The sequence below is a fragment of the Pseudomonas sp. Irchel s3a18 genome (assembly GCF_900187535.1).
Classification (GTDB): domain Bacteria; phylum Pseudomonadota; class Gammaproteobacteria; order Pseudomonadales; family Pseudomonadaceae; genus Aquipseudomonas.
Window position 1 is genome coordinate 319,919 of record NZ_FYDV01000003.1, and the last position, 109,375, is coordinate 429,293.

Here is a 109,375-nt window from a genome sequence, read left to right on the forward strand (position 1 = left end):
ACGCGATCCCGACAAAGTGGAACGCATCGTTGTAGGCCATGATCGACGCCTGCTGGTGGGCGATTTCGCTGATTTTGCCCAAGGCGGCGGTTTCGCTGCCGAAGCGATCGGTCAGGCTGGCGATGCGTTCGGCCACTTGCGGGTTGGTCGGGACGATCGACTCACGTAAATAATCGAAGTAGGTCTTGGTTCGTGCGTCCAGCAAGGTGGCGAGGAGGGCGATGCCGATCGCGCCGCCAAGGTTGCGCAGGATGTTGAACAGGCTCGAGGCCGAGCCGGCATCCTGGGGCAGGATGTAGGCCGTGGCGATCAACGAGATGGTGACCATGATCAGCGGCTGGCCCAGCGCCCGGACGAGCTGGATCTGGTTGAACTGCGGCCCGGCAAAGTCCGGGTTGAGCACGCCGGAGTAAAAGCTCGCCAGGCCGAACAGGCCAAAGCCCAGGGTGCATAACCACTTCGGTGAGACGAACTTCATCAGTTTCGGCACCAGGGGAATCAGGAACAGCTGCGGCACCCCCATCCACATGATCACCTCGCCGATCTGCAAGGCGTTGTAGTTCTGGATCTGCGCCAGGTACAGCGGCAACAGATAGATAGAGCCATACAGCCCCACGCCCATGCCCAGGCTGGAGATGCTCGACAAGCCGAAGTTGCGGTTGCGCAGGATGCCGAGGTTGATCAGCGGATTGGGTTTGGACACCTGGACGATGACGAAGGTGATCAGGCTCATCAGGGCGATGCTGCCCAGGGTCACGATCAGGCTCGATTCCAGCCAGTCCTTGCGATGGCCTTCCTCGAGGAATACCTGCAGGCAACCCAGGCCAACACCCAGGCTGAGGATGCCGGCGTAGTCGGTGCTTTTCAGCAGTTCCCAGTGCGCGCTCTTCTTCTCCAGGCCGTACATCAGGCCGGCGATCATGAGCAGGCCGGGCGGGATGTTGATGTAGAAGATGTACTCCCAGCCCCAGTTTTCCGTCAGCCAGCCCCCCAGAGTCGGGCCAATGGAGGGCGCGAAGGTGGCGGTCATGGCGAACATGGCCATGCCTTTGGCGCGGTGGTGCTCGGGCAGTTTGATCAGGGTCAGGGTGAACGCCAGCGGGATCAGCGCACCGCCGGTGAACCCTTGCAGGGCACGAAACACGATCATGCTCTCCAGGCTCCAGGCCATGGAGCAGAGCAGGGAGGCGAACAAAAAGCCCACGGAGACCCACACCGCCAGGCGCCGTGCCGAGAGCAACTGCACCAGCCAGGCGGTGAGCGGGATCATGATGATCTCCGCCACCAGGTACGAGGTGGAGATCCACGAGCCTTCTTCCAGGGTCGCCGACAGCGCGCCCTGGATGTCCTTGAGCGAGGAGTTGGTGATCTGGATGTCGAGCACCGCCATGAAGGCGCCGAGCATCACGCTCATCACCGCAATCCAGTCCCGCCGGGTCGGTTCGCCGACCGGACGGATCAGCTGATCACCGGCCATCGGCAGGGGCTTGGATGTTCACTTTGGCGGTGACCGACATGCCCGGGCGGATCTTGCCGTGCAGCGGGTTGTTGGCGGCAAAGGTCAGTTTCACCGGGATTCGTTGCACGACCTTGGTGAAGTTGCCGGTGGCGTTGTCCGGAGGCAGCAGGCTGAACTGTGCGCCGGAGGCCGCGAACAGGCTGTCGACGCGGGCTTCGATGGGCGTGTCGCTGTAGGCATCGAACGTCAGCTCGGCCTTTTGCCCGGGCTGCATGTGGCTGATCTGGGTTTCCTTGAAGTTGGCCTGAATCCAGATGTCCTGGTCCGGGACGACCGACAGCAGGTAGGCGCCGGCCTGCACCACTTGACCGTTGCGGGCGGCGCGCTGGCCGATCAGGCCGCTGATGGGGGCGTAGATTTCGCTGCGGGTCAGGTTCAGTTGCGCCTGGGCCAGGTCGGCCCTGGCGTTGGCGATTTGCGCGTCGAGGCGCTTGATCTCGGCACTGAGGGCGTTGACCTGCTGGCGCTGCGCTTGGGCATCAGCCTGGGCCTTGGTCACTTGCGAGCGGGCGATGTGGTTTTCGGCGGACAAGGTCGTGACCCGTTCTTCCGATACGTAGCCGGGCTTGCGCAGGGTTTCGGCGCGGGACAGGTCCATTTGCGAGCGACCCAGACTGGCCTGGCTGGAGGCGACCTGAGCTTCGCTGGCGGCAATCAGGCTGGCTTGCTGGGTCAGCTTGCTCTGGGCTTGCAGGCGCTCGGCTTCGCGGGTGGCGAGGGCGGCATTGGCGCGATCCACGGCGAGGCGGAAGTCGTCACCTTCGAGCTTGACCAGCAACTGGCCTTTTTCCACGTGCTGGTTGTCCTGCACCAGAACCTCGTCGATGCGCGCACTCAGCTGGCTGGAGACACGGGTGATTTCGCCCTGGACATAGGCGTTATCGGTGCTTTCGTAAAACCGTCCCTTGAAGAACCATTCGGCAAAGAAGCCGCCGGCAATCAGCAGGGCGATAAACAGGAAAATGGACAGGCGACGCTTGAGTTGGGCTGGCATGGGCAGGCTTGTAGTCGAAATAAAGTGTAAGTGAATTTAACAGGGGGTGAATCTGGCACATAGCCGATAAGTGGTAAATGCCACCTATTGATAATCCGCCATTCAGTGGCGTTAGCGACTTTTGTAGCCCCAATCTTGGCTTAAATGCCCTGCTCACTGGAGCGGGGCGGCTGTCGCCTGTTACCATTCGCCCTTTGTTTCATCTCCGCTTTTCATATTATTTCGAGACACGCCATGACCACCGTCCGCACTCGCATCGCGCCATCGCCTACCGGCGATCCCCATGTCGGCACCGCTTACATCGCTTTGTTCAACTACTGCTTTGCCAAGCAGCATGGCGGTGAGTTCATCCTGCGCATTGAAGACACCGACCAGCTGCGTTCGACCCGCGAGTCCGAACAGCAGATTTTCGACGCCTTGCGCTGGCTGGGCATCGACTGGAGCGAAGGCCCGGACGTCGGTGGCCCCCACGGCCCGTATCGCCAGAGCGAGCGGGGCGATATTTATCAGAAGTACTGCCAGCAGCTGGTGGACATGGGCCACGCGTTCCCGTGCTTCTGCACCGCGCAAGAACTGGACCAGATGCGCGCCGAGCAAATGGCTCGTGGTGAAACCCCGCGTTACGACGGCCGCGCGCTGCTGCTGTCCAAGGAAGAAGTCGACCGTCGCCTGGCGGCTGGCGAACCGCACGTGATCCGCATGAAGGTGCCGAGCGAAGGCGTGTGCGTGGTGCCGGACATGCTGCGTGGCGATGTCGAGATCCCGTGGGATCGCATGGACATGCAAGTGCTGATGAAGACCGACGGCCTGCCGACATACTTCCTGGCCAACGTGGTCGACGACCACCTGATGGGCATCACCCACGTCCTGCGCGGTGAAGAATGGCTGCCCTCGGCGCCGAAACTGATCCTGCTGTACGAGTACTTCGGTTGGGAACAACCGGAGCTGTGCTACATGCCGCTGCTGCGTAACCCGGACAAGAGCAAGCTGTCCAAGCGCAAGAACCCGACCTCGGTGACTTTCTACGAGCGCATGGGCTTCATGCCCGAAGCGATGCTCAACTACCTGGGCCGCATGGGCTGGTCGATGCCGGACGAGCGCGAGAAGTTCTCCCTGCAGGAAATGGTCGATAACTTCGACCTCAAGCGCGTGTCCCTCGGCGGGCCGATTTTCGACATCGAGAAACTGTCGTGGCTCAACGGCCAGTGGCTGCGTGATTTGCCGGTGGAAGAGTTCGCCTCCCGCCTGCAAACCTGGGCGCTGAACCCTGAGTACATGATGAAGATCGCGCCGCACGTACAGGGCCGCGTCGAAACCTTCAGCCAGATCGCTCCACTGGCCGGGTTCTTCTTCGCCGGCGGGGTGAACCCGGAGGCCCGGCTGTTCGAATCCAAGAAGCTCTCGGGCGATCAGGTTCGTCAGCTGATGCAGTTGATCCTGTGGAAGCTCGAAAGCCTGCGCCAGTGGGAGAAGGACAGCATTACCGCAACGATTCAGGCGGTGGTCGAATCCCTGGAGCTGAAGCTGCGTGATGCCATGCCGCTGATGTTCGCTGCGATCACCGGGCAAGCCAGCTCGGTGTCGGTGCTCGATGCCATGGAGATCCTCGGCCCGGACCTGACCCGTTTCCGTCTGCGCCAGGCCATCGACCTGCTCGGTGGCGTGTCGAAGAAAGAAAACAAAGAGTGGGAAAAGCTGCTGGGCGCGATTGCCTGAGACGCGGCCTGCAGGACTGATGGCCATTGCGCGCGCCTGTTGTTGGGCGCGCAGTGGTCGCCAGACCCCCGAATTTACGGGGGAGGGCGGTAAGTGATTGTTATGTCGGCAAAAAAATTTAAATTTTTTGAAAAATAAGTTTGACAGACTTTCGATACGCCCTTAAGATTCGCCCCGTCCTCAGCGATGACATCAACGATGAGGGGCTATAGCTCAGCTGGGAGAGCGCTTGCATGGCATGCAAGAGGTCGACGGTTCGATCCCGTCTAGCTCCACCAATTTACACTTCAAGGCTTGGCCACACCGGTCTTGAAGCGATCAACACTCAGCGTTGATCAGTTGTATAGAAGGGTTTGCGTCCCCTTCGTCTAGTGGCCTAGGACACCGCCCTTTCACGGCGGTAACAGGGGTTCGAGTCCCCTAGGGGACGCCAGTTTTACAGAAGTGATGTTGCAAGACATCGCTCCGCCGCGAGGCGAAAAATCTGGGGCTATAGCTCAGCTGGGAGAGCGCTTGCATGGCATGCAAGAGGTCGACGGTTCGATCCCGTCTAGCTCCACCAATTTTACAGTTCAAGGTCTGGCCACACCGGCCTTGAATCGATCAGTACTCAGCGCTGATCAGTGTATAGAAGGGTTTGTGTCCCCTTCGTCTAGTGGCCTAGGACACCGCCCTTTCACGGCGGTAACAGGGGTTCGAGTCCCCTAGGGGACGCCACGATTACCCGCTCTGCGGGATTTTATAAGGGTCATTCAATTATTGAATGGCCCTTTTGTTTGTCTGGCGTTTGGCCAATTCCCCCTTCCCCCTATTCTTCCTGACAGTCCTTCTGACCAACGGTCACATCAACGACTTGCGTAAATTTATTATGAGAATAATATTTCTATCGTAATATTCGGAGGCAACGATGAACGACAAAAAAGCTCAAACCCGTGAACGCATTCTCCAGGCCGCTAGTTCCGCGCTGATCCAGCGGGGTCCGGCCGAGCCAAGCGTGGGCGAAGTGATGGGGGCGGCCGGCCTGACGGTGGGTGGCTTCTATGCGCACTTCGACAGCAAGGACGCGATGATGCTGGAGGCCTTCACCCAGTTGCTCGGCCAGCGTCGGGCGTTGATCGCCGAGATGGACGCCGAGTTGACGGGGGAGGAGCGCCGGGCGTTGGTCGCTGCGTTTTACCTGTCGCGTAAACACCGTGATTCCACCGAGCACGCCTGCCCGATTCCGGCGTCGATCGGAGAGATGGGGCGCCTGCCAGATGATTTTCGCGTGGCGCTCAATGAGCACGTCGAGCTGATGGTCGCGCAGTTGGCCAGCAGCCCGGAAGACATCGACAAGGTGCTGGCTGACCTGGCGTTGATGGTGGGTGGCCTGGCGCTGGCGCGGGCGCTGGGTGGCGGAGAGTTGTCTGATCGATTGCTGCGTGCCGCCAAGTCGGCGGTGCGATGACCTGAAGCACAAGCCTTTGGAGATGAGCGATGAGCACGTTAAGTTGGGTTCGTGGCGTTAATGGCACCTTGGGCTGGATCGCACCACAGCGGGTCGCGAGCAGGATGCGCCAGGCGTTCATGACGCCCCGTGAGCTGCCTCCCCGGGACTGGGAAATGCCGCTGCTGGAGAAGGCCGAGCGGATCACCCTGCGCTTCGGCCTCTCGGCCTTGCGCTGGGGGCAGGGGCCGACGGTGCTGCTGATGCATGGCTGGGAAGGACGGCCCACCCAGTTTGCCAGCCTGATCAGCGCGTTGGTGGACAGCGGCTACACCGTCGTCGCGCTGGACGGTCCGGCCCACGGTCGTTCGCCAGGGCGTGAGGCCAACGTCGTGCTGTTCGCCCGGGCCATGCTGGAAGCGGCGGCCGAGTTGCCTCCCTTGCAGGCGGTTATCGGCCACTCCATGGGCGGGGCCAGCGCCATGCTCGCGGTGCAGTTGGGCCTGCGCACCGAGACCCTGGTCAGTATCGCCGCGCCGGCGCGGATCCTCGCCGTGTTGCGCGGTTTCGCGCGATACGTTGGTTTGCCGCCCAGGGCGCGTTCGGCGTTTATCCGCCAGGTCGAACAGGATGTCGGTATCCAGGCCTCGCGGCTGGACGTCGCGCACTACCAGTTGGATATGCCCGGGCTGATCGTGCATGCCGAGGACGACACCTTTGTCCCGGTCAACGAGTCGCAGCTGATTCACGACGCCTGGTTCGACAGTCGCCTGCTGCGCCTGGAGGAGGGTGGGCATCAGCGGGTGCTGGCCGATCCTCGATTGATCGAGGGCGTGTTGTCGCTGCTCTCCGGTCGTAGCTTGCAGGCGCGCCAATCGGCCTGATCATCCGTTACACTCCTCCCGGTCGAATAATCTGACCGGGAGTGAGGCATGGGCTGGGATCGGGCAACGCCGTTTATCATTGACCTTGAGGTGGCCGCTGAGGACATCGACGGGCTGGGGCATGCCAACAACGCGGTGTATGTCACCTGGCTGGAGCGATGCGCCTGGCGCCACTCACAGCGCCTTGGGCTGGACCTCGTCGAGTATCGGCGGCTGGACCGTGCGATGGCCGTGGTGCGCCACGAGATCGATTACCTGGCGGCGGCCTATGAGGGTGATGAGTTGCAGTTGGCGACCTGGATCGTCGACTGGGATCAGCGCCTGAAAATGACGCGCCATTTCCAGCTGATCCGTCCCCGTGACAACGCCACGCTGCTGCGGGCCCAGACCACCTTTGTCTGTATCGAACTGTCCAGCGGCAAGCCCAAGCGCATGCCGGCCGAGTTCATCGAGGGTTATGGCCCGGCGTTGCACGCCATCGCCTGACCTCAAGGCAAATCCCCTGAATGCAAAAACGGCACCCGAGGGTGCCGTTTCTGTTGGTGCTGCCTGTCGCTGGAGCGATCAGCCCACCAGGCCGGTTTGCTGAACCAGATTCAGCAACGGTTGCGGGTAGACGCCCAGGAAGAACGCCAGGACGGCGATGGCCAGCAGCATGACGCCACCTGCCTTTTGCTCCCAGTGCAGCTGAGCGTCGACGCGACGCAGGTTGGGTTCGATCAGGAACAGGGTGACCATCACGCGCAGGTAGTAGAAGACGCCAATGGCGCTACCCAGTACCAGCGAGCCGACCAGCCACCACTGGTGCGATTCGACACCCGTAGCGATGATGTAGAACTTGCCGATGAAGCCCGCGGTCAGCGGGATACCGGCCAGGGACAGCATCATCACGGTCAGTACGGCGGTCAGGTACGGACGACGCCAGAACAGGCCGCGGTACTCGTACAGGGCGTCTGCGTCACGGCCTTTGTACGGCGAGGACATCAGGGTGATCACGCCGAAGGCGCCGAGGCTGGTGATCACGTAGGTGACCAGGTACACGCCGATGGCTTCCAGTGCCAGGCCCTTGCTCGCCACCAGGGCGATCAGCAGGTAGCCGAAGTGGGCAATGGAGGAGTAACCCAACAGACGCTTGAGGTTGCTCTGGGTCAGCGCCAGCAGGTTACCGAACAGGATCGAGGCAATCGCGATCACGGTCAGCACGGTGCTCAACACACCGCTGTTGGCCACTGGCGACATCTGGAACAGGCGCACCATCACCGCGAACACGGCGACTTTGGAAGCGGTGGCCAGGAACGCGGCCACCGGTGCCGGAGCACCTTCGTACACGTCCGGGGTCCAGAGGTGGAAGGGTACCAGCGACAGCTTGAAGGCCAGGCCGATCAACATCATGCCCAGGCCCAGTTGGGCCAGCGGGCTAGGCAGGCCGGTGGCTTCCAGCGCCATGCCGATGCCGCTGAAGCTCAGGGTGCCGGCTTCGGCGTAGAGCAGGGCCATGCCGAACAACAGGAACGCGGAACCGGCCGCCGACAGCACCATGTACTTGATGCCGGCTTCCAGGGAGCGTTTGTTGAAGAAGGCATAGGCCACCAGACCGTAGACCGGTACCGAGAGCAGTTCCAGGCCGATGAACAAGCCGGCCAGGTGCTGCGCGCTGACCAGGACCAGGCCACCAGCGGCAGCCATCAGGATCAGCAGGTACAGCTCTTCACGGTTGCCCGGGTAACCGGTGCCGCCATCGCCGAGGTAGGCGTGGGCGAGGGTGACGCAGGCGAGGGTGGCGACCAGGATCAGCGCCATGTACAGGCAGGCAAAGCTGTCGATTTGCAGCAGTGGGGTCACGACCAGGGGCGCGACTTTCAAGGCTGGCAGGATCGACAACAACGCCAGGTTAAGACCCGCCACCGACAACAGGAAGGTCTGTGAGTGGTTGCGGCGCCATGCGATAGCCAGCATCACCACGATGATCGTGGCGCTGGTGATCAACAACGGCGCTAGCGCGATAAAGTGTTGAATCGTGAATTCCATAGCGCTCTTACCGGGCCGAAGCGAGTTGAGTGAAGGCGGTGCCGAGCCATTGCTGCACGCCACTCATGGTGGCAGCAGAGGTATCGAGGAACGGTTGCGGGTAGACGCCGAGGTAAATCAGCAGGCCCGCAAGGCCGAGCACCATGATCAGTTCGCGAGCATCCATGCCGTGCAGCACCGCGTCCGACTTGGACGGGCCGAAGTAGGCACGGTGAATCATGATCAGCGAGTAGACCGAACCGAACACCAGGCCCGAGGTGGCAATCGCGGTGATCCATGGTGCGCTGGCGAAGGTGCCGATCAGGATCAGGAATTCACCGACGAAGTTACCGGTGCCCGGCAGACCCAGGGAGGCGGCTGCGAAGAACAGGCTGATGGCGGGCAGGTACGCGATCTTCGACCACAGGCCACCCATTTCACGCATGTCGCGGGTGTGGGTGCGCTCGTAGAGCTGGCCGCTGAGGATAAAGAGTGCCGCCGCCGACAGGCCGTGGGCCAGCATCTGGATCACCGCGCCCTGCAGGGCTTGCTGGCTGCCGGAGTAGATGCCGATCAGCACGAAGCCCATGTGGGAAACGCTGGAGAACGCGATCAGGCGCTTGATGTCGGTCTGGGCAAACGCGAGGAACGCACCGTAGAAGATCCCGACCAGGCCCAGGGCCATGGCCACCGGCGCGAACTCGGCCGATGCATTCGGGAACAGCGGCAGGGCGAAGCGCAGCAGACCATAGGCAGCGGTCTTGAGCAGAATACCGGCCAGGTCGACGGAACCGGCGGTCGGCGCCTGTGCGTGGGCATCCGGCAGCCAGGAGTGGAACGGCACCACCGGCAGCTTGACCGCGAAGGCGATGAAGAAACCGAGCATCAGGATGTACTCGGTGGTCATCGACATCTTGGTTTTCAACAGGTCGGCGTAGTTGAACGTGATCACGCCCGTGCTGTTGTAGTTGACCAGTACCAGGCCCAGGATCGCCACCAGCATGATCAGGCCGGAAGCCTGAGTGAAGATGAAGAACTTGGTGGCCGCGTAGATCCGGGTCTTCTTGCCGTCCGAGGAACTGTGACCCCAGAGCGCGATGAGGAAATACATCGGCACCAGCATCATTTCCCAGAAGAAGAAGAACATGAACAGGTCGAGGGCCAGGAACACGCCGACGACACCGCCCAGGATCCACATCAGGTTCAGGTGGAAGAAGCCCACATGACGCTGGATCTCTTTCCACGAACACAGTACCGAGAGCACACCCAGCAAGCCGGTGAGCAGGATCATCAGCAGCGACAGGCCGTCGAGGGCCAGGTGCACGTTGATGCCGAAGCGCTCGATCCAGACGTGCTTGAACTCAAGCGCCCAGGTCGGATCGGCGCCAGGCGCCGGGGCAAATGAATAGTCACCGTTGGCCCACAGCCAGAGGCCGAGGGAGAGCAGCAGGGACATGGTGATCAGCGCAATCCAGCGGGGGAGGGTGGCGCCGAAGCGCTCACCCATCCAGCACAGCAGGCCGCCGATGAAGGGAATCAGGATTAGCCAAGGCAGAATCATGACGGGCTCGTTTCCTTTCGCAAGTTCGCAAGGTTCATAGTCAGACCGCTACCAGCACGACAGCGCCGATAACCAGCACGGCACCAGCAGCCATCGAGGCGGCATACCAACGCAATTGACCTGTTTCGGTACGGCTGAGGGAGTTGTGTCCCCCTTTGGCCAGACGCGGGATCAAACCGATGGTTTGGTCGCACGGGTCGTTGCGCAACAAGTGGACGATTGCCAGGTACGGTTTGACGAACAGTTTGTCGTAGATCCAGTCGAAGCCCCAGGCGGCGAACCACCAGGCGCTGAGCAGACGACCGATGCCGCTGTTGGCAATGGCGGTCACGAAGCGGCGCTTGCCCAGGAACAGCAGGGCAGCCAGCAGGATACCGGACAGGGCGATGGCACCCGAGGCGATTTCCAGGCTGTGCTTGGCATCGCCGCCAGCGTGGCCGACGCTTTGTGGCAGTACGCCGTGCAGTGGCGGCACGATCATCGCGCCAATGGCGGTCGACAGTACGATCAGTACCGACAGTGGCAGCCAGTGGGCAACGCCGTGGCCGGCATGGGCTTCGGTCTTCGCTTCACCGTGGAACGCGATGAAGATCAGGCGGAAGGTGTACAGCGACGTCATGAAGGCACCCACCAGGCCGGCGTACAGCAGACCGTGGTTACCGCTGGCGAAGGCTTCCCAGAGGATTTCGTCCTTGGAGTAGAAACCGGCGGTCACCAGTGGCAGGGCCGCCAGGGCCGCGCCGCCAACGATGAAGCTGGCGTAGGCCAGTGGCAGTTTCTTCCACAGGCCGCCCATCTTGAAGATGTTCTGCTCGTGGTGGCAGGCAACGATCACCGAACCGGACGCAAGGAACAGCAGGGCCTTGAAGAAGGCGTGGGTCATCAGGTGGAAGATCGCGCCATCCCAGGCACCAACGCCCAGGGCCAGGAACATGTAGCCGATCTGGCTCATGGTCGAGTAGGCGAGGATACGCTTGATGTCGGTTTGTACCAGGGCTGCGAAACCGGCCAGCACCAGGGTCACACCGCCAACCAGGCCCACCAGTTGCAGGATGTCCGGCGCCAGGGCGAACAGGCCGTGGGTACGGGCGATCAGGTAGACACCGGCGGTCACCATGGTTGCGGCGTGGATCAGTGCCGAAACCGGGGTAGGGCCGGCCATCGCATCCGCCAACCAGGTTTGCAGTGGCAGTTGCGCGGATTTACCGACAGCGCCGCCCAGCAACATCAGGGTCGCCAGGACCATCCAGAAGTCGCCTGCCTGGAATTTCTGTGGTGCCAGCACCAGCAGTTCCTGGATGTTCAGCGTGCCCAGTTGGGCAAACAGGATGAACAGGCCGATGGCCATGAACACGTCGCCGATACGGGTGACGATGAAGGCCTTGAGTGCGGCGTTACCGTTGTTGCGGTTGCTGTAGTAGAAACCGATCAACAGGTACGAGCACAGGCCCACGCCTTCCCAGCCGAAGTACAGGAACAACAGGTTATCGCCCAGGACCAGGAACAGCATGCTGGCGATAAACAGGTTGGTGTAGGCGAAGAAACGCGAGTAGCCGTCTTCACCGCGCATGTACCAGGACGCGAACAGGTGGATCAGGAAGCCCACGCCGACAACCACACCCAGCATGGTGACCGACAGGCCATCCAGGTACAGGGCGAAGTTTGGCTTGAACTCGCCTACCGCCATCCACTGCCACAACACCTGGGTGTAGTGGCCGCCTTCAGGCGGTGCAACGTTGAACTGCCAGATCACATAGGTCGCGACGATTGCCGAGAGACCGATGGAGCCGACGCCGATCAGCGCCGCGAGGTTTTCCGAGAGGCGACCGCGCGAGAACGACAGCAGCACGAACCCGATCAGAGGGAATACGAAAGTCAGGAAGAGTAGGTTCATCCGCGCATCTCACTGGCAGCGTCGATATCGAGCGTGTGGAAGCGGCGATACAGTTGCAGCAGGATCGCCAGGCCAATACTGGCCTCGGCGGCTGCCAGGCTGATCACCAGGATGAACATGATCTGTCCATCCGGTTGAGCCCAACGTGCACCGGCAACGATGAACGCCAGTGCAGAGGCGTTCATCATCACTTCCAGGCTCATCAACACGAAAAGAATGTTGCGGCGGACCATCAGCCCGACCAGGCCGAGGCAGAACAGGATGCCGGCAACGGCAAGACCATGCTCGAGAGGGATAGCAGGCATGAGTTACTCCTTCGCCTCAGTGCGGCCCAAATGGAACGCCGTGACGGCTGCGGCGAGCAGCAGCATCGAGGCGAGTTCGACCACCAGCAGGTAAGGACCGAACAGGCTGATGCCCACGGCCTTGGCGTCTACGGTGGTAAGACCGATGGCGGTGCCGCTGGAGTGGCTGAACAGCACATACAGCAGTTCAGCCAGCAGCAGTGCCGCGAGCACGACCGGGCCAAGCCAGATACCGGGCTTGAGCCAGACGCGCTCTTGCTGGGCCGAGGCAGGCCCCAGGTTCAGCATCATCACCACGAACACGAACAGCACCATGATGGCGCCGGCGTAGGCGATCACTTCCAGGACACCGGCAAATGGTGCACCGAGGCTGAAAAAGGTCATCGCCACGGCAATCAGCGAAATGATCAGGTAGAGCAGGGCGTGCACAGGGTTGGTGTTGGTGATCACGCGAAGCGTGGACACCACCGCGATACCCGATGCGAAATAGAAAGCGAATTCCATCTTTCTTCCTTAAGGCAGCAAGCTCTTCACGTTGATCGGTTCGGCTTCATTCTGCGCGGCGCCTTTCGGCTTACCGGCAATGGCCATACCTGCAACACGATAGAAGTTGTAATCAGGGTTTTTGCCGGGGCCGGAGATCAGCAGATCTTCTTTCTCGTAAACCAGGTCCTGACGTTTGAACTCGGCCATTTCGAAATCCGGTGTCAGCTGGATCGCGGTGGTCGGGCAGGCTTCCTCGCAGAGGCCGCAAAAGATGCAGCGCGAGAAGTTGATACGGAAGAACTCCGGGTACCAGCGACCGTCTTCGGTTTCAGCTTTCTGCAGCGAGATGCAGCCTACCGGGCACGCCACGGCGCACAGGTTGCAGGCTACACAACGCTCTTCACCGTCGGGGTCGCGGGTCAGGACGATACGGCCACGAAAGCGCGGCGGCAGGTACACGGCTTCTTCCGGGTACTGCAGCGTGTCGCGCTTGCGGAAGGCATGGCCGAAGATCATCACCAGGCTGCGAAGCTGGGTGAAGAAGCCATGCACGATGTCAAAAATATACTTCATGATTCTCTATCCTCACTGAGCCGCGACGGCGGGCGTGTTGAGCAACACGATCGCAGCGGTCACCAGCATGTTGATGAGGGTCAGCGGCAGGCAGAACTTCCAGCTGAAATCCATCACTTGGTCATACCGTGGGCGCGGAATCGAGGCGCGCAGCAGGATGAAGAACATGATGAAAAACGCGGTTTTCAGAGCGAACCAGATGAACGGGATCTGCGGCAGAATGCCGAACGGACCGTGCCAGCCACCGAAGAACAACGTCACCAGCAGCGCCGAAATCAACACGATGCCGATGTACTCGCCGACAAAGAACATGCCCCATTTCATGCCGGCATATTCAATGTGGTAACCGTCGGCCAGTTCCTGCTCCGCTTCCGGCTGGTCGAACGGGTGACGGTGAGTCACGGCGACGCCGGCAATGAAGAAGGTCAGGAAACCGAAGATCTGCGGAATGACGAACCACAGGTTCTGCGCCTGGTATTCGACGATGTCGCGCATGTTGAACGAGCCAACCTGGATCACGATGCCCATCAGCGACAGGCCCATGAACACTTCGTACGACACGGTTTGTGCCGAGGCCCGCAAGCTGCCCAGCAGGGCGAACTTGTTGTTACTCGACCAGCCGGCGAACAGCACCGCGTAGACCGATAGACCGGCCATGGCGAAGAAGAACAGGATGCCGATGTTGATATCCGCCACACCCCAGGTCGGGGTGATCGGGATGATCGCGAAGGCCATCAGCAAGGCGCTCATGGCCACGACCGGCGCCAACGTGAAGATCACTTTGTCGGCGAACGGCGGAGTCCAGTCTTCCTTGAAGAACATCTTGATCATGTCGGCGGCGATCTGGAACGCGCCGAACGGGCCTACCCGGTTCGGACCGTAACGGTCCTGCCAGAGGGCGAGCAGACGACGCTCGACCCAGCTCAGCAGCGCACCGCAGACCACCACGGCGAGCAGAATCACGATGGCCTTGAGCACCGCGATGATCACGTCAATCACTTCAGGCGTGAACCAGGTCATTGAGCTGCCTCCTGCAGACCGTCAACGGATTTGCCAAAGATCGCGGGCGGAATGCCGGCGATGCCCGCAGGCAATGCCACCAGACCAGCGCCCAGCTCTTCGTTGATGCGCAGTGGCAGACGCAGGGTCTGGCCGGCCACGTTCAGGCTCAGCATGGCACCGTCGTTGACGCCCAGGCGGTCAGCTTCGGACTTGGCCAGTGCGACGTAGGCGGCCGGGATGCGCTCCTGGACCGGTGCGGCTTTGGAAGAGTTCTCTTCGCTGCCGAACAGGTGGAAGAACGGCACGACCTGCCAGGTGCCCTGGGCCGGGTTGAACGCACGCGGAACGTTGGCGAACCAGTTCAGCGAATCACCGGTGCTTTCGATCAGGCGAGTGCCCGGGTCGCCAGCGCGGATGTGACCACCGACTTCGTCCTGGAACTTGTTCCAGGCTTGTGGCGAGTTCCAGCCCGGCGACCAGGCGAACGGCACCTGTTGGCGCGGTTCGACGGAGCCCGAGTAACCTTCCATGGAGAAGGCGAACGCGGTGTCTTTGTCCTGCGGGGTACGCGGCTCGTGCACGCTGATGTCTGCACGCATGGCGGTACGACCGGAGTAGCGCAGCGGTTCGCGGGCCAGTTTCAGGCCCTTGATGCGGAACGCGGCGGACGGTGCGGCATCGACAATGCGGTTCAGAATCGAGGTGCTGGAAGCGACGGCGGCGGTGACGTGGTCCAGTTGGGTCCAGTCAATCGGCTGGTTCAGCAAGGTGGCGCGCAGGGCATGCAGCCAGCGCCAGCCTTCGTGAACCAGGATGCTCGCGTCCATGTACTTCGGATCGAAGACCTGGAAGAAGCGCTGGGCGCGACCTTCCTGGCTGACCAGGGTACCGTCGCCTTCAGCGAAGCTGGCGGCTGGCAGCACCAGGTGCGCGCGATCGCTGGTGGCGGTCTTCTGATGGTCGGCGACGATCAGCACTTTGGCGGCGGTCAGGGCAGCATCGACCTTGGCCTTGTCGGTACGGGTGTACAGATCGTTTTCCAGCACGACGATGGCGTCGGCCTTGCCATCGATCACCGCTTGCAGCGCAGCGTCGACCGATTCACCACCGAGCATGGCCAGGCCGAGGCTGTTGGCCTCTGGCACGATCAGGCTGATGGAACCGTTCTTCTCGCGCAGCTTCAGGGCCTTGGCAATGTTAGCAGCAGCCTCGATCAGCGCTTTGGAACCCAGGGAGGTACCGGCGATGATCAATGGGCGCTTGGCCGCCAGCAGAGCGTCGGCAATGCGCTTGGCCAGCTCGAGGGCTTCAGCGTCCAGGCCTTCAACGGCTGGAGCACTGGCATCAAGGGCGTGAGCCACGGCGAAACCGATGCGAGCCAGGTCGTCGGGAGCGGCGTGAACGCATTCTTCGGCAACGTCATCGAGCTTGGTTTCAGCCAGGCTGGCGATAAACAGCGGGTTCAGCGCGTGTTGGCCGATGTTCTTCACGGCGGCGTCGAGCCAAGGCTGAACGCGCATGGCGTCGGCCATGTCTTCGGCCTTGCCTTTGACCGATTGACGCAGGGCCAGGGCCATACGTGCAGCGGTCTGGGTCAGGTCTTCACCGAGGACGAACACGGCGTCGTGGTCTTCGATGTCGCGCATGTTCGGGATCGGCAGCGGGCTGTCTTTCAACACCTGCATGACCAGGCGAATGCGTTCCAGTTCGGCCGCTTCGATACCGGAGTAGAAGTGCTCGGCGCCGACCAGTTCGCGCAGCGCGTGGTTGCTTTCGAGGCTGGCGCGTGGAGAACCGATACCGACGATGTTGCGACCGCGCAGCAGGTCAGCGGCTTTATCCAGCGCTTCGTCCAGGCTCAGCTTGGCACCGCCCGCCAGCAATGGCTGACGCGGGCGGTCTTCGCGGTTGACGTAGCCATAGCCGAAACGGCCACGGTCGCACAGGAAGTACTGGTTCACCGAACCGTTGAAACGGTTTTCGATGCGACGCAGTTCGCCGTAACGCTCGCCCGGGGAAATGTTGCAACCGCTGGAGCAGCCATGGCAGATGCTCGGCGAGAACTGCATGTCCCACTTGCGGTTGTAGCGCTCGGAGTGAGTCTTGTCGGTGAACACGCCGGTCGGGCAGACCTCGGTGAGGTTGCCGGAGAACTCGCTTTCCAGGGTGCCGTCTTCAACGCGCCCGAAGTACACGTTGTCGTGTGCGCCGAATACGCCGAGGTCGGTGCCGCCGGCGTAGTCCTTATAGAAGCGTACGCAGCGATAGCAGGCGATGCAGCGGTTCATCTCGTGGGAAATGAACGGGCCCAGTTGCTGGTTCTGGTGAGTACGCTTGGTGAAGCGGTAACGGCGCTCGTTGTGGCCGGTCATTACCGTCATGTCTTGCAGGTGGCAGTGACCGCCTTCTTCACAGACCGGGCAGTCGTGAGGGTGGTTGGTCATCAGCCATTCAACGACGCTGGCGCGAAACACTTTTGCTTCTTCGTCGTCGATGGAGATCCAGCTGCCATCGGTGGCAGGCGTCATGCAGGACATGACGATACGACCACGCTTGTCGTTCTCGTCGGTGTACTGCTTGACTGCGCACTGGCGGCAAGCGCCAACGCTGCCGAGGGCGGGGTGCCAGCAGAAATAAGGAATATCGAGGCCTAGCGACAGACATGCCTGTAACAGGTTGTCTGCCCCATCGACTTCGAGCTCTTTGCCGTCTACGTGGATAGTGGCCATGGTTCAAAGTTCTTCGTTGGCCCGGTGTCAGCGGGCGTGGCTAATGGAATCTTGTTATTCGCGTGAATCAAAACAGCCGCTTGCGGCGTCATCACACGAGAAAGCGAAGGGCACGGACCCTTCGCCTTTTTAAGCGTTACGCGCCGACTACGATCGGCCTTGCCAGAGGCGGGACGGCAGCGCTGGTAGGCGCGATGCCGGCTTCGAACTCTGGGCGGAAGTATTTGATTGCGCTGCCCAATGGCTCCACGGCACCCGGTGCGTGAGCACAGAAGGTCTTGCCTGGGCCGAGGAAGCCGACCAGACCCAGCAGGGTCTCGATGTCGCCGGGCTGACCTTCGCCGTTCTCGATGGCCATCAGGAGCTTGACGCTCCATGGCAAACCATCGCGGCACGGGGTGCAGAAACCACAGGATTCGCGTGCGAAGAACTGCTCCATGTTGCGCAGCAGGGACACCATGTTGACGCTGTCGTCCACCGCCATGGCCAGGCCGGTACCCATGCGGGTGCCTACTTTGGCGATGCCGCCGGCGTACATTTGTGCGTCCAGGTGTTCCGGCAACAGGAAGCCGGTACCGGCGCCGCCTGGCTGCCAGCACTTGAGCTTGAAGCCGTCGCGCATACCGCCAGCGTAGTCTTCGAACAGCTCACGGCCGGTGACGCCGAATGGCAGTTCCCACAGGCCCGGGTTCTTGACCTTGCCGGAGAAGCCCATGAGCTTGGTGCCCATGTCGTCACTGCCTTCGCGGGCCAACGATTTGTACCAGTCCACGCCGTCGCCGATGATCGCCGGCACGTTGCACAGGGTCTCGACGTTGTTCACGCACGTCGGCTTGCCCCACACGCCCACGGCGGCAGGGAAGGGCGGCTTGGAGCGCGGGTTGGCGCGGCGGCCTTCGAGGGAGTTGATCAGTGCGGTTTCTTCACCGCAGATGTAACGCCCGGCGCCGGTGTGGACGAACAGCTCGAAATCAAAACCCGAGCCCAGGATGTTTTTACCCAGCAGGCCCGCTGCCTTGGCTTCTTCCACGGCACGGTTGAGGTGCTTGGCGGCGGTGGTGTATTCGCCACGCAGGAAGATATAGCCACGGTAGGTTTTCAGTGCGCGGGCACTGATCAGCATGCCTTCGATCAGCAGATGGGGCAGTTGCTCCATCAGCATGCGGTCTTTCCAGGTGTTGGGCTCCATCTCGTCCGCGTTGCACAGCAGGTAGCGGATGTTGATGGATTCGTCTTTGGGCATCAGGCCCCACTTGACGCCCGTGGGAAAGCCAGCACCGCCGCGACCTTTCAAGCCGGCGTCTTTCACGGTCTGGACGATGTCGTCCTGGGCCATGTCGGCGAAGGCCTTGCGTGCTGCCGCGTAACCGTTCTTGGCCTGGTACTCGTCGAGCCACACCGCCTCGCCGTCGTCACGCAGGCGCCAGGTCAGGGGATGGGTCTCTGGCGAGCGCTTGATGCGGTTGGCCGGGCCGAAGGAAGTCAGGGTCATACGTAGCCCTCCAACAGCTTGGCAACGCCAGCTGGCTGTACGTCACCGAAGGTGTCGTCGTCGATCATCAGTGCCGGGGCCTTGTCGCAGTTGCCCAGGCAGCAGACCGGCAGCAGGGTGAAGCGGCCGTCGGCGGTGGTCTGGCCCAGGCCGATGCCCAGCTTGCTCTGGATTTCGCTGACCACGGACTCGTGGCCACCGATGTAGCAGACCATGCTGTCGCAGACGCGAATGATGTGGCGGCCAACCGGCTGGCGGAAAATCTGGCTGTAGAACGTCGCCACGCCTTCAACGTCGCTGGCCGGGATGCCGAGGATCTCGCCAATGGCGTACAGGGCGCCGTCCGGCACCCAGCCACGTTCCTTCTGGACGATCTTCAGGGCTTCGATCGACGCCGCGCGCGGGTCTTCGTAGTGATGCAACTCGTGCTCGATGGCCGAGCGCTCGGTTTCGCTCAGGGCGAAACGGTCTGTCTGGATAAGCGTGCTGTTCATGCTTAGCGGTCCACGTCGGCCATAACGAAATCGATACTACCCAGGTACGCGATCAAGTCCGCGACCATGCTGCCTTGGATCACCGAAGGGATCTGCTGCAGGTGCGGGAAGCTTGGGGTGCGAATCCGGGTGCGGTAGCTCATGGTGCCGCCATCGCTCGTCAGGTAATAACTGTTGATGCCCTTGGTTGCTTCGATCATCTGGAAGGATTCGTTGGCCGGCATGACCGGGCCCCACGAAACTTGCAGGAAGTGCGTGATCAGGGTCTCGATGTGCTGCAGCGTGCGCTCTTTGGGCGGCGGCGTGGTCAGCGGGTGATCCGCCTTGTACGGGCCTTCCGGCATGTTGCGCATGCATTGTTCGATGATCTTGAGGCTCTGGCGCATTTCTTCGACGCGCACGATGCAGCGGTCGTAGGCATCGCCATTGGCGGCCAGCGGCACTTCGAACTCGAAGTTCTCGTAACCGGAGTACGGGCGAGCCTTACGCAGGTCGAAGTCGCAACCGGTCGACCGCAGGCCGGAACCGGTGACGCCCCATTCCAGGGCTTCCTTGGTGTTGTAGGCCGCGACGCCGATGGTGCGGCCACGCAGGATACTGTTGTCCAGGGCGGCTTTCTGGTATTCGTCCAGACGCTTTGGCATCCACTCGACGAAATCCTTGACCAGTTTTTCCCAGCCGCGCGGCAGGTCGTGGGCGACGCCACCGATGCGGTACCAGGCCGGGTGCAGGCGGAAGCCGGTAATGGCTTCGATCACCGTGTACGCCTTCTGGCGGTCGGTGAAGGTGAAGAACACCGGGGTCATGGCGCCGACGTCCTGGATATAGGTACCCAGGAACAGCAGGTGGCTGGTGATCCGGAAGAACTCGGCCATCATGATGCGGATGACGTCGACCTTCTCGGGCACCTTGATCCCCGCCAGCTTCTCGACCGAGAGCACGTACGGCAGGTTGTTCATCACGCCGCCGAGGTAGTCGATACGGTCGGTGTACGGAATGAAGCTGTGCCAGGACTGACGCTCGGCCATCTTCTCGGCACCACGGTGGTGGTAACCGACGTCCGGTACGCAATCGACGATCTCTTCACCGTCCAGCTGCAGAATGATGCGGAACGCACCGTGGGCCGAAGGGTGGTTCGGACCCAGGTTGAGGAACATGTAGTCCTCGTTCGCGCCGGAACGCTTCATGCCCCAGTCTTCAGGCTTGAAGCGCGCGGCTTCTTCCTCGAGCTGTTGCTTGGCCAGGGTCAGGCTGAACGGGTCGAACTCGGTGGCGCGGGCCGGGAAGTCCTTGCGCAGCGGGTGACCTTCCCAGGTCGGCGGCATCATGATGCGACTCAGGTGCGGGTGGCCGGCAAAGTCGATGCCGTACATGTCCCACACTTCACGCTCGTACCAGTTGGCGTTCGGCCAGATACCGGTGACGGTCGGCACGCTGAGGTCGCTCTCGGACAAGGCGACCTTGATCATGACGTCACTATTACGTTCGATCGACATCAAGTGGTAGAACACGGTGAAGTCGACGCCGTTCGGCAGCCCTTGACGCTTGGTGCGCAGGCGCTCGTCCACGCCATGCAGGTCATAGAGCATGACGTACGGCTTGGGCAGGCTGCGCAGGAAGGTCAGGACTTCGACGAGTTTGGCGCGGGCAACCCAAAGCACCGGCATGCCGGTGCGAGTAGGCTGGGCGGTGAACGCCTCTGGGCCAAAACGGTTGTTCAGTTCGACGACCACATCCTGGTCGTCTGCCTTGTAAGGCGGGATGTACAGAGCACTGCCTGTAGTCATGGTTATTTATCGCTTTCGGTCAACGTAAAGAATGAAGCCAGCTTCTCGTTTCTTGGTAAGAACAGATCTGGATCAGACTTCGTCGGGGCTGCGCAGGTTGGTGACCTGAATACGCTGTTCGCGGCGCGCATCCTTTTGCGAAGGCATCTCGGCGCGATACACGCCTTGATCACCAACGACCCAGGAAAGTGGGCGACGCTCCTGGCCAATCGACTCCTGCAAGAGCATCAAGCCTTGCAGAAAAGCTTCAGGGCGGGGCGGGCAGCCAGGCACGTAGACGTCCACGGGCAGGAACTTGTCCACCCCTTGAACGACGGAGTAGATGTCGTACATGCCACCGGAGTTGGCGCACGAACCCATGGAGATGACCCATTTAGGCTCGAGCATTTGCTCGTAGAGACGCTGAATGATCGGCGCCATCTTGATGAAGCAGGTACCGGCGATAACCATGAAATCCGCCTGACGCGGCGATGCCCGGATAACCTCGGCGCCGAAGCGTGCGATGTCGTGGGGCGCCGTGAAGGCGGTGGTCATTTCCACGTAGCAGCACGAAAGACCGAAGTTGTACGGCCACAGGGAGTTCTTACGCCCCCAGTTGATCGTACCGTTCAGCACGTCTTCGAGCTTGCCCATGAAGATGTTTTTGTGGACTTGATCTTCTAACGGATCGGAAACGGTTTCCCGTTCGCCGATCGGGTACTGCTCGTTAGGAGCATCCGGGTCGATCCTGGTGAGATTGTATTGCATTGCCAAAGCCTCATTGTTTCAGCTTCGCTTGCCGCTTACGACGAGCTTCCGGAGCCCAGTCAAGGGCGCCCACTCGGAATAGGTAGACAAGGCCTGCCAACAGAATTGCTATGAAAACGAGAGCTTCGACGAATCCGGTCCAGCCGCTTTCGCGGACGGACACAGACCATGCAAAGAGAAAGAGGGCTTCGATATCGAAGATCACGAACAGCATCGCGACCAGATAGAATTTGGCTGAGAGCCGCAAGCGGGCGCCACCTGTAGGTAGCATGCCGGACTCGAACGGTTCGTTTTTGCTGCGGCCCCAGGCTTTTGACCCGAGGAGGCTGGAGACGCCGAGCATGAAGGCACAAAGGCCGCCGACACCCAGAAGGAAAATGGCAAAGCCCCAGTTGTGGGCCATGAGTCCTGTCGCTTCGGGCATGCTGGTAATCCTTAACAGAGAGCAAAGGTCTCTGAGCTTGATATAGAAATAAAGCAGTGACGATATGTCGCAGCGCAATCAATCCCGCTGATTTTATGGCTAAACACCGGGCAAGTAAATTTTCTGTGGCGAAATTATTTATAAGAATAAGGACATAGCACTGCTCAAAACCCCCGCAGCCCTTGCGTTGCGGGCATTAGCCGGGTTTTCATCAATATTGTTTTGTAGGGAATGTAACGAACATCGTCACGGCTAAATGATAATCAATATTGTTTGTGTCGGTTTTTAAACTGTTAAACGAGGTAAGAGCCGGGAAGTTGTCTTACATGCGCGTAACTGTAAGTAGCGACGGCGTGTGTTTTAGCTGATTTTTCGGGTGGCGATGGCGCTCTGGATCAATGATTTACTGCATGCGCCACCGTCCCCTGTAGGAGCGAGCGTGCTCGCGAAAAAACGTCCGGAAAACGCGGTCGTTCAGACAGGGCGCGTTATCGTTGGAGTCCTTCGAGCACGCTCGCTCCTACAGGGGGGCTGTGTTACTGAGAAATCACGCGCAAAAAAAACGCCCCGAACCAGTCGGGGCGTCAGATGTGCAGCGCTGCGGTTAGCTTTCTACTCGGTCCGCAACGGCCGTTTACTCAGAAGCCGATCAGTGGAACTGTTCTTCTTCGGTCGAACCGGTCAGTGCGGTAACCGAGGACGAGCCACCCTGGATCACGGTGGTCATGTCGTCGAAGTAGCCGGTGCCCACTTCCTGCTGGTGAGCCACGAAGGTGTAACCCTTGGCCGCGTCAGCGAATTCCTGCTCCTGCAGCTTCACGTAGGCGGTCATGTCGTTGCGGGCGTAGTCGTGCGCCAGGTTGAACATGCTGTGCCACATGTTGTGAATGCCGGCCAGGGTGATGAACTGGTGCTTGTAGCCCATGGCGGACAGTTCGCGCTGGAACTTGGCGATGGTCGCGTCGTCCAGGTTTTTCTTCCAGTTGAAGGAAGGCGAGCAGTTGTACGACAGCAGTTGGTCCGGGTATTCCTTCTTGATCGCTTCAGCGAAGCGACGAGCCTCGTCCAGGTCCGGCTTGGCGGTTTCGCACCAGATCAGGTCGGCATACGGTGCGTAGGCCAGGCCGCGAGCGATCGCCTGGTCCAGGCCAGCGCGTACTTTGTAGAAACCTTCCTGGGTGCGCTCGCCAGTCACGAACGGCTGGTCGTACGGGTCGCAGTCGGAAGTCAGCAGGTCAGCCGCGTTAGCGTCGGTACGTGCCAGGATGATGGTCGGCGTGCCGGCAACGTCAGCCGCCAGACGGGCAGCGGTCAGCTTCTGTACGGCTTCCTGGGTTGGAACCAGTACCTTGCCGCCCATGTGGCCGCATTTCTTCACGGATGCGAGCTGGTCTTCGAAGTGAACGCCGGCGGCGCCTGCCTCGATCATGCTCTTCATCAGCTCGTAGGCGTTCAGAACGCCGCCGAAACCGGCTTCGGCGTCGGCAACGATTGGCGCGAAGTAGTCGATGTAGCCCGCGTCGCCCGGGTTCTTGCCGGCTTTCCACTGGATCTGGTCGGCGCGACGGAACGAGTTGTTGATGCGCTTGACCACGGTCGGAACCGAGTCAACCGGGTACAGGGACTGGTCCGGGTACATCGATTCTGCAGAGTTGTTGTCTGCAGCAACCTGCCAGCCCGACAGGTAGATGGCCTGGATACCGGCCTTGACCTGTTGTACGGCCTGGCCGCCAGTCAGGGCGCCCATGCAGTTGACGAAATCTTTCTCAGGACGGAAGGCTGGCTTGGCACCCTGGGTGACCAGGTTCCACAGCTTTTCAGCGCCCATTTTTGCAAAGGTGTGCTCAGGTTGAACCGAGCCACGCAGACGGACGACGTCAGCAGCGGAGTAAGTGCGTGTCACGCCTTTCCAGCGCGGGTTTTCAGCCCAGTCTTTTTCAAGGGCTGCAATTTGCTGTTCGCGTGTCAGTGCCATGGAGATAAACCTCGTCGCATAGGTCTTGGGTGGAAAATTCCTGTTCCGCCACGTACGCACATTCAAAGTGGGGCGTAGATGGCTGCTCGCTGACCAGAGGCTTGAGGACTCAAGTCGGTTTGGCGCAGGAGGCGACGGGATGAACGGTGCTCGAGGAGGAGGCTGAGCAGGTAAGGGCGAGCTGTCGGGCGCATTTGGGCGTCGTGGGCCTTCATACGATCATCAGTGTGGTGCCGGGCTACCTATTACGCTTCCGTCCCTCGGGACAACTTCGTTCCAGTCGCAACCTCGTCAAACACACCTTGTGGGCGGTACAGACACGAATCGGCTCAGGTCGGTAAGGTGAGAGCGGCGATCCGAAGGCCCTTGCCAGGGCCCCTGATTAGCGGGAGCGAGGCCATCATGCCTTCGCTTTTTTGCCTCGTCAAACGTTTTGTAGTGCTTTTTTTCAGGCACTACATCTTTGGTCTAATACGACTAATCAGTCAGTTTCCGGTGTCTCAGTCCAAGGTGTCGACTTTCACCCGCAAGGTCATGTCATCCCGGCCTTGAGTCCCGTAGTGGCGGGTCATGCCTTGTTTGCCGGCCTGATTCTGGCGGTTGATGCCGGCCAGGGTGATCCATTCGCCCAGGCGGCCGCTGACGCTGGTGTCGGTACTTTGCACGTTCACTACATCGGGGCGTTCCTGGCTCATGTGGTCACGGTTGGTGCTGATGGCCAGGTGTACGGTTTCGCCGGTGACACTGGCGGTGACGTAGAAACCCTGGGTGACGTTGCGGTATTCGGTCTGGCTGAGCAGGCGGCCGTCGGTGTCGGTCCGGGTGCTGGTGAGCGGCACGCTCTGGCCGGTCTGGATCAGCGCGGGAACGCCTTCGCTGGCCTGAATCTGCTGGATGCCGCCCTCGCGGCTGGCGGTGCTGTAGCTGATGATCTGGGTTTGCGGGTCGCCGCTGTCTTGCTGGTTGTTTTCGCTGCTGTCGACGGTAATCAGCAGGCGCTTGGGGGCGGTGTCCAGTTGCGCTAGCAGGGCCTTGAGCCCGTCGATCTTGCCGGGTTCGGCGTTGACGATCAGTTGATTGCCGTAGGCGCTGACGGTGCCGTCCTTGCCGATGAAGTTCTGCGCAACCGGCAGCAGGTCTGCGCTGGTGCGATGGTTGAGCGGCACCACCTCGGTCGCGGCCATGGCCGAAAAGCTGCAGGTCAGCAGCAGCGTGGTGAGCAGGGTGCGTAGGGACATGTCCGTTATCTCCGCGTTCAAGTAGCTTGATAGTGCCAGTTTGTCGGCCTGCGGTGGGGCAAGTTGAATCGTAGACAGCAAAACGCCCCGGCATCCGAAGATGGCGGGGCGTTTTTGAGTGTGTGCCTGAGATCAGTGTAGGAGCGAGCGTGCTCGCGATGGATTTGAAGGCGATGCGTTTTGCCAGGCAGTACGCGTCATCGTTCACGTCCATCGCGAGCGGGCTCGCTCCTACAGGTGTGGATCAGGCACCGCGCACCATGTCTACGTGGGGAATCCCTGCTTCCAGGAATTCCTCGCTGACGATGCGAAAGCCCAGGCGCTCATAGAACGCCGTGGCCTGCACCTGGGCGCTGAGCATCTGCTGCTTGAGCCCGCGTTTCTCGGCTTCACCGATCACCGCTTGCATCAAGGCGTCGCCGACTTTCAGGCCGCGCCAGTCCTTGAGTACCGATACCCGGCCGATGTGGCCATCGGGCAGCAGGCGGGCGGTACCAATGGGGAAGTCACCTTCAAGGGCGAGGAAATGCACGGCGCTTGCGTCGTCGGCATCCCACTCCAGTTCAGGCGGAACCGATTGCTCGGCGATGAACACCGCTTCACGAATGCGCCGGATCTCGGCGTTATCCTTTTGCCAGTCTGCGACACTTACGTGAATCTTATTCATCGGCAAACCCCAGGCTTCCTTGCTTGACCAGTTCACACAGCAGGCTGCGGCCGTCTTCGTCGCTCAGCCACTGGCCGAGGTTGTCGATATGCAGGGCATCGGCGGCGCAGATCATTTTCAGCAGTTCACGCAGTTTGCCCGGCAAGTAACGGCTCTGGCCGCTGGCGAACAGCAGCAGGTCGTCGTCCACTTCCGACCACGCCAGGCGCGCGCTCGGGTTGCGGATCAGCACGGCGCCTTGTTCCAGGCTGCTCAGCAGGTCGTCTTCTTCCAGTTCCGGGCCAACCACCAGTTCGGGGTAGCGCGGCTCGGTCATGAACTGGCCGAACCAGGTCAGCAGCAGGCGTTCGTCGCTCATGTGCTCGGCCAGCAGGCTTTTCAGGCGGTCGAGGGCGTCGTGCTGGATCTGGTGCGGGTCGACGGCTGGCTGTGCGTCGGCGTCGGTGTAGCGCTCTTCGTCAGGCAGGAACTGGCTGAGGAAGTCGGTGAAGTGGGTCAGCACTTCGGCTGCGCTCGGGGCGCGGAAGCCGACCGAGTAGGTCATGCAGTCGTCGACCGCCACGCCGCAGTGGGCCAGGCGCGGCGGCAGGTACAGCATGTCACCCGGTTCCAGTACCCATTCCGCGGTTTCTTCGAATTCGGCGAGGATGCGCAGGTCGGCGTGTTGCAGCAGCGGGCTCTCGGAATCGCACATCTGGCCGATTTTCCAGTTGCGCTTGCCATGGCCTTGCAGCAGGAACACGTCGTAGTTGTCGAAGTGCGGGCCGACGCTGCCACCTGGCGCGGCGAAGCTGATCATCACGTCATCGATGCGCCAGCTCGGCAGGAAGCGGAAGTGCTCCAGCAACTCGCTGACTTCCGGCACGAACTGATCCACTGCCTGTACCAGCAGGGTCCACTCGCGCTCTGGCAGCTTGCTGAATTCGTCTTCGGCGAACGGGCCGCGGCGCAATTCCCACGGGCGCTCGCCGTGTTCGATGACCAGGCGCGATTCGACTTCTTCTTCCAGCGCCAGGCCGGCCAGTTCGTCGGCGTCGATCGGGCTTTCGAAGTCAGGGATCGCCTGGCGGATCAGCAGGGGTTTTTTCTGCCAGTAGTCGCGCAGGAATTCCCGTGCCGTGATGCCGCCCAGAAGTTGAAGAGGAATGTCAGGATTCATGTGTAACCTATTGAAAAAAAGCACTTTTCATACGGGAATAAAAACGCCCGGCGCTGCCGGGCGTCTCAAGAGGTCAAGCGACAGTCAGATGCGTTTGGCTTGTGCCACGGCGTTGCCGATGTAGTTGGCCGGGGTGAGCAGTTTCAGCTCGGCCTTAGCCTCGGCAGGCATGTCCAGTGCATCGATGAAAGTCTGCAGCGCTTCAGGGCTGATGCCCTTGCCACGGGTCAGTTCTTTCAGCTTTTCGTACGGGTTTTCGATGTTGTAGCGGCGCATCACGGTCTGGATCGGCTCGGCCAGTACTTCCCAGCAAGCGTCCAGGTCAGCGGCGATCTTCTGGGCGTTGAGCTCCAGCTTGCTGATGCCTTTGAGGCTGGCTTCGTACGCGATCACGCTATGGGCGAAGCCCACGCCGAGGTTGCGCAGTACGGTGGAGTCGGTCAGGTCGCGCTGCCAGCGGGAGATTGGCAGTTTGCTCGCCAGGTGCTGGAACAGGGCGTTGGCGATCCCCAGGTTGCCTTCGGAGTTTTCGAAGTCGATCGGGTTGACCTTGTGCGGCATGGTCGAGGAACCGATTTCGCCGGCGATGGTGCGCTGCTTGAAGTAGCCCAGGGAAATGTAGCCCCAGATGTCGCGGTCGAAGTCGATCAGGATGGTGTTGAAGCGCGCGATGGCGTCGAACAGCTCGGCGATGTAGTCGTGCGGCTCGATCTGCGTGGTGTACGGGTTGAAGCCCAGGCCCAGCTCGTCTTCGATGAAGGTGCGGGCGTTGGCTTCCCAGTCGATCTGCGGGTAGGCCGACAGGTGGGCGTTGTAGTTGCCCACGGCGCCGTTGATCTTGCCCAGTAGCGGAACGGCGGCGACCTGAGCGATCTGGCGCTCCAGGCGGTAAACCACGTTGGCCAGTTCCTTGCCCAGGGTAGTCGGCGAAGCCGGCTGGCCGTGGGTGCGCGACAGCATCGGCACGTCGGCGAAACGGATCGCCAGTTCGCGGATAGCCTCGGCAGTCTGGCGCATCAGCGGCAGCATCACTTCATCACGGCCTTCGCGCAGCATCAGGGCGTGGGACAGGTTGTTGATGTCCTCGCTGGTGCAGGCAAAGTGGATGAACTCACTGACCTTGGCCAGTTCCGGCAGCTTGGCCGCTTGTTCCTTGAGCAGGTACTCGATGGCTTTGACGTCGTGGTTGGTGGTGCGCTCGATCTCTTTGACACGCTCGGCGTGTTCCAGGGAGAAGTTTTCCGCCAGGGTGTTCAGCGCAGCGTTGGCTTCGGCAGAAAACGCCGGCACTTCGCTGATGGCGGGGTGAGCGGCCAGGCGCTGGAGCCAGCGCACTTCAACCAGTACGCGAGCGCGGATCAGGCCGTACTCGCTGAAAATTGGGCGCAGGGCCTGGGTTTTGCCGGCGTAGCGGCCGTCAACAGGGGAAACCGCAGTGAGCGAAGAGAGCTGCATGGGGTGTTCTCGGACAGTCGGGCAACGAAATGGGGCGCGTATCATACATGAAAAAATCCGCCGGTCCGTTGCCAACTGACCAGCGTATTACGCGTTACAGACTACAAAAGCGATGTTTCAGGTGCGGTTCAGCTGCTGCGCATCAGCGGATACAGCTCTTTGAGCAGTTTGCGCCGGCTGATCACCAGCTGCCAGCGATGGCCGCCCAGTTGCCGCCACAGGCGCGCCGAGCGGATGCCGGCCAACAGCAGGGCACGGATCTTCGAGGCGTTGCTCGGTTGCTGCAGGTTGCGCATGTCACCGTGTACCTGGATGCGTTGGCGCAGGGTGCTCAACGTGTCCTGATACAGCGCGCCACAGGCGGCGATCACGTTTTCGTGAGCCGGGCCGAAATGTTCCACCTGGGACTGGATCTGGGGCAGACGCTTGCCGATGACTTCGAGCATGTCCTCGCGCTTGGCCAGTTGTCGCTCAAGGCCCAGCATCGACAGGGCGTAGCGCAGCGGTTCGCGTTGCAGGGTGTTGGGGTCGCGCTCGAGGGCGCCGATCAGTGCGCGATAGCCTTCGCGCAAATTGAGGTCGTCGCCACCGTAGACTTCCAGGGTGTCCTTGGGGTCGCGGATCAGCAGGCTGCCGAGCATGCAGGTCAGGCCCGCTTCGCTGACCTGGCCGGTCTTGGCGATCTTGTCCACTAGCACGGCGGCCAGAAACACGCCGCCCAGTGCCGTCAGTTGCTCCTGGGTCGGGCTCATGGGCGCGAATCCTTGCTGTGCCAGGGTTCGGCGACTTCAATGACGCCGCCACCGAGGCAGATTTCACCGTCGTAGAAGACGACCGACTGGCCCGGGGTGACCGCGCGTTGCGGGTCGTCGAAGATGGCGCGGTAGCCGCTGGCGGTTTTTTCCAGGGTGCAGGGCTGGTCGCCCTGGCGGTAGCGTACTTTCGCCGTCAGGCGGCGTGGCTCGCTCAGGTCGACCGGGTTGACCCAGTAGATCTCGGAGGCGAGCAGGGCGCGGGAGAACAACCACGGGTGGTCGTTGCCCTGGCCTACGATCAGCTCGTTGTGCTCCAGGTCCTTGATCAACACGTACCACGGCTCGTCGCTGGCGTCTTTCAGGCCGCCGATGCCCAGGCCCTGGCGCTGGCCGATGGTGTGGTACATCAGGCCATGGTGGCGGCCGATCACTTCACCTTCGGTGGTCTTGATTTCGCCTGGCTGGGCCGGCAGGTATTGCTTGAGGAAGTCGCTGAAGCGTCGCTCACCGATAAAGCAGATGCCGGTGGAGTCTTTCTTCTTGGCGGTGGCCAGGTCGTGTTTCTCGGCGATTGCGCGCACTTCGGGTTTTTCCAGTTCGCCAACCGGGAACAGGGTCTTGGCGATCTGTTCACCGCCCACGGCGTGCAGGAAGTAGCTCTGGTCCTTGTTCGGGTCCAGGCCCTTGAGCAGTTCGGTGCGGCCATCGATGTCGCGGCGGCGCACATAGTGGCCGGTGGCGATCAGGTCGGCACCGAGCATCATGGCGTAGTCGAGGAACGCCTTGAACTTGATTTCACGGTTGCACAGGATGTCCGGGTTCGGCGTGCGACCGGCCTTGTATTCGGCCAGGAAGTGCTCGAACACGTTGTCCCAGTACTCGGCAGCGAAGTTGGCGGTGTGCAGCTTGATGCCAATCCTGTCGCATACGGCCTGGGCGTCTGCCAGGTCATCCATGGCGGTGCAGTACTCCGTACCGTCGTCCTCTTCCCAGTTCTTCATGAACAGGCCTTCCACCTGGTAACCCTGCTCGATCAGCAGTAAGGCAGAAACGGAAGAGTCCACGCCGCCGGACATGCCGACAATGACGCGCTTCTTTTGAGTGTCAGAAGGGGCTGGATCACGCATAGGAGTTTAATGAGTGTCTTGAAAAAGGACGCGATTCTAGCAGGCCCGGGCCCACAAGGCTAAAGAGAAGGGCGGATCAGTTCGAGGTCGAAGTGCTTACCGTCCAGATAATCGTCGATACAGCGGATGATCAGCTCGCTGCGCCAGTGGTCGCGCTGATTCATGAGCTCGTCGCGGGTCAGCCACTTGGCGCCGACGATGCCGTCGTCCAGTTGATAGTCCGGATGGTGTTGCAGCTGTTTGGCGCTGAAGCAGACCCGTTGATAGGTTACGCCGTTACTGGGGGCGGTGTAGAGGTAAATGCCGATAACGCCGGTGGGTTCGACGTCCCAGCCGGTTTCCTCGAGGGTTTCGCGCACGGCGGCTTCGATCAGGGTTTCGTCTGGATCCAGGTGGCCGGCGGGCTGGTTGAGCACCGTGCGCCCAGCCTTGAGTTCTTCGACCATCAGGAAGCGACCGTTGTCCTCGACGATGGTGGCGACGGTGATGTGGGGGAGCCAATCCATAAGATGCACTCGATGTTTAGTATTGGAACGCCGTCCCAGCATACAAGCGGGCTTCGGTTTCTAGGGTTGAATTTTTGTCGCGGCCAGAAGCAGAAACCCCGGCGCTGGGCCGGGGTTCCTTTGCATCCTTACAACCTTACACCAGCGCAGCAATCGCCGCGTTGAAGGTGTTGCTCGGGCGCATGGCCTTGCTGATCAGCTCGGCGCTGGCGTGGTAGTAGCCGCCGATGTCCACTGGCTTGCCCTGCACGGCGTTGAGCTCGGCAACGATGGTCGCCTCGTTCTCGGTCAGGGTCTTGGCCAGTTGGGTGAACTGGGCCTGCAGCGCAGCGTCTTCGGTCTGGGCGGCCAGGGACTGAGCCCAGTACAGCGCCAGGTAGAAGTGGCTGCCGCGGTTGTCGATGTTGCCGACTTTGCGCGATGGCGACTTGTTGTTATCCAGGAACTGGCCGGTGGCCTGGTCCAGGGTCTTGGCCAGAACCAGCGCCTTGGGGTTGTTGTAGGTAACACCCAGGTGCTCGAGGGATGCGGCCAGGGCCAGGAACTCGCCCAGCGAATCCCAGCGCAGGAAGTTTTCTTCCAGCAGCTGTTGAACGTGCTTCGGCGCCGAACCGCCAGCGCCGGTTTCGAACAGGCCACCGCCATTCATCAGCGGTACGATCGACAGCATCTTGGCGCTAGTGCCCAGTTCCATGATCGGGAACAGGTCTGTCAGGTAGTCGCGCAGCACGTTGCCGGTCACCGAGATGGTGTCGAGGCCTTCGCGGGTACGGTCCAGGGTGAACTTCATCGCGTCGACAGGCGACATGATGCGGATGTCCAGGCCGGCGGTGTCGTGATCCTTCAGGTAGGCCTGAACTTTCTCGATCACCACGCCGTCGTGGGCGCGCATCGGGTCCAGCCAGAAGATTGCCGGAGTTGCACTTGCGCGAGCACGGTTGACGGCCAGCTTGACCCAGTCCTGGATCGGTGCGTCTTTGGTCTGGCACATGCGGAAGATGTCGCCGGCTTCAACCGATTGCTCCAGCAGGGTGCGACCGGCGCTGTCGGAAACGCGAACCACGCCGTCGGCCTTGATCTGGAAGGTCTTGTCGTGGGAGCCGTACTCTTCGGCTTTTTTCGCCATCAGGCCAACGTTTGGCACGCTGCCCATGGTGGTCGGATCGAAGGCGCCGTGTTGCTTGCAGTCTTCGATCACCGCCTGGTAGATGGTGGCATAGCAGCGATCCGGGATCACGGCCTTGGTGTCGTGCAGCTGGCCGTCGGTGCCCCACATTTTGCCGGAGTCACGGATCATGGCCGGCATCGAGGCGTCGACGATGACGTCGCTCGGCACGTGCAGGTTGGTGATGCCTTTGTCGGAGTTGACCATGGCCAGCGACGGACGAACGGCGTAGACCGCCTGGATGTCGGCTTCGATCGCAGCTTGTTGCTCGGCCGGCAAGGCCTTGATGCGAGCGTACAGGTCGCCGATGCCGTTGTTCAGGTTGAAGCCGATTTGAGCCAGCACGTCAGCGTGCTTGGCCAGTGCGTCTTTATAGAACTCGGCAACGATCTGGCCGAACATGATCGGGTCGGAGACCTTCATCATGGTGGCTTTGAGGTGGACCGACAGCAGCACACCCTTGGCCTTGGCGTCTTCGATCTCGGCAGCAATGAAGCTGCGCAGCGCGTTTTTGCTCATGACCGCGCAATCGAGGATCTCACCGGCTTGTACGGTGGTTTTTGCCTTCAGGACGGTGGAGGTGCCGTCCTGGGCGATCAGTTCGATTTTGACGGCGTCAGCGGCGTCGATCAGGGCGGCCTTTTCGCTGCCGTAGAAATCGCCGGTGCTCATGTGAGCGATGTGGGACTTGGAGTCCTTGGCCCAGGCGCCCATTTTGTGCGGGTGCTTGCGTGCGTAGTTCTTGACCGACAGCGGAGCGCGGCGGTCGGAGTTGCCTTCGCGCAGAACCGGGTTGACCGCGCTGCCCTTGATCTTGTCGTAACGCGCCTTGGCGTCCTTGTCGGCATCGCTGGTAACGGTTTCCGGGTAGTCCGGCAGGGCGTAGCCCTGGGCTTGCAGCTCTTTGATCGCGGCTTGCAGCTGTGGAACCGAAGCGCTGATGTTCGGCAACTTGATGATGTTGGCTTCAGGCGTAACGGCCAGGGCGCCCAGTTCGGCGAGGTGGTCGGCTACGGCTTTGTCGCCCAGTTGCTCGGGGAAGCTGGCCAGAATACGACCTGCCAGCGAGATATCGCGGGTTTCGACAGCGATATCGGCCGAAGCGGTGAAGGCTTCAACGATCGGGAGCAGGGAATAGGTGGCGAGGGCGGGAGCTTCGTCGGTGAAGGTGTAGATGATCTTCGAGCGGGTGGGCATATTCGGATTAACTCTCTTCTTTGCTAGAGCGTGCGCAGAAACTCGAGGGGCGCCGGGTAAGCGCGTTCGTTCAAAGTCATCCATGAGCCGAATGTCGAGGTTTCTTCGCGGTGATGTTGGGTGCATCAGTCGAGCGTCAAGCGGGTGGACTGCGGTAACAGTCCGGCTTTTCGGGCCTCGGGTCTCGGCTACATTTCCTGTCGCAGAGCGGTCGGCCGTCGTGACTCTGTGGTCAGCGGCGGCATTATACATAGGTAGCTGGCAAAGCGCCGATGGTTCATACGCAACTCCTCTCGTCCATTGGTCTAAAGGTCGCACCCGCATCGGGGAGTAGAGGCAGCCAATGTGCTTGAATTTGGCGCTTTTCCCTTTGCTTTCAGGCTTGTAGGCCGCGAACTGCACCGGTTTCGCTACCTGGGAGTGGAACATGAGGTTCCCGTCCAGATTCAACTGGGGTACGCTCGGACGCAGCCAGATGTTCAATCCACACAACGGAGTTCAGCATGGGATACAAGAAGATTCAGGTTCCAGCAGTCGGCGACAAAATCACCGTCAACGCAGACCATTCTCTCAATGTTCCTAACAACCCGATCATCCCGTTCATTGAAGGGGATGGTATTGGCGTTGATATCAGCCCGGTCATGATCAAGGTTGTCGATGCTGCTGTTAAGAAGGCTTACGGCGGCGAACGCAAGATTTCCTGGATGGAAGTGTATGCCGGGGAAAAAGCGACTCAGGTTTACGATCAGGACACCTGGCTGCCTCAGGAGACTCTGGACGCAGTCAAGGATTACGTGGTTTCCATCAAGGGTCCGCTGACCACGCCGGTCGGTGGCGGTATTCGCTCCCTCAACGTTGCCCTGCGCCAGCAGCTTGACCTGTATGTGTGCTTGCGCCCAGTGCGCTGGTTCGAAGGCGTGCCTAGCCCGGTCAAGAAGCCGGGCGACGTCGACATGACGATCTTCCGCGAGAACTCGGAAGACATCTACGCCGGTATCGAGTGGAAGGCCGGCTCGCCGGAGGCGACCAAGGTCATCAAGTTCCTTAAAGAAGAAATGGGCGTCACCAAGATCCGTTTCGACGAAAACTGCGGCATCGGCGTCAAGCCGGTTTCCCTGGAAGGTACCAAGCGTCTGGCTCGCAAGGCCCTGCAGTATGTGGTCGACAATGATCGTGATTCGCTGACCATCGTCCACAAGGGCAACATCATGAAGTTCACCGAAGGTGCCTTCAAGGAATGGGCCTACGAAGTGGCGGCGCAAGAATTCGGCGCCACCCTGCTCGACGGCGGTCCGTGGATGCAGTTCAAGAACCCGAAAACCGGCAAGAATGTCATCGTCAAGGACGCCATCGCCGACGCCATGCTCCAGCAGATCCTGCTGCGCCCGGCCGAGTACGATGTGATTGCCACCCTGAACCTGAACGGCGACTACCTGTCCGATGCCCTGGCGGCTGAAGTCGGTGGTATCGGTATTGCGCCAGGTGCCAACCTGTCCGACACCGTGGCCATGTTTGAAGCGACCCACGGTACTGCGCCCAAGTATGCCGGCAAAGACCAGGTGAACCCGGGCTCGCTGATCCTGTCCGCTGAAATGATGCTGCGCCACATGGGCTGGACCGAAGCGGCCGACCTGATCATCAAGGGCACCAACGGCGCTATCTCGGCCAAGACCGTGACCTACGACTTCGAACGTCTGATGGAAGGCGCCACCTTGCTGTCTTCTTCGGCGTTTGGTGATGCACTGATCTCGCATATGTAAGCGGATCGGCGGCCAACAAAAAACCGGCCGGCTCAAGTGATTGAGTCGGCCGGTTTTTTTATGATCGGATGTTTGTCGGATTACGCCGTGGCGGTGTGGGTCTGCTCTGCCTGGGTGGCGGCTTGAGTTTCCTTGGCGGTGTTGATGTTGACGGCATGCAAGCCCTTGGGTCCCTGGATGATCTCGAAGATCACCGGTTGGCCTGCCTTCAGGGTCTTGTAGCCCTCCATCGTGATGGCGGAGTAGTGGGCAAACAGGTCATCCGTTTTGCCTTCTTCATTGATAAAACCGTAACCCTTGGCATTGTTGAACCATTTCACCTTGCCGACTGCCATGCTCATATCCCTCTGCAACAGACTCCATCACTGGAGTATCATCCAGTTAATCCTCGTCAAATCCTCCATAATTGGATTCGACGGCAAGGACCTTTTTTACCCACTGTGGGCTCTATTGGTTGTAACACTGTTTTACCGATAGTCAAGGCATCCAGGTATTCGGAGTTGAAAAGCTCTAGCGCCGCCCCCACCACTGTATTCAGCTCAACTGACGAACCTTTCTTTCCATGCATGCAATCAGCCAGATTCGACTAACATTCAATCAGGATCGCCCGGATTTACACGACGACGATTCCGCAGGCATTGCTGTACAGGAGGCAAAACCTGCGTTGCAGGCGCCGCCGATGTACAAGGTGGTTTTGTTCAACGATGACTACACACCGATGGATTTCGTCGTCGAAGTGCTCGAGGTGTTTTTTAACCTGAATCGAGAGCTGGCGACCAAGGTAATGCTGGCCGTCCATACAGAAGGACGGGCAGTATGTGGATTGTTTACCCGCGACATCGCCGAGACTAAGGCCATGCAGGTCAACCAGTACGCCAGGGAAAGCCAGCATCCGCTACTCTGTGAAATCGAGAAGGACGGTTAACGCCGACCACTTGGGTATGAGGTGAAGCTATGTTAAACCGCGAGCTCGAAGTCACCCTCAATCTCGCCTTCAAGGAGGCGCGTTCGAAACGTCATGAGTTCATGACTGTCGAACACCTCCTGTTGGCTCTATTGGATAATGAGGCCGCCGCCACCGTTTTGCGTGCTTGCGGCGCAAACCTCGACAAACTCAAGCATGACCTGCAGGAGTTCATCGACTCCACCACGCCTTTGATTCCTGTCCATGACGAGGATCGCGAAACCCAGCCAACCCTGGGCTTCCAGCGTGTACTGCAACGTGCAGTCTTCCATGTACAGAGCTCGGGTAAACGCGAAGTGACCGGCGCCAACGTGCTGGTTGCGATCTTCAGTGAGCAAGAGAGTCAGGCCGTGTTCCTGCTTAAACAGCAGAGCGTTGCCCGTATCGATGTCGTCAATTACATCGCCCACGGCATCTCCAAAGTGCCCGGGCATGGCGATCACTCCGAGGGTGAGCAAGATATGCAGGACGACGAGGGCGGTGAGTCTTCTTCTTCAGGCAATCCTCTGGATGCATATGCCAGCAACCTCAACGAGCTGGCGCGCCAGGGGCGTATCGACCCGCTGGTCGGGCGTGAAATGGAAGTTGAGCGCGTTGCGCAGATTCTGGCGCGTCGGCGCAAGAACAACCCGCTGCTGGTGGGTGAGGCTGGCGTGGGTAAAACCGCGATTGCCGAAGGCCTGGCCAAGCGCATTGTCGACAATCAGGTGCCTGATCTGTTGGCCAATAGCGTGGTGTATTCCCTTGACCTGGGCGCCTTGCTGGCGGGTACCAAGTACCGCGGCGATTTCGAGAAGCGCTTCAAGGCGCTGCTCCATGAGCTGAAAAAACGTCCGCAGGCCATCCTGTTCATCGACGAGATCCACACTATCATCGGCGCCGGTGCTGCGTCCGGTGGCGTCATGGATGCATCCAACCTGCTCAAGCCGCTGCTGTCGTCGGGTGATATCCGCTGCATTGGCTCGACCACGTTCCAGGAATTTCGTGGAATCTTCGAGAAAGACCGTGCCCTGGCCCGACGCTTCCAGAAAGTCGATGTATCGGAGCCTTCGGTCGAAGACACCATCGGCATCCTGCGCGGCCTGAAAGGGCGTTTCGAGCTCCATCACAATATCGAATACAGTGATGAAGCCCTGCGCGCCGCGGCTGAACTGGCTTCGCGCTACATCAACGACCGGCACATGCCGGACAAGGCCATCGACGTGATCGACGAGGCGGGTGCGTATCAGCGCTTGCAGCCGGTCGAGAAACGGGTGAAACGCATCGAAGTGCCACAGGTCGAGGACATCGTCGCGAAAATCGCGCGGATTCCGCCTAAACACGTGACCAGTTCCGACAAAGAACTGCTGCGTAACCTCGAGCGTGATCTGAAGCTGACGGTGTTTGGTCAGGATGCGGCGATTGACTCGCTGTCTACCGCGATCAAGCTGTCCCGTGCTGGCCTCAAGTCGCCTGACAAGCCGGTCGGTTCATTCCTGTTCGCCGGTCCCACGGGCGTCGGTAAAACCGAAGCGGCCCGGCAGTTGGCCAAGGCGATGGGGATCGAACTGGTTCGTTTCGACATGTCCGAGTACATGGAGCGTCACACCGTATCGCGTCTGATCGGTGCGCCTCCAGGTTATGTCGGGTTCGACCAGGGCGGCCTGTTGACCGAGGCCATCACCAAGCAGCCCCATTGCGTGTTGTTGCTCGATGAAATCGAGAAGGCGCATCCGGAAGTCTTCAACCTGCTGCTGCAGGTCATGGACCACGGTACGCTCACCGATAACAACGGGCGCAAGGCGGACTTCCGTAACGTGATCGTGATCATGACGACCAACGCCGGCGCTGAAACCGCGGCCCGTGCCTCGATCGGTTTCACCTATCAGGATCACTCGTCCGATGCGATGGAAGTGATCAAGAAGAGTTTCACGCCGGAGTTCCGCAACCGCCTGGACACCATTATCCAGTTTGGTCGCCTCAGCCATGAGGTTATCAAGAGTGTGGTGGACAAGTTCCTTACCGAGCTTCAGGCGCAGCTGGAAGACAAGCGCGTGCAACTGGAAGTGACCGATGCCGCACGCAGTTGGCTGGCGGCGGGAGGCTACGACACGGCAATGGGTGCTCGACCCATGGCCCGTTTGATCCAGGACAAGATCAAGCGTCCGCTGGCGGAGGAGATCCTCTTTGGCGAACTGGCCGACCATGGCGGTGTGGTGCACATCGACATCAAGGATGGCGAGCTGACCTTCGACTTCGAGACTACGGCTGAAATGGCCTGATGGTTGTTGACCTGCTGTAAAGCGAAAGGCGCCTGTTGGCGCCTTTTTGCTGTCTACTCGGTTGGGGGGGGTATCCGGTGTTGCGGTTGAGGCCGCTGGCTGTGTGTTGGTGGGTGTGTATATCCGTTGCTGCGGTTAAGGCCGCTGGCGGTTTCGCCCTTACGGCGACTCACTTTTTTGACAAGCGCCTCAAAAAAGTAAGCAAAAAAACGCTCGCCCCGAGCGTCCGGCCCCTCGCTAAGGCTCGGCGTTCCTTCGCTCCGGTATCCATCTGGGGGCATCGTCCTCCGGTTTGCTTCGCTGCACCTCCATGCGATGTGTTCGACTTCGTCGAACGGCGCTGCGCGCCAATCCCCAGATGAATACCTACGCTCAGCCTCCCGAAGGGGCGGGCAAATCAAAAGCGAGGCGGCCTGCCGGCCGGCCTGATTGTTGGTGTGTTCAGTTCGTTTGTGCGGGGGGGCTAAGATCTTTGGCTTTGGCTTTGGCTTTGGCTTTGGCTTTGGCTTTGGCTTTGGCTTTGGCTTTGGCTTCGGCTTTTGATCTTGCTTTTGCTCTTTCGCCCCATCGGCAGGCCGAGCGTAGGTGTGCATCAGGGGGAAGGCGCGTAGCGCCGTTCGGTGAAGCCGAACACATCGAGAGGAGGTCGTCGCGAAGCAGACCGGAGGCGATGCCCCCTGATGGGCACCGTAGCGAGGGAATACCGAGCCTTGGCGAGGTACCGTACGCCGGGGCGAAAGCCTTTTGGTTCCTTTTTGGCGTTTGAAAAAGGGACTCGCTGTAAGAGCGAAACCGCCAGCGGCCTTAACCGCAGGAACGGATATGTACACAGCCCAGGCTGTAAAAGCGAAGCCGCCAGCGGCCGTTACCGCAGAAATGGATATGTGCTCGATCTACGCAAACAACAGACAAACAAAAACGCCCGGCATAAACCGGGCGTTTTGTATTGACTTGATTAGCGAGCGCGGTAAGTGATGCGCCCTTTGCTCAAGTCATAGGGCGTCAGCTCGACGCGCACCTTGTCACCGGTAAGAATACGAATGTAGTTCTTGCGCATCTTGCCGGAAATATGCGCGGTTACGACGTGCCCATTTTCCAACTCCACACGAAACATGGTGTTGGGCAGGGTGTCGACGACAGTGCCTTCCATTTCGAAGCTGTCTTCTTTCGACATGCAGTAAAGCCCTCGGTATCCAATGAATGGCCCGGTGCAACTGCGCCAGGCAAAAGCGGCGTGCATTGTGCCCGAAAAGTGGGGTTCAAGCCAAGGGATTTAGGGAGCAGGCTAGTTCAGGACCACCCAGCGCTGGTTAATCAGCAGCTCTATGGGGCGATATTGGGTCTTGTAGCTCATTTTTTTGCAGTTCTTGATCCAGTATCCAAGGTACACCGCATCAAGGCCCAGGCGGCGGGCTTCGCCGATTTGCCAGAGGATGGCATAACGCCCCAGGCTGCGGCGCTCTTCGTCGGGGTCATAGAAGGTATACACCGCGGACAACCCGTTGGGCAGCAGGTCGGTCACGGCGATCGCCAGCAGGCGACCTTCGAGGCGGAATTCATAGAAGCGCGAAAAAGGCAGGTCACGGACCAGAAAGGTCGAGAACTGATCACGGCTGGGCGGGTACATGTCGCCGTCGGCGTGACGCTGTTCAATGTAGCGTTGATAGAGGTCGAAGTATTCTTCGCTGAAACCGGGTTTCGCCGGGCGCACCTGCACGTCGGCGTTGCGCTTGAAAATGCGTTTCTGTTGCCGGTTGGGGGTGAACTGCATGACCGGAATGCGCGCAGGCACACACGCATTGCAGTTCTGGCAATGAGGTCGGTACAGGTGGTCGCCACTGCGACGAAAACCCATTTCCGACAGGTCTGCATAGACATGCACATCCATGGGCTGGCTAGGGTCGAGAAACAGCGTCGTCGCCTGTTCCTCTGGCAGGTAGCTGCAAGAGTGGGGCTGAGTGGCATAAAACTTGAGGCGCGCCAACTCGGTCATGAATCAACCCTCGGGATTTGCTGTTCAATTAAGTGTAAGCCACGGGCGCCAAAGGCGCCTAGCAAACCCATGTGGCGCGGTTGGGTAGATCAAGGTGCTGTGCCAGGTAGCCGGCAAACTCCCGGCGCGGGATCGAGCGGGCACCCAGACTGTGCAGGTGGCCGGTGGGCATCTGGCAGTCGATCAGCACAAAGCCTGCGTCCTTGAGGTGGTTGACGAGAGTGGCAAAGCCGTACTTGGAGGCGTTGTCGGCGTGGCTGAACATCGACTCGCCAAAAAACAGTTGCCCCATCGCCAAGCCATAGAGACCACCCACCAGCACGCCTTGATCCCAAACTTCCACGGAATGGGCGTGGCCGCGGGCATGGAGTTCGGTGTAGGCGCTTTGCATGGCGTCGGTGATCCAGGTGCCGTCGGCGTAGTCCCGTGGTGCGGCGCAGGCGCTGATAACGGCGGTGAAGTCTTGGTCGAAGGTGACCTGGTAGCGCTTTTGTCGCAGTAGTTTGGCGAGGCTGCGAGAAACATGCAGTTCGTCGGGAAACAAGACGGTGCGCGGGTCGGGAGACCACCAAAGAATCGGTTGGCCTTCCGAGAACCAGGGGAAACAGCCGTGGCGATAGGCATGGACCAGCCGATCGGCGGACAGGTCGCCGCCAGCGGCGAGCAGGCCGTTGGGCTCGCGCATGGCTTTTTCCAGCGGCGGGAATGTCAGGGAGTTGCGTTGTAACCAGGTCAGCATGGCATCCAGCTTACAGAAGGGGAGGGCGGCGGCAGGTCCGGCCTGCCGCCATGGCTCTGATTCAGTTGTCGTCGAGGTATTTTTCAGCGTCCAGCGCCGCCATGCAACCGGCACCGGCGGAGGTCACTGCCTGGCGGTACACGTGGTCGGCGACATCGCCGGCGGCAAACACGCCGTTGATTTCGGTGGCGGTGGCATTGCCTTCGCTACCGCCCTGCACCCGCAGGTAGCCGTTATGCATCTCCAACTGGCCCTGGAACAGATCCGTATTGGGTTTGTGGCCAATGGCGATGAACACGCCCGCCAGCGGTAGTTCGCGGGTTTCGCCAGTGTTGCTGTCGCGCAGGCGGGCACCGGTGACACCGCTGGCATCGCCCAGTACTTCGTCGAGGTTCTGGTTCCAGTGCAGATGGATATTACCGTTTGCGGCCTTTTCGAACAGTTTGTCCTGCAGGATCTTCTCCGAGCGCAGTTTGTCGCGGCGGTGAATCAGGTGAACCTCCCTGGCAATGTTGGACAGGTACAGCGCTTCTTCAACGGCGGTATTGCCGCCGCCGACCACCGCGACCACCTGGTTGCGATAGAAAAAGCCGTCGCAGGTGGCGCAGGCCGAAACCCCCTTGCCGGCGAAGGCCTCTTCCGAAGGCAGGCCCAGGTACTGGGCCGAGGCGCCGGTGGCGATGATCAGCGCGTCGCAGGTGTAGGTGCCGCTGTCGCCGATGAGTTCGAACGGGCGCTGCTGCAACTTGGCGGTGTGGATGTGGTCGTAGACGATTCGGGTGTCAAAGCGCTCGGCATGCTTTTGCATGCGTTCCATGAGTACCGGGCCGGTGAGGCCTTCGACGTCCCCGGGCCAGTTGTCGACTTCGACGGTGGTGGTTAGCTGGCCACCTGCCTGTATGCCGGTGATGACAACGGGTTTGAGGTTGGCGCGGGCAGCATAAACGGCGGCGCTGTAACCGGCGGGGCCGGAGCCCAGAATGATCAGGCGTGAATGCTTGGGTTCGCTCATAAAAACACCTCATAAGCCTTTGTCACAAAAGAGAATGCATGCTCAAATTGACCCGCGTGCACTGTACTTTTGGCTATGCTGTAGCCGAAGACCTGAAGCATGGCATCGGACGCACAAACCCGTACAATACCGGGCTGTTACAGTGTATTTATCAAAATAAGCAGTGCATGCCGTGTTTATAAAAACCCGAGTGCAGTGTTAAAAGTAGTCCCAGTTGCACCTGTTCACTTTTTTACCTGCCTGGATTGGGCAGTTTTATAGTCATTCAACAGATGGACGCGCCAAGGGCGCAGGAAAAGAAGCGTTTTGAAGAAATCCACCGCAGCACCTAAAACAGTCGTTCCGCTCTGGCGTCAGCACCTGCACTACCGTCTCAAGGAAGGTGCGCTGATCGCCATTGGCGCCTTGTGCCTGTTCCTGATGATGGCCTTGCTGACCTACGGCAAGGACGATCCGGGCTGGAGCCACAACAGCAAGATTGACGATGTGCAGAACTTCGGTGGGCCGGCCGGCTCCTACAGCGCCGATATCCTGTTCATGGTGCTGGGTTACTTCGCCTACATCTTCCCGCTGTTGCTGGCGGTCAAGACCTACCAGATCTTCCGCCAGCGCCATGAGCCGTGGCAGTGGAGTGGCTGGCTGTTCTCCTGGCGCCTGATCGGCCTGGTGTTCCTGGTGTTGTCGGGCGCGGCCCTGGCCCACATCCATTTCCATGCTCCGACCGGGCTGCCGGCGGGCGCCGGTGGTGCGCTGGGGGAAAGCCTGGGGGATCTGGCGCGGAACGCGCTGAACATCCAGGGCAGCACCCTGATGTTCATTGCCCTGTTCCTGTTCGGCCTGACCGTGTTCACCGACCTGTCATGGTTCAAGGTGATGGACCTGACCGGCAAGATCACCCTCGACCTGTTCGAGGTGTTCCAGGGCGCCGCCAATCGTTGGTGGGCGGCGCGCGCCGAGCGCAAGCAACTGGTTGCCCAACTGCGTGAAGTCGATGACCGGGTGCACGATGTAGTTGCGCCGACCGTCACTGACAAACGCGAGCAGGCCAAGGTCAAGGAACGCCTGATCGAGCGTGAGCAGGCCCTGAGCAAGCACATGTCCGAGCGCGAAAAACAGGTGCCGCCAGTGATTCTGCCCGCGCCACCGAAGCCGCCGGCACCGAGCAAGCGCGTGGAAAAGGAGAAGCAGGCGCCGCTGTTCGTCGACAGTGCCGTGGAAGGCACCTTGCCACCGATCTCGATCCTCGACCCGGCGGAAAAGAAACAACTCAACTATTCCCCTGAGTCGCTGGCGGCGGTCGGCCACCTGCTGGAAATCAAACTCAAGGAATTTGGCGTCGAAGTCACCGTGGACTCGATCCATCCGGGTCCGGTGATTACCCGTTACGAAATCCAGCCGGCGGCCGGGGTCAAGGTCAGCCGTATTTCCAATCTGGCCAAGGACCTTGCCCGTTCACTGGCAGTGACCAGCGTGCGGGTCGTGGAAGTGATCCCGGGCAAGACCACGGTCGGTATCGAGATCCCCAACGAAGACCGCCAGATCGTGCGTTTCTCCGAAGTGCTGTCGACCCCGGAATACGACAACGCCAAGTCGCCGGTGACCCTGGCCCTGGGGCATGACATCGGCGGCAAGCCGGTGATCACTGACCTGGCCAAGATGCCCCACCTGCTGGTGGCCGGTACCACCGGTTCCGGTAAGTCGGTGGGGGTGAACGCGATGATCCTGTCGATCCTGTTCAAGTCGGGCCCGGAAGACGCCAAGCTGATCATGATCGACCCGAAAATGCTTGAATTGTCGATCTACGAAGGCATTCCGCACCTGCTGTGCCCGGTGGTCACCGACATGAAGGACGCGGCCAACGCCCTGCGCTGGAGCGTGGCCGAGATGGAGCGGCGCTACAAACTGATGGCGAAGATGGGCGTGCGTAACCTGGCCGGCTTCAACCAGAAGGTCAAGGACGCCGAGGACGCCGGCACACCGCTGACCGACCCGCTGTACAACCGCGAGAGCATCCACGACGAAGCGCCGCTGCTGAAGAAGCTGCCGACCATCGTGGTGGTGGTCGACGAATTCGCCGACATGATGATGATCGTCGGCAAGAAGGTTGAGGAATTGATCGCCCGTATCGCCCAGAAGGCGCGGGCGGCCGGCATTCACTTGATCCTGGCGACCCAGCGTCCGTCGGTGGACGTGATCACCGGCCTGATCAAGGCCAACATTCCGACCCGCATGGCGTTCCAGGTGTCGAGCAAGATCGACTCGCGGACCATCATCGACCAGGGCGGTGCCGAGCAACTGCTGGGCCACGGTGACATGCTCTACATGCCGCCGGGCACCAGCCTGTCGATTCGGGTTCACGGCGCGTTCGTCTCCGACGATGAAGTGCATCGGGTGGTCGAAGCCTGGAAACTGCGCGGCGCCCCGGAGTACAACGATGACATCCTCAATGGTGTCGAAGAGGCAGGCAGCGGCTTTGAAGGCGGCAGCGGTGGTGGTGACGATGATGCTGAAACCGATGCGCTCTACGACGAAGCCGTGCAGTTCGTGCTGGAAAGCCGCCGCGCATCGATCTCGGCAGTGCAACGCAAGCTCAAGATCGGTTACAACCGTGCTGCACGCATGATCGAAGCCATGGAGATGGCCGGGGTCGTGACCTCCATGAATACCAACGGCTCGCGTGAAGTCCTGGCCCCAGGCCCGGTGCGCGACTGATCAGTGCCGCGTGAGTTCACGCGGCGCGCCATTCAAACGAATATCTAAGAGGACTCCCATGCGTCTTATCCGCATGTTGCTGTTGCCGGTACTGGCTTTAACCACGTTGTCGGCCCATGCCGATGACAAGGATGTGGCGCGTCTGACCCAACTGCTTGAAAAGTCGCAGACCCTGACTGCACGTTTTTCCCAGCTGACCCTCGATGGCACCGGCACCCAGTTGCAGGAAACCACCGGCCAGATGTCGCTGCAGCGCCCGGGCCTGTTCTACTGGCACACCGATGCGCCGCAGGAGCAACTGATGGTGTCTGATGGCAAGAAAGTCTCCCTGTGGGACCCTGACCTAGAGCAGGTCACCATCAAGACTCTCGACCAGCGCCTGACCCAGACGCCCGCCCTGTTGCTCTCCGGCGATGTGTCGAAAATCAGCCAGAGCTTCGATATCAGTTCCAAGGAAGCCGGTGGCGTGATCGATTTCACGCTCAAGCCGAAAACCAAGGACACCCTGTTCGACAACCTGCGCCTGTCGTTCCGTAATGGCCTGGTCAATGACATGCAGTTGATCGACAGTGTTGGCCAGCGTACCAATATCCTGTTCACAGGGGTGAAGGCCAACGAGCCGATCCCGGCGTCCAAGTTCAAGTTCGACATCCCCAAGGGTGCCGATGTGATTCAGGAATAAGATGTAGGACTTGTGTAGGAGCGAGCTTGCTCGCGATACACCCAAGCCCACCGCGGGCTGTCAGGTTTGCAGCGTTATCGTTGACGACCATCGCAAGCAAGCTTGCTCCTACAGGGTGCATATACCCGGTGAGGTTTCAAAAGTAGTGATGGATCTGTTTCGCAGTGCCCCGATCGCTCAACCCCTGGCCGCCCGTCTGCGTGCGGCCAATCTGGACGAGTACGTCGGTCAGGAACACCTGTTGGCCCGCGGCAAGCCCTTGCGTGAGGCGCTGGAGCAGGGTGCCCTGCACTCGATGATTTTCTGGGGGCCGCCGGGGGTGGGTAAAACCACCCTGGCGCGGCTGCTGGCGGAAGTCTCGGACGCGCACTTTGAAACGGTCTCGGCCGTACTGGCCGGGGTCAAGGAAATCCGCCAGGCGGTGGACGTGGCCAAGCAGCAGGCCGGACAATATGGCCGCCGCACGATTCTGTTCGTCGACGAAGTGCATCGCTTCAACAAGTCGCAACAGGACGCCTTCCTGCCGTATGTCGAAGACGGCACGCTGATTTTCATTGGCGCGACCACCGAAAACCCGTCCTTCGAGTTGAACAACGCCTTGCTGTCCCGTGCGCGGGTCTACGTGCTCAAAAGCCTCGATGAGGCTGCGCTGAACAAACTGGTGCAGCGCGCACTGACCGAGGAACGGGGCCTGGGCAAGCGACAGCTGAGCCTCAGCGACGAAGGTTTCCAGATGCTGCTGTCCGCCGCCGATGGCGATGGCCGGCGTCTGCTCAACCTGCTGGAAAACGCCTCGGACCTGGCCGAAGACCACAGCGAGATTGGCGTCGATTTGCTGCAAAGCCTGCTTGGTGATACCCGGCGCCGCTTCGACAAGGGCGGCGAGGCGTTTTACGACCAGATTTCGGCCTTGCACAAATCGGTGCGCGGCTCCAACCCGGACGGCGCGTTGTACTGGTTCGCGCGCATGCTCGACGGTGGTTGCGACCCGTTGTACCTGGCCCGGCGCGTGGTGCGCATGGCCAGCGAAGACATCGGCAACGCCGATCCTCGCGCGCTGAGCCTGTGTCTGGCGGCCTGGGATGTGCAGGAGCGCCTTGGCAGTCCCGAAGGCGAGTTGGCGGTGGCGCAGGCGATCACTTACCTGGCGTGTGCGCCGAAAAGCAACGCGGTGTACATGGGCTTCAAGGCCGCCATGCGCAGTGCCGCCGAACACGGCTCGCTGGAAGTCCCGCTGCATTTGCGCAACGCCCCGACCAAGCTGATGAAGCAGCTTGGCTACGGTGACGAATACCGTTACGCCCACGATGAGCCGGACGCCTATGCGGCCGGCGAAGACTATTTTCCGGAAGCACTGGAGCCGCAAGCGTTCTACCGGCCGGTGCCCCGGGGCCTGGAATTGAAGATCGGCGAGAAGCTCAATCACCTCGCCCAGTTGGACCGCCTGAGCCCCCGGCAGCGGAGAAAGCCTTGATTGCACTGATTGTTGCGGTCTCCGTCGGGGGCGTTGCCGGCACCTTGCTGCGGTTCGCCACCGGCAACTGGATCAACGCCAATTGGCCGCGGCACTTCTATACCGCGACGCTGGCCGTTAATATCGTGGGCTGTTTGCTGATCGGCGTGCTGTATGGCCTGTTTCTGATTCGTCCGGAGGTACCGTTTGAGGTGCGCGCCGGGTTGATCGTCGGCTTCCTCGGAGGGCTGACGACTTTTTCATCCTTTTCACTGGATACGGTGCGCTTGCTGGAAAGCGGGCAAGTGCCGCTGGCCCTGGGCTATGCGGCCATCAGCGTATTCGGCGGGCTGCTCGCGACCTGGGCTGGCCTGTCCCTGACCAAACTTTGATAAACGAGAGACCGACATGCTCGATTCCAAACTGTTACGTAGCAACCTTCAGGACGTAGCGGACCGCCTGGCATCCCGTGGCTTTGTGCTGGATGTTGCGCGTATCGAAGCGCTGGAAGAACAGCGCAAGATCGTCCAGACCCGCACCGAAGCACTGCAGGCTGAACGTAATGCGCGCTCCAAATCCATCGGCCAGGCGAAGCAGCGTGGCGAAGACATCGCGCCGCTGATGGCGGACGTCGAGCGTATGGCGAACGAGCTGGGTGCCGGCAAAGTCGAGCTGGATGCGATCCAGACTGAACTGGATTCGATCCTGCTGGGTATCCCGAACCTGCCGCACGAATCGGTACCGGTGGGCGATGACGAAGACGGCAACGTCGAAGTGCGTCGCTGGGGCACGCCGACTGCCTTCGATTTCGAAGTCAAGGACCACGTCGCCCTGGGCGAGAAGTTCGGCTGGCTGGACTTCGAAACCGCCGCCAAGCTGTCCGGTGCCCGTTTCGCCCTGCTGCGTGGGCCGATTGCCCGCCTGCACCGCGCCCTGGCGCAGTTCATGATCAACCTGCACACCACCGAACACGGTTATGAAGAGGCCTATACGCCTTATCTGGTCCAGGCGCCTGCCTTGCAGGGCACCGGCCAGTTGCCAAAGTTCGAGGAAGACCTGTTCAAGATCGCGCGCGAAGGCGAGGCCGACCTGTACCTGATCCCGACCGCCGAAGTGTCGCTGACCAACATCGTGGCGGGCGAGATCGTCGATTCGAAACTGCTGCCAATCAAGTTCGTGGCCCACACCCCGTGCTTCCGCAGTGAAGCCGGTGCCTCGGGTCGTGACACCCGCGGAATGATCCGCCAGCACCAGTTCGACAAGGTCGAAATGGTCCAGATCGTCGAGCCATCGACTTCGATGGAAGCCCTGGAAGGTCTGACCGCCAACGCGGAAAAAGTCCTGCAATTGCTTGAGCTGCCATACCGTACCCTGGCCCTGTGCACCGGCGACATGGGCTTCAGCGCGGTCAAGACCTACGACCTGGAAGTGTGGATCCCGAGCCAGGACAAGTACCGCGAGATTTCGTCGTGCTCCAACTGCGGCGACTTCCAGGCCCGTCGCATGCAAGCGCGTTTCCGCAACCCGGAAACCGGCAAGCCGGAGTTGGTGCACACCCTGAACGGTTCTGGCCTGGCGGTCGGCCGTACCCTGGTGGCGGTGCTGGAAAACTATCAGCAGGCCGACGGCTCGATCCGTGTGCCGCAAGTGCTCAAGCCTTACATGGGCGGCCTCGAGGTCATCGGCTAAATGGAATTCCTGCCGCTGTTTCACAACCTGCGCGGGCGCCGTGTGCTGGTCGTCGGTGGAGGGGAGATTGCCTTGCGCAAATCCCGTCTGCTGGCCGACGCCGGTGCGCTGTTGCGGGTCGTTGCACCCGAGATCGAAGCCCAGCTGCGTGAGTTGGTGCAAGGCAGCGGCGGCGAGCTGGTGGCGCGTGGCTATCTTGAGTCAGACCTCGACGGTTGCGGGTTGATCATTGCCGCCACCGACGACGAGTCGCTGAATGCGCAAGTCTCCCAGGATGCTCATCGGCGTTGCGTGCCGGTCAACGTGGTGGATGCGCCGACGTTGTGCAGCGTGATCTTCCCGGCGATCGTCGATCGTTCGCCGTTGGTGATCGCGGTGTCCAGCGGTGGCGACGCGCCGGTGCTGGCGCGCTTGATCCGGGCCAAGCTGGAAACCTGGATTCCTTCGACCTATGGCCAGTTGGCCGGGCTGGCGGCGCGTTTTCGCCACCAGGTCAAAGGGTTGTTTCCGGATGTCCAGCAGCGTCGGGCGTTCTGGGAAGAGGTGTTTCAGGGGCCGATCGCCGATCGCCAACTGGCCGGACAGGGCGCCGAAGCCGAGCGCTTGTTGCAGGCCAAGATCAACGGTGAGTCTGCCCGTGCGACCGGTGAGGTGTATCTGGTGGGCGCAGGGCCGGGTGATCCGGATCTGCTGACCTTCCGTGCCTTGCGCCTGATGCAGCAGGCGGACGTGGTGCTGTATGACCGTCTGGTGGCCCCGGCGATTCTTGAGCTGTGCCGTCGCGATGCCGAGCGGGTCTATGTCGGCAAGCGCCGCGCCGATCACGCCGTCCCGCAAGACCAGATCAACCAGCAATTGGTGGATCTGGCCAGGCAGGGCAAGCGCGTGGTGCGGTTGAAGGGCGGTGATCCGTTCATCTTCGGCCGTGGCGGCGAAGAGATCGAGGAACTGGCGGCCCAGGGCATCCCGTTCCAGGTGGTGCCGGGTATCACGGCGGCCAGCGGTTGCGCGGCGTATGCCGGGATTCCGCTGACCCACCGCGATTACGCGCAATCGGTGCGTTTCATCACCGGCCACCTGAAAGACGGCAGCACGGATTTGCCGTGGAGCGATCTGGTCGCGCCGGCGCAAACCCTGGTGTTCTACATGGGGCTGGTGGGGCTGCCGATCATCTGCGAACAGCTGATCCGGCACGGTCGTTCGGCGGACACGCCGGCGGCATTGATCCAACAGGGCACCACCTCCAACCAGCGGGTCTTCACTGGTACGCTGGCCAACCTGCCGCAGCTGGTGGCGGAGCATGAAGTCCATGCGCCGACCCTGGTGATCGTCGGGGAAGTGGTGCAGCTTCGCGAGAAGCTGGCGTGGTTTGAAGGCGCTCAATCTCAAATCTGACCCGTGGCGAGGGGGCTTGCCCCCGTTGGGGCGCGTAGCGGCCCTCAAACCGCTGGGCGCGGTCCTGGTTCTCGCGCTCCCACGCTAAACGTGGGAGCGATCATCGTTTAGTATTTTTGCCAAACCCCTTTCCCGCTCAACCGCTGCCGATCATGGGGCACGGTGAAGTCCTGTTCCGGTCCTTTGGGCACCACACCTGTCGGATTGATGGTCCTGTGGCTGGCGTAGTAGTGATGCTTGATGTGGGTAAAGTCCACGGTCTCGGCAATCCCCTGCCACTGATACAGCTCGCGCAGCCAGTTCGACAGGTTCGGATAATCGGCAATGCGTCGTAGATTGCACTTGAAGTGACCGTAGTACACCGCGTCGAAGCGAATCAGCGTGGTGAACAGGCGAATATCGGCCTCGGTCAGGTAGTCACCGGTCAGGTAGCGTTTATTGCCCAGTAGCCCTTCCAGCCGGTTCAGTTCGGCAAACAACTCGTCGAAGGCCTCCTCATAAGCCGCTTGAGAGGTGGCAAAGCCTGCGCGGTACACACCGTTGTTTACCGCGGGATAGATGCGTGCGTTGAGCTCATCGATGGCCGTGTGCAACGGCTGCGGGTAGAAGTCCAGGTCGTTGCCGGTCATGCCGTCAAACGCGCTGTTGAACATGCGGATGATCTCCGCCGATTCATTGCTGACGATGCGTTTTTGCTGGTTGTCCCACAGTACGGGCACCGTGACGCGACCGGTGTAGTCGCGGGCATCGGCGGTGTAGCGTTGATGCATGAAGTCGAAGTGGTCGAGCTTGTCGCCGGTTGAGCCCAGGTCTTTGTCGAAGGTCCAGCCGTTCTCCAGCATCAGCCAGCTGACCACCGACACATCGATCAGGGTTTCCAGGCCTTTGAGTTTGCGCAGGATCAGCGTGCGGTGGGCCCAGGGGCATGCCAGCGAGACGTAGAGGTGGTAGCGCCCGGCCTGTGCGGGGAAGCCGCCTTCGCCACTGGGACCGGGCTTGCCGTCAGCGGTCAGCCAATGGCGGCGCTGCGCTTGCTCGCGCTGGAAGGCACCGTCCTTGCTGCTTTCGTACCACTGGTCACGCCAGTGCCCTTCAATCAGCAAACCCATCTCGAACTCCAAGGTTGTCAAACGTTGGAGTCCAGTCTATTTCGATGCTTTCGAAATAAAAGCGCAAAGGTTGGGCGTTGATGATCGGTTAAATAGATCTATCGCGGGCTTCCCAGTACTGCTGGGCCTTGGCGAAGGCTTCATCACGTGGTGTGCCGAGGCCGCGCAAGGCCAGGGCCATGGTGGCAATCAGCGCCAGTTGCGGGTAGCTGTCCTCCACATCGCCACGCCACACGGCTTTGAGGTGCTCAGGATCGAGAGTTGCCGGTTTGACATGGCGCTGCGCCGACAGCTGCGGCCATTCTTCGTCCCAGCTTTCGCCGCCGGTGGTGCCGTACAGGTGGCTGTCGGCATCCGGATTGATCTCGATTTCGCCGCCATCGCCCTTGATCACGATCACGTTGTCACCCAGCAAGCCACTGGCATCGCGGTGTACGCCCTGGTAGCCGGGGTGGAAGATGCTTTGCAGGCCACAGCGCGCGCCCAGCGGGTTGAGAATCCGCGCCAGGGAGTGGATCGGCGAGCGCAGCCCGAGGGTGTTGCGCAGGTCGATCATCCGTTGCAGTTGCGGTGCCCAGTCGCCCAGCGGCATGAAGGCCAGGTTGCCTTGGTCCAGCGCCGAGCCCACTTGCTGCCAGGTACGGCACAACGGGATGTGGAGTTGGTCGAGCAGTTGCTCGCTGTACAGGCGCCCGGCGGTATGGGCGCCGCCGCCATGCATCAGGATGCGCACGCCGTTTTGCGCCAGGCACTTGGCCGCCAGCAGGTACCACGGCAGGTGACGCTTTTTGCCGGCATAGGTCGGCCAGTCCAGGTCCACCGCCAATGCCGGTGCCTGCAAGCGCTCGCGCAACGCTTCGGTGAACCCCGCCAGCTCTTCGGCGCTTTCTTCCTTGTGCCGCAACAGCATGAGGAATGCACCGAGCTGGGTGTCTTCGACCTTCTCGTCGAGCAGCATGCCCATGGCTTGGCGAGCCTCTTCACGGGTCAGGCTGCGAGCGCCGCGCTTGCCTTTGCCGAGAATCCGCACGAACTGTGCAAAAGGGTGCTCGGCGGGCGTTTCGGTGATCAGTGGGGTGAAATCGGTCATAGACAATTCGTCGGTTTGGGCAGGCCCGCCAGCTTGGCGGCGAGTTTGGCGGGAGTGCCTTTGAACAAGCGGTTCAGGTGCAGGCTGTTGCCCTTGTCCGGGCCCAGTTTGAGCGCGGTGTATTTGATCAGCGGGCGGGTGGCTGGCGACAGCTGGTACTCCTGGTAGAAGCCGCGCAGCAACTCGAGGATTTCCCAGTGTTCGGGGCTCAGCTCAAGTTCTTCGGCAGCGGCCAAGGCGGTGGCGACTTCCGTCGACCAGTCAGCCAGGTCAACCAGATAGCCGTCCTTGTCCAGCTCGATGCGACGTGCCCCCAGGGTCAGTGAGTTCATAACCAGCTATTGACCTTGTCGTAGTGAATCGACAGCTCGACGAAGGCCGGGTAGTCGAGGCTTTTGATCCAGTCGGGCACCGGCAAACCGCGGGCCTGAACGTCCTCTTCCAGCACAAACAGGCGCAAGGTGTCACGCAGGACCTGCAGCTCGCCGAACGGCGCGGTGCCGGGTTGCAAGGCGTACACCGCATCGCCGCTGAGCAGCAGGGCGTCCTGTGCACCCAGGAGGCGCAGGCAGCTGGTCAGCCGGTTATCGGTGAACGGTGAGTGAGACAACACATGCAAAGTCGACATCAGAGGGTAATAACCTGGTCATAACGGTCAATAACGGCCGGGATCTCTCCGGTGGCCAGTACGTTCAGCGGATCAAGGCTCAAGGCGCCCGGCGTCAGGCCGCGCGCGCTGGCGCTGTCGCCACACACATACAGGTCTTCGATGCCAAACAGGCCGAGTGCTTGCAGATTGGCGCTGAGGTCTTTTTGCTGCACGGCCTTGGCATTCTGCTGCGTAGCCAGCTGGAACACACCGTCATCGAGAAACAGCAGGCCGATCGGCAAATCGAAGGCGCCGCCGGCCAGCACGATGTCCAGCGCTTCACGGGCGCTCGGGCCGGACCAGGGGGCCTGGCGGCTGATGATCAACAGGGATTTAGGCATGTTTCATGGCCCTCCAAAGCAGATCAGGCGATCGGCGTCCTGTACCGCATCGTGCAACTGGCCCAGTCCGGACAATTCCCACGGCGCACTGACATTGATCGCGGTGCGCTGGTAACGCTTGGCTTCAGCCTCATCCAGCACCCCACGCCTCAGGGCGGCGGCAATGCACACCACGCCGTCCAGTTGATGGTCGCTGACGAAGGTGCGCCATTGCGCGGCGATGTCCTGCTCGTCCTGGGGTGTGACAACGTTGCTGGAGGCGTTGTAGACGCCGTCCTGATAAAAAAACAGTCGCACGATCTCATGCCCGCCGGCCAGCGCTGCCTGGGCAAACAGCAGGGCGCGGCGCGAGGAGGGCGCGTGTGCGGCGGAAAACAGCGCGATGGCGAACTTCATGGCGAACTCTGACGACAAATCTGCGGCCATGATAATGCTTTATCGGCGGGGCGGCGAAGGGCGATTCAGCGCGGCATGTAGCCCAGCTGCCAGCGGCGCGGAATCTTCAGCGCAACGATCCCCAGCACCGCCGCCAGCAGGCCGCTGGCGTACAGCGCGTGCAGGCCGAAATGGTGTTCCAGTACCGCGCCCAGCACGGCGCCGGCAAACATGCCGGTCCAGGGGATCAGTTGCACTCGCCAACCGTCGCGCCGCTCGCCGAGCAGCCAGCGCCCCAGGCCGCGACCGAAGCGTGACAGGGCACCGGTGACGTAGGTCAGGCCGATGGGCAGGCCATTGACCTGTTCGACGGCTGCATTGAGCATGCCCATGGCGATGATCGCGGCCAGCAGCGCCGGGAATCGCGCCTCGAATGGCCATGCCGCGGCGGCGCATAACAACGAGGCGATGCTCAGCATCAACGGCAGGGCGTGTCGTCGGCCGATACGGGTGATGATCACGCCCAGCGCATTGCCGACGACGAACATGGCGACCAGTACCAGCAGACGCAGGGTCATGCTCCAGTCACCGTTGCTGATCGCCACCGCCAGGCGTGTGGTATTGCCGCTCATGAATGACACAAAGTCGCCGGTGGCCATGAAGCCTATGGCATCGGTCATGCCTGCCAGCACGGACAGGCTGGCCACCAGGCAGAGTCCGACCCGGCCACGCCATTTCTGCGTGTGCAACAGGCGGCTTGTCGGGGTGCGATGGGGGGCGGATGGCAGCATCGATCAGGGCTCGAGGCCATGCAGTTCGCAGTATTCCAGCCAGTCCATGCCGGCCATCTGCGCTACTTCCTTGTGCACCTCCCGCCGTTGGGCGGCGAAGTCCTCCGGTGTGGCGGCGGTCAATTGCAACGTCAGCTCCCAGGCAAAGAGGCCCTGCTGCTCAGCCTCGGCTTCGAACGCTTCGTGCAGTCGTTCATTGCGGTACTCGGCCATGGTTTCGCCTTTGGCCTGGGCGGCCAGCGGGTTGAGGTTGTCGAGTGTGTCGCGCAGTGCCGGACGTGCATTGAGAAACCGTTGCAGGGCGAGTTCGTGTTGCGATTCGATCGGAGCCATGGATCATCCTGGTCAAAACGAAAGTATGAGCGGTTGGCTAGCGTTTACCTTGACGCGCGTCAGGAGGTTTTTTTCTTGTTCGCCTTGGCCTCGGCCGCCAGGCATTCCAGCGCAAACTGCTCGGTGTAGGTCATCTGGATCGGTGTGGTTTCGCCTTTGACGGTGCGTTCGCCGTCGAGGATGTAGCGAATGCGTTTATCGGTCACGCCAATGCGCTTGGCAATCCAGGAAGGGGTCTGGCCGATCTGGCTGATCAGTTTGTCAGCATAGTCGGTGGACGGTTTGTAGAACTCGGCATTGGGGGTCATTGGCTTTCCAGAGCAGGGTAGGCGGCGCGAGGCACCGATTATGGCGCGATAGGGTGCGCGCATTGCTGCGGTCTGTCGCGTCCTATCTGCAGTAAAGCAGAGCGGCGTCGTTTCGGGTCAATAACAGGCGGTGATACAGTCAGCGTTTTTCGAGTCTTGAGGAAGCACAATGCGGATTTTGATGGTGGCGCTGGCCGGTGTGTTGCTGGCCGGGTGCGCGGGATCGACCATGAAGGATGCTCGCTCCCAGAGCCCTTACAAGACGCTGGCCTCGAACAAGGCTGATCTGGTGGTGGCCCAGTGCGTGCAGTTTGCCTGGCAGGACGAGGCGGTGTTCGGCGTGGATGCCAGCGGTTACCTGCAACCTGGCGAAACCGGCGGCTTTACGGTCTACACCCGTTCGGCCGAGTCCTTCATCGATGTGCAAGGCGGCACGCTGAAGTACTACGCCCTTGAAGACAACTGGGTGGCCAAGCGCCGACTCGCGGCGATGGCCACCTGTTTGTGACGTGTCGAGGGGCCGGGTGTCTTGCCTCTCACCCATCCAGGCGTTTCTGAAAGAAGAAGCGCTTGCTGCCCCTCGGGTAGTCGGCTATTTGCCCAACCTCGCTGAACCCCATCTTCCTGTAAAACCCCGGCGCCTGGAATTCGAAGGTGTCGAGGTACATTCCGATGCATCGGAGTTCCCGTGCCTGCTCTTCGGCCATTTGCATCAATCTGGCCCCCAAGCCTTGGCCTCGGGCCTGCTCGGGCACGGACAGTAGATCGATAAACATCCACTGGTAAAACAGACGGGCATAGAGCCCACCGAGTACTTCATTGCTCTGCTCATCCCGAACCAGAAAGGCAATTTCCCGGTAGTGGCCTTCGCCGGCGTTGGCGATGTTGTAGGCGCGCAGCGGGTCGAGAATGGCCTGGCGTTCTTCGGGTGTGGGCTCCTGCGATAATTCAATGCGCAATGTCATTGGCGACGTCCTGGTGTCGGTGGGGGAGTGGGGCAGATTACCCTGTGAGCCTCGCGGTGATGAAGGCAATTTTTGCAGCACCAGGCCTGGCGCTTTTCCAGGGGCAAAAAAAGGCCCGCCGGGAGGGGCAGGCCAAATGTTCCTTGAATGAGACGCGCTGGACTATAAGCGCTGGGCCTTTGGGGCACAGTGAAAGATCTTTCATGTGGTCGTGGCGGGCCGTTCGACCAATGGCGCCCGCCTCGGACAGGTCCGGGTGTAAGTTGACTTCGGGCTGATCGACTTCAGTGGAGGTAGCTATGAGTGATTCGATGCTGAGCAAAATGCACATGAACGGTTATGAGCTGGTGAGCGTCAAGGGTGGCCCCTGGCGGGTCTGCACCCAGCGTGACCGGTTAGGTTCTTTCAGTTCTCGTGAGGAGGCCTTGGCATTCGCCGCATCCTTACCGGCTTACAAACCCCGCGCCCTGCGGGCGGCCAATACCCAGTGATGTGAACCCGGGAGCCCGCGTATGACGGGCTCTTTGGGTCAAGGCCAGGATCAAGGATTGTGGCTTTGCAGCGGTACGGTTTTGCGTCGATCCGCGCCGTTCGGATTGCCGGTATTGAGCAGTCTTCGCTCCACCAGCACATTTTCAAGGGCCAGGCGGTCGGCCGGGGCCAGTTGATGAGCTCTTTCCTTGAGCTCGAGCAGGATCGGGCTGGACCACATTCGATAGGTCCGCTCGGCAGATTGAATCGGGTTCATCTTCGTCTCCCAGACTAGATGTGCTTGGATATGGCAGAGTCCTTGTACACCGCGAAAATCCTAGTCGACAAAGCCCTGTATCGCCAGCCACGAACATGCGCTTTGTCGGGAAGCCATGCTTTCAGCCATGGCTCTTGTGATCCCCGCGCAGCACTTTACCGATGGGGTTGAGCAGGTCCGGTTGCTGGTTCCTGACATTGCCGATAGCATTGTCGACCTTGAACCATTCAAAGGCTTCGACGGGCTCCCCCTGGTGCAGCAGCATCTGGTGAGCCAGCTCCTTGGGCATGGCCAGGTTGAGCCATTCGCGGGCCAGTTCGGGGGAAAGGGCCACGGGCCGACGGTCATGCAGGTCGATCATGCCCCCGACGCTGTCGGCGGTGATGATCACGAAACCGTCGTCGGCTTTCGGGTCCCTGCCTCCGGCCGGATACTGGCCGATAGCAGCGCACAGAATCGGTGCCCGGTCGCGGCGGCGAACCAGGTAGGGCTGTTTGCTTGGCCCGCCTTCGTAGACCCACTCGAACCAGTTGTCGATGGGGGCGATAGCGCGGTGAGGCCAGATCTCCCGGAAAGACGGACCATGGACGACTTTCTCGACCCTGGCGTTGACCGGGATGGAATGGTCCCTGGACCCGTGCGGTCGCCAGCCCCAGCGCACCCGATCGGCGTGCAAGGTTTCACCTTCCAGGTGCAGCAGCGCAACCTGGATCGTGGGGGCGACGTTGTACTGCGCCAGCTCCTCGTCACCCACGGTGTTGATCAAGGCGTTGGGCATGCTCAGCGTCGCGACGAAGTCGTGAATGCCCCGGTACTGTGAAAGTCTTCCGCACATGGGAAAGCCCTCCGTTCCAATTTTCAGCTTAGCCCAGTGGGGCTGCGAAAATGTACCGGCGTGCTCGGTCTCAGCTCAAATCAAGGACGCCCTCAAGGAAAATGCGCCGGCGTTCCTTGCGACCGATTTTCATGTGCTTGCTGGCCTGGTAAAACCGCTTGAACCTTTGCGGGTTGATATTCTCGTATTGGCCTAGTGATTCTTCGACCCATTCATCGTATTGGGCTTCGGTGACAAAGCGGTAAATCTCTCGGTGATAGAAAAAGCCGAACTGGAACCCCAGTGTCTCGCTTGGGTAGTGGGGTTTGCGGTGAAAGCAGTTCTCCAGGTCGATGCCCTTGGCAGGCAGATCCCCGCTTTCACACAGCATGAGATTGGCGGCCCAGAAGTCCATATGAGTAATGTGACTCTCATTCAGGGATCGCAACAGGGCGAAGGACTTCTTGATCAAGCGTTCTATCTGTGCCGGATTGCGTTCAAGCCATTGAAGGCCATCGGTATGGCCCTCGAGCATATGGGTAATGATGAAGAACTCTTCAACCAGCCCCAGGCGCGACTTCTTGTAGCCGTAGCCGATCAGTGGGGCGACATCCGCGCCGCGATCATTGGCCTCCACCGTGTTCAGGAACTCTTCGACAGGCCAGTCAAAGTCACCGCTGCGCTTGGGCTTGCCCAGTGTCACTCGAATCCTGGACTTGAAGTTATCCAGCGCCTGCGTTTTGGCAAACACAGACGTGCCGGCGCTGGTGACCGCAGCGCTCAGCCTTTTGATGTTCGATTGGCGTCGATGATCGAGCAGTCCGAACAGTGCCTGGGACAGACTGGTGGAGGGAGTGTGGTCGAGGTGTATGGTTGAGCGCAGATCCTTGATGGTGCATGGAAATTTGCGGTCAATCTGATGCTTGCTGATGGCCACTGCCACATCCGTAATATCATATTGCAATCAGTGAAATTTAACACAATTTCACATTTTTTTACAGTTTCCCAAGGGGCGACTGGACGCAGATAGGAGGTGTGGAAACGCCTTTGGTTCCGGGGGTGACCTCGAGAACGCAAACGGCCTGATAAGCGGGCTATTGACTCCTTAGCCCCTTTGTCGGGGCTAATGAGCGATTCTTTTTGTCGTTTCGGTCAAGCAAGGGCATCGGCCTTTGAAGGCTTGAAGGCACCATTAAAACGCAAGACCGATTTTGACGCCGTACTCATCCCGGGTCTGCTGGTCATAATCGGTCTCCTCAAATTGACTATCCAGCTCATATTTGAAGCGGTTGTAGTAGAGGGAGGCTACAAGGGGATACGTCCCTTGCTGATTGAACAGATAGCTCAGTTCGACAAAAGGATTGGTCGTGTCTTTCAGGTCGGAAGTCTCGTTGTTGACGTCATGGATTTCGAGCTGTGATTCACCATTCATGATCTTTCGAACGCCCACCTCAAAGCGCAGGGTTGTCTGGCTGAATTGATGGTTGTAGCCAGCCGCCGCTTTAATGAACGGTGTGCGGCTGGTGAGATTAATGTCGTACTTGTTATAGCCCGGATCGAAGCGATTCCATTTGTATCCTCCGCCCAGGAGAACATCGATAAAATTGCGTTCATCCAGCGCAACCCTCCAGCCAAAGTCCAGGTCGAACTGGCCATCCTTTACTCTCTGACCATCTTTTTCAGAGTACTGCCCGCTGATTTCACCGTGATAAACAAGACCGGTCCGAGCAGTCATTTTGTTGCCATAGTTGAGAAATAATCCTCCTTCCGGCATTCGATCGATGTCAGTGTTTGCAGGGCCTTTGAATTCGAGTTCGCTGTAGCTTCCCAGAACGCCGAATACAAGGAGAGGGTCGGTAGGAGGTGCGGCACTTGAGAGTGTCGGTGTGGTTCCCGCGAGGAAGGTCGTGACAACAGCAGCAAAATTGGTCCTATTCATCAGAACTCCATGAGCGTGCCGCCGGTCCGTCGTGGACCGATCAATTACAACGATAGTCGGTTTTTTTCAAGTGCTGGATCGCTTGTCGAGAAGGGCTGGCCAGGAGGGTGGCTTTTGGCCCTTATTGCCTCGTTTTTGTCAGGTTTGATTTGAGGGAGGACGGTTGGCAGGAGGCCAAAGAAGGGGGGCGAAAGACGCGCTGGGGTCTGCCGGGTTTTCGAGCGAGAGGGGGTGAAAATAGCCGAAAAGATGCGGAAACGACCAGTAGGGGCTGCTAGGAAAGTACAAACCCCAGAAACGAAAAAGCCCTGAATAATCAGGGCTCTAACGTACAAATATGGCGGAGGCGATGGGATTCGAACTCATGGACCTGTTACAGTCGACGGTTTTCAAGACCGCTATATAGGTCCGCCAAATCCGTGGCCTACAATGTGATTGGTGTTCCATAACTGACTCATGACTGATTGGCTACAGCCCTTATTCTACAAGGGGGCCTATTTGAGTTATGGAACATATTTTTGGCTATTTCGAGGGCTGCGCGATAGCCCCGATGCGGCGATAAACCCGCTCGGTGATGTCACCCTTTGTATGCCCTAGGAGCAAGCTGGCATCATCGACGTCTTTGATTTCCGATGCCGCCTTGGGGCGAATGTCTCTAAATTGAAACTCCGCAATTCGTCCTGCCAATAGCGCGTCACCGTCCTCGATAGCGCTCAGCTTCGCCTTTTCCCTCGCCTCATCCCACCGTTTACGCAGCATCGTAGCGGTCATCCTCTTCCCCCTCATGCTCACTATCAGATAGTTGGAAACGTGTTGAGCGTTTCGTGTCGCGATCTGCGCCACCAACAGCCCCAGGCTGTTCGCTGAACCGTTGGTCACCATTTGGATCCTGAGCTTCTTGCCGGTTTTGTTTTGCTGAACCATCAGGAACCCTCCCTCAATGTCATCCTTGCGCATCACCAGCACATCTGCCGGTCGTTGACCGGTCAAGTAGGCCAGGTCCATGGCATCCTTGAGTTCTTGCCCAGCCTTCAGGTAAACCGCATTCCACACCACATCATTCGCGTAATAGTCCCGCGGGGTCTCTTTGTTTTTGCGGACGCCTTGGCATGGGTTCTCCTTCGTGGTCAGCCCCCATTCCCGGGCCATATTGAACACGTGTGACAGGGTGGCGAGCTCGCGATTCGCCCGGACCTTTGCCGATCGGGCGTCCCGATACCCCGCAATCGTCGCCGGGGTTATTGAGTCAATAGGTGCGCCGTCGAACATGGGGCGGAGCTGCTTGATCTCCGCCATGTTGTCTTTCTGTGTCCGCGGTGCTTTCTTGGGGACGATGTCGCGTATGTACCGGTCGAAGATTCCCTTCATGGTGCGCAGGTCCAAGGGCTTTTCCTTGGCTTCGAGTTCAGCCCACTTGATCCTGGCTTTATCCAGGTCCTTTCCCAGCGGGATGTCCTTGCCCAGTAGGTCGCGGTAGTAATAGGCAGTCCACACTTGGCCGTTTTTGCGAGTACGGGACCGCTGATACATCCGAGGGGGTAGGTGGTGGTATTCGGTCTTGCGGGGGCGCATGTCAGTTCACTCGCGAGAAGTCGGGCGTCCATGCAGGCACGGCCGGCGGCGGGTTGGGGTCAATGATGGTCGGCGTGATCATGCCCAGCTTCATGCGGGCGTACATCCGGCCAACCAGCGGACGCTTGCCGCGACTCTCGACGTAGAGCCACTTGCGGTCATCGAGCCATCGACGCTGCCAGGCTCTGGCCTTATAGCCGGTGATGTCGGCGAGCTCTTCGTCCGAGAGAATTTCGGTTTCCATGGTGATGCTCCATGCCGCGCGTGGCGGCAGAAGGTGGTTATTGGGTTGCTTTCGCGATTGCTGTGCGGGCGCGCTCCATACAATTGCGCTGCCCTGGATTTGGCTCGACGTCCATGGCTCGGTCATCGAGGTCTTCAAGCAGGTCTTGTAGAGCGTCCAGTAGCACCTTGATTGCTGAAACTGATTGCTGGTGCAGGTCGATATCAGTAACGAGCGGCTTCGTCGTGCAGCCCTGGTACTTATCAATGCGTTTTTGAAGGCGAACCAGTAGCGGCCGACCGTCGAGTACGTTGCCCATGGGGATTCCTCGCCCGCCGTTCACCGGCAGGCTGGTATGTATGTCGGGGCATACCCGGGAAGTGGAGGGTGGTGAACTGGTGGTCAGGCAATCGCACATAGCGCGAGAACGTCATCGCCGCCGCGCGCAATGCCGGCGCGCAGGTCTACATTTCGTCCCGCGAGCATGCCCGCAATTTGGGCGTTCAAATCGAGTTCGGTTTCACGCGCCTTACGGGCTTTACCCACGCCGTTGTTGGCTAGGTACTCGGCGATCAGCGCCTTGTCCTGTGATTGCAGAGCCACTAGATCATGACCATCACTTGACGTGGTGATGCTGTCTTCCTCGCCTTGCGGGATCAAAGCGCGAAGCTTTCCGTAGACTTGACCGACCCAAGCAAGGGCGAAGTGGTCACCAGCCGTTTCGGCTGAATAAGAGCTACGATTTCTGCCCGACCGAACACCAGCGGCGTACTCCTTGCGCGCCATGGTGAGCTTGGTCAGTAGTGCCTCGTAGGCATACAGCGCAATATTCTGAGCCGGGGTTATTCCGACGAATGATGCGTGCTCAACTATTCGTTGCTTGGTTTTGCACCATTGCCTGTTGCGCAGCGCGGTGCAGCTGAACACTTCGGCAACAGCGCTGCTCAACTGCTGATCCCACATTGGCCTACGCTCGTTGCGAGAGTATTGAGAGTCGACCTCTCCGACGTCACTGAGCTTTACGTCCATTTCGGTCAGTCGATATTCACGCATCAGCGCTTGTGCTTGTCGAAGTGCTGTGGCTGCTTCGTTCTCGTTGGCGCTTTCGGATAGGGCCAAGCAGTGCTTGATCTTACGGATCGCCCGCTCGAGTTTCTTTTCGTCGATGTGATTGTCGGACATAGGGGATCCTCGCCGGCTGGCGCGAAGTATGTTTGTGGGCTATTGCTTGATGATTCGGCATGCCGCCGAACCAAGGAGGACGGAGATGAGCAGCAAGCTAACGCTCAAGGAAATCGCTGAAGGCACTGGACTTACAATTGATCAGGTAGGTGCGTACTACGCCGATTCTGAGCAAAGATCCGATGGGACCTGGGCCATTTATTTTGATCCAAAAATTCCAAAGGACCTGCTGGAGGGGCTTAAGGGGTTCTACACCTTTGACCTGCCTGCTAAGTCATCAGCGCAATAGGTGAGGGCAAGTCAGGCCGGTCGCCCGGCCTGTCGCGCTTACTTCGGATCAAAAGCGCCCAAAGACAAAGCTGCAACATTACCGATTTTGTTCTGCAGGACTGTTTTGAACTCCTGCGCGATATCTTCACGCTGAACTTCCTCACCGACCCAGCGCAGTTTCAGCACCGGCTGGGCGCCGCTGGTAATGACGGAAACCCGTAGGTTGATCCACTGTTCGGTCAGACCTTCGAAGGGGATCACGTTGAACAACAGGGAGGTCGGTAGCGTTTCTTTGCTGCGGGCCTCGATCTGGTCCAGCGTACTGCGGCTGGCGCTGGTTTCGCTGACGGTGTGATCGGACTCGGTCGCCGCCTTGATGGTGATGGTGCGAACCGCGGCGATGGCCTTGGCGATACTCATGCTGCCACCTGCCTCATCCGTGGCGTTCAGGTACTGGTGCCAGTCTTCAATCCAGTCGCTCAAGTCCTTTTGGGTCATGGCGCGGCCACCGATTGCCTGGACCGCCTTGTAGCCGGCGGATGGTTTGAGTTTCAGTATCGCGCGGTCGTCAGCGTGACCTGGCACTGCATCGGTGCCCAGATTGAACAGCAGCGTGCAGGTCATTTCGTCCTGATCGATAAAGCCCTTAGCGTCTGGAATGGCCCGGGTGGCAACATACGCGCTGAAGTCGGCCAGCGAGTGGGTGGAGTAGATGCCACGGAATCGGCTACGCCCGGCCTGCCACTTTTCCAGGGTGACGACTTGGCAGCCTTCGGGCAGTACAACGGTCGGTGTGTGGGTGGCCAGACTTTTGCCGGTTGCCTCAAGTGCGGTATCGGTGATGTGTTGGATCGCTTCTTTGCTCAGAGACATTTATCGATTCCTTGGTGGCTGAGTGGTTACGTGCGGGGAGTGATAGGGGCTTGTTCGCGGCTGAAGAGCTGGTCGTGCTTCTCGGCGAAGAGAGTGATCTTGCCGCCGGAGCCGACATGCATGGGAGTGTCCAGGCTGGTGTTCTCGCTGCGTGTGCCGCGCTTGGTCGGCACCTTGTAGTCGAGTTTGTGCTTGATCTTCACTTGGCTCGATTCGCCGATTTGGCTGAAGTCCAGAGTGATGATCAGCTTCCCGGCCTTGCCGTGGTCAACAACCCCGGCGGCTACTTCGGAAAGGGCGTGGCCAATCTGGTTGGCGAATGCGCCACCGTTCAGTTCTTCGAGGAACTCTGCGGTATCGGTAGGGGTGGACATGGTTTTTTCTCCGGGGTGGCCAATAGGCCGCTGGGGGGAAGACTGAGTTGCGGCTGGCTACGGCGCTGGCGCACCAGTTTCTTGATCGGTCTCAATGGCCTGCGCCGAAGTAGGCGAACAGGAACAACATGAGCGCCAATCCGGCGGTCCAGCGCAGGAGCGTGCGAGCGAATGCTTTCGCGGTCTTGTGACTGGCAGCGAAGAGCTCGGTGTTGTCTTCGAGCTGTTGTGCGAACCGGCAGGCATTGTCATGACCAAACAGCTCACCCTTTGCCGTACCGGTGGAGCGCTCAATCACTTCGAAGGTATTGCCGCCGCGCGGTACAACGGTGAATCGCAGTGCTTGATCCGGTTCTTCGCGGCCTATGTGCTGGTACATCTCGGAAGTGGCCAGGGAGGTCCGGAGACGCAACCCATGGAGGATTGCTTGGCTCTGTCTGATCGTTTGGTTCATGGCGATTCCTCAGTTTGGGTTGCGTGTATTCGTCAGCACTCGGACCGCATGCTGGTTGCCGATGGGCGCAGGGGAGAGTGCTGACGGATAAAGGCAGGCGAAAAAAAGCCCGAGGGTTCCCGGGCTTTCGTGGTGCGTCACACAGACCTCCCTATGTGAGCGCTGGTGCCGCCATAGGGCGGGCTTGGGTGTCGGTTACATGGCTGCCAATCCTCCGTGTTGATGGCAACTCCCGAGCATTCCTCGGTAGTTGGTTGCAATGCAGGTGGCCGGTATAAGCCGGGGTTTCGTCCGCATCGGTGAATCATCTTTCGGCCTTGCGTTGCTGGTACCGGGTGGCTCGCGAAAGCTCCGGCAAACACTTGGCGCTTTTCCTTACCGCTACTGACGCTGACCGGCGCCGCTCAGGCCTTGTTCACGTAAAGATGATTCCCGATGGGGCCTGGTGCTGGGGAGGACCAGGTGCTCGGGCAGTTAGCGACAGGCTGTCGTTTTGGCGCTGGTTGATTCGTTACTGGGGCTTCGACAAGCCCGCTTGAATGCGCTGGGTGATCTCGTCGCGATGCACTGGGACATCCTTGGGTGCGCTTGTTCCGATGCGTACCTGTTGGCCGCTCACACCCAGCACAGTGATTGTGATGTCGTTACCGATGTTGATGCTTTCGCCTGCTTTACGAGTCAAAATCAGCATTGTCCATTTCCTTGCGTTAGTTGGTTTCCCAATGCCGCCTAGCAAGAAGCGGCATCAGTGAAACGTCACTGCATTACGCGGATTTCATTGCGCGGGAACCACATTCCGTCGACCTTGACCATGCAGCCGACAAAGGCGGCGTAGCGGGTCTCTCGATCGGTCTGGAAGCCGTAGTAGGAGCAGGTGGCCCGTGAGGCCAGACTGCTCAGCAACATGCAGCCCTCGATCAGCACCAGCAGGATCAGCAATACCTTTGTTGCGTACTTCACGCGCCGATACCGTAATCTTTCAAGCGAAGACCCAGAAGATTGCCGATCTCGGTCAGCACCTTCATTTCCGCCTCGCTGATACCGCCTTCCGCTTCCGCGCATGCTATTGCGTTGTTGAACACTTCATCCGCGTCGAGTGGGTTGCTGGCAATGTCTTTGACCTCGCGCAGGATGTTCATCCGGCCAATGCGGAATGACGTTTCAAGCTGCTCGGTGAACACGCCGATCTGATTTGTCATCTCGGCGCCGAAGTGTTCCAGGTTTTTGTTGGCCCGAAGCTGCTTATCTACTTGAGCCGTTTCGGTCTTACTGATTTCTCCGTCGGCAGCGCTGACTAGCAGGCATACACCGACGATGGCTTGCATCTGGTCGCGATTTTCAACTTTCTTCATTGCGCGTTTGGCGCCGAACAATTTCTTACCGATACCAAGCATGGTGATTCCTCAGGGTGGGGTACATCCCGCTGCACCCTGTAGCCAAGGTGCAGCAGTGATGCTGTCCGTCCTATTGCCGCTGGAGGAGCGCGGCGCATTGCTTGCCGGGTCATTCACACGGTTCTGGCGTTTCACCATCGAGCAGCCGTCCAGGTTGTTCCTGTCGTGGGCAGGCTTTCGGGCCTGTCTGCTCGCCGGTCGCCGGTAGAGGCAATGCGGTCTGTTGTTTGTTGGGCTGACTGTTAAAGAGCGGCGGGAGACCCGCGTCGCCGGTTTGTTTCGTGGCGACGACTTAAATATCTCCCTTGGAGCTATTTAAGTCAACTCCATAGGAGATAAATATTCCGATGGCCATAAAAAAACCCGCATTGCGCGGGTTTTTTTGGCGATCAGATATTGGCCGGTAGTCTCCAGGAGACTCGAACGGCACCGTCTTCTTCTGGGCTCAACGTTACGTCTTCGGTATCGGCTATGTCCTCAAGGAGCCGCTTCCAATCTTGTGGGCATTCATCCGAGGTTTTACGAATGACAACGGTCTTTCGTTTCTGGGCGGATGGGGCGCTGATGATTTTTTGGATGCGGAGACCGAGAAGCTCAAATGAGTCCGGCAATCTCGGTTTGATTGGTGGTTTTGCCATAGCACTGCTCCATTCTTGTATGGATATACAGTGATCGGTTTGCCTGATTTGCGCTAAATATTAATGATTAAAAACAATCATTTAATAAAAAAGCCCGCTGTTCGCGGGCTTTAGGGGGGGAGGGGGCTTTCGTCAAATTGAACGGATCAGATTTAGATCCTGCCCAGGACTTTACTAGGGGCAAGGATCGCCCCAACGTAATGAATATTCTCGATATCAGACCGAGCGATCGTCAGGCGTTCACCGTATGCCGTGTTTATCGACATGAGGCTGACCTCTTCGTCTGTCTCGAAGAGAAGTTCTTTGACCATGCTCTGGCCATCGGTAGTGGTGATCATCACATACTCACCTGGCACTAGGCGATGATTGGGCTCGCAGACGGCGATCCAGCCACTACGAATTGCCGGAGCCATTGAGTCACCCTTAAGTCGGAGTGCATAGGCGTCCTCGTCTCTGGAATAGGTCTCAACCCAGCCAGCAGCCTGGTCAAGACTTGTCCAGTAACCTTCGTGACCGAGTTGCGCCGTTCCCACAATATCGATTCGACGAGGAGCGCTGGTAATTGGCGGGCCAGGCTCAACGTTCGACTTCAATGATTCGACTGGTGGAACAGCATTGGCAGCAATCGCCAAATCGGAGATTTCTTTCGCGATCCGTGGGCTGAATTTCTCTACGGGTATGCCGAGCATTTTAGCTATCTCAGCTGCCATTTCCTTGTTGAGTGCACGGTTACCGTTCAGGTGACTGCTAAGCGTGCCTTGGCTCATGCCTACGGAGAGTGCGATCTCTTCTTGAGTCAGCTTCTCGCCTTTAGGGGCACGTGCATTGTAGGAAGCCAGCTCCGCTTTTAATGCGGCGCACTCCGTCTTTTCCCACTCAAGTAATGGTCGTCTGTCGATTTTCATTTCGGAAGAGTATTCCCGGTGGAGATACATTTCCATCTCCTTTGGAGTTGATTAAAAAAGCTCCATGGGAGATATTATTGCTTCAGATACACCACCGGAGACCGGACAGTGCGTCAAATCACCCTCAGCCAGTTTGCTACCGAGAAGGGACAGACCCAGGCCGGAAATTTTTTAGGCATGACCCAAAGCTCAATAAATAAAGCGCTGCAGGCAGGGAGGAACATTTTTGTTACGGAGCATGCGGATGGCTCTTTCACTGCGGAAGAACTCAGACCGTTCCCGGTTCAAAGCGCGAAAAGGTCGCGCCGCCGGATGCCGATCTAATAAGCCAACTTTGAGCGCAACGGCGCCGAGAGAAAACTAGACGATGAAATCGCCAGTGCTAGACACCCGTCGCAAAGCCGTCATTACCGCTGCCAATGCATTCCCTGGCGGACTTGCATACGCCTCTGACTTTCTTGGCGAGGAGAATCTCAAGCGCTTCAAGAACCGGATTTACGAGTCGGCAGGGGTCAAGCCCCTCACCGACGATGAGGTCTGCACGCTTGAGACTGAAGCCAAAACCACATTCTTGCCGGACTACATCTGCGCGATGTACGGCGGCGTATTTGTTCGCCTGCCTGAGGTGGGCGATCTGGACAACGTAGACATGCACCACCGTTCTTTACGTACAGCCGTTAAGCGCGGTCGAGTCGACCAATTTCTAGCCCTGGCACTGGAAGACGGCGAGATCAGTACCTCTGAAGCGGCAGACATTCTTGCCCTTCACGCCAAGCACATCGCCGCCCGACATGAAGAAGTGAATGCACTCATCGAACTGCATAAAGCGGATCGGTGAAGGCTGACTGATTGGCTTCGAATTTAACCAGCGAGGTTCGGACCTTTGTAGTGCCGGCAAATCGCAGGAACAAAAAAGCCGACGGAGAAGGTCGGCTGATTCGCAAAACTAGAGAGCGATGATTATGCACAGCCACATAGCCCCGAGCAATACCCTCGATGTCGTGACACGTTCCGAGCAATGTCAAAACGTGTCACGTCACACCATGTCGTCACGCGAGATTGCCGAACTCACCGGCAGCACGCATGACAACGTTCTGAAAACCGTCCGGGCGCTGGTTGCGAAGGGGGTCGTTTCTTCAAACGACACCCCCTATGTCCACCAGCAAAACGGTCTGTTGTCTCAGCACGATACCCACCTCGCTGAACTGGTGCAGGAGTCCGTGTAATGGCTCGTATCCGTACCATCAAGCCTGAATTTTGGACCAGTGAGCAGGTCATGGAATGCAGCGCCCTTGCTCGCCTTCTGTTCATCGGGATTTGGAACTTCTGCGATGACGCTGGGAACCATCCTCTGTCACCCAAGAGCCTGAAAGCGCTGGTTTTCCCAGGGGACGACATCACGGCACTTCAGATTTCCGACCTGCTCGCCGAGCTTGAGTCGAATGGTCTTCTGTCGGTCTACTCCTATTCGTCGAAGCAGTACCTCCATGTGAACGGATGGCACCACCAGAAGATCGACAAACCGACGATTAAGCACCCTTCGTTTGTCATAGACGTCGCAGATGAGTCGTCGAGCCCTCGACCACCGCTCGGCGAGCGTTCGACTAGCGATATGGGAGCCCTCACCCCCGGAGTGGAAGGGGAAGGGAAAGGGAATGGAGAATCTACACACACTCCGCGAGGTCTGTTTGCAATGAGTCTGGACTGGGCGCCTGACGTCGAACTGCTCAATGCCTATTCGACTCGCGCTGGTCTCAATGCCGCGGTGTTCACTCAAGATGCAATCTCAGGGTTTGTTTTGCATCACGAAGCCAAGGGGCTCGCTCAGACCGAGAAACAATGGATCGCCGCATTGGTTGGCTGGGTGAAGCGCGACAACGCCAAGGCAGCTCGCGTTGTTCCGCTCCGAGCTCGGCAGGTTAATGGCCCCGACTTCGACGACACCAGCTGGTCTGATGACCTGGGTGCACTATGAGCGCGGCCCTTGCGCCGAAGAGCGCAAGCAGTCTGCTCCGCACCATGGGCAACCTGCCGCCAGTTGTGCTGCATGTTCCCAAACAGCTGCCGCCGGGCGCCGTGGAAGTCGTCAACTCGTTGTTCAAGGAGCTACAGGCGATTTTTCCCGCGTGGAAGCAGGCCTGGCCAACCGATGACGCATTGAAGGCGGCGAAACGCAGCTGGATCAAGGCGTTCATGGCAGCGGGTATCAACCAGATCGAGCAGATTCGCTTCGGCATTGAGCGTTGCCGTGCACTGGGCAGCGACTTTGCGCCGAGCGTGGGCAAGTTCATCAAGCTGTGCCAGCCGACCCCGGAAATGCTCGGTATCCCATCGCACGACAAAGCGTTTCGGGAGGCGCTGGTGAACTCCCACCCAAGCCGCACCCATTCTCGCACCTGGTCGCATCCGGCCGTTCGCCACGCCGCGCTGCAATGCGAGATGCATAACCTCACCGATCTGATTTCGGAGAAAGCCAGCAAGATCTTCGACCGCGCTTACGACATCACCATCCGCATGCTGGTCAGCGGGCAACCGCTCGAAGACATCGCAGTGGGCATCGGTCACGACTCGCAGAAGCTCGAGACACAGCTGGCGGAAGAGTACGGCGAGGCGCGGTTGTTGGCGACGATGTCACAACAGTCGATCGCGCTTGACGGCAAGGTCGCCCGCGCCCAGTTGCTGGCTCGCTTTGTCAATTGCGCCGGTAAACGCGAGCAGCAAGAAGCCTCGCGCCCTAATCCACTCAATCCAACAGGTGGCTTCTGATGAATGCAGCCAAGCAACAAAACATGCTCGCCGGGCAATCATCGCTCGCCCGCAAGGTGTTCCAAGTTGTGCCAATCCAGGAGCGTTGGAGTGCTCACGATATTTTCAATTCGCTGATGGTTGCCGAAGCCACGGGTGCCCAGTTCCCGGCCATACGTCGTGGCCTTGGCGAACTGAAGGAAGCAGGTCTCATTCGCGAACCCGTTAACGGTCACTTCCAGCGTACCGCCATCACTATCAAATCCCCGAGAGAGCAGAGCATGTCGAAAGAAACCAAGCCGGCCGTCGTTACCATCAAGAAACCCGATGCCAGTGCTCTGGATACATTGGCGATGCTATCTGGCGAGGTGATCAGCTTTGCCGAGGAGGTCGGGCAGCGCATGAAAAAGCTGGCGGCGCGCATTGAAGAAGTGGCGCTTTCCGTCGAGGCAGAGCGTGAGACCAATGCTGAATCACTCGAAAAATTCAAGCTGCTGCAATCTCTGCTGAAGGGGGGCTAAGGGCAAACGCATGGTGATCAGCTCGAAGATATCCGGTCGCCTTTTCGCTGTTCCGGATCCGGCGAACTACCGGTTCGCCGTGTTCTGTTGCTCATTCAAGATGGACCTGGGCAGCACCCCCGATCACGCAATGGTGCTGTTCGCTGACCGAGCAATGGCCGAACGCTACGGCGCTTGGATGTGGCCCTCGACGTATGAAGTGATCGATCGGCTTAGCAAGGGTGATGAGCAATGACCGCTCCTTTGAAAACCCTGACGGTGAAACTGTCCGATGCCGTCATCAAACAGCATGCCAGCGACCCGACCATTACCGAGCTGAAGGATCAGCGGCATCCACTGCGCTTTCGTTACCGTCACGACCGCAGCAAAGGCAGTTGGCACCTGGTGCGTTTCGACAAGGGCGCCAAATGGAAAAAGGCTGCCAACTGGCCCGACGTGCCGGCGCGGGTCATGCTCGACAGCTTGCCAGTGGTGCAGGCCCGGTTATTGGCGGATCCGACGGCGGCAGCCACGGTGGATGGCTGGGAGCGGGTCGGCCAAGTGCTGGAATGGTACGCCGCGCGCCTGAAGACCGATAACAGCTTGTCCAAAAGTCGCCGGGGATCGTCGTTATCAGCGATCCGCTGCCAGCTCATGCCCGCGCTGAGTGACCTGCCCTTGTGCAAACTCAATGCCGATACCTTGGACCGACACCTGATCTGGCACATGCAGGCCGAGTACAGCCTGTCCTACGTCAAATCGGTGTTGGACGTACTGAAGGTAGTGTTCGGCGCCGCCTTGACGCTGAAAAAGATCACCGTGAATCCACTGCTCGGGGTGTCATTCAGTCACTTCACCAAGGCCAAAATCAAGCCCAAGGGCGCGCGCTTGCGACATGTCGCCGTGGTGGATCTGCTGGCCGAATGGGGCGAAGCGTTCGCCGAGGATCCGGCGGCCGTGACGCTGCTGGTGTTGATGCTGACCCATGCCACCCGGATCACCGAAACCCGTCTGGCCAAGTGGAAGAACGTTCATCTGGACGCGGGGGAGTGGTTCATCCCGGCTGTTGACACCAAATCCAAGCGCGACCACCTGTTGCCATTGACCACGCAAGTGGTGGCCTATCTGGAGCGCTACCGAGAGAGACAACTGGCCGATGGTTACGACGGGGCCTACCTGTTTCCAGCGACGTCACGTGCGGGGCTACCGATTTCACGCAGCCAGGCCTTCAATATTTTTGCCCGGTTCGGGGCAGGCGAGTGGACCAGCCACGACCTGCGCAAACTGGCGCCATCAATCTGGGCCAACCTCGGTGTCGATTCGCTGGTGGGCAAGCTGCTCCTCAATCACGCCCTGACCGAATTGGAGCGCACGTACTTTCAGGCAATGGGCGAGGCGGTAAAGCGCAATGCCCTGGAGCGGTGGCACGGCTGGCTCGACGCACAGGGTTTTGATGCATTGCAGGACAAGACAGGAGCAAGACGCGCGAGTAAGCCGGTTGCCCTGGACCCCGCGGGCTGGTTGGCCTGAAGCCGAAAACAGAAATTAATCTTACAAGAGGATTCAAACATGCAGAAAGGGCAGGGGCTTGGCTTTAAGAGGCGACGGATCGAGCTAGAGCCTTGCCCGACCTGCAGGGGCAGAGCGGTAGGAAAGGGCTGTTTTATGAGTTGATTTGTACTGCTTGCAATGGCTCAGGTTGGGTTACTCGGGGTAGCAGGTTGGTGCTTTCTTCAGACGAGTTAGTGACCCAGTTGAGCTTCAAATTGCAGCAGGCTCAGCGCGAAATTGAAGCGCTTCAGCAGGGCTCGTCGATACCTGGCCCGGCCGAGTATTACCAACAGAACAACCGTCGCGGTGCCGGCGGATCAAATTACACAGGGGATTGAGACCATGATGATTCGTAAGCCGGCAGGCCGACCTTTGGGCGATACCGAATACCTGCTGGAGCAGTGGGGGTGGTGGCGGATGGATGGGGCCGGTGTCCCCACCTACACCTCACCAACCTTTGCACTAATGCGTCAAGCGATGCCGCAAGTATCCGTCAGCCAGAACTACTGCATTACTGACGACTGGGCGATTGCTATCGACAATGCCGTAGCCAAGCTCGCACACCGGGATCAGCAAATGGGCAACATTATCTGGCTGTACTACGGTGCCAAATGGCCAATGGTGCGGGTCGGCAAGCACTACGGGATGAGTGAAGGTAAGACCCGTGAGCTTGCCAGAGCGGCCGCCGCTTGGATCGACTGCGCAGTATCCGGAATGCGAGATGCAGCATAAGCGGTGAGAAGGAAGAGTTCTTATTTACTCAACTGATGGGTGTATTTCCGAGAAATCCACCCATCGACACCATCTTCACCCACAACCGCCACGTGGAGCCAATTTCGATTTCTGCTATCCAGTATTTCAAGTGCAGCTCTATCAGGAAGATTCACTGAAAGCACCTCCTCGTTCATGCCGGGACCTGCACGAAGTTTTACCCCAGTTCCTTTGACGGTGTGGTATCGCTTCAGAAACTCTTCTGGTATGTCCTTTTCGCACATGTAGCTTCTAACTGCTTCGCCTACCTCCCCCGATGTCATGGATGGAGCCATTTTAGGCAGGAAGAAGCAAAGCTCCTGGCGCACAGCACTTTCCTTTTCAATGAACGCCACGATCAGCAGGAGCAGACTGAGAACCAATATTAGTCGAGAGTTCTGTTCGGTCGAGAGTGCCGATGCTGGTTTACCCTGTTCAAGGTGTCCGACAATCTGCCGCTCGAGCTCCAGCTCAGCCGCAGTCGCTACCCGGAAATCTCCTGATACCGCTATTGAAATCGCGGCATCTCCGGATGCCTCAACGAGAGCAGGTATCTCTGCGGAGCGTTCAGATGCGAAGAACTCTGCCAGCGGGGATGGTTGTGAGCTTTCTAAAGCCCGGGCAGCCGTCCGAAAACTATTTAGCGGCTCAGCAACGGAATTCAGTTTTTGTAGGTATTCGTGTATCGGACTGACCTTAAGAAGCTCGTCCAGTTTTATTGTAGGTAGGTTTTGGAGTGCCTGGATTACCCGCATGGCGGAGGAGTTCTGAAGTGCTTGAATCCGCCCTATGGATGGTAGGTTTTCGATGGCTCGGATCGCATTCATTGCAGGGGTGTTCTGGAACGCGAGAACTGCTTGCATTGCCGGAGAGTTTTGAAAAGCGAGGATAGCCTCTATGGTTGGAGAGCTTCTGAAGGCTCGGATCGCATCCATGGTCGATTCTTCCAGCAAACCTTTCGTGGAGTTTCCTTTTTCAACTAGCATCTTTTGTTCTACATCCTCTTCACGTTTGCTTGCCATACAGTTCTCCCCCGAATCATAGTTAGGCGCGGACCTTCGGATGTTCGCATAAACCTGTTTCTAAAATCGCGTTGTCCGTCGAGCAGCAAAGAAAAGACTTTTCCGCGCGGAATACATTTGTTTTTATAGCAGCGTGTATTGCTGTGAACGCAGCGCGACGCTTTCAACAACCCGGCCAACGAGTCGGGTTTTTGTACCCATTTACAAGCCCCGCCATCGAGCGGGGCTTTTTCGTTTTCGGCCCCATGCCTGGCTCTTTGCTCCGAGCGGATGACAGTGACATGGAGGCCGGACCTATTCGAGGACTACCGATGAACACTGAGCATCAGGCTCTCGCCGATGTGCCCCTTTGGCTGTTGGTGTTGTTGAGCATGGCCGGCTTGTCCGGGGAAATGCTCAGGGCATCAGGCACTGACCTCGGCCTTCGGCAGATCCTCCAGCGTGTAGCCCTGCGCTTTCTTGCATCTGGCCTGTTGGGCATGGCCACGTTGCTGCTCGCGATGGCTCTGTGGAGCAATTTTTATCTTGCTGCAGGCTTGGGCATCGTCATTGCCGTGATCGGCGCAGATGTTGCGGGCGGCCTGTATACCCAGTTCCTGGCCAAGAAAGCGGGTGTTTCCGACCAGGCTGAACTGTAAGTAGTGCTTTAAACGTCTGCGTCTCGCTGTCGTCGTTCGAGATGACTGATCTGACTCCGAATTACATTTGGCAATTGAAAGCTCATTTCTGACATCAGGTCTGTTTCTCCGCCGGGATGCCTCTCGTACCTAGCGCTGTAGTAGATGCCGGCGAGCGTTGCAATCCGACTTGCCTTTTCGGTGATGTAGTCGTTCTCGCCCTTTAGTCCAATACAAAGCTGTTGTATCGCTCGCAAAGCAGATTGGTCCTTGCCGGGCACGTTATAACGACGAAATGCCTCTTCCAGCTTTTTCAGTGTTTCAAGCAATCGTTGAGTATTTTCTATGTCCATAGAACGCCACATTCCTCCACAAGCTAAACGGATATCGCTGATATGGGTCAGCGCAATGCGGGGCGATGGTAGCCCAGAAAACCCAGAACGGCTGATCAATCTGTACTTCAACGACGATGGTGTAATCATGGCCTGCTATGATCCGCTCAATGGGCCGCCAGACAGCTACAACACTGACGTAGTCGTTCGCTAAATGGTCAAAATCAAGATCACGCCCGACATGCTGCCCGTGTCACAGGCGCTGATGGAGCTGGAGAAAAAGCACATTCCGCATGTGCTTGCCCTGACCGCGACCCGTTTGGCCATGCGAGTCAAGAAGGGTGAACTGGCCGTCATGGCGCAACGCCTGGACCGGCCAACACGAACCACGATGAACAGCCTGTTCGTCAAAATGGCCACCAAAAGCAAACCGGCCGAAGTCTATTTCAAGGACTCTTGGACCTCGGGCATTCCCGCTGATACCTACCTTCAGCAGACTGTCAGGGGCGGGCCACGACCACATAAGCGCTTTGAAAAGGCCCTGATCGCTCGCGGCTTTATGAAGTCCAGCCAGTTCGCAATCCCCAACCCCAACGTGCTCGACAAGCATGGCAACGTTTCCCGAGGGACGATGACCAGGATCTTGTCGGGCCTTGGCGCTGCCGAAACCTCGCGTGGCTACCAGGCCAATGCCTCGAACAGCAAGCGCAGTCAGCGAAAGGGTAATGCCAAGAGCTATTTCTCCGGCATTGTCGGTGGAACGGCCGGGGTTTGGGAGCGCAAAGAGACGGCGTTCGGTGATGCCGTCAGGCCGATGTTTGTCTTCAGCCGGAGCGCGCCGATGTACCGCACGATTTTCCCGTTCTTCAAGATCGCGAACAACATCGTCAAGGCCAACTACGGCGCCGAGTTCCGCGGTGCGTTTGCCGATGCGATGGCCACTGCCAAACCGTGATAGCGGGCGAAAAAGGCTGTTTCTGTACCTTTATTGCTTGACGTGCTGGTTTTGGCGTGAATTTAACGGGTCCTCCCGAGGGGGTGGGGCTTGGGGGTAATTCGGGCCCCGCGTCTTGTGTACGTATGACCCATTTTCCCAGGTTGGTTGTTGTTTAGTCATGGCGAACTCTTCGATCACCCGGCAGCCGTTCTGGCTGAACAAATCCCGCATGGCCGAAAGCCTCGGCATTTCCACGCAAGCCTTTGATAAATGGGGCGTCGAGCCGGTGGCCAAGGTAGGGCGCGAGTCGTTCTATGACGTGCGTTCGGTGGTCGCCAATCGCTTGGCTCACCAAGAGCAGAAACACCAACCAATGGGCGCGGACGGCGAAAACCTCGATCCGCACGCCGAGCAGAAATTGCTGCAGGAGCGGTTGCGGTTAACGACCGCCCAGGCCAACGCCCAGGAGCGCCGAAACAGGGTCAAGGACGCGGAATTGGTTCCGGCTGATTTTGCCGTGTTTGCCCTGGGTCGATTGGCCGCCATGTTGGGCTCCACGCTGGATACCATCCACGTCAAATTGAAACGAAAACATCCCGACATGGAAGCGCGCCACCTTGAGGCGGTTCAGCGGGAGATTGCGGTTACGCGTAACGAAGCCTCCGGCCTGGCCGATGCTTTGCCGGAGATCTTGAATGAATACGTTGCCGCCTTGGATGAGGGGGCTGACTAACGCGGTCACGCGCGGTTTGACGGCGCTGTTCAAAGAGCCACCGTTGACGGCCGTTGAGTGGGCCGACAAACACTTCTATCTGTCGTCGGAGTCCTCTTACCAAGAGGGCCGCTGGGAGACCGCTCCGTTTCAGGTGGCGTTGCTCAATGCAATGGGCAACGACCTGATCCGTGAAGTCAACGTGCTGAAGTCGGCACGGGTGGGTTATACGAAAATGCTGGTGGCCAACATGGGCTACAAGATCCAGCACAAAAAACGCAACCTGCTGAGCTGGTGCCCGGACGATGGTTCGTCTGATGAGCTGATGAAACGGCACATCGATACGATGATTCGGGACGTGCCGGTGGTGCGCGCCCTGGCCCCGTGGTTCGACAAGAAACACAGCGATAACACCCTCGATGCGAAGTGCTTCGACAACCAGAAGATGCTCTGGTGCCTGGGTGGCAAAGCGGCGAAAAACTACCGCGAGAAAAGCCCGGACGAAGTGATCTATGACGAGCTGTCGAAGTTCGACGCCGACATCGAGGGCGAGGGTGCGCCGACCTTGCTCGGGGATAAACGTCTCGAAGGGGCGACCTTCAAGAAGTCGATCCGCGGTTCGACACCGGGCACCGCCGATACTCAATCCTCGGAAGAAGACGGCGGCGGTGATGGCTGCCAGATTACCCGCGCGGCCAACGAATCACCGCATTTCTTACGTTTCAACATCCGCTGCCCGTGCTGCGATACCGAGCAACACCTGAAATGGGGCGGCCTGGACGCGGCGTACGGGGTGAAGTGGCTGAAGGATGGGTATGGTCAGGTCGAAAAAGCCTGGTACCTGTGCGAGTCCGGCCACGGTTGCACCTTCGAATATCACGAGATGATTGAGGCGTCGAAGCAGGGGCGTTATCTCTGCGAGCGTAGCGGGATTTGGACCCGGGATTCGATGGAGTGGTTTTCCTCGGACGATCAGCCGATTGCCACGCCGCGCTCAATCACCTTTCACATCTGGACGATTTACTCGACTTTCACCACTTGGGCGGACATCGTCAGTGACTGGCTCAAGGTCGGCAAGGACCGGGGCAAGCTCAAGACCTTTACCAACACCACGTTGGGCGAAGCCTGGGAAGAGGACCAGAGCGAGAAACTGAACTGGGAACTGCTGCGCGACCGCCGCGAAGTCTTTGCTCAGGTGCCACGTCGCGCGGTCGCCTTGCTGGGCGGGATCGATACCCAGGGCGACCGCTATGAAGGTCGGGTGTATGCCTATGGTGCGGGCGAAGAAGCGTGGTTGGTGCACCGTTTCATTCTCACTGGCGACCCGGCCAGCACGGTGTTGCTGAAAAAGGTCGGTCAGGAGATCAATCGGCAGTTCACCCGGGCGGACGGCACGTTGATGCGCGTCGAGCGCTGGTGCTGGGACAGCGGCGGCCACTACGCCGACGAAGTGCGGGCCGAAAGCCGCAAGTATGGCGTGCATTGGGTGATCCCGATTTTCGGGGCCAGCACCTACGGCAAGCCGATTGCCAACTTTCCGCGCAAGAAAGACAAACGCAGCAAGGTCTACCTGACCGAAGTCGGTACCGACAACGCCAAAGAACTGATCTACAGCCGGTTGAAGCTACAGCCGGACGGTGATCGGCCGGCGCCCGGCTGTATCCATTTCCCGGCAGACGACCTGATCTGCGATGACGACGAGCTCAAGCAACTGACCAGCGAGAGCAAAAAGTGGGTGATCGTCAAAGGGCGCCGGGTCATGCGCTGGGATGCCAGCAAGCGCCGCAACGAAGCACTTGATTGCGCGGTGTACGCCTTGGCGGCCTTGCGCATCAGTCAGCAACGCTTCGGTCTGGATCTGGACCTGCTGGCCAAACAACTGCCTGGTTCCAATCAATGGCTCGTTCCGGAACCAGAGGACGCCGAACCCGCTGCACCGGTGGCAACTTCGGTACCGCAAGCCCAACAACCCGCACCGCCTGCCGAGTCTGGCGGCTGGTTTGATTCAGGACAAGACGCATGGCTATAACCGCTCAGGACATGGTGGACCGCTATCTGGAGGCCGAGCAGGCGATCCTGCTGGGTAAGGAAATCCTCTTCAATGGTCGCAAGCTGATCATGGATGACCTGGAAGAAATCCGCGCCGGCCGGCTGGAATGGGAGCGCCGGGTGCGGGCGCAACAGACCGCGGCGGCGGGGCAGCCGTCGTACGCCATGGCGACATTCCGGTGAACCTGCTGGACCGAGTGCTGGCTCCGGTGTTTCCGGGCATGGTGGCCGAGCGACTGCGTGCCCGTAACACGATCATGGCATTCGAGGCGGCGCAGGTGACGCGTACGCACAAGGCGAAAAAACAATCCGCCAGCGCGGATCGCTCGCTGCAGCGTTCGGCGCGCTCCCTGCGCGAGCAGTGCCGCAAGCTGGACGAAGACCATGACATTGTCACCGGCCTGTTCGACCGCCTGGAAGAGCGGGTGGTGGGCGGTATGGGTATTGCGGTCGAGCCGTTTCCGTTGAGCTACGCCGGGGAAGTGCACCTGGACTTTGCGGCGCAGATCAAGGCCCGCTGGGCCGAGTGGTCGTTGCGCCCGGAAACCTCCGGCGAGCTGTCGCGGCCGCAGATGGAGCGGCAGGTCTGCCGGACCTGGCTGCGCGATGGCGAAGCCTTGGCGCAAAAACTCAAGGGGCGAGTGCCCAGCTATGACCATTTGACGGCGGTGCCTTTCGCGCTGGAGCTGCTGGAGCCGGATTACCTGCCATGGGAATACAACGACGACGCCAAGGGCATTGTTCAGGGAATCGAGCGCAATCAGTGGCGGCGGGTCAGGGCCTATCACCTGGTCAAGCACCACCCCGGGCATGTCCCGGGTTATGGCCTGACCTTGGCCACCAAACGCGTGCCGGCCGAACAGATGATCCACATCGCGCACCGTAAGCGCATTGGCCAGAACCGTGGCCAGCCGTTGCTGCATGCGGTGCTGATCCGCCTGGCGGACATCAAGGACTATGAAGAAAGCGAACGGGTCGCGGCGCGCATCAGTGCGGCGCTGGCCATGTACATCAAGAAAGGCACCCCGGACGACTACACCGCGCCTTCAGCTGTGAATGGTCAGACTGCCGCTGCACGCAGTATTCCCATTGGCCCGGGCATGGTGTTCGACGGTCTGCTGCCCGGCGAAGACGTTGGCATGATCGAAAGCAATCGACCTAACCCCTTTCTTGAGGGCTTTCGCAACGGTCAGCTCAAGGCGGTGGCGGCCGGTACCCGGGGCACCTTCTCCAGCGTGGCCCGCAGTTATGACGGCACCTATTCCGCCCAGCGTCAGGAGCTGGTCGAGGGGCAGTTGGGTTACGACCTGCTGCAGCATGAATTTATCGACTACTGGAGTCGCCCGGTTTATCGCGAATGGCTGCACATGGCGATTGCCAGCGGGGTGGTCAAGGTGCCGGCCGACGTCGATCCGGACACGGTGTTCGGCGCGATTTATCAAGGGCCGGTGATGCCATGGATCAATCCCGTCCATGAGGCCAATGCCTGGCAGATTCTGGTTGAAGCGGGCTTTGCCGATGAGTCGGAAGTGGCGCGGGCGCGTCAGCGCAATCCGCAGGAGCTCAAGCGCTCCCGGGCTTCGGAAATTCAAACCAACCGGGACAAGGGACTGGTCTTCAGTTCGGACTTCTATCACGAGATCTATGGAAAAACGCAAACCGATGAACAGCCTAAAAAGCCTGCCGCTGATGACGCCACGGGCGTCGATCCCGACGACGAGCGAAACCAATGAACGCTGGTATTCCATGTGTGCGGCCGCATGCGGAGTGGTGGACATGCACCTGCATGGCGAAATTGGCGCCTGGGGTATCACCGCCCGGCAGTTTGCTCTGGATCTGAAAGCCCTGGGTGATGTGTCGCAGATCAACCTGCATGTGCATTCGCCGGGCGGCGATGTCTTCGAAGGCATCGCCATTTACAACATCCTCAAACATCACCCGGCGCGGGTGGACGGCTTTGTGGATGGCTTGGCCGCGTCCATGGGCAGTGTGGTGTTGATGGCCTGCAACAGCATCAGCATCCCGGAAAACGCCGTGATCATGGTGCACAAACCCTGGGGCATTCAGGGCGGCGACGCCCATGAAATGCGCCGCTATGCCGATTTGCTCGACAAGGTCGAAGGCTCCCTGGTCAGTGCCTACGTGGCCAAGACCGGGAAAACCGCCGAAGAGATCCACGCGATTCTTGAGGCCGAGACCTGGATGAACGGGACCGAAGCGGTCGCCGCAGGGTTCGCCGACAAGATTCTGGAGCCTGTGAAGGCTTTCGCGCACATCAACTCGAAACGAATGCAGGAGTTCACCAACATGCCTACATCGGCAAAAAATCTGTTCGACCCTCGCGGTTCCGTACTCGCTCCGACCCCAGCACCTACTCCCGCGCCACCGGCCGCCGATCCGGCACCGGCTGCTTTGACCCTGGATCAGATGCGCGCTCAGGTACTGGCGGCGGACGGCCCGCGCCGCATGGCGATCACCGCCGCGTTCTGCGGCTCGCTGGGCACTACCCACACTGAGCTGCTGAACACTTGCCTGAATGACCTCGGCTGCACCGCCGAGATGGCCAGGGAGAAACTGCTGGTCGCGTTGGGCTCGACAACTACCCCAACCGGCGGACCGGGTGTGCACGGGCATGTGACCAACGGCAATCTGGTCGGCGATTCGGTGCGTGCGTCCCTGGCGGGGCGTCTGGGCCAGGCGGAAAACCAGAAGGACAACGCCTATAACCACATGAGCCTGCGCGAACTGGCCCGTGCTTCGCTGCATGACCGCGGCATCTTGGTGGCCACCCTTGATCCCATGGCCATGGTCGGCCTGGCGTTCACCCACGACTCCAGCGACTTCGGCAACATCCTGGTGGACAGCGCCGCCAAGTCGGTGTTGCTCGGGTGGGATGAGGCTCCAGAGACTTATCACCTGTGGACCAAAAAGGGCCGCCTGAGTGACTTCAAGGTGGCCTCCCGGGTCGGCATGGGGGCGTTCCCGAGCCTGCGTGAAGTTCGCCCCGGTGCGGAATACAAGTACATCACCACCAGCGACCGCGGCGAAAAAATCCGCCTGGCCACCTACGGTGAAATGTTCAGCATCACCCGACAGGCCATCATCAACGATGACCTCGACCAACTGAGCACGGTGCCCTACAACATGGGCCTGGCTGCGCGCGGCACCATCGGCGATCTGGTGTACGACACGCTGATCCATTCGCCGCTGATGAGCGATGGCAAAGAGCTGTTCGACGCCGAGCGCAACAACCTGTTCACCGGCGCCGGCTCGAACATGTCGATTGAAGCGCTGAGCAAGGCCAAGACGGCCATGGCCTTGCAGAAAACCCAGGTTGAGGGCGGCAAGGCCCGGACCCTGAACATTCGTCCGGCGTTTGTCCTGGTGCCGGTGGCGCTGGAAGACAAGACCAATCAACTGATTCGCTCGGCCTCGGTGCCTGGCGTCGACACCAACGCTGGCATCGACAACCCGATCCGCAACTTTGCCACGGTGATCGCCGAGCCACGCCTCGACGATGATTCGTCGACCACTTGGTATCAGGCTGCTCGCCAAGGTGCGGACACCATCGAGGTGGCTTACCTGGACGGCGTTGAGCAGCCGTACCTGGAACAGCAGCAGGGTTTCACCATCGACGGCGTGGCGAGCAAGGTGCGGATCGATGCCGGGGTGGCGGCGCTGGATTATCGCGGCCTGAACAAGTCGGTGGGTGTGGTCACGCAGACCAAGTCGACCGCTCGCTAATCCGTTTAACGTCTTCTCAATACCCCGCCGCGTGCGGGGTTTGTTTTTTCTGCACAGGAGAAATACGCATGTCCAAGAATTACTCGGGTGCCGGCGAGACGGTGACCTTTGTCGCCCCGGCAGGTGGGGCGACGGCGGGTGTGCCGCTGGTGTTGGTGGATCTGGTGCTTATCCCTATGGCCAGTGGCGTCGAGGGTGACGTCTTGGTGGGCCATATCGGCGGTGTCTGGCGCTTGGCCGCGGATGCGGCGTTGCGGCAAGGGCAGAAGGTGGCGCTGCAGGGTGGTGTGCTGGTCGATCCGCTCACGGCCACCGGTGACACAGTGCCGTTCGGCAAATTGCTGAGTGCCCCGGTCGGCGGGATTGCCGAAGCGTTGTTGATTCAGTGACGGGCCTGAGCCGCTTTCGCGACATCACGGCGCGGATGGATGCGGTGTTGGTTGATCGCTTGGGCGACCGGGCGATCAAGTCCGATGGGGTGGCGCTGTTCGGTGCGTTCCTCTCGCCCTTTGTCGGCGCAGACGTGGGTGGCAAATCGAAGAGCGTGCGCCTGGGCAATGCCATCGTCACCGATAACGTGCTGGCCCCTACCTTCACCGCGCGGGTGGTGGATGCGGCGGGGATCGAGAAAGACAGCTTTCTGACCATCGATCTGCCGGCCGAGCAGGGTGGCGGCCGTTACAAGGTGAGCAAGCGCGAACCGGACGGTGCCGGTATGGTCGCCTTCATACTGAGTTTGAACAATGGATGAGCTGACGACCTTACACAATGCGATAGAGGCGACCTTCAAGGCGGGCTTACCGTCGGTGGTCAGCGTCGAGGCGTTTCCCGAGCTGGATGCAGAAGTGGGTTTGCCGGCGGTGTTGTTTGCCTTGACGGAAATCGGCGAGGCGCCGGACACGGGTAGTGGCAAGACCTCCCTGAACGGCCGCTTCCAGGTATGCATCATGGTCGATTCGACGATCAGTAAAGCCGCGTTGCAGGCGGCCATCTTGGCAACCGAGATCAGCAAGATCCTGCGCGGGCAGTATTGGGGGTTGGACTTTGTCGAGGAGGTGCAAGACGTTCGTGCCTTTCCGGACGAGTCGATGCCCGAGCTGGCGCAGTTCGTGGTGTGGATCGTCGAATGGAAGCAAGTGTTCCAGGTCGGCGAAACCGAGTGGCTATGGCCGAACGAACCCCCGGGCACCCTGTACCTGAACGTCGACGGTTGTACCGGTACCGGCAACGAGGATCACTACTTTCAGCCGGAGGATCTGGCATGGGATACCCCAGCGCTGAACACGACCGGATGATCGCCGCCATGCTGCTGCCCTGCGTGGTGGTCGGCGTCGATCTGATTGCCGGCCGAGTGCGGGTCAAGGCCGGCACCTGGGTCAGTGCCTGGGTGCGCTGGCACAGTTTGGCCGCCGGCAAGGCGCGTCACTGGCGGGCGCCGAGCGCGGGGGAGCAGGGTGTGTTGTTCAGCCCCAGCGGTGACCCGGCGATGGGCACCTTCATCCCGGGGCTGTATGGCAATGCCGGGGCGCCGCCGGATAATCGCGATCACGTCGAGGCCTGGTACTTCGACGATGGCGGCTCGCTGATCTACGACTGGAGCGCCGGCAGTTACAGCATCGACTTGCCTAACGGCAGCAGCGCGACGATCAAGGTCGGTGAGGCGTTGTTCGAAGTGACACCGGATCAAGTCCGGGTGGCTGCGAGCCAGATCACGCTGCTCGGTGAAGTGACTATCGACGGCGCATTGAGCGTGTCCGGCGACATCAACGGCGCCGGCACGATCATGGATGCCGGCGGTAACAGCAACCACCATTCGCACTAACCCGACATCGTTCACTGACAGCCCGCTGCGTGCGGGCCTTTTTATTCCTGGAGAAAACCATGACCAGTAAAACCAAGGAAGTTTCAGCGACGACCGATGAGCCGGTTCCGGCCACGTTGAGTATTTTTCGCGACACGCTCTACACCTCGCGGGTACTGATCCTGCCCGAAGGCGAGCGCACCTTGCGTGTGGCCAAGGGGCAGGTCGCGGTCGCGTCAGACGATACGGTCGCGCTCGAGTATTTGCGCGGCCGTAAGGACTTTGTCGCGGTCGAGGGCTGATCGAGATGATCGGACTGGACCGCCGCACCGGTCAGCTCATCTCCGGCATCGATCACCTGCGCCAGTCCATCGAGGACATTCTGTCCACCCCGCTGGGCAGCCGGCGGATGCGCCCGGACTACGGCAGCAAGCTGCGCCGCTTTGTCGACCTGCCGGTGAATGACGGCTGGAAGAGTGCGGTGCAAGCGGAGGTGGCCAGCACCCTGGGCCGTTGGGAGCCGCGTCTGAAACTGGGGCGGGTGCGTGCCGTGGCCATCCTGGAGGGGCGTATCACGTTCGAGCTGACCGGGCAGTACCTGGGCAGTGAAGTGTCATTGGAGGTGTCCGCATGACCATGGAGCTGGCGGCACTGCCGCCGCCGCAAGTGCTGGAAGACCTGGACTTTGAAGCGGTCTACCAGGAGAAGCTGGAAGCCTTCCGCCTGAGCATGGGTGACAACTGGACCGCGGAGCTGGAGAGCGATCCGGTGCTCAAGCTGATCGAGCAGGCCGCGTATGGCGCCTTGCAGAACCGGGCGCGGGTCAACGACGCGGGCAAGGCCTTGCTGTTGGCCCACGCCGAGCGTGCCGACCTTGATCATCTGGCCGCGAACGTCAACCTACAGCGCCTGGTGATTCAGGCCGAAGACCTCAGCACAGTGCCACCGACGCCGCAGGTGCTCGAGGAGGACGATGCCCTGCGCGAGCGGGTTCAGTTGTCGTATGAAGGCCTGACCACCGCCGGGCCGCGTAACAGTTACATCCTGCACGCACGCAACGCCTCGGGCCTGGTGGCCGATGCCACGGCCGAAAGCCCGTCGCCGGCCGTGGTGGTGGTTACGGTGCTCAGTCTTGAAGGCAGTGGCGCCGCCTCGCCCGAACTGCTCGAGCAGGTCCAGCTGCACCTCAATGACGAAGATGTGCGGCCGGTGGCCGACCGGCTCACGGTGCAAAGCGCGGTGGTCATCGACTATCGCATCGAGGCGGTGTTGTACCCGCAAGCCCCCGGCCCGGAAAACGAGGCCTACTTGGCCGAAAGCCAGAAACGCCTGAGCGAATGGATCAACCCGCGGCGCCGTCTGGGGTTGGAGGTGGCGCGCTCGGGCATCGATGCGCAGTTGCACATTCCCGGGATTGCTCGGGTCGAGTTGCTGGACTGGACCGACCTCAAGCCAAGCAAGGCCGAGGCGGCGTATTGCACCGGCTATAGCGTAGTGCTGGGGGCCTGACATGAGCAGTTTGTTGCCGCTCAACAGCACCCCGTTGGAGCTGGCCCTGGAGGCCGCGAACTACGAAGACACGCTGATCCCCCTGCGCAGCTTGTACAACGCCGACACCTGTCCCGAACACTTGTTGCCGTACCTGGCCTGGGCCTGGTCAGTGGACCGCTGGAACAACTCCTGGTTGCCGGAGGCCAAGCGCTCGGCGATTCGTTCAGCGTACGACGTGCATGCCCGCAAGGGCACCATCGGTTCGTTGCGCCGGGTGATCGAACCCTTGGGTTACCTGATCGACGTGGTGGAGTGGTTCGACACCGTGCCAGAAGGCGTGCCCGGTACCTTTGCCTTGGAGGTCGGCCTCAACGATGCCGGGATCACCGAGGAACTGTACGAGGAGCTGGCCTGGCTGATCGACGACGCCCGCCCGGTCAGTCGGCACATGACCAATCTGGCCATCAGCCTGCAGACCCAGGGCGTGCTCGATATCGCTGTGTGTGTCTACGAGGGCGAAGAGATCGATGTGTACCCACCAGATCCGCAGGACATCGATGTGACCGGCGCCTTGGGCCCGGCGCTCTGCGTCGATGAAACCGATACTTTGGACGTTTATCCCTATGATTGATAAGAGCAGTCAGTTTTTTGCCATCCTCACCGCGGTGGGCGAAGCCAAGCATGCCAATGCCATCGCCATGGGCCTGGACTGGATGTTTACCGAGATGGGCCTGGGCGATGCCAACGGCACCGACCCGATTCCCGACCGCCTGCAAACCCAGCTGATCAACGAATGGCGCCGCGCGCCGATCAACCAGATCCGGGTCGATCCGGCCAACCCCAACACCGTGATCACCGAGCAGATCATTCCGCCAGAGGTCGGCGGGGAGTGGATCCGCGAGATCGGCCTGTACGACGTCGACGGCGATCTGGTGGCGGTGGCCAACTGTGCGCCGAGCTATAAGCCGCTGTTGGCCCAGGGCACCGGCAAGACCCAAGTGGTGCGGATGAACTTCATCGTCAGCAGCTCGGCGAACATCGTGCTGAAGATCGATCCGGCCGTGGTGCTGGCTACCCGTGAGTACGTCGACACGGCGATCAGCGAAGCGCTGGCCAAGCTCGATTACAAGCAGTCAGCGCGGGTTGCCGCCACGGCCGCCATTACCCTGAACAATGTGCAGACCGTCGATGGTGTGGCCTTGGTCGTCGGTGACCGGGTGCTGGTGACCGCGCAGGCGCAGGCTGAAGACAACGGTATCTACGTGGTCAGCACCGAGGCGTGGCTCCGGGCGGCGGATGCCGACAACAGTCTGGAGGTAACGCCGGGGCTGTTCATCCATGTGGAACAGGGCACCGCCCACGGCGACAGCCTCTGGCAGCTGGTCACCGACGCGCCGATGACTCTGGGGACCACCGGCTTGCAGTTCGAGATGATCGCCGGGGCCAGCGGGGTCAGCGCCGGCACCTATCGCAGCGTTACCGTGGATACCCTCGGGCGAGTGATCGCCGGTACCAACCCGACCACCCTCGACGGCTATGGCATCACCGATGCCCTGGCGGTGAGTGAGAACCTTGCCGATGTCGAAGATGTGGCTGAAGCGCGCGACAACCTTGGGCTGGGCACCGCCGCCACCGCGGATGTGCAAACCGATCTGGACGATGCCACGGTGGATGCGCTGATGAAGGTGGGGGCCTTCGGCTTGGGCGGGGCGGGTATCAGCCTGGTGGCCGGTACCGACCTCAACACCATCCGCACTGCCGGGTTTTATCGTATTGAAGGCACGCCAACACATGGTCCCGCTGGCCTAACCAACTCGGTCATGATTGTCGGTGTGGGTCGCGACGTGACGCTGCAGTTGATCATTCAGTACAGCACCGGGGTTTTGTTCACCCGCGGTGGCAGTGCTTCTGGCGCGACCTGGTCCGCCTGGAAAACCCAGTGGGACAGTGGCTCACTGGTCAAACAAGCGAACACCACAGATGCCTCGGCGGGCCGCGTGCTGCTCAATGGTGCTTTCGGCGTGGGCGGTGTAGCGCCCAATTTGCCAGGCGATGACTTCAACGCGGCTCAGGTCGGTGGCACCTATACGTTTGTTGCCGACACCCTGAACCGTCCGGACATCCCCAGCGGTAGCCACGGTCTGGCGATCCATGTCGAGCGCTCCTTCGGCAATCTGGCTTATCAGGAGGCACGAGTAGCCAACAGCCCGACGCACTACCGGTACCGCACCGGGGATTTTGCCACGGGGATATGGGGTGACTGGCAGATCCTGTGGGACTCCAGCAATCTCACGAAACAAACATCGCCAGTCGACGACACGTCGGGCCATGTGTTGCTCACCGGTGCCTATGGCTGGGGCCGCGGCGGGATCGTCGTCCCCGATGGCACTGACCTCGATATCGTTACGGAAGCTGGCCTCTATCGGGTGAATACAGGGCCTCATGTACCTGTAGGCGGCGAATATTCGCCCATGCTGGTGATGGTCGCGCAAGACGTTGTCACTCAAATGATCATCAACAACCAGGCCGGCACTGTCTATACACGGGGCTGCATCATCGGCGGTGCAGGTTGGGGAGCGTGGGTGACGAACTGGAACACGGCCAACTTTAACCCTGCGGCCTACCAATCGGCATTGGGTTTCACGCCTGTGCAGCAAGGTACAGGCATCAATCAAATTTCCGGCAGCATTGTAAAAATAGGTTGGGCTGCTTTAGGCCAGTTGTATTGCACTGTCGATGCGCTCGACCTGGGTGCGATCTGGACTGACTACTACGGCGTGGAGAAAGTACGCAACGCGGTTGTCGGGTTCATTGCTGGTCATGTCGGGAGCTATGGCCTGTTTCGCGTCAGTGGCGGTGGCGCAACTACCCCCGGTACCTTGGTAGCCGGTGGAAACCTGGTCTTTACCGATGTGGGCGCGCAGTCGTCTCATGGCAATCCGGGCGGCAGCTGGATGCTGATGGGCGGCCTGCAAAACGCCGATGGCACGGATGACGACTCTGCAGTTATTTGCTTGAGGGTGGCTTGATGAAATACACCGATGTGCTGAACCCGCAATGGGCGAATGCCGAGCACACCGCGATCAACCTGCTGCTGGTGGCCGTGGCGCACGGTGCCCTGCCGTTCACCGCAACACCGGATGATTCGACCGACTACGGGCCGGAGATCTACCTGCGCGCGGTCGCTGGCGACTTTGGCGAGATTGCAGCCTATGAACCGCCCTCGGACGCGGCCTTGTTGCCCGCCGCGCGCTCCCAGCTGAAGCGGCTGATGCAGGACGCAGGTCTGGCGGTGGCACCGCTGCAGGACGCGGTCGATCTGGGTGTGGCCACCGAAGAGCAGGTCGAGCAGTTGAGTGCCTGGAAGTTCTACCGCATCGAGCTCAGTGAAGTGCCGCAACAACCCGGTTGGCCACGAACGATTGAGTGGCCGGTCAAACCGGTTCCATTGACCCCGTAACCCATCACATAGAACACCCCCACGGCCTCGCTTATGCGGGGCCTTTTCGTTTCTGGAGCATCACTCTATGAGTTTCTTTCACGGCGTCACCGTGACCCTGGTGGACACCGGAGCCCGGCATATCGCAACCCCTTCAGCGTCGATCATCGGCCTGTGCAACACCTTCACCGTGGCACCCGCAGCATCGGCCGAGCCCAACGAGCTGCTGCTGATCACCCGCGAAAGCGAAGCGGTGGCGGCCTGGGGACCGGACGCAGCGATCACCCAGGACTGCAAGGCGATTTTTGCCCGGGCCAAGGCGGTGATTGTCGCCGTCGGCGTGCCGCTACTGGAGGATCCGGCTGAACAACTGTCGGCGATCATTGGCGGGGTCTGGGCCGACGGTACCCGTACCGGTATGCAGGCGTTGCTCGATGGCAAAAGCAAGTTCAACGCCCAGCCGCGCTTGTTGGTGACCCCGCAGTACTCGGCGACGCTGGCGGTGGCCACCGAGCTGGTGGCGCTGGGCGACAAGTTGCGAGCGATGGCCATCATCGACGGGCCGAACACCACCGACGAAGCCGCCATCGAATACGCCGGCAACTTCGGCAGCAAACACGCGTACATGGTCGACCCGGGCGTGCAGTTTTGGGACACCAAGACCAGTGCCACGATCAACGCGCCGGCTTCGGCCTGGGCCGCGGGTCTGTTTGCCTGGACCGACGCCACCTATGGCTTTTGGGCCTCGCCGTCGAACAAGGAGTTTGTCGGCATCACCGGCACCACGCGACCGGTGGAGTTTCTCGACGGTGATCCGTCCTGCCGGGCCAACCTGCTGAACAACGCCAACATCGCCACGATCATCCGGGACGACGGCTATCGCCTGTGGGGCAACCGCACGCTGTCTAGCGATCCGAAATGGAAGTTCGTTACCCGCGTGCGCACCCTGGATATCGTCATGGACGCCATCCTCTACGCGCACAAATGGGCGGTCGACCGCTCGATCACCGCCACCTACGTCAAGGACGTGACCGAAGGCCTACAGGCGTTCATGCGCGACCTGAAGAACCAGGGCGCGATCATCAACTTCGAGGTGTATGCCGACGAAGAGCTGAACACCTCCAGTGAGCTCAGCGAGGGCAAGGTGTATTGGAACATCCGCTTCACCGACGTACCGCCGGCCGAAAACCCGAATTTCCGCGTGGAGGTGACCGATCAGTGGATCACTGAAGTGCTTGATACCGCTGCCTAAGGAGGCTGACCAATGATTCCTGAAGTGCTCTACAACACCAACCTGTTCGTCGACGGCATCAGCCTGCAGGGCGACGTACCGAGCCTGACCCTGCCCAAGCTGACCCTCAAGACCGACGAGTACCGTGCCGGCGGCATGGATGCAGCGGTGGAGATCGACATGGGCACCGAGAAGCTGGAGGCCAGCTTCACCACCAACGGCGTGCGCCGCGAGGTGCTGAAGTTCTTCGGTCAGGCCGACCTGACAGGATTTAACGCCTCGTTCCGCGGCGCGTTCAAGGGCCAGAAAGGCGCGGTGAAATCGGTGGTCGCCACCCTGCGTGGCAGCCTCAAGGAAGTCGATCCCGGGGAGTGGAAACCCGGTGAAAAAGGTGAGTTCAAGTACGCCGTTGCCGGGACCTACTACAAGCTGGAAATCGACGGCAGCGTGATGTTTGAAATCGATCCTCTCAACTCGATCCGCGTCGTCGATGGCACCGATCACCTGGCCGCCGTGCGGTCTGCCCTGGGCATGTAAGGAGCAACAGTATGAGCAACGATAAAGAAAACCTCCTGCCCAAGTGGCTGCAACTGGGCAGCGGCATTGCCACCGTCATCCTGTCCCGGCCGAGTCAGGCCAACGGCATTCAGGTCGACAAGCTGACCCTGCGTGAGCCGACGGTGCGCGAGATGCGCGCCGCCACCTTGCAGGGCGGTAGCAACGAAGAAGAACAGGAAATGGTCTTGTTCTCGAGCCTGGCAAGCATCGGTCGTGGTGATCTGGAGGGGCTGTTGATGCGCGATTACCGTCGTCTGCAGACCGCCTATTTTCGTCTGGGAGCAGACGACGGGGTTTAACCCCAGGTTGCAGAAGACCCTGGCCAAGCGCTTGGCCGTCGAGCTGAATTTTTCGGCAGCGGAGATTCAGGGGCTGTCGTTTTCCGAGATGGTCTGGTGGCTCACGGATTGAGCCGATCCCCGTCGCACACAGGTAACCCCCATGGCGAACAAACTCTCACTCGGGCTGGTGATTGGCGGCGCCGTCGATTCATCCCTCGGCGCCGCTTTCAAGAATGTCAGCGGCGAAATGAAAAAGCTCGAGGCGCAAACCACCCGCGCCAAGGGCTTGCAGAAAGTCATCGGCGAGACCATGCGTCTGAGCGATGAATGGAAAAAGGCCCACGACAGCGGGGCGGCGAATGCCGACGCCTTGTTGCGCAAACTGGAAGCCAATAACAACAGCCTGCGCAAGCAGGGCATTGAGGTCGGGCGTCTGCGTCAGGAGTACCTGGCGCTGGGCAAGGTGGTGCGCAGCGCCGAGTTCAAGGCCAAAGGCATGGGCCAGGTCGAGGAGGGGCGGGAAAGCCTGCGCAGCGGGATCGGCACGGCGGTGGCCGGTACCACCCTGGCCGCAGTACCGACCAAAATCAGTGCGGACTTTCAGGCGATTGTGCGCGATATCGCGATCAAGTCCGGTACCGCCAACACCCAGCAGGAAGTCGACACCGCCCGGGACATCGTCCAGACCTCAAATGACACCGGCATGGCCAACACCCAGGTGGCCGACCTGGTGAACCAACTGGTCGGCGGCGGCATGGAGTTGGCCGAGGCGCTGAAATATGCGCCCGTGGCTGCGAAGTTTGCGGTCGGGCAGGGCGCGTCTGGCACCGATACCGCGAGGATGATTCTGGCGATGCAGAACAACGCCAAGATCACCGATCCCAAGAAAATGGAACAGGCATTGGCCTCGGTCGCGCTGCTGGGTCAGCAAGGCAGCTTCGAGGCCGCCGACATGGCCAAGTGGTTTCCCGAGCTGTTGGCGCAGATGGCCAGCAGTGGCATCACCGGCCAGGAGGCGGTCACCCAGTTGGGGGCCATGCTGCAGGTGCAGATCAAGAGCGCCGGCAGTGCCGATGAGGCGGCGAACAACCTGAAAAACTGGGTCGCGAAAATCGGCTCGGGGGAAACGGTCAAAGGTTATGCCGATGCCGGGATCGACTACCAGGGCTCGATGAACGCCGCGATTGCCAAGGGTCTGTCGACCTTCGAAGCCAGTTTCGAACTGGCGCGCCGGTACGTGGAAAAGACCGACCCGAAAAAGGCTAAACAGCTACAGCAGGGGCTGACCAAGATCAGTCACGAGACCGACCCGGCCAAGGCGCAAGCGATGGCCGATGCCTTGGCTGCGACCCTGCGCACCGGCGATCTGTTCGCCGACATGCAGGTCAAGACCGCCCTGATGGCCTACACCCAGAACAAAAAGCTCTACGCGGAGCTAAAAAAGGACGCCTCGGACCCCAACGGCCAGCGCAAAGAGATTCTCGACAAGAACCTGGCCGAGCGCCGCGAGAGCTCGTCGCAACGCTGGGCCGAAACCGGTCAAGCGTTCAACGATTCGCTGCGCGCCATTGGTGATGCCCTGCGCCCGGCGACAGATGCGCTGGCCAGCGGGATCGGTACCGCGGCGCGGGGCTTGACCGCACTGTCCGAGGAAACGCCCAAGGTGGTGTTGGGCCTGGCAGGGTTGACCACCGGGGCGTTGGTGCTGGGCAAGGCCTGGGCCGCGCTGACGATTGGCCGAGGGCTGGTGAACATCGCGCGCGGTTCGCTCGATGGTAAGTCCGACATCGTGCAGCGGGTATTCGTGACCAATGCGGATGACGTCGGGAGTGATGGGCTGGATTACGGTAAAGAAGGGAAGGGCGGAAAGGGCAAAGGCCCGGCAGGCAAGGCGACCATGGGCACCCGGTTCATGAAGGGCCCTGGGCCGCTGGTGGTGCTGGCCGCCGGGGTTCAAGCGGTGGATACGGCTGTGAACGCGACCACCCGTGATGAAAAGGCTGAGGGCTATGGCAATGCGGCGGGCGGGCTGGCCGGTGGCTTGGCGGGCGCAGCGGCCGGTGCGGCCATCGGTTCGGTCATACCGCTGCTGGGCACTGCGGTGGGCGGAGCGATCGGCGCCTGGCTTGGGGCCTGGGGTGGCAGTGACTTGGGCGCGACCGTGGGCAAGGCGTTGTTTGGCGGGCCAGACACGCCCACTGCATTGCCAAAAGCACCGCTCGGCATGTTCCCCATGCCCGCTGGCCAAGAGGTTGGCGACGTGGTGCGCTCGATGGCCAGCACCCCAGCGGTCCCGGTTACGGTGGCTGCGCTGATGCCGGCCGTCGTGGCGAAGCCGCCCGAATGGCCGAAGGTCGATCAGAAATTCACCTTTGCCCCGGCACCGGTCATTCAGGTGCAGGGCGATGTGAAAGACCCGGCGCAGTTGGTCCAGGAGCTGATGCCGTACCTGCGCCGTCAGTTTGAAGATTTCGCCCGGGAAGCACGGGCCCGCCAGTTGTTTGATGCGCCACACGTTGGCTGAGGAAGTGATATGGCGGATGAAAAATCCTACCTGGAACACCTGCAGGGTGGGTTGAAGTACATGGTCGACGCCGGCGAGGCCGGCCGCACCGATCTGGAGTCGATGACCGGGCCAATGAATGGCGCGCTCAATGAAATCGGCGGTGCGGCGGATGCCATCGAAGGCTTGCCCTTTATCAGCGAAGACCTGAGCGACAAGACCCGACGGCTGCAGAGCGCGATCAACTCCGCACAGGCCAAGATCGGCAAGGTGGCCAGTCTCTATAACCAGACGCAGCGGGCGCTGGCGCAGTTTGATGAGCACTTTTTCGCCCTGACCGAACAGATTGACCGGTTTGGCGCGGCGTTCAACAAGGTGGCCGGCAAGGCCAATGCTGCGTTGGGCAACATCTTCCCCACGGAATGGTTTGCCGGCGATATGACGCCGATCCCGGAGGCGGTGAAACCGTTTCCGCACCTGCTGATCATCTATCCGCTCAAGCCCAATGAGCGGCCGTATTACTTCAACCTGGACACTGCGGCGTTTGACGAACTACGGCGGCAGACGTCGTTTCGTTGGGCCGCGCAGGAGCGCCTGACCCGACGCCCGGCGCAACAGGCCGTGGGCCTGGGCGAGGAGAAAATCACTCTCAAGGGCGCGATCTATCCGAGCTTCAAAGGCGGGCTGAAGCAACTGGATACGCTGCGCAGCATCGGCGCCAAGTTGCTGCCGCTGAACCTGACCACCGGGTATGGCGAGGTGCTGGGTAACTGGTGCCTAACCAATATCGAAGAAGAGCAAAGCGCCTTGCTGCCCGGGGCGATCCCGCGCAAGCAGGGTTTTTCATTGGAGTTTGTTCGTTATGGCGATGACCTGCAGAACGGCTGAGGGGGATCTGCTCGATACCCTCTGTCACCACTACTACGGTCACCTGAACCGCAGCGTCGAGGCGGTGCTGGCCGCCAACCAGGGTCTGGCCGATGAGCCACAACCGTTCCGGGCTGGCGTGTTGATCACACTGCCGGATCTGGTGGTCGAGACCGACAGCGTGATTTCGCTGTGGGACTGATCTCGTTACCCAGCCCGCCGAGTGCGGGCTTTTTCTTGCCTGAGGTGTCGTTATGCAACCGCTTTTTCGTATCGTCGCCGACGGCGCCGATATTTCTGCCCTGATCAATGATCGGCTGGTTTCGCTGCAGCTTGCCGATCGGCCCGGAATGGCTTCGGACTCGTTCGAGTTGCGGATCGACGACCGCGACGGGGCGGTGGCGCTGCCCGCGCGTGGCGCGAGTATCGAGATCTACCTGGGCTATGCCGGCGCCGACCTGACCCGCATGGGCCGCTACACGGTGGACGAGGTGGCGGTCTCTGGCCCACCGGACACGCTGGTGATCAGCGGCAAGGCCAGCGACATGCGCGGCAGTGGCAAGAGCACCCGCAGTGGCAGCTGGGAAGACGTCAGTCTGGCGCAGATCGTCGGCGACGTGGCGGCGCGCAATGGCTGGCAGCCGTCCTGTCCAGTCGACACCCGCGTGCCGCGCATGGATCAACTGAATGAGTCGGACTTCAACTTCATCACCCGCCTGGCCAAGAAACACGACTGCACTGCCAAGGTGGCCGACGGCAAGCTGTTGGTCCTGCCGCGGCAGGGCGGGCAGAGCGCGAGCGGCCGGGCCTTGGGGGTCATCACCCTGCAGCGCGGCGATGTCACCCGCTGGCAGTTTCGCTTGAGCGACCGCAGCACACACAAGGGGGTCAGCACCCAGTACCAGGACCCGGCCAGCGGAGAACTGCTGGTCTCGCACCTGGACAACCCCAACGTGCCGGAAGGTATGCCGCCGGTGCATACCGACCGCCATCTGTATCCGGACCGGACGGCCGCCGACGAGGCAGCGAAGGCGCGTCTGGCGGCATTCAATCGTTCGACGGCCTCGGTACGCCTCGATCTGCCCGGACGGACCGACCTGTTTGCCGAAATCATGATCGAGGCGCAAGGCTTCAAGCGCGGGCTCGATGGTGAGTACCTGGTGGAGTCGGTGGATCACACCTTCACCCAGTCGGGCTGGACGGTGTCGGTTGAGTGCAACGGCGGCAAGGAGGGCAAGGCCAAGGCGTCAGGGAAGCCGCAGAAAGTCGTGCTTGAAGTGCCAGGTTGATGGCCCGGGAGGGTGATCAATCTAAAGTCGAAGTGGTTTCAACCCCGAAGTAAAAGGAGCGGTCAGGCTGGATGCGTCAACATCCAGCCTGACCACCGTCCCCGCAGATTGTCCCTGCAAGTCCCGCCAAGGCTCCTGCTCTGTGCACAAAGCGGAGCGAGCCTAGCACCTGTTTATTTATACAGCAAAGGTCTTGCACTCTATGTCTTCACCCATCATCCCTTGGATGGGCGGCAAACGCCGCCTGGCCGACCGCCTTATCCCACTGTTTCCACCCCACGAATGTTACGTCGAAGTCTTTGCCGGCGGCGCCGCGCTGTATTTCATGCGCCCTCAGGCTGCCCCGGTCGAAGTGCTCAACGACATTAATGGCGATCTGGTGACGTTGTACCGCGTGGTGCAGAACCACTTGGAGGAATTTGTGCGCCAGTTCAAATGGGCGCTCAGTTCGCGCCAAGTGTTTGAATGGCAGAAGATGACCCGCCCGGAAACTCTTACCGACATCCAGCGAGCCGCCCGATTTTTCTACCTGCAGCACCATGCCTTCGCCGGCAAGGTCTCCGGGCAGACCTTCGGTACCGCTACCACTACTCCATCGATCAATCTGCTGCGCATCGAAGAAAACCTCTCGGCCGCCTGGCAACGCTTGTCCGGCACCTACGTCGAGAACCTGCCCTGGTTGGACTGCGCTGAGCGCTACGACCGAGCGCATAGCTTCCATTACATGGACCCGCCGTACTGGCAGACCGCCGGTTATGGCGTGGACTTTCCGTTCGAGAACTACGAACGGATGGCTGACTTCATGCGCCGCTGCAAGGGCAGGGTGATGGTCAGCATCAACGACCACCCGGACATCCGCCGGGTGTTTAAAGGCTTTCACTTTGAGACGCTAGATATTCGCTACACCACGACCAACCAGCGACAGTGCAAGGCCGAGGTCAGCGGAGAACTGGTGATCATGAACTGGGAGCCGGCAGCTTTGGGAGGGTTGTTTTAGCGGTTAGAAATTCTGGCGATGGATCCAGTAAGGTTTCATTGTCACATGGATCATTCAATTTTCTATTCAGATTCATTTTGGCGCGTAGCTTCCGATGCGGGAACACGTGCGACTCATGTGTTGCCCACTGCCTCTGAAAGCAGATCAAAGCCATAGCTGGATACAACTTATGTTTAGGGCTACCTAATTTAAGTCGTTTAATGTATTTTGTTGGAATGTGCTTGTTAGGTTTGACTCTAAAAAATCAAAGTGTTGGGTGGAGGTGTCATGAAAATTGAATCAAAAGATACGGATATCGAAAGCTTGCTAGATGGGAGTTATTTTCATATCCCTCGCTTTCAACGTCCTTATTCTTGGGATGATGAAAATATAAATGATTTTTGGAATGATTTAGTTGCTAACAAGGGCGAGGATTACTTTATTGGTTCAATGGTGGTGTATAAGCGCTCCAAACAATCTTTCGGGGTTGTTGATGGGCAGCAGCGCCTAACTACTACAACAATTCTTTTGTGTGTGTTGAGGGATGAGTTTCATGCTCTAGGGCATAATGACTCAGCTGAAGGCTTGCATCAACTTATTGAAAGAAAGGATCGAGATAATAAAAATGAGTATGTGCTAAAGACCGAAACGTCTTTCCCGTACTTTCAGGAGCATATTCAAAAATATGGTGACCCTGAACTTGACGTAAAGGTTCTTTCAGAGGAACAGAATCTTAAACGAGCGCATCAGTTGTTTAGGCGTTTGGTGAAGGAGTCAGTTGAATCTGTTGATCGTGATGCTACGGTTAGTAAGGAAGATAAAACAAAAGTAAAAATAGAAAAGCTTATATCAATTAGAGATACTGTGCTAAACCTAAATTTGATATTTGTTGTGTTGGATAACGAGGATGACGCGTACCTGATCTTTGAAACTTTAAATACCAGAGGTAAGGATCTTGCGGTGAGTGATTTGGTGAAAAATCACTTTACTAAGCATCTCAAGGCGAAAGGAACCGTAGATACTGCAAAGCTGAAGTGGGGGCAGATCCTTGAGACTATCCATAATTCCCTGGCAGACCTGTCTACTGATATGTTTATATATCATTATTGGGCGTCAAGATATGAGGCGGTCCCCCTTAAAAAGCTGTTTCCCGTTATAAAAAAGAGAATAGTTAAGGACACGGCAAGAGAGTACTTGGATTCCTTGGTTTCAGATGCGAAGCTTTACAGGTCCATACATGAACCAAATTATGAGTGGACAAAAAATGAGAGCGAAGCGTCCCGTTCTCTGGCGGCACTGCAACTTTTCAAAGTGTCTCAACCAACTCCAGCGGTTCTTTCACTTGCTCGAGCATATAGAGACAATATCATAAAGTTCGGAAAGCTACGCGATGCGCTAAGCGCGATTGAGAAATTTCATTTCTTATTCACGGCTATTACGTCATCTCGTTCTTCTGGCGGGATTTCTGCGATGTACTCATCTTTTGCACGGAAGCTTTTTGAGTGCAAGCACTCTCAGGCGGCCTCAGATGAAATAACAGCATTGATCGACAAGCTTAGAGACAGGAGGCCGTCGATTGATGAGTTCAAAGTTGCCTTTAGAGAGCTTTCATATACTAATGCCAACTCAAAGCAGAAAAATCTTGTGCGGTATGTATTGAGAGGGATCTCCGAGCACTGTGCATATAAGTATCCCGTTGATTTTGAGGAGCTCACAATAGAGCATCTTCATCCGCAGTCTGTCATGAAGGATGGTTGGAATGAGGGGAATGTGGGGCAGATCGGAAATCTGATGTTCCTAGATCAAAAGGTTAATGGTAAATTAAATACTAAGTCAATTAATGAAAAAGTCACATTCCTTCAGTCAATTGGTTACAGTGTGCCAGATGAATTGGTCGACTTGACATCTTGGGGGCCAGATGAGGCTCTGGCTAGAACGGATATGATTGCCGATATGGTTTACAAGAGCATATGGCGTTTCTAGCATCCTGCTTTGGAAGTATGTTGACTTTTTGATGAGTAGCTGTAGCTGCTCGGTAAAGCAGTTTGGCGGTTAAGATTCTGTAAGAAGCGCGCAGCTAATGTTATGAACAAAAACTAGCTGCCAGTTTCTTGCGGTGTTCTATTTGAGGTGGTTGATGGAAGGTCTGGATGATGGCTGCCTCCAGGGCGAGCTGATTTTCGTTGATCTTGTAGAGGAGAGAAGGGAGCAGGTCAGAGTTTGGCATTGAGAGTCCTCCTTGGTGCTTGCAGCGTAGCAGTGGGGATTCATGTTCGGATGGGCTGCGTTTGGTCGGTAGGACGCCGGAACGAGAAACAGATCGGTGTAACGAACTGGAGGGCGTTAGGGACAAATCGCTCTGAGTAGAAGGAAGGACTTAACTGGCCGCCGCTGGAGGCGGCCAGGTTGCTGTCCAATCGACAATCAGGTGAATGGAAGCATCATCGTGATTGCGGACAGTTGCGGGCTGCGAATGAACCCGGCTTTCTCGTAAAGCCCCACGAGCCGTTCATTCAGTGGGTGGACTACGAGGGCGGTCGATGCAACTTCTTCGGACGCGGTAAGCGCGCGCAGAACGGCATCTTGGATCAGGTCGAGCGACAGTCCGGTACCTTGGAGCGACTGACACACCCCCATGCGCCCCAGGATCGTGATCGGGTGCTGGTCGGGTGAGTTGCGCTGCGCTTTTTTGGGTACGACGTCTGCCCGCATGATCGTGCCGTTGGACAGTGTGTAATAGCCGACGACGGCATTGGTACCTTTGATGCAGGTGACAAGCACCGTGGCAGTTTTGGCGAGCTGGGCCTTCATTGCCTTTTTCGTCAAGAACTCGTTGATTGAGTCCTCACCACAGTCGAAGGTTTCCAGATTATGGGTCTCATTCAGCTTTACCGGGGCGCTCAGCTCCAGCGAGACGGTCTGTTCAGCAGTTTCTGTAGCCATTTGTTGCTCCTTACGGGATTGTTCTGTAAGGCTTGTTCGAAAGCGTCAAAGTCATCGTCGGCCAGGACGAACAGGCGTTGATCCAGAATGACTTCCTCTGCCTTTTTACAAGCAGCATCCAGGATGAAGCTGGTCCGATCGCTTCCCGACATGGCTGCGGCCACATCGATCAAGTCTCGTTTCTTAAAATCGACGCGCATATTGATCGCGACGGGTTTGGTTTTTTCCGTTGCAACGGGATTCGCATGCAAAAGAGAAGTAGTCATTGGTGTTGTTCCTTGGTCGTTCCTTGGTCGTTTCGTGGTTGGTTGGGGCTTACCTCCTTTGGCTCATAGTGTCGTAGCTCGGCTGGTTAGGACGTTCATGGTGATTCCTCTCGCTGGTGGGGGTTGCGGTAATTTCGCTTAGCTTATTACTGCCATTCAACATGGCACCGGATCACAACGATCCGTAGGAAAGATCATAGTCGATTCGTGTAGTATTTGTCTACACATAAAGCAGATAGCTACACGTGGCTAAGAGGGCGATTACGAGAGGTCCACTAGTGAGGGTTTTTGCGATGCTCCGCAGATCAACCTTTCTCACCGTTAAGGGTGACATAACCCTTCTGCCTTGATTTTGGCGGTTAAAATGGACGGCTCGTTGAATGGGAAGGGTGATTCCTAGAGGATTGTGTTCGTTCGGCAGAACGCCGGAGGGTAGGGGGTTTCTGGTCGAAAGCCTGTAGGGGCTTTTGCGGGGAAACGTGAATCACGGTTAAGCACGGTACGGCATCGATTGCAGTGGGCGCCGTTCCAAGGGACTGTTCTGTATAGCTTTTTAGCGCCCCTGCAAGCATGGGGTGCTGGTGCGCTACGGCAGGTTGACGAGTGATAATCCGTTGCCCGCCATAATTATCCGGAAATCATGAAATGGCCAAAGACACACCATCAATGGCAAGAAACAAAATGCGCCGGTGTCTTGCGGCGATTCTTGATCCACACCCATCTGGCGCTGAAGTTGAAGAGCTCTGGAATTATTTCCAGTTCTCCTGCGCCTACTGTGGCATTCCTATGGTCCGTGCTTCGCGTACCGGGCACCTGGATCATATTGTCTCGTCTGCTCTGGGTGGTTCGAACGAAATCCACAACCACCTTCTTTCATGCAACAGGTGCAATGGCGATGAAAAAAGGGACGAGGATTGGCAAAGATTTTTGGCGAGAAAAGTAACGGATAGCGAACTGGCAGCTGAACGGCACGCTCATATTTCAGCCTGGATCGAACGTGCTGGCCGTGAACCTCTTGATTTCGCGGCTAAGGCCAAAGCTGAAATTATCATCCGCCAGGCATTGGAAAGCTTTGACGAGGCGGTAAAGAAACTCCGAGCGCTGCACCCCTGATCGGGACACTACAAGTGTCCGCATTACGTCAGTCACCCTCTAGCAATGGGAGTGGGGTTGGTCGGCAGGTCGCCGGAAGGCCTGAAAACGGGCTTAGTTCTGGAACACTTCAAAAAAGTTATGGAACACATTCTGAGCGCCGAGATTTTTATCAAACCCTAGAAACGAAAAAGCCCTGAATAATCAGGGCTCTAACGTACAAATATGGCGGAGGCGATGGGATTCGAACTCATGGACCTGTTACAGTCGACGGTTTTCAAGACCGTTGCCTTAAACCACTCGGCCACACCTCCGTATTGCGTTGCGGGCGCCATAATACCTGAATGAAACACACTGTCAAACTCTCTGCATCGCTTGTTACAAGGCGTCTGCTATGATCTTTGCCACTGAACGTTTCAAACCTACAGGAGTGTCGCCATGCGCGAACAGGATTACGCAGTCAACAACAGCGTGCAGGCCGAGCAGCTAGAGGTTAGCCGCGTCCTGCGCAACACTTATGGCTTACTCGCCCTGACGCTGGCATTCAGCGGTGTCATGGCCTACGTCGCGCAGCAGATGCGTGTCGGTTACCCGAACATTTTCGTGGTGCTGATCGGCTTCTATGGTCTGTTCTTCCTGACCAACAAGCTTCGTGATTCGGCCTGGGGCCTGGTGTCGGCGTTCGCCCTGACTGGTTTCATGGGCTTCCTGCTCGGCCCGATTCTCAACCGCTACCTGGGCATGCAGGGTGGCGCTGAAGTTGTCAGTTCCGCGTTCGCCATGACCGCGCTGGTATTCGGTGGCCTGTCGGCCTATGTGCTGATCACCCGCAAGGACATGAGCTTCCTCGGTGGTTTCATTACCGCTGGCTTCTTCGTGCTGCTGGGGGCAACGCTGGCGAGCTTCTTCTTCCAGATCAGCGGGCTGCAGCTGGCAATCAGCGCGGGCTTCGTGCTGTTTTCTTCGGTCTGCATCCTGTTCCAGACCAGCGCCATCATTCATGGCGGCGAGCGTAACTACATCATGGCGACCATCAGCCTGTATGTATCGATCTACAACCTGTTCGTCAGCTTGTTGCAGCTGTTCGGCATCATGAGCCGCGATGACTGATCGCTGCTCTTGAACCAGAAAACCCGCTTCGGCGGGTTTTTGTCATTCAGGGGCGGTCATTCGGATACGATGATGCTGCCGTCAGCCTGTTGCCGGTAGACGGTGTAGGGCAGCAGCGCGGTGTCCAGAACACCGGAAATGAGCGCGTCTATCAATACGACAATCGTGCCGTTGTCGTGTTTTTGCGCGTCGATGCCTTCCTTCAGGGGGGCGTACAGGGTGCAGAAATCGTAGGTGACGCCACTGTAGATCCGTGGCACGGCGCCGCAGTAACTTTTCTGCTCCTTGAGGCTCTTTGCCGCCGCCTCGTCGCTGCGCACGACTGTCTGAAGGGTGCCGCATCCTGCGAGCAGCAATGCTGTCAGGGCCATTGCTTGTGTTTTCATGCCGTCAATCCTTCGCCGGAAAACACCCAATCTACCCGCTTTGCGCCAAAACAACACTCAGGCCATCGGCGGCAGCCGGCGCTTGACTGGTGTCTTCTTGACGATGGCGGTGTTGGTCTCGGCGTAGCTGTTCAGGCGGTCGAGCAGGGTGTCCAGTTGTTCCATCGAGCGCACGTGCAAGCGTGCGATGAAGCAGTCATCGCCGGTGACCTTGTCGCATTCGGTGAACTCGGCAATGGCCTGGATTTGCCGTTCGACATTCTGCAGTTGCCCGGGCAGCGGGCGGATGCGCACGATCGCTTGCAGCTGATAGCCAAAACACTTGGGGTCGATCTCGACGGTGTAGCCCTTGAGCACACCACGTTCTTCAAGCCGGCGCAGGCGCTCGGCGACGCTGGGTGACGACAGGCCGCTGATCTGTGCCAGGGCCTTGAGCGAGCGCCGTGAGTCTTCCATGAGGGCAGTGATCAGCAGTTGGTCAATGTCGTCAGTCATACCCGCCCCGTTAGGCAAATACGCGTATCTGCCTTGGTAATAAAGGTGAATTTACAGTTTAGCCTGCATTTGGCCATGGAGAGTGGCCGGCGAGGATTGGCATACTTTGGTCTCACCTCGAGGAGCCTGATCATGGATAACACCTTACGTCGCGGCACGCTGGAAATGACCGCCGCCATGCTGATTTCCGGAACCATCGGATGGTTCGTGCTGGTTTCCGGCCAACCTGTGCTGGACGTGGTGTTCTGGCGCTGCGTGTTCGGCGCGGGGACCTTGCTGCTGATTTGCGCAGGGTTCGGTTTTTTGCGCCCCGGTATTCTCAGCCGTACCACCTTCTTGCTCGCCGTGCTCAGCGGGGTGGCCATTGTCGGTAACTGGGTGTTGTTGTTTGCCTCCTATTCCAGGGCTTCGATTGCCATCGGCACGGCGGTCTACAACGTGCAGCCGTTCATGCTGGTGGGGTTGGCGGCGCTGTTCCTCGGCGAGAAAATCACCGCGCAAAAGCTGTTCTGGCTGGGGGTTTCGTTTCTCGGGATGCTGGCGATTGTCAGCGCCCATGGCGAGCAGGGCGAAAGCGGGAGCGAGTACCTGCTGGGAATTGGCCTGGCATTGGGTGCCGCGCTGCTGTACGCCTTTGCTGCGCTGATCATCAAGCGCCTGACCGGCACTCCACCCCATTTGATTGCGCTGATTCAGGTCTGCACCGGCGTACTGTTGCTGGCGCCGTGGGCCAACTTGTCCGCATTGCCACAACAGCCCGGTGCCTGGGCCAGCCTGTTGACCCTGGGTATCGTGCACACCGGGGTGATGTACGTGCTGCTGTACGGGGCGATTCAAAAGCTGCCGACCGCAATGACCGGCGCCCTGTCGTTTATCTACCCGATCGCGGCGATCTTCGTCGACTGGCTGGCCTTCGGTCATCAGCTTGAGCTGATGCAATGGATTGGCGTGATCGCGATTCTGCTGGCCGCTGCGGGCATGCAACAGGGCTGGGGCAGTGGGGTGCACAAGGCCGTGACGCAATGACCGGGCCTCAAATCTTCCAGTGTGGTGCGGTCTTCACCAGGCGTTGGCTCATGTCGTTCAGATTGACGGCCAGTTGCCGGGTCAGCAACCGGTAGCCGTCCAGGGCGCTGTATACCGGTTCGTCCATGGCGGTAGGCGTGACCGGCTCATCAAGGGTGCGCTCCAGGCGCAGGGTAGTACCGGACTGCAGGGCACGGGCCATGCCGATCAGCATCCGCCGTATCTGTTGGTGTTCGGCTTTCAATGCCCCTTGCAGTTGCGCCATGGCCTGCGCGTCGCGGGCGTCGGGGCGGGTGTTGGCGAGGATTTCCAGGGTGCTGATGCACATCCGCAGGTTGCGTTGCAGGCCATCGAGTTCCGTCATGGATATCCGCACTTCCTTGGACACCGAGGGCATCAGCGAACGCAGTTGCACCATCACGCCATTGAGACGGCCCAGCAGCGTGAGGTAGTGGTCGTCCGTTACCGACTGGCCGCTGACGATCCGGCTGTAGATGCTGGCGCAGTCACGCAGTGCGCTGGCGAGTTTGTAGCGCCAGGAATAGACCGCGTACAGCGGCAGGGCGAAGGAAAATGCCAGGGCCAGGGCGATGCCGATCAGTATGTCGACCGTACGCCACAGGCCATCGGTGATTGGGTTGTCGCCATGGCCGGCGACGATGAACACGGTGATCGCCGACAACAGGGCGGTATAACCGCCCTTGCCGATGGCGTGGTAGGAGAAAAATCCGCAGACCACCGACATGCCGAAATAGGTCAGCCACGGCAGGCCGAGCCAGGCGTGCTGCACCACCAGCAGCAAGCCCACGCCCGCCCCGATAAGGGTGCCATAGGCCCGCTCGGCGGCTTTCTTGCCGATATTGCCGTGGTGTTGCAAGCCGCCGATCACCACCAGCATGGTCACCGATGCCCATTCGCCGTGGGGTAGGTTGATCCCCGTGGTCAGCAGGATGGTCGCCAGCAGCCCCAGCGATACCCGAACGGCGTGGATGACCCGGGCGTTGCGGTAGCGCCGGTACGGGTCCAGGACCGGGCGTAGCAGGCGCCGCAGCAACGGTGACACTCGGGATGATCGAAAGGTCGTCATCGGGTGGCAGATTTCCCTCGGCGCTGATGTCAGAAAATGTAGTCGGTGGTCAGGAAGCTCGACTCCCGGCCGCGAATGATGTCGCTGATCAACGTTTTGTTGCTCTCCTGGAATTTGGTCGCCACCATCGTACGAATCGAAAAGGTGCGCAGGGCATCGTGTACCGACAACGTGCCTTCGGCCGAATTCTTGCGCCCGTTGAACGGAAAGGTATCAGGGCCGCGCTGGCACTGGGCGTTGATGTTGATCCGTCCGACCTGATTGGCGAAGGTATCGACCAGTCGCCCGATCTCGGCGGCATCGGTGCCAAACAGGCTCAACTGCTGACCGAAGTCTGACTCAAGCACGTAGTCGATCACTGTATCCAGGTCACGATAAGGCACGATCGGCACCACTGGGCCGAACTGTTCCTCCTGGTACACGCGCATGTCCGTGGTGACCGGGTACAGCACCGCCGGATAGAAGAACGAACCGCGCGCCTGTCCGCCGTTGGCATTCACCACGTTGGCGCCTTTTCTGACAGCGTCGTCTACCAGCCCATGCAGATAATCGACCTTGCCCGACTCCGGCAGCGGGGTCAGCGATACGCCGCTTTCCCACGGCATGCCGGGTTTGAGGGCGGCGAGTTTCTGGTTGAATTTCTCGATAAAAAGATCGACCACGTCTTCGTGCACGAAGAGAATTTTCAGCGCGGTGCAGCGCTGGCCATTGAACGACAGCGAGCCGGTGACGGCTTCGTTGACGGCGTTGTCCAGGTCAACCTGGGGCAGCACGATGCCGGGGTTCTTTGCGTCCAGCCCCAATGCTGCGCGCAGGCGATGGGGTCTGGGGTGAAGCTTTTTCAGGTCGCTGGCGGCCTTGTTGGTGCCGATGAAGGCAAAGATGTCGATCTTGCCGCTGGCCATCAGGGCACTGACGGTCTCACGGCCGCTGCCGTAGATCACGTTGATCACGCCGGCCGGGAAGCTGTCGCGGAACGCTTCCAGCAACGGACGAATCAGTAGCACGCCGAGCTTGGCCGGCTTGAACACTACGGTGTTGCCCATGATCAGTGCCGGGATCAGCGTGGTGAAGGTCTCGTTCAGCGGATAGTTGTAAGGCCCCATGCACAAGGCAACGCCCAGCGGTACCCGGCGGATCTGGCCCAGGGTGTCCTGTTCCAGTTCAAAACGGCTGGAGCGACGGTCGAGCTCCTTGAGGGCATTGATGGTGTCGACGATGTAGTCGCAGGTGCGGTCGAACTCTTTTTCCGAGTCCTTGAGGTTCTTGCCGATCTCCCACATCAACAGCTTGACCACGGCCGCGCGCTGTTCGCGCATGCGCGCGAGGAAGGCTTCGACATGCTGGATGCGTTCCGCGACGCGCATGGTGGGCCAACTGCCCTGACCGCGGTCGTAGGCACGGACGGCGGCGTCGAGGGCGGTGAGTGCGGTCTCGGCATCCAGCAGCGGTGTGCTGCCCAGAATCACTTGTTCATCCTGCTGCTCGCCGGCCAGGTACACCGGGCTGCGGACCGCCGCCAGGGGGCCACTCCAGATTTTCAACTGGCCTTCGACGAGGTACTCGCGTTGCTCAAGCGGCTCGCCCGGGCGGTATGGCTCCGGGATCTGGGCGGCAGTGGGGAATAACGTGCTGAGGAGGTGTTCGGTGCTCATGAGGCTACCCCGTATTGGCTGTGTGCAAGGCGGCTTGAAGACGCTCGGCTGTCAGGCGGCTTGCAGTCAAGAATGTGCTCTATGGGTTATACGCCTTAACGGCAGGTTTTTTTAACTGAAAACGTCCTGTGAAGGGCAGAGCAGAGGGGTTGAGGTGTGGTGTGTTGTCGCAAGCGTAGACGAGTTTCCCGGCGTTCGTGGTGCGGTGCGGCCCGCTTTTCTGCCTGTCTGTGGGCGATGCGCGTGGCCTCGAAAGTCCCCCTTGCTGACCCTCAATGACCTCAACCAGCCATGATGACTGGCTTAGAGTTCAGCGGTGTGTCATGACAACCAGAATGCGCCGGGCAATAGGCGCTGCACCCGTGGGGAAAGCTATGTGGGCAACGATTCGATTCGGGCGACGGTTAACTGATCCCGGTGGTGTGTGCCGGATGGCCGCGTTGCTGGTGGTGCTTGGCGCGTTGGGTGGCTGTGGCGATAAACCAGAAAGCAACGCCTCGCGCACGGCAGCGGCCAGTGCCATGCCGGTCGATGCCGGTTTGGCGCGTACCTACGACACCAGTTGCAAGTTGTGTCATGCCAACCCGGCCTCGGGTGCGCCGCTGACGGGCGACCTGTCAGCCTGGCAACCGCGTATCGCGCAAGGTGTGGATACCTTGCTGGACCACATCATCAACGGTCACAACGGCATGCCACCGATGGGAATGTGCATGCAGTGCTCCGAAAACGAATTCCTGGCGCTGATCGGTTTCATGTCTGGCCAACCACTCCAATAACAATCACAAGGTGGGATTGATGACCATGCACCTCACACGACGTCAGCTACTGCAACGGGCCAGCCTTGCAGGCATGCTGGGCGCCTTGGGCAGCCACCCGGTGATGGCCGAACTGATGCGCGCGCCGCGGGTGATTCCCTGGCGCAATTGGTCGGGTGCCCAGAGCTGCCTCCCCGAGGCACGGCTGGCGCCCAGGGATCTGGACGAACTGGCCGGGGTCATCGCCAAGGCCACCGGCAAGGTGCGCCCGGTGGGCTCTGCCCATTCGTTCAGCGCGCTGGTGCCCACCGACGGCACGCTGCTGTCGCTGAGTAACTTCACCGGGTTGCTGGGCCATGATCCAAATACCCTGCAGGCCGAGTTTGGCGCCGGCACACCGATGTCGCGCATGGGCCCGGCATTGAAGGACGTCGGCCAGGCGCTCACCAACATGGCAGACATCGATTACCAGACGCTGGCCGGGGCGATTGCCACCTCGACCCATGGCACCGGGAAACACTTCCAGTCCTACTCTGGCTACGTGACGGGTTTGCAGTTGGTGACGGCCCAGGGTGAGGTGCTCGATTGCGACAGCACCCGCAACAGCGAGGTGTTCAAGGCCGCTCGCGTGTCATTGGGGGCGCTGGGGGTCGTGACCAAGGTGCGCATGCAGAACCGCCAGGCTTATCGTCTGCGGGAGCACCAGTGGATTGCCAAGACCGAAGAGTTGTTGGAGGACGTGGAAAAGAATGCCCGGGAGAACCAGCACTGGGAGATGCTGGTGGTGACCCATTCCGACTACGCGCTGTCGATGACCCTCAACGAAACCGTTGACCCGGCGACACCGCCCATCAGCGCCGAAGAGGAGGGGGGCAACGAATTCGTCAACCTGATCGAGAAGTTCGACAAATACGTCAGCGACTTTCCCGGCGCCCGGCGCATGTTGCTCAATAACATGCGGCATATCGCCAGTTTCGATGACCGGGTGGGCGACTCCTTCGACATCTATGCCAACGTGCGTACCGTGCGTTTCAACGAAATGGAGTATTCGGTGCCGGCCGAGCATGGCCCGGCGTGCTTGCGCGAGATCATCAAGCTGATCACCGACAAGGACCTGCGCACCTGGTTTCCGATCGAGTACCGTTACGTCAAGGCCGATGACATCGCCTTGAGCATGTTCGAGGGGCGCGACAGCTGTTCGATCTCGGTCCACCAGCACTACCAGATGGATCATCACAATTTCTTCGCCGCCATCGAACCGATTTTCTGGAAGTACGCGGGCCGGCCGCACTGGGGCAAGCTGCACACCTTGAATGCCCGTAATCTGCAAGCACTGTACCCGCGCTGGCAGGAATTTCGTCAGGTGCGCCAGCAGCTCGACCCGGGCGGCAAGTTCTTGAACGCCCACTTGTCGTCCATTCTGGGAGTCAGCTGATGGCCATCAATCGCCGGAATTTCCTGGGAGGTGTGGTGGGTGTTGGCGCGTTGCTGGCGGGTGTCGGTGCGCTATTACGACCCGGTGACCGTGGCGGGCCCTACAGCGATTACTTTCGCGCCTTGAACCAGGAACTGCAGCGCAATGGCCCGATGCGTCCGTTGCTGCTGATTGACCTGGATCGGCTCGACCACAACATCGATGTGGTGATGCAGTCGGTCAAGCGCGGCGGCAAACAGCTGCGTCTGGTGGAGAAATCCCTGCCGTCGCCGGAGTTGCTGGCCTACATCGGCCAGCGCGCGGGCACGCAACGATTGATGTCGTTTCATCAGCCCTTTCTCAATCATGACGCGCAACGGTTTCCCGGGGCCGACATCCTGCTGGGCAAGCCTTTGCCGGTTCGCTCGGCCGAGCTTTTCTATCGCTTGCACAAAGGTCC

General features: G+C 59.6%; 121 protein-coding genes, 5 tRNA genes and 1 pseudogene (2 of these 127 cut by a window edge). 62 read left to right on the plus strand and 65 right to left on the minus strand.

The window, feature by feature from the left end; translation table 11 throughout:
• Nucleotides 1–1,417: the 5' portion of an MDR family MFS transporter gene (locus CKW29_RS06535; protein ID WP_177452410.1), read on the minus strand. It extends 74 nt beyond the left edge of the window; the window shows 1,417 of its 1,491 coding nt (coding positions 1–1,417); the start codon lies at nt 1,415–1,417; the stop codon falls past the left edge of the window.
• Nucleotides 1,418–1,466: 49 nt separating this feature from the next.
• Nucleotides 1,467–2,513, minus strand: coding sequence for an HlyD family secretion protein (locus tag CKW29_RS06540; protein WP_095148128.1), 1,047 nt, complete (start codon nt 2,511–2,513; stop codon nt 1,467–1,469).
• 234 nt (nt 2,514–2,747) lie between these two features.
• On the opposite strand from CKW29_RS06540, the gene gltX reads away from it, so the two are divergent.
• From gltX to CKW29_RS06580, 8 genes are all read left to right on the plus strand, one after another.
• Nucleotides 2,748–4,229: a glutamate--tRNA ligase gene (gene gltX, locus CKW29_RS06545; RefSeq protein WP_095148129.1), complete on the plus strand. Its 1,482-nt coding sequence runs from the start codon at nt 2,748–2,750 to the stop codon at nt 4,227–4,229.
• 202 nt (nt 4,230–4,431) lie between these two features.
• Nucleotides 4,432–4,507 (plus strand) — tRNA-Ala (locus CKW29_RS06550).
• A gap of 79 nt (nt 4,508–4,586) precedes the next feature.
• A tRNA-Glu gene (locus CKW29_RS06555) sits at nt 4,587–4,662 on the plus strand.
• A 53-nt stretch (nt 4,663–4,715) separates the two neighbouring features.
• Nucleotides 4,716–4,791 (plus strand) — tRNA-Ala (locus CKW29_RS06560).
• A gap of 79 nt (nt 4,792–4,870) precedes the next feature.
• Nucleotides 4,871–4,946: transfer RNA gene (locus tag CKW29_RS06565), tRNA-Glu, on the plus strand.
• Nucleotides 4,947–5,136: 190 nt separating this feature from the next.
• The gene (locus tag CKW29_RS06570; protein ID WP_095143195.1) at nt 5,137–5,676 is read left to right on the plus strand and encodes a TetR/AcrR family transcriptional regulator; all 540 of its coding nucleotides are present in this window, start codon (nt 5,137–5,139) and stop codon (nt 5,674–5,676) included.
• 29 nt (nt 5,677–5,705) lie between these two features.
• Nucleotides 5,706–6,539, plus strand: coding sequence for an alpha/beta fold hydrolase (locus tag CKW29_RS06575; RefSeq protein ID WP_095148130.1), 834 nt, complete (start codon nt 5,706–5,708; stop codon nt 6,537–6,539).
• Between the two features lie 48 nt (nt 6,540–6,587).
• Nucleotides 6,588–7,025, plus strand: a complete 438-nt coding sequence (locus CKW29_RS06580; RefSeq protein ID WP_095079271.1) for a thioesterase family protein — start codon at nt 6,588–6,590, stop codon at nt 7,023–7,025.
• 78 nt (nt 7,026–7,103) lie between these two features.
• Here CKW29_RS06580 and nuoN read toward each other — a convergent pair whose 3' ends face one another.
• The 22 genes from nuoN to CKW29_RS06690 all read right to left on the minus strand — a co-directional run bounded on the left by nuoN (nt 7,104) and on the right by CKW29_RS06690 (nt 33,284).
• The gene (gene nuoN / locus CKW29_RS06585) at nt 7,104–8,567 is read right to left on the minus strand and encodes an NADH-quinone oxidoreductase subunit NuoN (RefSeq protein WP_095143197.1); all 1,464 of its coding nucleotides are present in this window, start codon (nt 8,565–8,567) and stop codon (nt 7,104–7,106) included.
• A 7-nt stretch (nt 8,568–8,574) separates the two neighbouring features.
• Nucleotides 8,575–10,107 (minus strand): NADH-quinone oxidoreductase subunit M, encoded by a 1,533-nt coding sequence (nuoM, locus tag CKW29_RS06590; RefSeq protein WP_095143198.1) that lies wholly within the window; start codon nt 10,105–10,107, stop codon nt 8,575–8,577.
• Between the two features lie 40 nt (nt 10,108–10,147).
• The gene (gene nuoL / locus CKW29_RS06595) at nt 10,148–12,001 is read right to left on the minus strand and encodes an NADH-quinone oxidoreductase subunit L (RefSeq protein WP_095143199.1); all 1,854 of its coding nucleotides are present in this window, start codon (nt 11,999–12,001) and stop codon (nt 10,148–10,150) included.
• Complete coding sequence (nuoK, locus tag CKW29_RS06600; RefSeq protein WP_003180046.1) at nt 11,998–12,306, minus strand: NADH-quinone oxidoreductase subunit NuoK; 309 nt, start codon at nt 12,304–12,306, stop codon at nt 11,998–12,000. Before nuoK ends, nuoL begins: the two co-directional genes overlap by 4 nt.
• A gap of 3 nt (nt 12,307–12,309) precedes the next feature.
• Nucleotides 12,310–12,810, minus strand: coding sequence for an NADH-quinone oxidoreductase subunit J (nuoJ, locus tag CKW29_RS06605; RefSeq protein WP_095143200.1), 501 nt, complete (start codon nt 12,808–12,810; stop codon nt 12,310–12,312).
• 9 nt (nt 12,811–12,819) lie between these two features.
• A complete protein-coding gene (gene nuoI, locus CKW29_RS06610) occupies nt 12,820–13,365 on the minus strand; it encodes an NADH-quinone oxidoreductase subunit NuoI (RefSeq protein WP_218192018.1) in 546 nt (181 codons plus the stop codon).
• 12 nt (nt 13,366–13,377) lie between these two features.
• Nucleotides 13,378–14,385 carry an NADH-quinone oxidoreductase subunit NuoH gene (nuoH, locus tag CKW29_RS06615; protein WP_095079277.1) on the minus strand — a complete coding sequence of 336 codons (1,008 nt, stop codon included), beginning with the start codon at nt 14,383–14,385 and terminating at the stop codon, nt 13,378–13,380.
• Nucleotides 14,382–17,096: an NADH-quinone oxidoreductase subunit NuoG gene (gene nuoG, locus CKW29_RS06620; RefSeq protein ID WP_095143202.1), complete on the minus strand. Its 2,715-nt coding sequence runs from the start codon at nt 17,094–17,096 to the stop codon at nt 14,382–14,384. Before nuoG ends, nuoH begins: the two co-directional genes overlap by 4 nt.
• Before the next feature lie 136 nt (nt 17,097–17,232).
• Nucleotides 17,233–18,588: an NADH-quinone oxidoreductase subunit NuoF gene (gene nuoF, locus CKW29_RS06625; RefSeq protein ID WP_095143203.1), complete on the minus strand. Its 1,356-nt coding sequence runs from the start codon at nt 18,586–18,588 to the stop codon at nt 17,233–17,235.
• Nucleotides 18,585–19,082: an NADH-quinone oxidoreductase subunit NuoE gene (nuoE, locus tag CKW29_RS06630; RefSeq protein ID WP_007970445.1), complete on the minus strand. Its 498-nt coding sequence runs from the start codon at nt 19,080–19,082 to the stop codon at nt 18,585–18,587. Before nuoE ends, nuoF begins: the two co-directional genes overlap by 4 nt.
• Nucleotides 19,083–19,084: 2 nt before the next feature.
• A complete protein-coding gene (nuoC, locus tag CKW29_RS06635; RefSeq protein ID WP_095148131.1) occupies nt 19,085–20,869 on the minus strand; it encodes an NADH-quinone oxidoreductase subunit C/D in 1,785 nt (594 codons plus the stop codon).
• A gap of 72 nt (nt 20,870–20,941) precedes the next feature.
• On the minus strand, nt 20,942–21,616 hold the full coding sequence (locus CKW29_RS06640) for an NADH-quinone oxidoreductase subunit B family protein (protein ID WP_095079281.1): 675 nt from the start codon (nt 21,614–21,616) through the stop codon (nt 20,942–20,944).
• Between the two features lie 10 nt (nt 21,617–21,626).
• Nucleotides 21,627–22,040 (minus strand): NADH-quinone oxidoreductase subunit A, encoded by a 414-nt coding sequence (locus CKW29_RS06645; RefSeq protein WP_007905050.1) that lies wholly within the window; start codon nt 22,038–22,040, stop codon nt 21,627–21,629.
• Between the two features lie 649 nt (nt 22,041–22,689).
• Entirely contained in the window at nt 22,690–24,015 is a 1,326-nt protein-coding gene (gene aceA, locus CKW29_RS06650; RefSeq protein WP_007970439.1) for an isocitrate lyase, read from the minus strand.
• 500 nt (nt 24,016–24,515) lie between these two features.
• Nucleotides 24,516–25,253: a secretin N-terminal domain-containing protein gene (locus CKW29_RS06655; protein WP_095143206.1), complete on the minus strand. Its 738-nt coding sequence runs from the start codon at nt 25,251–25,253 to the stop codon at nt 24,516–24,518.
• Between the two features lie 244 nt (nt 25,254–25,497).
• Complete coding sequence (locus CKW29_RS06660; RefSeq protein WP_095079285.1) at nt 25,498–25,920, minus strand: GNAT family N-acetyltransferase; 423 nt, start codon at nt 25,918–25,920, stop codon at nt 25,498–25,500.
• On the minus strand, nt 25,913–27,079 hold the full coding sequence (locus CKW29_RS06665) for a cupin domain-containing protein (RefSeq protein WP_095143207.1): 1,167 nt from the start codon (nt 27,077–27,079) through the stop codon (nt 25,913–25,915). The genes CKW29_RS06660 and CKW29_RS06665 overlap by 8 nt, the downstream gene beginning before the upstream one ends.
• 84 nt (nt 27,080–27,163) lie before the next feature.
• Nucleotides 27,164–28,534, minus strand: coding sequence for an adenylosuccinate lyase (gene purB / locus CKW29_RS06670; protein WP_095143208.1), 1,371 nt, complete (start codon nt 28,532–28,534; stop codon nt 27,164–27,166).
• A 128-nt stretch (nt 28,535–28,662) separates the two neighbouring features.
• On the minus strand, nt 28,663–29,286 hold the full coding sequence (hflD, locus tag CKW29_RS06675; RefSeq protein ID WP_095143209.1) for a high frequency lysogenization protein HflD: 624 nt from the start codon (nt 29,284–29,286) through the stop codon (nt 28,663–28,665).
• Nucleotides 29,283–30,416, minus strand: a complete 1,134-nt coding sequence (gene mnmA / locus CKW29_RS06680) for a tRNA 2-thiouridine(34) synthase MnmA (RefSeq protein ID WP_095143210.1) — start codon at nt 30,414–30,416, stop codon at nt 29,283–29,285. The genes hflD and mnmA overlap by 4 nt, the downstream gene beginning before the upstream one ends.
• Before the next feature lie 59 nt (nt 30,417–30,475).
• Nucleotides 30,476–30,922: an NUDIX hydrolase gene (locus CKW29_RS06685; RefSeq protein ID WP_095143211.1), complete on the minus strand. Its 447-nt coding sequence runs from the start codon at nt 30,920–30,922 to the stop codon at nt 30,476–30,478.
• Between the two features lie 136 nt (nt 30,923–31,058).
• Nucleotides 31,059–33,284, minus strand: a complete 2,226-nt coding sequence (locus CKW29_RS06690; RefSeq protein ID WP_095143589.1) for an NADP-dependent isocitrate dehydrogenase — start codon at nt 33,282–33,284, stop codon at nt 31,059–31,061.
• 503 nt (nt 33,285–33,787) lie between these two features.
• Here CKW29_RS06690 and icd point away from each other — a divergent pair.
• On the plus strand, nt 33,788–35,044 hold the full coding sequence (icd, locus tag CKW29_RS06695; protein WP_095143212.1) for an NADP-dependent isocitrate dehydrogenase: 1,257 nt from the start codon (nt 33,788–33,790) through the stop codon (nt 35,042–35,044).
• 80 nt (nt 35,045–35,124) lie between these two features.
• On the opposite strand, the gene cspD is transcribed toward icd, so the two are convergent.
• The gene (cspD, locus tag CKW29_RS06700) at nt 35,125–35,379 is read right to left on the minus strand and encodes a cold shock domain-containing protein CspD (protein WP_095143590.1); all 255 of its coding nucleotides are present in this window, start codon (nt 35,377–35,379) and stop codon (nt 35,125–35,127) included.
• 227 nt (nt 35,380–35,606) lie between these two features.
• On the opposite strand from cspD, the gene clpS reads away from it, so the two are divergent.
• On the plus strand, nt 35,607–35,969 hold the full coding sequence (clpS, locus tag CKW29_RS06705) for an ATP-dependent Clp protease adapter ClpS (RefSeq protein WP_095079293.1): 363 nt from the start codon (nt 35,607–35,609) through the stop codon (nt 35,967–35,969).
• Nucleotides 35,970–35,998: 29 nt separating this feature from the next.
• Entirely contained in the window at nt 35,999–38,269 is a 2,271-nt protein-coding gene (clpA, locus tag CKW29_RS06710; RefSeq protein WP_095143213.1) for an ATP-dependent Clp protease ATP-binding subunit ClpA, read from the plus strand.
• A 955-nt stretch (nt 38,270–39,224) separates the two neighbouring features.
• On the opposite strand, the gene infA is transcribed toward clpA, so the two are convergent.
• The 4 genes from infA to trxB all read right to left on the minus strand — a co-directional run bounded on the left by infA (nt 39,225) and on the right by trxB (nt 42,013).
• On the minus strand, nt 39,225–39,443 hold the full coding sequence (gene infA, locus CKW29_RS06715; RefSeq protein ID WP_002553999.1) for a translation initiation factor IF-1: 219 nt from the start codon (nt 39,441–39,443) through the stop codon (nt 39,225–39,227).
• Nucleotides 39,444–39,554: 111 nt separating this feature from the next.
• Nucleotides 39,555–40,262, minus strand: coding sequence for an arginyltransferase (locus CKW29_RS06720; RefSeq protein ID WP_095143214.1), 708 nt, complete (start codon nt 40,260–40,262; stop codon nt 39,555–39,557).
• Between the two features lie 58 nt (nt 40,263–40,320).
• Nucleotides 40,321–41,001, minus strand: coding sequence for a leucyl/phenylalanyl-tRNA--protein transferase (aat, locus tag CKW29_RS06725; protein ID WP_095148132.1), 681 nt, complete (start codon nt 40,999–41,001; stop codon nt 40,321–40,323).
• A 61-nt stretch (nt 41,002–41,062) separates the two neighbouring features.
• Entirely contained in the window at nt 41,063–42,013 is a 951-nt protein-coding gene (trxB, locus tag CKW29_RS06730) for a thioredoxin-disulfide reductase (RefSeq protein ID WP_095143216.1), read from the minus strand.
• 306 nt (nt 42,014–42,319) lie between these two features.
• Here trxB and CKW29_RS06735 point away from each other — a divergent pair, with 306 nt between their 5' ends.
• The 6 genes from CKW29_RS06735 to cysG all read left to right on the plus strand — a co-directional run bounded on the left by CKW29_RS06735 (nt 42,320) and on the right by cysG (nt 49,944).
• Nucleotides 42,320–44,725 (plus strand): DNA translocase FtsK, encoded by a 2,406-nt coding sequence (locus CKW29_RS06735; protein ID WP_095143217.1) that lies wholly within the window; start codon nt 42,320–42,322, stop codon nt 44,723–44,725.
• Nucleotides 44,726–44,783: 58 nt separating this feature from the next.
• Nucleotides 44,784–45,407, plus strand: a complete 624-nt coding sequence (gene lolA / locus CKW29_RS06740; RefSeq protein ID WP_095079299.1) for an outer membrane lipoprotein chaperone LolA — start codon at nt 44,784–44,786, stop codon at nt 45,405–45,407.
• A gap of 148 nt (nt 45,408–45,555) precedes the next feature.
• On the plus strand, nt 45,556–46,881 hold the full coding sequence (locus CKW29_RS06745; RefSeq protein WP_095143218.1) for a replication-associated recombination protein A: 1,326 nt from the start codon (nt 45,556–45,558) through the stop codon (nt 46,879–46,881).
• Entirely contained in the window at nt 46,878–47,252 is a 375-nt protein-coding gene (crcB, locus tag CKW29_RS06750; RefSeq protein WP_095143219.1) for a fluoride efflux transporter CrcB, read from the plus strand. The genes CKW29_RS06745 and crcB overlap by 4 nt, the downstream gene beginning before the upstream one ends.
• Before the next feature lie 16 nt (nt 47,253–47,268).
• Nucleotides 47,269–48,549, plus strand: coding sequence for a serine--tRNA ligase (serS, locus tag CKW29_RS06755; RefSeq protein ID WP_095143220.1), 1,281 nt, complete (start codon nt 47,269–47,271; stop codon nt 48,547–48,549).
• A complete protein-coding gene (gene cysG, locus CKW29_RS06760) occupies nt 48,550–49,944 on the plus strand; it encodes a siroheme synthase CysG (RefSeq protein WP_095143221.1) in 1,395 nt (464 codons plus the stop codon).
• A gap of 107 nt (nt 49,945–50,051) precedes the next feature.
• On the opposite strand, the gene CKW29_RS06765 is transcribed toward cysG, so the two are convergent.
• The 9 genes from CKW29_RS06765 to CKW29_RS06805 all read right to left on the minus strand — a co-directional run bounded on the left by CKW29_RS06765 (nt 50,052) and on the right by CKW29_RS06805 (nt 54,940).
• A complete protein-coding gene (locus CKW29_RS06765) occupies nt 50,052–51,053 on the minus strand; it encodes a glutathione S-transferase family protein (RefSeq protein ID WP_095148133.1) in 1,002 nt (333 codons plus the stop codon).
• Between the two features lie 88 nt (nt 51,054–51,141).
• Nucleotides 51,142–52,143, minus strand: coding sequence for a glycosyl transferase family protein (locus CKW29_RS06770; RefSeq protein ID WP_095148134.1), 1,002 nt, complete (start codon nt 52,141–52,143; stop codon nt 51,142–51,144).
• The gene (locus CKW29_RS06775) at nt 52,140–52,475 is read right to left on the minus strand and encodes a TusE/DsrC/DsvC family sulfur relay protein (RefSeq protein ID WP_095079308.1); all 336 of its coding nucleotides are present in this window, start codon (nt 52,473–52,475) and stop codon (nt 52,140–52,142) included. The genes CKW29_RS06770 and CKW29_RS06775 overlap by 4 nt, the downstream gene beginning before the upstream one ends.
• Nucleotides 52,472–52,771 carry a sulfurtransferase complex subunit TusB gene (gene tusB, locus CKW29_RS06780; RefSeq protein ID WP_095143224.1) on the minus strand — a complete coding sequence of 100 codons (300 nt, stop codon included), beginning with the start codon at nt 52,769–52,771 and terminating at the stop codon, nt 52,472–52,474. The genes CKW29_RS06775 and tusB overlap by 4 nt, the downstream gene beginning before the upstream one ends.
• The gene (gene tusC, locus CKW29_RS06785; RefSeq protein WP_095143225.1) at nt 52,771–53,133 is read right to left on the minus strand and encodes a sulfurtransferase complex subunit TusC; all 363 of its coding nucleotides are present in this window, start codon (nt 53,131–53,133) and stop codon (nt 52,771–52,773) included. Before tusC ends, tusB begins: the two co-directional genes overlap by 1 nt.
• A 3-nt stretch (nt 53,134–53,136) precedes the next feature.
• Nucleotides 53,137–53,529 carry a sulfurtransferase complex subunit TusD gene (tusD, locus tag CKW29_RS06790; protein WP_095143591.1) on the minus strand — a complete coding sequence of 131 codons (393 nt, stop codon included), beginning with the start codon at nt 53,527–53,529 and terminating at the stop codon, nt 53,137–53,139.
• Between the two features lie 65 nt (nt 53,530–53,594).
• Nucleotides 53,595–54,299: a YoaK family protein gene (locus CKW29_RS06795; RefSeq protein WP_095143226.1), complete on the minus strand. Its 705-nt coding sequence runs from the start codon at nt 54,297–54,299 to the stop codon at nt 53,595–53,597.
• A gap of 3 nt (nt 54,300–54,302) precedes the next feature.
• Nucleotides 54,303–54,632 (minus strand): DUF6388 family protein, encoded by a 330-nt coding sequence (locus CKW29_RS06800; RefSeq protein ID WP_095143227.1) that lies wholly within the window; start codon nt 54,630–54,632, stop codon nt 54,303–54,305.
• Nucleotides 54,633–54,691: 59 nt separating this feature from the next.
• On the minus strand, nt 54,692–54,940 hold the full coding sequence (locus CKW29_RS06805; RefSeq protein ID WP_019689854.1) for a hypothetical protein: 249 nt from the start codon (nt 54,938–54,940) through the stop codon (nt 54,692–54,694).
• 169 nt (nt 54,941–55,109) lie between these two features.
• Between CKW29_RS06805 and CKW29_RS06810 the strand changes: the two genes are divergently transcribed.
• Entirely contained in the window at nt 55,110–55,448 is a 339-nt protein-coding gene (locus CKW29_RS06810; RefSeq protein WP_095143228.1) for a hypothetical protein, read from the plus strand.
• A 28-nt stretch (nt 55,449–55,476) separates the two neighbouring features.
• Here CKW29_RS06810 and CKW29_RS06815 read toward each other — a convergent pair whose 3' ends face one another.
• Nucleotides 55,477–55,905, minus strand: a complete 429-nt coding sequence (locus CKW29_RS06815) for a GNAT family N-acetyltransferase (protein ID WP_095143229.1) — start codon at nt 55,903–55,905, stop codon at nt 55,477–55,479.
• A gap of 299 nt (nt 55,906–56,204) precedes the next feature.
• On the opposite strand from CKW29_RS06815, the gene CKW29_RS06820 reads away from it, so the two are divergent.
• A complete protein-coding gene (locus CKW29_RS06820; RefSeq protein WP_095143230.1) occupies nt 56,205–56,396 on the plus strand; it encodes an SPOR domain-containing protein in 192 nt (63 codons plus the stop codon).
• 50 nt (nt 56,397–56,446) lie between these two features.
• On the opposite strand, the gene CKW29_RS06825 is transcribed toward CKW29_RS06820, so the two are convergent.
• The 8 genes from CKW29_RS06825 to CKW29_RS06860 all read right to left on the minus strand — a co-directional run bounded on the left by CKW29_RS06825 (nt 56,447) and on the right by CKW29_RS06860 (nt 62,383).
• Nucleotides 56,447–56,653 (minus strand): hypothetical protein, encoded by a 207-nt coding sequence (locus tag CKW29_RS06825; RefSeq protein WP_095143231.1) that lies wholly within the window; start codon nt 56,651–56,653, stop codon nt 56,447–56,449.
• 121 nt (nt 56,654–56,774) lie between these two features.
• Nucleotides 56,775–57,488 carry an SOS response-associated peptidase family protein gene (locus tag CKW29_RS06830; protein WP_095143232.1) on the minus strand — a complete coding sequence of 238 codons (714 nt, stop codon included), beginning with the start codon at nt 57,486–57,488 and terminating at the stop codon, nt 56,775–56,777.
• Nucleotides 57,489–57,558: 70 nt separating this feature from the next.
• Nucleotides 57,559–58,404, minus strand: coding sequence for a lipopolysaccharide kinase InaA family protein (locus tag CKW29_RS06835; RefSeq protein ID WP_256576998.1), 846 nt, complete (start codon nt 58,402–58,404; stop codon nt 57,559–57,561).
• Nucleotides 58,405–58,659: 255 nt separating this feature from the next.
• Entirely contained in the window at nt 58,660–59,406 is a 747-nt protein-coding gene (locus CKW29_RS06840; RefSeq protein WP_095143233.1) for a hypothetical protein, read from the minus strand.
• A 522-nt stretch (nt 59,407–59,928) separates the two neighbouring features.
• Entirely contained in the window at nt 59,929–60,978 is a 1,050-nt protein-coding gene (locus CKW29_RS06845; protein ID WP_095148135.1) for a tyrosine-type recombinase/integrase, read from the minus strand.
• Nucleotide 60,979: 1 nt separating this feature from the next.
• The gene (locus tag CKW29_RS06850; protein ID WP_095148136.1) at nt 60,980–61,222 is read right to left on the minus strand and encodes a DUF4224 domain-containing protein; all 243 of its coding nucleotides are present in this window, start codon (nt 61,220–61,222) and stop codon (nt 60,980–60,982) included.
• 37 nt (nt 61,223–61,259) lie between these two features.
• A complete protein-coding gene (locus CKW29_RS06855) occupies nt 61,260–61,520 on the minus strand; it encodes a hypothetical protein (RefSeq protein WP_095148137.1) in 261 nt (86 codons plus the stop codon).
• An 83-nt stretch (nt 61,521–61,603) separates the two neighbouring features.
• Nucleotides 61,604–62,383, minus strand: coding sequence for a DUF2786 domain-containing protein (locus tag CKW29_RS06860; protein WP_095148138.1), 780 nt, complete (start codon nt 62,381–62,383; stop codon nt 61,604–61,606).
• A gap of 85 nt (nt 62,384–62,468) precedes the next feature.
• On the opposite strand from CKW29_RS06860, the gene CKW29_RS06865 reads away from it, so the two are divergent.
• A complete protein-coding gene (locus CKW29_RS06865; RefSeq protein ID WP_095148139.1) occupies nt 62,469–62,672 on the plus strand; it encodes a hypothetical protein in 204 nt (67 codons plus the stop codon).
• Between the two features lie 38 nt (nt 62,673–62,710).
• Here the strand turns inward: CKW29_RS06865 and CKW29_RS06870 are convergent, their stop codons facing one another.
• From CKW29_RS06870 to CKW29_RS06905, 8 genes are all read right to left on the minus strand, one after another.
• Nucleotides 62,711–63,526, minus strand: a complete 816-nt coding sequence (locus CKW29_RS06870; RefSeq protein ID WP_095148140.1) for a YfdQ family protein — start codon at nt 63,524–63,526, stop codon at nt 62,711–62,713.
• 26 nt (nt 63,527–63,552) lie between these two features.
• Complete coding sequence (locus tag CKW29_RS06875; protein WP_095148141.1) at nt 63,553–63,900, minus strand: hypothetical protein; 348 nt, start codon at nt 63,898–63,900, stop codon at nt 63,553–63,555.
• 91 nt (nt 63,901–63,991) lie between these two features.
• A complete protein-coding gene (locus CKW29_RS06880) occupies nt 63,992–64,354 on the minus strand; it encodes a hypothetical protein (protein WP_095148142.1) in 363 nt (120 codons plus the stop codon).
• Between the two features lie 511 nt (nt 64,355–64,865).
• The gene (gene csrA, locus CKW29_RS06885; RefSeq protein ID WP_095148143.1) at nt 64,866–65,045 is read right to left on the minus strand and encodes a carbon storage regulator CsrA; all 180 of its coding nucleotides are present in this window, start codon (nt 65,043–65,045) and stop codon (nt 64,866–64,868) included.
• Between the two features lie 65 nt (nt 65,046–65,110).
• Nucleotides 65,111–65,314 carry a hypothetical protein gene (locus CKW29_RS06890; protein WP_095148144.1) on the minus strand — a complete coding sequence of 68 codons (204 nt, stop codon included), beginning with the start codon at nt 65,312–65,314 and terminating at the stop codon, nt 65,111–65,113.
• A complete protein-coding gene (locus tag CKW29_RS06895) occupies nt 65,311–65,748 on the minus strand; it encodes a tellurite resistance TerB family protein (RefSeq protein WP_095148145.1) in 438 nt (145 codons plus the stop codon). The genes CKW29_RS06890 and CKW29_RS06895 overlap by 4 nt, the downstream gene beginning before the upstream one ends.
• Nucleotides 65,749–66,137: 389 nt before the next feature.
• Nucleotides 66,138–66,386 (minus strand): DUF1654 domain-containing protein, encoded by a 249-nt coding sequence (locus CKW29_RS06900; protein ID WP_095148146.1) that lies wholly within the window; start codon nt 66,384–66,386, stop codon nt 66,138–66,140.
• A gap of 152 nt (nt 66,387–66,538) precedes the next feature.
• The gene (locus CKW29_RS06905) at nt 66,539–67,321 is read right to left on the minus strand and encodes a LexA family transcriptional regulator (protein WP_095148147.1); all 783 of its coding nucleotides are present in this window, start codon (nt 67,319–67,321) and stop codon (nt 66,539–66,541) included.
• A gap of 78 nt (nt 67,322–67,399) precedes the next feature.
• Between CKW29_RS06905 and CKW29_RS06910 the strand changes: the two genes are divergently transcribed.
• From CKW29_RS06910 to CKW29_RS06950, 10 genes and pseudogenes are all read left to right on the plus strand, one after another.
• On the plus strand, nt 67,400–67,615 hold the full coding sequence (locus CKW29_RS06910; RefSeq protein WP_095148148.1) for a Cro/CI family transcriptional regulator: 216 nt from the start codon (nt 67,400–67,402) through the stop codon (nt 67,613–67,615).
• Nucleotides 67,616–67,658: 43 nt separating this feature from the next.
• Nucleotides 67,659–68,129, plus strand: a complete 471-nt coding sequence (locus CKW29_RS06915) for a YmfL family putative regulatory protein (RefSeq protein WP_095148149.1) — start codon at nt 67,659–67,661, stop codon at nt 68,127–68,129.
• A gap of 124 nt (nt 68,130–68,253) precedes the next feature.
• Nucleotides 68,254–68,517, plus strand: coding sequence for a Rha family transcriptional regulator (locus CKW29_RS25770; protein ID WP_256584838.1), 264 nt, complete (start codon nt 68,254–68,256; stop codon nt 68,515–68,517).
• Nucleotides 68,517–69,266 (plus strand): DnaT-like ssDNA-binding domain-containing protein, encoded by a 750-nt coding sequence (locus tag CKW29_RS06920; RefSeq protein ID WP_095148198.1) that lies wholly within the window; start codon nt 68,517–68,519, stop codon nt 69,264–69,266. The genes CKW29_RS25770 and CKW29_RS06920 overlap by 1 nt, the downstream gene beginning before the upstream one ends.
• Complete coding sequence (locus tag CKW29_RS06925) at nt 69,263–70,057, plus strand: replication protein P (RefSeq protein WP_095148150.1); 795 nt, start codon at nt 69,263–69,265, stop codon at nt 70,055–70,057. Before CKW29_RS06920 ends, CKW29_RS06925 begins: the two co-directional genes overlap by 4 nt.
• Entirely contained in the window at nt 70,057–70,557 is a 501-nt protein-coding gene (locus CKW29_RS06930) for a hypothetical protein (protein ID WP_095148151.1), read from the plus strand. Before CKW29_RS06925 ends, CKW29_RS06930 begins: the two co-directional genes overlap by 1 nt.
• 28 nt (nt 70,558–70,585) lie before the next feature.
• Nucleotides 70,586–70,792 (plus strand): hypothetical protein, encoded by a 207-nt coding sequence (locus CKW29_RS06935; protein ID WP_095148199.1) that lies wholly within the window; start codon nt 70,586–70,588, stop codon nt 70,790–70,792.
• Nucleotides 70,789–72,066 carry a site-specific integrase gene (locus CKW29_RS06940; protein WP_095148152.1) on the plus strand — a complete coding sequence of 426 codons (1,278 nt, stop codon included), beginning with the start codon at nt 70,789–70,791 and terminating at the stop codon, nt 72,064–72,066. The genes CKW29_RS06935 and CKW29_RS06940 overlap by 4 nt, the downstream gene beginning before the upstream one ends.
• Before the next feature lie 39 nt (nt 72,067–72,105).
• A pseudogene (locus tag CKW29_RS25985) lies at nt 72,106–72,425 on the plus strand (hypothetical protein).
• Nucleotides 72,426–72,429: 4 nt separating this feature from the next.
• Nucleotides 72,430–72,819 carry an antiterminator Q family protein gene (locus CKW29_RS06950; RefSeq protein ID WP_177452401.1) on the plus strand — a complete coding sequence of 130 codons (390 nt, stop codon included), beginning with the start codon at nt 72,430–72,432 and terminating at the stop codon, nt 72,817–72,819.
• A gap of 20 nt (nt 72,820–72,839) precedes the next feature.
• On the opposite strand, the gene CKW29_RS06955 is transcribed toward CKW29_RS06950, so the two are convergent.
• Nucleotides 72,840–73,859: an SH3 domain-containing protein gene (locus tag CKW29_RS06955; protein ID WP_095148154.1), complete on the minus strand. Its 1,020-nt coding sequence runs from the start codon at nt 73,857–73,859 to the stop codon at nt 72,840–72,842.
• Between the two features lie 311 nt (nt 73,860–74,170).
• Here CKW29_RS06955 and CKW29_RS06960 point away from each other — a divergent pair, with 311 nt between their 5' ends.
• On the plus strand, nt 74,171–74,497 hold the full coding sequence (locus CKW29_RS06960) for a phage holin family protein (RefSeq protein ID WP_095148200.1): 327 nt from the start codon (nt 74,171–74,173) through the stop codon (nt 74,495–74,497).
• 8 nt (nt 74,498–74,505) lie between these two features.
• Here the strand turns inward: CKW29_RS06960 and CKW29_RS06965 are convergent, their stop codons facing one another.
• Complete coding sequence (locus CKW29_RS06965; RefSeq protein WP_143496845.1) at nt 74,506–74,958, minus strand: hypothetical protein; 453 nt, start codon at nt 74,956–74,958, stop codon at nt 74,506–74,508.
• 64 nt (nt 74,959–75,022) lie between these two features.
• Here CKW29_RS06965 and CKW29_RS06970 point away from each other — a divergent pair, with 64 nt between their 5' ends.
• The 25 genes from CKW29_RS06970 to CKW29_RS07090 all read left to right on the plus strand — a co-directional run bounded on the left by CKW29_RS06970 (nt 75,023) and on the right by CKW29_RS07090 (nt 98,669).
• Entirely contained in the window at nt 75,023–75,763 is a 741-nt protein-coding gene (locus CKW29_RS06970) for a hypothetical protein (protein WP_095148156.1), read from the plus strand.
• 160 nt (nt 75,764–75,923) lie between these two features.
• Nucleotides 75,924–76,478 (plus strand): terminase small subunit, encoded by a 555-nt coding sequence (locus CKW29_RS06975; RefSeq protein WP_256577005.1) that lies wholly within the window; start codon nt 75,924–75,926, stop codon nt 76,476–76,478.
• Nucleotides 76,441–78,486, plus strand: a complete 2,046-nt coding sequence (locus CKW29_RS06980) for a phage terminase large subunit family protein (protein WP_095148157.1) — start codon at nt 76,441–76,443, stop codon at nt 78,484–78,486. Before CKW29_RS06975 ends, CKW29_RS06980 begins: the two co-directional genes overlap by 38 nt.
• Entirely contained in the window at nt 78,477–78,689 is a 213-nt protein-coding gene (locus tag CKW29_RS06985) for a primosomal replication protein PriB/PriC domain protein (protein ID WP_095143464.1), read from the plus strand. Before CKW29_RS06980 ends, CKW29_RS06985 begins: the two co-directional genes overlap by 10 nt.
• Nucleotides 78,686–80,239 (plus strand): phage portal protein, encoded by a 1,554-nt coding sequence (locus tag CKW29_RS06990; protein ID WP_095143465.1) that lies wholly within the window; start codon nt 78,686–78,688, stop codon nt 80,237–80,239. Before CKW29_RS06985 ends, CKW29_RS06990 begins: the two co-directional genes overlap by 4 nt.
• Nucleotides 80,169–82,250, plus strand: a complete 2,082-nt coding sequence (locus CKW29_RS06995; RefSeq protein ID WP_095148158.1) for a ClpP-like prohead protease/major capsid protein fusion protein — start codon at nt 80,169–80,171, stop codon at nt 82,248–82,250. Before CKW29_RS06990 ends, CKW29_RS06995 begins: the two co-directional genes overlap by 71 nt.
• Nucleotides 82,251–82,318: 68 nt before the next feature.
• Nucleotides 82,319–82,639, plus strand: coding sequence for a capsid cement protein (locus CKW29_RS07000; protein ID WP_095148159.1), 321 nt, complete (start codon nt 82,319–82,321; stop codon nt 82,637–82,639).
• On the plus strand, nt 82,636–83,001 hold the full coding sequence (locus CKW29_RS07005) for a hypothetical protein (RefSeq protein ID WP_095148160.1): 366 nt from the start codon (nt 82,636–82,638) through the stop codon (nt 82,999–83,001). The genes CKW29_RS07000 and CKW29_RS07005 overlap by 4 nt, the downstream gene beginning before the upstream one ends.
• Nucleotides 82,994–83,545, plus strand: coding sequence for a hypothetical protein (locus CKW29_RS07010; protein ID WP_095148161.1), 552 nt, complete (start codon nt 82,994–82,996; stop codon nt 83,543–83,545). The genes CKW29_RS07005 and CKW29_RS07010 overlap by 8 nt, the downstream gene beginning before the upstream one ends.
• Entirely contained in the window at nt 83,512–84,072 is a 561-nt protein-coding gene (locus tag CKW29_RS07015; RefSeq protein WP_095148162.1) for a phage baseplate assembly protein V, read from the plus strand. Before CKW29_RS07010 ends, CKW29_RS07015 begins: the two co-directional genes overlap by 34 nt.
• A gap of 59 nt (nt 84,073–84,131) precedes the next feature.
• On the plus strand, nt 84,132–84,353 hold the full coding sequence (locus CKW29_RS07020) for a hypothetical protein (RefSeq protein WP_095148163.1): 222 nt from the start codon (nt 84,132–84,134) through the stop codon (nt 84,351–84,353).
• A gap of 5 nt (nt 84,354–84,358) precedes the next feature.
• Complete coding sequence (locus CKW29_RS07025) at nt 84,359–84,685, plus strand: GPW/gp25 family protein (RefSeq protein WP_095148164.1); 327 nt, start codon at nt 84,359–84,361, stop codon at nt 84,683–84,685.
• Complete coding sequence (locus CKW29_RS07030; protein ID WP_095148165.1) at nt 84,682–85,560, plus strand: baseplate J/gp47 family protein; 879 nt, start codon at nt 84,682–84,684, stop codon at nt 85,558–85,560. The genes CKW29_RS07025 and CKW29_RS07030 overlap by 4 nt, the downstream gene beginning before the upstream one ends.
• Before the next feature lies 1 nt (nt 85,561).
• On the plus strand, nt 85,562–86,173 hold the full coding sequence (locus CKW29_RS07035) for a phage tail protein I (protein WP_095148166.1): 612 nt from the start codon (nt 85,562–85,564) through the stop codon (nt 86,171–86,173).
• Complete coding sequence (locus tag CKW29_RS26260; protein WP_095148167.1) at nt 86,166–88,571, plus strand: phage tail protein; 2,406 nt, start codon at nt 86,166–86,168, stop codon at nt 88,569–88,571. Before CKW29_RS07035 ends, CKW29_RS26260 begins: the two co-directional genes overlap by 8 nt.
• The gene (locus CKW29_RS07045) at nt 88,571–89,002 is read left to right on the plus strand and encodes a tail fiber assembly protein (protein WP_095148168.1); all 432 of its coding nucleotides are present in this window, start codon (nt 88,571–88,573) and stop codon (nt 89,000–89,002) included. Before CKW29_RS26260 ends, CKW29_RS07045 begins: the two co-directional genes overlap by 1 nt.
• Before the next feature lie 67 nt (nt 89,003–89,069).
• The gene (locus CKW29_RS07050; RefSeq protein WP_095148169.1) at nt 89,070–90,233 is read left to right on the plus strand and encodes a phage tail sheath family protein; all 1,164 of its coding nucleotides are present in this window, start codon (nt 89,070–89,072) and stop codon (nt 90,231–90,233) included.
• A 12-nt stretch (nt 90,234–90,245) separates the two neighbouring features.
• Nucleotides 90,246–90,749: a phage major tail tube protein gene (locus tag CKW29_RS07055; protein ID WP_095148170.1), complete on the plus strand. Its 504-nt coding sequence runs from the start codon at nt 90,246–90,248 to the stop codon at nt 90,747–90,749.
• A gap of 11 nt (nt 90,750–90,760) precedes the next feature.
• The gene (locus CKW29_RS07060; protein ID WP_095148171.1) at nt 90,761–91,069 is read left to right on the plus strand and encodes a phage tail assembly protein; all 309 of its coding nucleotides are present in this window, start codon (nt 90,761–90,763) and stop codon (nt 91,067–91,069) included.
• Nucleotides 91,070–91,211: 142 nt separating this feature from the next.
• The gene (locus CKW29_RS07065) at nt 91,212–93,575 is read left to right on the plus strand and encodes a phage tail tape measure protein (protein ID WP_095148172.1); all 2,364 of its coding nucleotides are present in this window, start codon (nt 91,212–91,214) and stop codon (nt 93,573–93,575) included.
• A 9-nt stretch (nt 93,576–93,584) separates the two neighbouring features.
• Complete coding sequence (locus tag CKW29_RS07070; protein ID WP_095148173.1) at nt 93,585–94,442, plus strand: phage tail protein; 858 nt, start codon at nt 93,585–93,587, stop codon at nt 94,440–94,442.
• The gene (locus tag CKW29_RS07075) at nt 94,417–94,623 is read left to right on the plus strand and encodes a tail protein X (RefSeq protein WP_095148201.1); all 207 of its coding nucleotides are present in this window, start codon (nt 94,417–94,419) and stop codon (nt 94,621–94,623) included. Before CKW29_RS07070 ends, CKW29_RS07075 begins: the two co-directional genes overlap by 26 nt.
• A 52-nt stretch (nt 94,624–94,675) precedes the next feature.
• Complete coding sequence (locus CKW29_RS07080; RefSeq protein ID WP_095148174.1) at nt 94,676–95,710, plus strand: phage late control D family protein; 1,035 nt, start codon at nt 94,676–94,678, stop codon at nt 95,708–95,710.
• Nucleotides 95,711–95,912: 202 nt separating this feature from the next.
• Nucleotides 95,913–96,707 (plus strand): DNA adenine methylase, encoded by a 795-nt coding sequence (locus CKW29_RS07085; RefSeq protein ID WP_095148175.1) that lies wholly within the window; start codon nt 95,913–95,915, stop codon nt 96,705–96,707.
• A gap of 267 nt (nt 96,708–96,974) precedes the next feature.
• A complete protein-coding gene (locus tag CKW29_RS07090; RefSeq protein ID WP_095148176.1) occupies nt 96,975–98,669 on the plus strand; it encodes a DUF262 domain-containing protein in 1,695 nt (564 codons plus the stop codon).
• Nucleotides 98,670–98,769: 100 nt separating this feature from the next.
• On the opposite strand, the gene CKW29_RS25720 is transcribed toward CKW29_RS07090, so the two are convergent.
• The 3 genes from CKW29_RS25720 to CKW29_RS07100 all read right to left on the minus strand — a co-directional run bounded on the left by CKW29_RS25720 (nt 98,770) and on the right by CKW29_RS07100 (nt 99,895).
• A complete protein-coding gene (locus CKW29_RS25720) occupies nt 98,770–98,913 on the minus strand; it encodes a hypothetical protein (RefSeq protein WP_159950252.1) in 144 nt (47 codons plus the stop codon).
• Nucleotides 98,914–99,110: 197 nt separating this feature from the next.
• Nucleotides 99,111–99,629 carry a hypothetical protein gene (locus CKW29_RS07095; RefSeq protein WP_095148177.1) on the minus strand — a complete coding sequence of 173 codons (519 nt, stop codon included), beginning with the start codon at nt 99,627–99,629 and terminating at the stop codon, nt 99,111–99,113.
• Nucleotides 99,587–99,895 carry a DUF1778 domain-containing protein gene (locus CKW29_RS07100; protein ID WP_095148178.1) on the minus strand — a complete coding sequence of 103 codons (309 nt, stop codon included), beginning with the start codon at nt 99,893–99,895 and terminating at the stop codon, nt 99,587–99,589. The genes CKW29_RS07095 and CKW29_RS07100 overlap by 43 nt, the downstream gene beginning before the upstream one ends.
• Nucleotides 99,896–100,540: 645 nt before the next feature.
• On the opposite strand from CKW29_RS07100, the gene CKW29_RS07105 reads away from it, so the two are divergent.
• Nucleotides 100,541–101,008 carry an HNH endonuclease gene (locus tag CKW29_RS07105; protein ID WP_095148179.1) on the plus strand — a complete coding sequence of 156 codons (468 nt, stop codon included), beginning with the start codon at nt 100,541–100,543 and terminating at the stop codon, nt 101,006–101,008.
• A 205-nt stretch (nt 101,009–101,213) separates the two neighbouring features.
• On the opposite strand, the gene CKW29_RS07110 is transcribed toward CKW29_RS07105, so the two are convergent.
• Nucleotides 101,214–101,301: transfer RNA gene (locus CKW29_RS07110), tRNA-Ser, on the minus strand.
• Nucleotides 101,302–101,425: 124 nt separating this feature from the next.
• Between CKW29_RS07110 and CKW29_RS07115 the strand changes: the two genes are divergently transcribed.
• A complete protein-coding gene (locus tag CKW29_RS07115; RefSeq protein ID WP_095143234.1) occupies nt 101,426–102,097 on the plus strand; it encodes a Bax inhibitor-1/YccA family protein in 672 nt (223 codons plus the stop codon).
• 56 nt (nt 102,098–102,153) lie between these two features.
• Here CKW29_RS07115 and CKW29_RS07120 read toward each other — a convergent pair whose 3' ends face one another.
• Nucleotides 102,154–102,483 carry a YceK/YidQ family lipoprotein gene (locus tag CKW29_RS07120; RefSeq protein ID WP_095148180.1) on the minus strand — a complete coding sequence of 110 codons (330 nt, stop codon included), beginning with the start codon at nt 102,481–102,483 and terminating at the stop codon, nt 102,154–102,156.
• A 57-nt stretch (nt 102,484–102,540) separates the two neighbouring features.
• Nucleotides 102,541–102,978, minus strand: coding sequence for an Lrp/AsnC family transcriptional regulator (locus CKW29_RS07125; protein ID WP_095148181.1), 438 nt, complete (start codon nt 102,976–102,978; stop codon nt 102,541–102,543).
• Nucleotides 102,979–103,110: 132 nt separating this feature from the next.
• Here CKW29_RS07125 and CKW29_RS07130 point away from each other — a divergent pair, with 132 nt between their 5' ends.
• Complete coding sequence (locus tag CKW29_RS07130) at nt 103,111–104,004, plus strand: DMT family transporter (protein WP_095148182.1); 894 nt, start codon at nt 103,111–103,113, stop codon at nt 104,002–104,004.
• A 7-nt stretch (nt 104,005–104,011) separates the two neighbouring features.
• On the opposite strand, the gene CKW29_RS07135 is transcribed toward CKW29_RS07130, so the two are convergent.
• Nucleotides 104,012–105,091: an FUSC family protein gene (locus tag CKW29_RS07135; protein ID WP_256584839.1), complete on the minus strand. Its 1,080-nt coding sequence runs from the start codon at nt 105,089–105,091 to the stop codon at nt 104,012–104,014.
• A gap of 29 nt (nt 105,092–105,120) precedes the next feature.
• On the minus strand, nt 105,121–106,746 hold the full coding sequence (locus CKW29_RS07140) for an NADP-dependent glyceraldehyde-3-phosphate dehydrogenase (RefSeq protein ID WP_095148184.1): 1,626 nt from the start codon (nt 106,744–106,746) through the stop codon (nt 105,121–105,123).
• Between the two features lie 374 nt (nt 106,747–107,120).
• On the opposite strand from CKW29_RS07140, the gene CKW29_RS07145 reads away from it, so the two are divergent.
• From CKW29_RS07145 to CKW29_RS07155, 3 genes are all read left to right on the plus strand, one after another.
• Complete coding sequence (locus CKW29_RS07145) at nt 107,121–107,522, plus strand: cytochrome c5 family protein (RefSeq protein WP_095148185.1); 402 nt, start codon at nt 107,121–107,123, stop codon at nt 107,520–107,522.
• Between the two features lie 73 nt (nt 107,523–107,595).
• Entirely contained in the window at nt 107,596–108,936 is a 1,341-nt protein-coding gene (locus CKW29_RS07150) for a D-arabinono-1,4-lactone oxidase (protein WP_371850786.1), read from the plus strand.
• A protein-coding gene (locus CKW29_RS07155) for a DSD1 family PLP-dependent enzyme (protein WP_095148187.1) crosses the window boundary here: on the plus strand, nt 108,936–109,375 show its beginning. The gene runs 844 nt beyond the window's last position; 440 of the gene's 1,284 nt are visible here — the first part of the coding sequence; the start codon lies at nt 108,936–108,938; the stop codon falls past the right edge of the window. Before CKW29_RS07150 ends, CKW29_RS07155 begins: the two co-directional genes overlap by 1 nt.

Excerpts from the sequence above, each read along its gene's own strand:
- nuoL (WP_095143199.1), bottom strand. The coding sequence starts at position 12,001 with ATGAACCTACTCTTCCTGACTTTCGTATTCCCTCTGATCGGGTTCGTG.
- nuoH (WP_095079277.1), bottom strand. The coding sequence starts at position 14,385 with ATGACCTGGTTCACGCCTGAAGTGATTGACGTGATCATCGCGGTGCTC.
- CKW29_RS06950 (WP_177452401.1), top strand. The coding sequence starts at position 72,430 with ATGATGATTCGTAAGCCGGCAGGCCGACCTTTGGGCGATACCGAATAC.
- CKW29_RS06685 (WP_095143211.1), bottom strand. The coding sequence starts at position 30,922 with ATGGATTGGCTCCCCCACATCACCGTCGCCACCATCGTCGAGGACAAC.
- tusC (WP_095143225.1), bottom strand. The coding sequence starts at position 53,133 with ATGCCTAAATCCCTGTTGATCATCAGCCGCCAGGCCCCCTGGTCCGGC.
- CKW29_RS06745 (WP_095143218.1), top strand. The coding sequence starts at position 45,556 with ATGGATCTGTTTCGCAGTGCCCCGATCGCTCAACCCCTGGCCGCCCGT.
- CKW29_RS06930 (WP_095148151.1), top strand. The coding sequence starts at position 70,057 with ATGAATGCAGCCAAGCAACAAAACATGCTCGCCGGGCAATCATCGCTC.
- CKW29_RS06800 (WP_095143227.1), bottom strand. The coding sequence starts at position 54,632 with ATGGCTCCGATCGAATCGCAACACGAACTCGCCCTGCAACGGTTTCTC.
- CKW29_RS07080 (WP_095148174.1), top strand. The coding sequence starts at position 94,676 with ATGCAACCGCTTTTTCGTATCGTCGCCGACGGCGCCGATATTTCTGCC.
- CKW29_RS07150 (WP_371850786.1), top strand. The coding sequence starts at position 107,596 with ATGCTGGGCGCCTTGGGCAGCCACCCGGTGATGGCCGAACTGATGCGC.
- CKW29_RS06775 (WP_095079308.1), bottom strand. The coding sequence starts at position 52,475 with ATGAACTCACTGACCCTGGGGGCACGTCGCATCGAGCTGGACAAGGAC.
- CKW29_RS06960 (WP_095148200.1), top strand. The coding sequence starts at position 74,171 with ATGAACACTGAGCATCAGGCTCTCGCCGATGTGCCCCTTTGGCTGTTG.
- nuoK (WP_003180046.1), bottom strand. The coding sequence starts at position 12,306 with ATGCCTGCTATCCCTCTCGAGCATGGTCTTGCCGTTGCCGGCATCCTG.
- nuoJ (WP_095143200.1), bottom strand. The coding sequence starts at position 12,810 with ATGGAATTCGCTTTCTATTTCGCATCGGGTATCGCGGTGGTGTCCACG.
- CKW29_RS06850 (WP_095148136.1), bottom strand. The coding sequence starts at position 61,222 with ATGGAAACCGAAATTCTCTCGGACGAAGAGCTCGCCGACATCACCGGC.
- CKW29_RS06980 (WP_095148157.1), top strand. The coding sequence starts at position 76,441 with ATGAATACGTTGCCGCCTTGGATGAGGGGGCTGACTAACGCGGTCACG.
- CKW29_RS07045 (WP_095148168.1), top strand. The coding sequence starts at position 88,571 with ATGAAATACACCGATGTGCTGAACCCGCAATGGGCGAATGCCGAGCAC.
- CKW29_RS06765 (WP_095148133.1), bottom strand. The coding sequence starts at position 51,053 with ATGGGTTTGCTGATTGAAGGGCACTGGCGTGACCAGTGGTACGAAAGC.
- CKW29_RS06915 (WP_095148149.1), top strand. The coding sequence starts at position 67,659 with ATGAAATCGCCAGTGCTAGACACCCGTCGCAAAGCCGTCATTACCGCT.
- CKW29_RS07025 (WP_095148164.1), top strand. The coding sequence starts at position 84,359 with ATGATCGGACTGGACCGCCGCACCGGTCAGCTCATCTCCGGCATCGAT.
- CKW29_RS06640 (WP_095079281.1), bottom strand. The coding sequence starts at position 21,616 with ATGCAATACAATCTCACCAGGATCGACCCGGATGCTCCTAACGAGCAG.
- CKW29_RS06645 (WP_007905050.1), bottom strand. The coding sequence starts at position 22,040 with ATGCCCGAAGCGACAGGACTCATGGCCCACAACTGGGGCTTTGCCATT.
- tusB (WP_095143224.1), bottom strand. The coding sequence starts at position 52,771 with ATGTCGACTTTGCATGTGTTGTCTCACTCACCGTTCACCGATAACCGG.
- CKW29_RS06660 (WP_095079285.1), bottom strand. The coding sequence starts at position 25,920 with ATGAATAAGATTCACGTAAGTGTCGCAGACTGGCAAAAGGATAACGCC.
- CKW29_RS07065 (WP_095148172.1), top strand. The coding sequence starts at position 91,212 with ATGGCGAACAAACTCTCACTCGGGCTGGTGATTGGCGGCGCCGTCGAT.
- trxB (WP_095143216.1), bottom strand. The coding sequence starts at position 42,013 with ATGAGCGAACCCAAGCATTCACGCCTGATCATTCTGGGCTCCGGCCCC.
- nuoG (WP_095143202.1), bottom strand. The coding sequence starts at position 17,096 with ATGGCCACTATCCACGTAGACGGCAAAGAGCTCGAAGTCGATGGGGCA.
- CKW29_RS06955 (WP_095148154.1), bottom strand. The coding sequence starts at position 73,859 with ATGGCAAGCAAACGTGAAGAGGATGTAGAACAAAAGATGCTAGTTGAA.
- CKW29_RS06795 (WP_095143226.1), bottom strand. The coding sequence starts at position 54,299 with ATGCTGCCATCCGCCCCCCATCGCACCCCGACAAGCCGCCTGTTGCAC.
- CKW29_RS06855 (WP_095148137.1), bottom strand. The coding sequence starts at position 61,520 with ATGGGCAACGTACTCGACGGTCGGCCGCTACTGGTTCGCCTTCAAAAA.
- CKW29_RS07130 (WP_095148182.1), top strand. The coding sequence starts at position 103,111 with ATGGATAACACCTTACGTCGCGGCACGCTGGAAATGACCGCCGCCATG.
- aceA (WP_007970439.1), bottom strand. The coding sequence starts at position 24,015 with ATGGCACTGACACGCGAACAGCAAATTGCAGCCCTTGAAAAAGACTGG.
- CKW29_RS07125 (WP_095148181.1), bottom strand. The coding sequence starts at position 102,978 with ATGACTGACGACATTGACCAACTGCTGATCACTGCCCTCATGGAAGAC.
- CKW29_RS06690 (WP_095143589.1), bottom strand. The coding sequence starts at position 33,284 with ATGCCCACCCGCTCGAAGATCATCTACACCTTCACCGACGAAGCTCCC.
- tusD (WP_095143591.1), bottom strand. The coding sequence starts at position 53,529 with ATGAAGTTCGCCATCGCGCTGTTTTCCGCCGCACACGCGCCCTCCTCG.
- CKW29_RS06810 (WP_095143228.1), top strand. The coding sequence starts at position 55,110 with ATGCGGATTTTGATGGTGGCGCTGGCCGGTGTGTTGCTGGCCGGGTGC.
- CKW29_RS07105 (WP_095148179.1), top strand. The coding sequence starts at position 100,541 with ATGGCCAAAGACACACCATCAATGGCAAGAAACAAAATGCGCCGGTGT.
- CKW29_RS06570 (WP_095143195.1), top strand. The coding sequence starts at position 5,137 with ATGAACGACAAAAAAGCTCAAACCCGTGAACGCATTCTCCAGGCCGCT.
- purB (WP_095143208.1), bottom strand. The coding sequence starts at position 28,534 with ATGCAGCTCTCTTCGCTCACTGCGGTTTCCCCTGTTGACGGCCGCTAC.
- CKW29_RS07095 (WP_095148177.1), bottom strand. The coding sequence starts at position 99,629 with ATGGCTACAGAAACTGCTGAACAGACCGTCTCGCTGGAGCTGAGCGCC.
- CKW29_RS07010 (WP_095148161.1), top strand. The coding sequence starts at position 82,994 with ATGGATGAGCTGACGACCTTACACAATGCGATAGAGGCGACCTTCAAG.
- CKW29_RS25720 (WP_159950252.1), bottom strand. The coding sequence starts at position 98,913 with ATGCCAAACTCTGACCTGCTCCCTTCTCTCCTCTACAAGATCAACGAA.
- icd (WP_095143212.1), top strand. The coding sequence starts at position 33,788 with ATGGGATACAAGAAGATTCAGGTTCCAGCAGTCGGCGACAAAATCACC.
- CKW29_RS07100 (WP_095148178.1), bottom strand. The coding sequence starts at position 99,895 with ATGACTACTTCTCTTTTGCATGCGAATCCCGTTGCAACGGAAAAAACC.
- CKW29_RS06665 (WP_095143207.1), bottom strand. The coding sequence starts at position 27,079 with ATGAATCCTGACATTCCTCTTCAACTTCTGGGCGGCATCACGGCACGG.
- CKW29_RS06975 (WP_256577005.1), top strand. The coding sequence starts at position 75,924 with ATGGCGAACTCTTCGATCACCCGGCAGCCGTTCTGGCTGAACAAATCC.
- CKW29_RS06940 (WP_095148152.1), top strand. The coding sequence starts at position 70,789 with ATGACCGCTCCTTTGAAAACCCTGACGGTGAAACTGTCCGATGCCGTC.
- CKW29_RS07035 (WP_095148166.1), top strand. The coding sequence starts at position 85,562 with ATGAGCAGTTTGTTGCCGCTCAACAGCACCCCGTTGGAGCTGGCCCTG.
- CKW29_RS06970 (WP_095148156.1), top strand. The coding sequence starts at position 75,023 with ATGGTCAAAATCAAGATCACGCCCGACATGCTGCCCGTGTCACAGGCG.
- cspD (WP_095143590.1), bottom strand. The coding sequence starts at position 35,379 with ATGGCAGTCGGCAAGGTGAAATGGTTCAACAATGCCAAGGGTTACGGT.
- clpA (WP_095143213.1), top strand. The coding sequence starts at position 35,999 with ATGTTAAACCGCGAGCTCGAAGTCACCCTCAATCTCGCCTTCAAGGAG.
- infA (WP_002553999.1), bottom strand. The coding sequence starts at position 39,443 with ATGTCGAAAGAAGACAGCTTCGAAATGGAAGGCACTGTCGTCGACACC.
- CKW29_RS06815 (WP_095143229.1), bottom strand. The coding sequence starts at position 55,905 with ATGACATTGCGCATTGAATTATCGCAGGAGCCCACACCCGAAGAACGC.
- CKW29_RS07075 (WP_095148201.1), top strand. The coding sequence starts at position 94,417 with ATGGCGATGACCTGCAGAACGGCTGAGGGGGATCTGCTCGATACCCTC.
- CKW29_RS07030 (WP_095148165.1), top strand. The coding sequence starts at position 84,682 with ATGACCATGGAGCTGGCGGCACTGCCGCCGCCGCAAGTGCTGGAAGAC.
- CKW29_RS07060 (WP_095148171.1), top strand. The coding sequence starts at position 90,761 with ATGAGCAACGATAAAGAAAACCTCCTGCCCAAGTGGCTGCAACTGGGC.
- CKW29_RS07070 (WP_095148173.1), top strand. The coding sequence starts at position 93,585 with ATGGCGGATGAAAAATCCTACCTGGAACACCTGCAGGGTGGGTTGAAG.
- cysG (WP_095143221.1), top strand. The coding sequence starts at position 48,550 with ATGGAATTCCTGCCGCTGTTTCACAACCTGCGCGGGCGCCGTGTGCTG.
- CKW29_RS07020 (WP_095148163.1), top strand. The coding sequence starts at position 84,132 with ATGACCAGTAAAACCAAGGAAGTTTCAGCGACGACCGATGAGCCGGTT.
- CKW29_RS06920 (WP_095148198.1), top strand. The coding sequence starts at position 68,517 with ATGGCTCGTATCCGTACCATCAAGCCTGAATTTTGGACCAGTGAGCAG.
- serS (WP_095143220.1), top strand. The coding sequence starts at position 47,269 with ATGCTCGATTCCAAACTGTTACGTAGCAACCTTCAGGACGTAGCGGAC.
- CKW29_RS06820 (WP_095143230.1), top strand. The coding sequence starts at position 56,205 with ATGAGTGATTCGATGCTGAGCAAAATGCACATGAACGGTTATGAGCTG.
- CKW29_RS07135 (WP_256584839.1), bottom strand. The coding sequence starts at position 105,091 with ATGACGACCTTTCGATCATCCCGAGTGTCACCGTTGCTGCGGCGCCTG.
- nuoM (WP_095143198.1), bottom strand. The coding sequence starts at position 10,107 with ATGATTCTGCCTTGGCTAATCCTGATTCCCTTCATCGGCGGCCTGCTG.
- CKW29_RS06655 (WP_095143206.1), bottom strand. The coding sequence starts at position 25,253 with ATGTCCCTACGCACCCTGCTCACCACGCTGCTGCTGACCTGCAGCTTT.
- CKW29_RS06870 (WP_095148140.1), bottom strand. The coding sequence starts at position 63,526 with ATGTCTCTGAGCAAAGAAGCGATCCAACACATCACCGATACCGCACTT.
- nuoC (WP_095148131.1), bottom strand. The coding sequence starts at position 20,869 with ATGACTACAGGCAGTGCTCTGTACATCCCGCCTTACAAGGCAGACGAC.
- aat (WP_095148132.1), bottom strand. The coding sequence starts at position 41,001 with ATGCTGACCTGGTTACAACGCAACTCCCTGACATTCCCGCCGCTGGAA.
- CKW29_RS06875 (WP_095148141.1), bottom strand. The coding sequence starts at position 63,900 with ATGTCCACCCCTACCGATACCGCAGAGTTCCTCGAAGAACTGAACGGT.
- CKW29_RS06965 (WP_143496845.1), bottom strand. The coding sequence starts at position 74,958 with ATGATTACACCATCGTCGTTGAAGTACAGATTGATCAGCCGTTCTGGG.
- nuoE (WP_007970445.1), bottom strand. The coding sequence starts at position 19,082 with ATGAACAGCACGCTTATCCAGACAGACCGTTTCGCCCTGAGCGAAACC.
- CKW29_RS07085 (WP_095148175.1), top strand. The coding sequence starts at position 95,913 with ATGTCTTCACCCATCATCCCTTGGATGGGCGGCAAACGCCGCCTGGCC.
- CKW29_RS06830 (WP_095143232.1), bottom strand. The coding sequence starts at position 57,488 with ATGTGCGGAAGACTTTCACAGTACCGGGGCATTCACGACTTCGTCGCG.
- CKW29_RS06900 (WP_095148146.1), bottom strand. The coding sequence starts at position 66,386 with ATGGCAAAACCACCAATCAAACCGAGATTGCCGGACTCATTTGAGCTT.
- nuoN (WP_095143197.1), bottom strand. The coding sequence starts at position 8,567 with ATGGAATTCACGATTCAACACTTTATCGCGCTAGCGCCGTTGTTGATC.
- CKW29_RS06805 (WP_019689854.1), bottom strand. The coding sequence starts at position 54,940 with ATGACCCCCAATGCCGAGTTCTACAAACCGTCCACCGACTATGCTGAC.
- gltX (WP_095148129.1), top strand. The coding sequence starts at position 2,748 with ATGACCACCGTCCGCACTCGCATCGCGCCATCGCCTACCGGCGATCCC.
- CKW29_RS07140 (WP_095148184.1), bottom strand. The coding sequence starts at position 106,746 with ATGAGCACCGAACACCTCCTCAGCACGTTATTCCCCACTGCCGCCCAG.
- CKW29_RS07050 (WP_095148169.1), top strand. The coding sequence starts at position 89,070 with ATGAGTTTCTTTCACGGCGTCACCGTGACCCTGGTGGACACCGGAGCC.
- CKW29_RS06995 (WP_095148158.1), top strand. The coding sequence starts at position 80,169 with ATGAACAGCCTAAAAAGCCTGCCGCTGATGACGCCACGGGCGTCGATC.
- CKW29_RS06840 (WP_095143233.1), bottom strand. The coding sequence starts at position 59,406 with ATGAATAGGACCAATTTTGCTGCTGTTGTCACGACCTTCCTCGCGGGA.
- CKW29_RS06985 (WP_095143464.1), top strand. The coding sequence starts at position 78,477 with ATGGCTATAACCGCTCAGGACATGGTGGACCGCTATCTGGAGGCCGAG.
- CKW29_RS07120 (WP_095148180.1), bottom strand. The coding sequence starts at position 102,483 with ATGAAAACACAAGCAATGGCCCTGACAGCATTGCTGCTCGCAGGATGC.
- CKW29_RS06575 (WP_095148130.1), top strand. The coding sequence starts at position 5,706 with ATGAGCACGTTAAGTTGGGTTCGTGGCGTTAATGGCACCTTGGGCTGG.
- CKW29_RS06825 (WP_095143231.1), bottom strand. The coding sequence starts at position 56,653 with ATGAACCCGATTCAATCTGCCGAGCGGACCTATCGAATGTGGTCCAGC.
- CKW29_RS06580 (WP_095079271.1), top strand. The coding sequence starts at position 6,588 with ATGGGCTGGGATCGGGCAACGCCGTTTATCATTGACCTTGAGGTGGCC.
- CKW29_RS26260 (WP_095148167.1), top strand. The coding sequence starts at position 86,166 with ATGATTGATAAGAGCAGTCAGTTTTTTGCCATCCTCACCGCGGTGGGC.
- CKW29_RS07090 (WP_095148176.1), top strand. The coding sequence starts at position 96,975 with ATGAAAATTGAATCAAAAGATACGGATATCGAAAGCTTGCTAGATGGG.
- CKW29_RS07000 (WP_095148159.1), top strand. The coding sequence starts at position 82,319 with ATGTCCAAGAATTACTCGGGTGCCGGCGAGACGGTGACCTTTGTCGCC.
- CKW29_RS25770 (WP_256584838.1), top strand. The coding sequence starts at position 68,254 with ATGCACAGCCACATAGCCCCGAGCAATACCCTCGATGTCGTGACACGT.
- CKW29_RS07055 (WP_095148170.1), top strand. The coding sequence starts at position 90,246 with ATGATTCCTGAAGTGCTCTACAACACCAACCTGTTCGTCGACGGCATC.
- nuoI (WP_218192018.1), bottom strand. The coding sequence starts at position 13,365 with ATGAAGTATATTTTTGACATCGTGCATGGCTTCTTCACCCAGCTTCGC.
- hflD (WP_095143209.1), bottom strand. The coding sequence starts at position 29,286 with ATGAGCCCGACCCAGGAGCAACTGACGGCACTGGGCGGCGTGTTTCTG.
- CKW29_RS06540 (WP_095148128.1), bottom strand. The coding sequence starts at position 2,513 with ATGCCAGCCCAACTCAAGCGTCGCCTGTCCATTTTCCTGTTTATCGCC.
- CKW29_RS06845 (WP_095148135.1), bottom strand. The coding sequence starts at position 60,978 with ATGCGCCCCCGCAAGACCGAATACCACCACCTACCCCCTCGGATGTAT.
- CKW29_RS06905 (WP_095148147.1), bottom strand. The coding sequence starts at position 67,321 with ATGTATCTCCACCGGGAATACTCTTCCGAAATGAAAATCGACAGACGA.
- CKW29_RS06880 (WP_095148142.1), bottom strand. The coding sequence starts at position 64,354 with ATGAACCAAACGATCAGACAGAGCCAAGCAATCCTCCATGGGTTGCGT.
- nuoF (WP_095143203.1), bottom strand. The coding sequence starts at position 18,588 with ATGACCCTGACTTCCTTCGGCCCGGCCAACCGCATCAAGCGCTCGCCA.
- CKW29_RS06720 (WP_095143214.1), bottom strand. The coding sequence starts at position 40,262 with ATGACCGAGTTGGCGCGCCTCAAGTTTTATGCCACTCAGCCCCACTCT.
- CKW29_RS07145 (WP_095148185.1), top strand. The coding sequence starts at position 107,121 with ATGTGGGCAACGATTCGATTCGGGCGACGGTTAACTGATCCCGGTGGT.
- CKW29_RS06895 (WP_095148145.1), bottom strand. The coding sequence starts at position 65,748 with ATGCTTGGTATCGGTAAGAAATTGTTCGGCGCCAAACGCGCAATGAAG.
- csrA (WP_095148143.1), bottom strand. The coding sequence starts at position 65,045 with ATGCTGATTTTGACTCGTAAAGCAGGCGAAAGCATCAACATCGGTAAC.
- CKW29_RS07015 (WP_095148162.1), top strand. The coding sequence starts at position 83,512 with ATGGGATACCCCAGCGCTGAACACGACCGGATGATCGCCGCCATGCTG.
- CKW29_RS06860 (WP_095148138.1), bottom strand. The coding sequence starts at position 62,383 with ATGTCCGACAATCACATCGACGAAAAGAAACTCGAGCGGGCGATCCGT.
- CKW29_RS06865 (WP_095148139.1), top strand. The coding sequence starts at position 62,469 with ATGAGCAGCAAGCTAACGCTCAAGGAAATCGCTGAAGGCACTGGACTT.
- CKW29_RS06770 (WP_095148134.1), bottom strand. The coding sequence starts at position 52,143 with ATGACCGATTTCACCCCACTGATCACCGAAACGCCCGCCGAGCACCCT.
- clpS (WP_095079293.1), top strand. The coding sequence starts at position 35,607 with ATGCATGCAATCAGCCAGATTCGACTAACATTCAATCAGGATCGCCCG.
- lolA (WP_095079299.1), top strand. The coding sequence starts at position 44,784 with ATGCGTCTTATCCGCATGTTGCTGTTGCCGGTACTGGCTTTAACCACG.
- mnmA (WP_095143210.1), bottom strand. The coding sequence starts at position 30,416 with ATGCGTGATCCAGCCCCTTCTGACACTCAAAAGAAGCGCGTCATTGTC.
- CKW29_RS07115 (WP_095143234.1), top strand. The coding sequence starts at position 101,426 with ATGCGCGAACAGGATTACGCAGTCAACAACAGCGTGCAGGCCGAGCAG.
- CKW29_RS06925 (WP_095148150.1), top strand. The coding sequence starts at position 69,263 with ATGAGCGCGGCCCTTGCGCCGAAGAGCGCAAGCAGTCTGCTCCGCACC.